Source organism: Halobellus rarus, assembly GCF_024494595.1.
In the GTDB taxonomy this organism is placed as follows: domain Archaea; phylum Halobacteriota; class Halobacteria; order Halobacteriales; family Haloferacaceae; genus Haloquadratum; species Haloquadratum rarum.
Window position 1 is genome coordinate 443,960 of record NZ_JANHDI010000001.1, and the last position, 108,447, is coordinate 552,406.

A 108,447-nucleotide genomic window follows, 5' to 3' on the forward strand; every position below is an offset into this window, starting at 1 on the left:
TCGGCGCGTCGAGCAACTGATCGAGCAGTTCCTCGTCGAACTCGCCGGCCCGGATGAGGTCGTCCGATATCGCCTCGCGGTCCGCCTCGGAGTAGATGCCGCGGATGACCGTCTTGACGTTCCAGGCGTCGAACTTCCGGAGGTACCGCGCGATCAGGTCGTAGAGCCGACCGTCGGCCCAGCGGAGGAGGTCGTCGAACTGCTTCGCGAGGTTCCGATTGAGCGCGTATTCGATGAGGTCGACGCCCGAGTGACGCGCACCGAGCGCGTTGATCTCGGTCTCGTAATCGGACTCCTCCATGAACCGCGAGATCTCGGCCGGCCCCATCCGAATCAGCTTGCGGTACTCCTCGTCCCCGTACAGGACGCTCTTGCGCGCCCGGACGCGGGCTGTCACGTACTCGGGATTGGAACCGCCGGCGCTACTCATTGGTCGAACAGTCTCTGGCTCACGTCCTTGAGGTTGTCCTCCCAGACGCCCTCAAGCACGGAGTCGAAGGTGTTGTTCACTCGAACCCGGGAGCCCTCTCCCTCGACGACGACGCCGCCGAGACAGTCGTACTCGCCGGCGTACTCGAGGTCGTCGTACTCCGCACAGAGGGATTCGAGCAGGTCGGCGTCGTCGTCGCGACCGTAGACCGACACCGACTCTTCCCCGTCGAACTCCGACGTCGCGTCCTCCAAGAGCGCGCCCGTCAGCTCCTCGCGCTTCTCCGCGGGGAGGTCGACGAGTTCCGCTTCGACCCGACTGCGGACGTCTTCGAGGACGTCGCGGCGGGCCTCGAGCCGTTCCTGTTTCGATTCGAGCTTCGCGGAGGAGAGCGCCCGCTCGCGCTCCTGGGCGATCTGGCGCTCGACGTCTTCCTCGCGCGCCTCGCGGAGTTCCTCGGCGTCTTTCTCTGCCGTCTCGACGATCTCCTCGGCGCGACGTTCACCCTGCTCGCGAATCTCCTCCGCACGCGCGCGGGCTTCGTCTCGGATGTCTTCGACGACGTTGTCCAAACTCATTGATGGAAAGAAGCGGGCGGTTAGATCAGGAAGAACCCGACGAGCGCGAGAATGACGAGCGTCTCCGGCAGGACGGTCAGGATCAGACCGTTGACGAAGAGACTGTCGTCCTCCGCGATGGCACCCATCGCGGCTGCGCCGATTCCGCGTTCTGCGTAACCTGCCCCGAAGGCCGCGAGGCCCAACGCGAGCGCGGCGGCGGCGGGCGGTTCAATAGCTGGTGCGGCTGACTGGGTCTGCTGTAGGAGTGCTTCGAACATTGTCTTAGGTGTGTTGACCGGATAGTCGTCTCCGAACGTGCGTAATTGAACCCACGCATCTCATAAAGCTTCCCAAACTGGCTCGCCGTATCGGGTGTGAAGCGGCCGGACTCGCCCGTATTCGTCGGATTTGCGAACGAGTCCCACGGCTCTCACGATGGCTGCACGGCGAATCAACCGTCGAAACGGCGGCGAACGTCGAGGTGCCGTCGGTCTCTGTCAGTCCTCGGTCGTGAAGCGACGCTCGTAGCCGAACGGCTCGTACTCGCGACCGCCGCCCTCGAAGAACTTGTTGAAGAACTCGACGTACTCGAGACGCACCGCCTGCAGGCCGGCGCTCGTGACGCCGAGCGCGAGCACGAGCACGTGACCGAACACGAGCACGAGGAGTCCGATCAGAATCGTCGCGGCGTCGCCGTGGACGAGCCCGCCGAACATAATCTCGGTCACTTCGTAGCCGTGGTAGCTGAGCGTCTCGCCCGGCCCGAGTGCCGCGATGGCATCGGCGTCCGGCATTCCCCCGAGGCCGAAGTGCCAGCCGCCGTGGTCGTCGACGTAGACGCCGAAGAACAGCAGGTTGACCGTGAAGGCCATCCCCGCCTTCGCGAGCAGCACTGCGGCGAGCCGGGTGTACGAGAGCACGTTCACGAGCACGTTCAGGAACTCGACGGCCTCGATCGGCTCGCCGTAGGCGAGGAGCACGAGACCGACGATGAACACCAGAAGCGGCAGCGTGAACGGGCCGACGCCGGGGATGGTGAACAGTTCCATCGCCGGGAACCCGTTGAACCCGAGCGGGATGACGCCCTCGCTGGAGAACGTCGTGTAGATGAACTCGGGAGCGACGCTACTGAGGGCGTCGCTGAACACCCAGATCCAGAGTCCGTTCATCATCAGGATCCACGAGATGTTCTCGTAGACGGCGTGCTTCATATCGTGGAGTTGGAGGTCCTCGAAGAATCCGAAGATCCACGCCACGTTGAGGTGGAAGATCCCGATCAGCACGCTCACGACGAGCCAGCCGCGGGCCCAGTCGATGCCGGCGGGCGAGAGCCCCTTCTCGATGGGCGGGTGAGCCATCCCGAGTGCGCCCTCCCAGAAGTACGTCGAGATCACGTGGAGCCCGAATAGCTCGCCAAAGAGGATGCCGAAGATTATCGTGAAGATCCCCGCGGCGATGGTCACGCCGCCCATACTCCGGAACGCCGGGCGGTCGGCGAAGTTGGTGTAGAGGAAGTACCCGATCGCGGTGTAGATGATCCCGTAGCCGAGGTCGCCGATCATGAACCCGAAGAACGCCGGGAACGTCAGGAACAGGATAACCGTTGGATCGAACTCGTAGTAGCTCGGCCGATTGACCGCCTGCACCAGGAGCTCGAAGGGCTTGACCGCTCCCGGGTTGTCCTGGACCGTCGGTGGTTCGTCGTCCGCCATCACGACGGCGCTGCCGCCGTCGGCGCGGGCCGTCTCCGAACCGCCGTCAGCGGCCGCGGCGGTTCCGCCGTTGCCGCCGGAGGGAACCTCCTCGCGAACGTGGTCGGTGCCGTCCTTCGAGAACGTCGCGCGCTCTAACTCTTCGATATCGGCGCGCTCGCCGACGGCGTCCTTGAGCGCGCCCTTGAACTCGGTGTACTGCTCGCTCGGGATCCACCCCTCGGCGATGAAGGCGTTCTCCGTCGTCGCGAAGGAGAGCGGAGCCTCCGTCTTCTGGACGTCGATCGAGAGCTTCTCCTCGGCGGCGAGCAGGAACCCCGCGGCGTCCATCTTCTCGGCTTCGAGCTCGTTCTCGACGGTCGCGAGCTTCGACTCAAGTTGCTGTTTCTCGTGTTCGAGCTCCCGCTTGTACTCGGTCGGGGTGCCCTCGGCGTCCGGCACCTCGAAGGCGGTGAAGTCGGCGCTGACTAGCGCGTCCGTGAGCGCCGACTCGTCGGCGTCCGCCGTCGGGTACGCGAAGACGCCCAAGACGTCCTCGCCGGCAAAGATCTCGTGCGAGCGGATGTCGTCGACGTCGATGACTGCACGCTCGATCGCGTCGCGGTCGCCCTCACCGACCGCGACCTGCAGCGTGTCGTAGCCCGACAGCAGGTCGAGGTCGATCCCGAGATCGACGAACGGGTCGATCGCGTCGATCCGATCCTCGATATCTCTGATGTCCTGACGGAGGTCCTGTCGACGGTCGTCGAGTTCGTTGACCCGCGTGCGGATCTCTTCTAATTCCTCGTCGAGCGCCTCGTCGGTGACGATGCGCGTCGGGCCGGCGTCCTCGGCGTCGACGTCGAGGATGCTCTCCAGCGAGCGGACCGTGACCAGCCGATCGGAGGACTCCTCGGCACCCTCGACCGGATTGCCGGGCTCGAAGCCGTCCCAGGACCCGTCGTACTCGGTGACGTGCAGGAGGTTCAGGCCGTGTGCGGTCTCGATGACCTCGTCCATCACGGCCTTCGATCCCGTCACCGAGACCTTGCTCATCTGTTCAGGTCTGAGCATGTACCGCCTCCTCGAACTGACTGATCGCGTATTCGACCGCCTCGTCGGCGTTCTCCTCGGCCGCTGCGACCAGTTTCTTGCGCGCTTCCTGGCCCTCCTCGAGGAGTTCCTCCCGCTCCTCCTCGATCTCCTCGCGGGCCTCGGCGAGCCGCTCTTTCTCGTACTCGTCGGCCGCCCGTTCTGCGTCGGTGCGGATCTCCTCGGCCTCGCGTCGCGCCTCCTCGATGCGCTCGTCGCGGTCCTCCTCGGCCTCCTGCACGATGTCGTCGGCCTCGGATTCTGCCGTTTTGATCCGTTCGAGAACCTCTGGTCTCGGCATATTCGTATCACCGAAACGTAGCGCAAGCGCCGTATAAGGTGTTTGCGGAACGCTCTCGCGAGCCCCTCTCGGCTGGGGCGGAGCCGACCCGGATCCGCAGCGTTATGATTCTCCCGTCCTAACCGCCGCGCGATGGGTGTCCTCGAAGACAAGGCCAACGCGCGCCTGTTCTACAAGTACCTCTCGCAGGTGTACGACCGGATCAACCCCTTCATCTGGAACGAGGAGATGCGCGACGAGGCCCTGGAGTGGCTCGCGATCGGGGAGGGCGACCGCGTCCTCGACGTCGGCTGCGGCACCGGCTTCGCCACGGAGGGGCTGCTCCGCTACACCGACGACGTCCACGGCCTCGACCAGAGCCGCCACCAGATGGAGAAGGCGTTCGCGAAGTTCGGCACCGGAGACCGCGTCCGGTTCTACCGCGGCGACGCCGAGCGGCTCCCGTTCGCCGACGACTCCTTCGACGTCGTCTGGTCCTCGGGGTCGATCGAGTACTGGCCGAACCCCGTCGCGGCCCTCGAAGAGTTCCGCCGGGTCGTCAAGCCGGGACGCCGCGTCCTCGTCGTCGGCCCCGACTACCCGAACAACTCGCTCTTTCAGCGCCTCGCGGACGCGATTATGCTCTTCTACGACGAGGAAGAGGCCCAGCGGATGTTCGAGGCGGCCGGCTTCGTCGACATCGAACACCACATCCAGCAGGCGTATCCGGGCAGTCCGAGAGCGATCACGACCATCGCGCGCGCACCCGAGGAGTGAGGGCCCTCCTCGTTCGTTTCGGTCAGTCCGTCCCGTCCGCTTCGATCGCCCGGCGTTCGGATCGACGTCAATCGACCGTTCCGCGCACTCGACTCACCCTGTCCGTGTCGACGTAGACCGTGACCGACACCGTTCGTCCGGGTTTCAACGTCGGAGAATTCGTCGCTGCGACCCGGAACGATCCGGTTTCCCCGACGGACCAGACCCCGTCGCTCGCGAGGTTGAACGGCCCCGTCGGTCCGCCGCGGAAGCCCCTGGCGGCGAAGAACGGGACCGGCGGCTGATGGCGGAGTTCCGCGCCGTCGATCGCGACGGCGATCCGCGTCTCCGAGAGCTCCAACGGGGGTCCGGCCTCGTGCGTCAGGGCGACCGCGTCGCCGTCGAGTCTGAGCGACAGCGCGACCGTCTCGCTCGTCGGGTCGTCGTCCGCGTCGCTGGCAAACCCCGGCTCACCTGCCGCCGCCGCGACTGCCTCGGCACCGGCGGCGACGACACCACCCAGTACGACGCCGAAGAGAAGCAGGAGCACGACACCGATGACCGACGCCGATGCACGGGCTGTCACGGGGCGTCTGGTGCGCGATGGCTTATGAACCTACGGTCCCCGGTCGAACCGCCTACCGGCCGCTACTCGGTCGGGGTGATCGTCTCCATTCCTTCTTCGCCCGAACTCTCGTTCACTCCGCCGTAGACGAACGGCGTCCTCGTCGGTTCCACCGAGAGCACGACGACCGAACTCCCGTCGATGGCCGTCACCTGGTAGGTGCTGCCGGGAGCGAGCGTCCACAGCGAACCGTCCTCACCGGTCTCGCCGACGACGGAACTCCGGCCGCCGGCCGGTCCGACCGTGATCCGCGCGTCGACGGGCTCGTCGTCCGAGGTGGCGTTGAGTTGCAACCGCACGGGACCGCCCGGATACGTCCGGTGCGCGGTGAGTTCCAGCCCGTCTTTGATCGCCGACGTCGACGACGTCGTCGTCACCTGATCGATCGGCCGGTACTGGTGCTCTTTGAACACGCGCCGGCTCCCGCTGTCGACGAACGCGACGAGGCGTCCCCGCTCGTGTTCGATCGTTACCCGCGTACTGTCGCTGTCGGGGTTGCCGACGATGTCGTCGCGGAGGCGCAGCTCCGTGATCGTCGGGTACGCCACCTCGGTTGCGTTCATCGCGTCGGCGAGCGAGAACGAACCGTCTTCTCCCACACGGAGTGCCCCGCGGTACGACTCGCGGACGTACGTTCCGCCTCGGATGACGCCGAGGACGACGCTGTCTTCGCCCGACTGGACGAAGAACCGCGCCGAATCGGCCTCACCGTTGAGGACCGACGCCGCGTGTCCGCGGACCGGGCCGGTGAGGGTGTTCAGTTCGAGTTCGACGTTCCCGAACCGCGAAGAGGAGATGCTGAACCCCGGGGTCGACTGGACGAGCGACTCGATCCGGTCGCGGCGCTGCTGGAGCTCCCGCGCCTCGGCGTCGATCAGTGCGAGTTCGTAGAGCAGTCGCCGCGGCGTGAGTTCGTCGCGGCCGTAGGCACCGACGGCCTGCCGCTGTCGCGTCCGGAGCGTGATGACCTGTTGTTCGACCGCGCTGAGCTCCTGTAAGAGGTACTGCTGGCGTTTCTCCGGCGACTCGGCGGACTCGATCCGCTCGACCACCGCCTCCGTCTCCAAGCGTGCGTCCGTCGTCGCCGAGGAGAACGCGAGTCCGCTCCCGAGTTCGACGTATTCGGTTTCGAGCGTGCTCCGCGTCGTCTCTCCGGGAGGGATCCCGAGGACGTTGATCGAGCCCGCCGCTGTGTCGTTCGATGCCGAGACCTGCATCGACGGGCCTTCGGTGAGCGGAGACGGGTGTATCGAGGCTGCCGATTCCGCTGGGAGGGACGTCGGCGTGGTCGACGTGGAGACCGAGTCCGACTCCCCGTCCGGAAGCGCCGGCACCGCTCCGGCGACCGCCGAGAGGACCAAGAGGAGGGCGAGCGAGAGGGCGACAGCGCGCATACGAGGAGCGTATCGCCGTGGCGTTATTAAAGTCGCGCCATCCCCTGTGGTGGCGTTCCACCGGATCGAAACGGGCGACCTCCCGCTGTACTGGAACGGGCACAGTTCTGCCGGGCAGAGACCACACCGATGGAAAGCGTTTTGAGCGTTCCACGTACACTCCCATCAAATGCGGACGTCCGCGCTGTGGCTCGCCCTCCTCCTCGTCTTCGCTGCTGTCGCCCCAGCGACGGCACTCGCCGTCGACGACCACCCCGCGCCGCGAGCGGAGCTCTCGACGGACTCCGGGGGTACTGCCACGGTCACCTCCCAGCGCGGTGTCTCAGATCGGATCGACGCCCTCCGCTCCCCGGAGGTTCCCCAGCAGGTCGACGGCGAGACGCCCCCACGAACGTCGGTCGAGATCTCGCTCCAGCCGGACCGGAGCGCCGAGTGGCGCGTCGAGGCCCGCTACGTGCTCGAGAACGAGAACGAGACGCGCGCGTTTCGAACCCTCGCCTCGCGCTACGAGTCCGGTGACGCCGACGTCGGTCCGAACGCCGCGCTGTTCGAGTCGCTCCAGCGACAGGCCAGCGAGTCGACCGGGCGATCGATGGGAATCGAGAACGTCACCTACCACAGTTCGGTCGACGAGTCCGCCGGGAGCGGTACGCTCGCCGTTACGTTCCGGTGGACGAACTTCCTCCGAGAGGGCGCAAACGAGACGCTCGTCCTCGACGACGCGTTCACGCTGCCGACCGCCGAGAGCGACGAGCGACGGACGTGGCTCTCGATCTTCGACGCCGATCAGGAGATCCTCATCCGCCCGCCCGAGGGCTACACCGTGACCGGGACGAGCATCGCCGTCCAGCAGCGCGAGAGTGCGATCGTCCTCGCGGAGCCGTCCGATTTCGAGGGAGCGGAGGCCGAACTTCGCGTCACGTATTCGCCGGTCGGCCCCGCGGATCAGCTCCCGGTCGGGATCCTCGCGGGCGGCGGGATCCTCGCGCTCGCCGTCCTCGCCGCCGTCTGGATGATGCGAAACCGGTCCGACGGTGCCGGTTTCCCAGGGGGGTCGTCGTCGGACGACGGAAGCCCACCGACGACAGTGGCCGGGGCTGACGGGGAGCGCGACGCTCCGCGGGCGGGAGCGGCCGGGACGGGCGGTCCGGACGGCTCCACCGGAGCGGCTCGAACGCCGTCCGAGGCGGGGCAGTCCGTCTCCGCCGACGCAGGCGCTCCTTCCGGCGCGGAGGCCCCGGAAAACGCCGTGGCGGGAGGCGAAGCCGACCTCTCGCTGCTGTCGGACGAGGAACGGGTCGAACGCCTCCTCGAACGGAACGGCGGACGGATGAAGCAGGCGACGATCGTCGACGAGACCGACTGGTCCGACGCGAAGGTGTCGCAGTTACTGTCGGCGATGGCCGAGGAGGGGCGCGTCGACAAGCTCCGACTCGGACGCGAGAACCTCATCTCGCTCCCCGACGACGTCGAGGACCGAGACGACGAGACTCGGGACGGCGAGAACAGCGGGCAGGACGGCTCGGGTCAGGGGTCGTAGAGGTCCTCGAAACCCCGGGGCTGCTCGGGTTCGAGTCGAGCGCCGCGTCGCGGGTGGCGCTGCTCGGGACCGACCCGTGCGAGCCGTGATCGGCACCCGATCGGATGTGGTTTCCGGAACCTCTTTTGCCGCGCCATCCTCAGCGAGGGGTAATGGAGTATCTGGAGCGTCGCGTTTCGATGGTCGAAGAGCGCCTCGAGGCGGTCATCGAGGCGGTCGACCCTCCGGAGCTATCCGACGAGGTCGCACACGTCGCCCTGGCCGGCGGCAAACGGGTCCGCCCGGCGGTCACGATCCTCGCCTGCGAAGCGTGCGGCGGCGACCCCGACGACGCGGTCGACTTCGCCGTCGCGATCGAACTCGTCCACAACGCCTCGCTCGTCATCGACGACATCATCGACCGCTCGGACGTCCGCCGCGGGACGACGAGCGCGTGGGCCGAGTACGGGTACGGGCCCGCGATCATCGCCTCCGACGGCCTGCTGGGCGAGGCGTTCGCGCTGCTGTCGCGGAACGATCACGCGACCCAGATCGTCGCCGAATCGATGGTCGAACTCGGGGAGGGCGAAGCCACCGAGCTCGTCGCCCGCCCCACGGACGAGGGCGAGTACATGGGTCTCGCCCGACGGAAGACCGGGGCGCTGTTCCGCGCCGCGGCCGAACTCGGCGCGGTCGCCGCCGACGCGGACCCGTTCACGATCGAGGCGTTCGGCGAGTACGCCGAGCGGGTCGGCGTCGCCTTCCAGATCCGCGACGACGTCCTCGACGCGACGGCCGACGCCGACGACCTCGGGAAGCCGACCGGCCAGGACGCGGAGATGGGTCGCCCGTCGCTGGTGCAGGTCACCGGGCTCTCCGCGGAGGAGGCGAACCAGCGGGCGCACGACCAGTCGGAACAGGCGCTCGACGCGCTTGCGGCCTCGAACGTCGACGACAGCGAGCCGCTGGGCTACCTCCAGGACCTCGCGGAGTTCGTCGTCGTCCGCGAGCGGTAGTCGGTTTTACTATCCCTGCGTCGCCTCCGCGGCCGTCGGGAACCGCGACTCCGCGATCGCGAACGCGAGCGTGCTGAACACGCCGAGCAGCGTCCCGGCCGTGAGCCCGATCGCCAGTTGCGTCATCGAGAACGACTGGACGCCGGCGATCCCGTCGGGGAGGAAGAAGCCCGAGACGACGTAGAGGACGACGGCGATGGCGACGACGTAGAAGGGCGCGTTGAGGTAGCGCCACTTGAAGCGGTCCGCGAGGTACTCGTCGGTCACCTGTCCGAGACTGGAGGTGACGCCGGCCGCCGCGAACCACTGGACGGCCCCGTGGACCAGCGCCGCGAGGGCGATGAGCGGCGGGGTCGGGTCGCTGACGCTCGCGCGCGCGGTCTCGAAGAGCGCGTATCCGCGGAAGCCGCCGACGACGATGAGCGCGGCGGCGGCGACGTAGGTGATGAGCGTGACCCGGCCCTCGTAGAGGACGTCGCGGATCCGACTCGCGGTGTCGTCGACGGCGTCTTCGAGCCCGAGCCCGCGAAAGAGCGTGTAGAGGCCGAGAAGCGCCGAGATGATGCCGAGCACCACCGCCCCGGGCACGTCGAAGAAGCTCGCGATGGTGACGAACGGGTAGATGAGGAGGAGAATGCCGAGCGGGACCAGGATCGTCCCGCGGGTCTCCGGATCTGCGAGGACCTGCTTCATCGTGTAGTAGATCGATTCGAGGTCCTGCGCCTGCCGGACGACCACCCGCCGGACGCTGTCGATGGGGACGCGCGAGCGGACGATCGGCAGGACCGACTCGTCCTGTGCGCCGTCGGTGATGACGATGGCGCTGACGTTCTCGCCGGTCGAGAGCCCCGCGAGCACCCGATCGATTTCCTCGCCGATCGCGCGGTTGGCCTTCACGTCACCGCCCTGGGTGCCGGTGACGGCCGCGACGGTCACCTCCTCTTCGACGTCGGGGTCGGCGTCGAGTTCGTCGTACTCGTGAATCCCCTGGAACAACACGTTGACGTCGGAGTCCTCCGGGTCCGCGGTCGCCAGCGAGACCGCGGCCGACTCGACGGCGTCGCGGCCGACGACGGGCGTCTCCAGTCCCGTCTTGCGGCCGAGGTCGTCGTCGAGGTCGACGCAGAGGACCAGAAGCATCTGCGGGGACGTACGCCGTCGGAGTATATCTGTTTTCGGGAGCGTCGGAGGTGGAGGCGAACCCGCCCATCGGCGGTTCGACGCGCGCCGTCCCAAGTAGCACGACTTTTGAGTCTCCGGCCGGTATCGCTTACAACGAAATGATCTCGAAGGGCTGTGAGCAGTGCGCGAAAGGAGGGAAGATGGTCCTCTTCGTCTACGGTTACTGCGACCAGCGAGACTGCTTCTACTGCCCGCTCGGCGAGAACCGCAAGAACGTCACCGACGTCTACGCCAACGAGCGCCTCGTCGAGTCCGACGACGACGTCCTCGAGGAGGCCCACCGGATGAACGCCCTCGGCACCTCGATCACGGGCGGCGAGCCCCAGGAGGCTCTCGATCGGACCTGCCACTACCTCTCGCTGCTGAAAGACGAGTTCGGCGAGGACCACCACACGCACCTCTACACCGGGATCACCGGCGGCCGGGAGAACATGCGACGGCTCTCGGAGGCCGGCCTCGACGAGATCCGCTTCCACCCGCCGTACGAACTGTGGGGCGACCTCCACGGCACCGAGTGGGAGGACATCCTCCACATCGCTCGCGAGGAGGGGCTCACCCCGGCGTTCGAGATCCCCGGAATCCGCGCCGAAGAGGAGTTCCTCGAGTTCCTCGACGAGGGCGCGGCCGAGTTCTGTAACATAAACGAGTTCGAGATGAGCGACGGCAACTACCGTCGGATGCAGGAGCAGGGCTACGAACTCCAGGAGGGCCACATGTCCGCCGTCGACGGCTCGAAGGAGGAGATCCTCGACGCGATGGGCGACCACGAGCGCGTGTACTTCTGTACCTCGGTGTTCAAAGACGCCGCCCAGCACCGGAACAGACTGAAGCGGATGGCGCGGACGATTCAGCGCCCGTTCGACGAGGTGACCGACGACGGCACGCTCGTCTACGGCAAGACGTGGGTCGGGTCCGAGAAACTCGACGCCCTCGGCGTCTCCGAGGAGTTCTATTCGGTCAAGTCCGAGCACGTCGAGGTCGCGTGGTGGCTCCTCGAAGAGATGATCGAGGAGGGCGACGTCCCCGAGGGCGAGATCGTCGAGCAGTACCCGACCGCCGATAGAACTGTCGTCGAGCGGACGCCGCTGGCTTGAGACCGCGACCCGAGCCTGCTCACCTCTGTCCTATCGTCCGGTGCTCCCGACTCTGTCGAGCGTCAGCGCCGCGTAGAGGCTCGGAACGAGCGCGATCCCCGTGCCGACGAGGAGCCACTCGCCGAGCGGGCCGCCGCTGACGACGCCGACCCCGACGATTCCGAGGCCGAGCAGGCCGCCGACGGCCGCCCCGAGTCGTTTCGTCCGCGGATCGAAGTCGACGCCGCGAGCGGTGCCGTAGAGGGCGCTGCCGAGCGCCGCGGTGCCGCCCGCGGCGACGCCGACGAGCGGTTGTTCGACGACCAGTCCGAACACGACGAGCGCGAGGCCGACGGCGGCACCGGCGAGCACCGTCGCTCGGGGCGAGAACGGGTTGACGTCCGCGCCGTGTCGGGTCGCGTAACTCGCGGGCGGCGCGCCGAGAACCAGGCCGACGAGGACGCCGCGGAGCACGCCGCCGGGCGTCGGGTCGTCGAGGAGGACGCCGAACGCGCCGCCGAGGGCGACGACGACGCCGGCGGCCAGGAGCCAGCGCGGGCGGATCGTCGCCGCGGGGTCGTCGTCTCGGACGATGCCGAAGCCGACGAACGGGTAGGAGACGAGCGCGCCGATCACGACGGTCGCGTAGAGCCCCCAGCCGAGCGTGACGCCGGTCACCACGACCGAGAGGCCGAGGAAGACGCCCGTGACGACGGCGAACTCGGGGACGCGGCGGCTCATACCGTCCGTCGGGACGAGACGGCAGAAAGCGTTGCGGTCGGCGTCGGTTTCGCGGTAGGCGCGAGGGACGGGCACGCGCCCGTTCCGTCGCGTCAGGCCACCACGAACCAACGCCGTGGCAGACCCGTAGCATACCTCCGCGTAGCAACCCTATGGCAGACCCGCAAGCGTTTAGACACGCGGTGGAGTAGTTCACGCTATGTCTGACTGTCCGCTGGCCGACGACTGTCCCCGGTATTCGGAGCGAATAGACGGGATGGGATGTCAGTACTACGGCGACCGCGGCGGCGCGGAGTGGTGTAACAACTACGATCAGCCGATCCGCGACCTGAAGGCCCAGCCAGTCAAACCCGGCGAGGAGGTCGTCGTCGACGTCGACGACATCCACGAGAGCGGTGCCGGCGTCGGTCGGACCGACGACGGCTTCATCGTCCTCGTCGACGGACTCCTCCCGGAAGCGCGCGCGGTCGTCCGCATCGACCGCGTGAAGTCCAACCACGCCACCGCGAAGACGGTCGTCGAACGGCTGCCGCTCGACGGCGAGGAGGAGACGGACGGCGAGGGCGAGAGCGAGTCCGTCGACGGCGACGAGGACGAGAGTTCCGACGCGAGCGATGACTCGGGATCGGAGAGCGAGGAGACGTCCGGCCCCGGGCGTCCGACCGCGCTCGGCAGCCGAGACAACTTCTGGGGCGGCTGAGCCCCCGCAGTCGCCGGGGCGAGACCGAACGGACAGTCGTTCTTCTGTAGCTTTTTTGCAGCGGACTCCCAACGGACCGGTATGGACAACGTCGAGGACGCCGGCGGCGAGACCACGGAGTCGGAGGATGCCGAGGAGTTCGACGTCGACGAGGCCCTCTCGGAAGTGGGGTTCGACGCCGACCAGAGCGTCCTGACCCGCCGGCAGGCGGAAGTACTCGTGCTCCGCGAGCGGGGCGTCCGACAGTCGCGGATCGCGTCGATGCTCGGGACCTCCCGGGCGAACGTTTCGAGCGTCGAGTCGAGCGCCCGGCGGAACGTCGAGAAGGCCCGCGAGACCGTCGCCTTCGCCGAGGCGCTCACCGCGCCGGTCCAAGTCTCTGTCGACGTCGGGACCGACCTCTACGACGTCCCGAAGAAAGTGTACGACGCCTGTGACGAGTCGGGCGTGAAGGTGAACCGGACGGCCCCCGAACTGATGAAGATCGTCTCCGACGCCGCCGGCGACGCGATCCAGGGCCGCGAGGTTCGCGAATCGCTGCTCGTCGGCGTGACGACCGGCGGACGCGTACAGGTCCGGCGCTCAGCGGAGTGAGCGGGCGCGCCGTTCCGAACTGACTCGGTTCTCAGAACTCCCCTCGATCCTCCAGCGATCGAACGAGCGACTTGACTTCTTGGGCGCGTTCCTTCGGAACGACGAGCACGCGGTCGTCCCACGCGACGACCGCGAGATCCGAAACCCCGATCAGCGAGACGTGCCGATCGTCGGCGGCCACGACGTTGTCGGCGGCATCGAGCGTCCGGAGCGCGACGTCGCCGGCGGTCACGTTTCCGTCTTCGTCGGCGTCGAGGACGCGTTCGAGCGCGTCCCAGGAGCCGACGTCGTCCCACGGGAACGAGACGGGCACGACGGCGACGTCGGCGGCCCGCTCGAAGACCGCGTTGTCGACGCTCACAGGATCGATCGATTCGAACGCCGCGGTCGCTCTCGGATCCGCCGAGCCCGAGGCACCCCCGGACTCGTCGGATTCGTCGAGCGCGTCGAGCAGCGGAGCCAGCGGCGACGACGCCGCGGCGTCGACGAAGACGTCCGGCCGCCACGCGAACAGGCCGGCGTTCCAGTAGTGCCCGGCCTCGACGTACCGTGCCGCGGTCTCGGCGTCCGGCTTCTCGTGGAACGACTCGACCGGTTTCCAGTCGGCATCGAGCGCGGGTTGCGTCGGGCCGTTGAGCGCGGATTCCGCCGGGCCGTCGGGCGCGGATCCCGCCGGATCGTCGGGCGCGGATCCCGCCGGTTCGATGTACCCGTAGCCCGTCTCCGGCCGGGTCGGTTCGACGCCGAACGTGACGAGGCGGTCCTCGGACGCGGCGACGGCAGCGCCGCGGCGGACGGCGGCCGCGAAACCGTCGCCGACGAGGTGGTCGCTCGGAAGCGCGAGGACGACGCAGTCGTCGTATTCGCGGGCGATTCTGTGGGTCGCATACAGGAGCGCCGGTCCGGTGTCGCGACCGGCGGGTTCGACGAGCACCTCGGCGTCCGGAACGCGGTCTCTGACGCCTTCCGCGTACGAACCGCGGGTGACGACGACGACCTCGTCGGCCGCCTCCCGGGCGCGGGAGACGGTCCGTTCGAGCAGCGATTCGTCGCCCGCGCCGGTCAACGGGAGGAACTGCTTCGGCCGATGCGACCGGCTCGCGGGGTAGAGCCGGGTCCCGGTTCCGCCCGCGAGCACGACGGCGACGATTGGGAGCGGGACGTCAGCCATCGGCGTCGAGGCGTGGTCGTGCCCGTCAACGTCGGTCTCGTAAGTCGAGTCGTCGGGATCGGTTCCGGGCATCACCACGTCTCCACGATGCCGTCTCCGACGTCCTCGACGCAGCCCTCGCAGTCGGGGTGTCCCGGCTCGAAACAGGCCGGGTGCCCTTCGTCGTCGACGGCGACGGCCCGTCGTTCAGCGTGGCGGCGGCAGACGATTCGGAGGCGTCCGTCGTCGTCGCGGGGGAGCGACTCCGGAACGGCATCGCGTCCGCGACCGGTGCTCGATTCGCGGCCCTCGCGGTAGGCGTCGCGAGCGCGGGCGTACTGTCGCCCCGCCTCGCGGAACTTCTGTCTGACGAGACGTTCGAGACGGTCGTCCATCGGCCGAATATGTGGCTGCGAATGTGATAAGGACTGCTGGTGCGTCCGAACAGTGCTGGCCGTTCGCACCGGCCACCTCCCCGTTCGGTAACCGACCGCGCTCGCCTTTCACGCCGCCCCTCTGCCCACGGGTATCCACTTTCACTCCGCTTACGATACTTTATTAGCTATCGCGCACCAAACGCCCTGTGCCTCCCAACGGAAAACAAGGCGGAGGCGAGTGAAACTATGTCAGACCTGCGAACACACGCAGCGGAGATAGCCGAACAGTTCTCGGACCACCTAGACGTCGACGAAGACGAGGTCGCGGAGCGACTGGAGAACCTCGTCGAGGAGTACCGCGTGCCCGTCGACGAGGCGCGCCGGTCGGTCGTCAACAGCTACCTCGAAGAGGCTGGTCTCGAACGCGACGAGATCGGCCGCGGCGGCAACGACGAGGTTCTCCTGGCCGACATCGACCAGGACGAACAGTGGATCGACGTAACGGCGAAAGTCGTCGAACTGTGGGAGCCCCGGAGCGACTCGATCGCACAGGTGGGGCTCCTCGGCGACGAGTCGGGCCGCACGAAGTTCGTCGCCTTCGAGACCTCTGACCTCCCGAAACTCGAAGCGGGCGCAGTCTACCGGCTCGGGAACGTCGTCACCGACGAGTACCAGGGTAACTTCTCGGTGAAACTGAACAAGACGACGTCGATCGAGGAACTCGACGAGGACATCGAAGTCGGCGACGACTCGGTCACCGTCGAGGGCGCGCTCGTCGACATCCAGTCCGGAAGCGGCCTCATCAAGCGCTGTCCCGAGGAGGGCTGTACGCGCGTCCTCCAGAACGGCCGCTGCTCGGAGCACGGCGACGTCGAGGGCGAGTTCGACCTGCGGATCAAGGGCGTCCTCGACGACGGCGAGGAGGTCTACGAGGTGATATTCGGCCGCGACGTCACCGAAGAGCTCACCGGCGTCACGCTCGAGGAGGCCCAGCAGATGGCGAAGGACGCTCTCGACACGACCGTCGTCGTCGAGGAGATGCGCGAGGACCTCCTCGGCACCTACTACCGCGTCTCCGGCCCCGAACTGGGACGCTACGTCCTGGCCGACGACGTCGAACGGCTCACCGAACCGGCGGATCCCGAAGCGGTGCTGATCAAAGCGAGGTCGATCTGAGATGAGCGCAAACGAGATTCCGTCCCGAGAGGTCGCCCGGCGCGTGTTCGCAGACGAGTTCAACGACGCCGCCTTCACGTTCAAAGAGTCCGACGACGACCGCGCCCCGGTCTACCTGCTGCTGCCGACGGGCGCGAAGGCCAACCGAGTGTTCTTCGTCGGGACGTTAACTGAAAAGGACGACGTCGGCGAGGACAACGAGTACTGGCGCGGTCGCATCGTCGACCCGACGGGGACGTTCTTCGTCTACGCGGGGCAGTACCAGCCCGAGGCCGCGAGCACGCTCCGGGACCTGGAACCGCCCGCGTACGTCGCGGTCGTCGGCAAGCCCCGGACGTACGAGACCGACGACGGGAACGTCAACGTCTCCGTCAGACCGGAGTCGATCCAGGTCGTCGACGCCGCGACCCGAGACCGGTGGGTCGTCGAGACCGCCGAGCGGACGCTCGACCGGATCGACGCCTTCGACGACGAGGGCAACGAGTACGCGCGGATGGCCCGCGAGGAGTACGACCTCCCGATCGACCGATACACCGAATCGGCGGTTTCAGCGCTGGAGAGTCTCGAAGAGGGCGACGGCGACGAGCTCGGATTCGACGGCGGGAAGGCGAGCGGATCCGGCGACAGTGCGGCGGATGCGGACCTCCAACCCGAACCGTAGGGTCGTCGGCCACGTCGGGGGGGTCAGCGACCGCGAAAATCCGTGCCCGAAATACGGGACACTGACCGCCGCGCTCCGTGGGACCGTCTGACGAACGCTTAAGTGGGTCGGCCGACGAACGTCGAGACGAGCCAATGGGCAACAAAAACAAGACCATCTCGTTCCGCGTCAACGAGGACGCGTTCGAGACGCTGCGGGAGATCGCCGAAGAGCGTGACATCTCGCTGTCGGCCGTCTTCCGCGACTACGTCGACACGCTCGTTGCCCACGACGGCCAGGTCCAGGTCGTCCCCGAGCACGAACTCGAACAGCTCCGCAACGGCGAGGACGAGAGCTTCCCGCCGAAGGTGAAAGTCCCGAAGAGCTTCGTCCGCGAGCACGAGCGTCTCGAACTGGAGGCCGAGCACCTCCGCGAGCAACTGGAGGAGCACAAACAGTACGTGAACTACCTCCGCGAGCAACTCGAAGCCGAGAGCGAGGAGGTCATCCAGCTGGAGGACCTCGACGCCAGCGAGGCCGACGAACCGTCGTTCCGACTCGGGTAGCCAGCCGGTCCGGTCACTCCACGCGGCGAAGCGCTATCCCGAGAGCGCCTTCCGAGCGCGGTGCATCTTCTGCTCCATTTTCTGATTCCCCTCGACCTCGGCGAGCGTCTCCGCCGCCTCCAGCGTTCGCACCGCGTTGTCCAGAAACGAGAGGATGTCGCCCGGATAGGCATACAACATGTACTCGTCGCCCATCACGTCGACGATGGCGTCGGGACCGAGCCCCTGCGCGCGCAGTTCCAGGAGGTAGCGGACGAACTGCCGCTCGGGATAGCCCGTGTAGAGGTCGTCGGGGTTCTCCGGGTCGAGGAAGTCCTCCGCGAAGTCGAGGAGCCGGTCTCGCGTCGCGTCGTCGACCTTCGTGAGTCCCTCGCCGGAGTAGAGCACGTCCATCGTCGCTCCTTTGAACGCCCCTTTCGGGATATTGACGTCCAGCTGGGAGACGATCTGGCGGTGGTTCTTGAGGTAGATCTTGTCCGTGATAGCCACGGTTGCCCGAGTGTACGATACTGTGAGCGAAAAGCGTCCCGGTCTGCGGTGTTTCGTGCCGCGAGAGCCGATCGCGGCGTCCGTTCGGATCGGGAGTGCTCCGTGTGACGTCGGCGCACCCCGCTGCAGAGTCGTAACGTATTTGACTTCGACGGGGATAGCTGAAGGTGCGTGTCCGGGTTAGGGTAGTGGACTATCCTTCAGCCTTGTGGAGGCTGAGACGCGGGTTCGATTCTCGCACCCGGACCTTCTTCGACGCGCTACTCTCGGGAGCGTTCGCTCCGTCAGGAGCGACGCGAGCGAACACGTACGCGAGTTGCAGTCCGCACAGAGAATCGAACTCTATCAGTCGCGCGCAGCGAGCGAAGCGAGCGAGCACGTCTGATTCCAGTTCGATTCTCGCACCCGGACCTTTCTGTCTGCGAACGACGTGAGCAGACGAAAGTCCGCGCGAAGAGAATTGAATCAGCGAGCAACTGAGCGCAGCGAAGTTGCGAGTGAGGTTCGATTCTCGCACCGGACCCTCTCCAGAGCGCTACCGGTGAGCGACCGCTCACAACGAATCGACGAACGCGTCGAAAGCGCCGCTGTCGGGATGGACGTGGCAGTAGGTCCCGAGCGTTACGTACTCGGTGAGACCGTCCCGACCGTCGTCGATGCCGTCGCCGCGCTCGACGTCGAACGCGAACCGGGCGTCCGCCGCCGCGTCGGTACTGGAGTAGTGGAACTCGTGGCCGCGGAGGCGACTCCCCGAATCGGCGGTGAGCGCCCCGCGGCGGGCCCGGAGTTCGACGTGATCCAGCGCCTGATACCGGTCGTGCATCCGCACGTCCGCCGGGAGAACGCCGGCCATTTGGTGCGTGTCCCCGTCGGCGGTCGTCAGTGACTCCGAAAGCGCCATCAGCCCGCCGCACTCCCCGAGAACCGGGAGGCCGTCGGCTGCCGCGGTTCCGATCTGGCGTATCGCGGGACTGTCCGCCAGCGCCTCGGTGTGTAGTTCCGGGTACCCGCCGGGGAGGTAGACGCCGTCGCAGTCGGGCAGGTCGTCCCCCGCCGTCGGCGCGAACGGGATCACCTCGGCGCGCTCGCGGAGGCGTTCGATCGTCGCCGGGTAACAGAACCGGAACGCCTCGTCGCGGGCGACCGCGACGCGCTTGTCGGTCTTCGAAGAACCCGGATCGGCGTCCGCTCGGGGGTCCGGTCGTGGCGGTCGCCGAGCGAGGTCGAGGAGTCGGTCGGCACGGATACGCTCGGCCACTTCGTCGAGCACCCCGGGTTCGAGCGGCGCTTCCGTCCCCAGATGCAGTCCCAGGTGTCGGTCGGGTATTTCGAGGTCGTCGCGCGGCGGGACGCGACCCAGGTATTCCAGACCCTCGGGCAGGGCGTCGCGGACGCCGCGTTCGTGACGGCCGCCGTGGGCGCGCTGGGCGATGACCCCCGCGACGTCGACGTCGCGGGCGGCGTGCTCGGCGTACCGCTGGAACCCCACCGCAGTCGCGGCGACGCTCTCCATTCCGGCCTTCGCGTCGACGACGAGGACGACCGGGAGGTCGAGCGCCTCGGCGACCATCGCGGTGCTGGATCCGTCGCCGTCGTACAGCCCCATCACGCCCTCGACGACGCAGACGTCGCCCTCGCCGCGGAAGTAGTTCCGTCGGAGCCCCGCCTCGCCCTGGAGCCAGCGGTCGAGCGTCCGCGACGGCCGTCCCGCCACGCGCTCGTGGTGGCTGGGATCGATGAAGTCGGGGCCGGCCTTCGCGGGCTGAACCGTCCGGCCCGCCCGTTCGAGGGCCCGAACGACGGCGAGCGTGGCGACGGTCTTGCCGACGCCGGATCGGGTCCCACCGACGACGAACCCTCTCATAGCTCCGGATCGGCCGTCCACTCTGCGAGTCGTTCGGAGAACGAAGCGAACCGCTCGCGCCCGGACGACGCCGGTTCCCGCTCTGCAGTCACCGTGGGGCCCCCTCGCCGTCCGTCGCGACCGGCCGTTTCGTTCGGGTGAGCCGCGCCTCGAACGAGGTCCCGCCCGACGCATCGTCGCCTCCGAGCGCGCGCTGCTTCGCCACTTCCGCGTGGATCGCGTCCGTGATCCGCGGGTGTGTCCCGAGCGGATCCGCGTACTCCACGCCGCCGCGGCCGAGTTCCAGTTCCGCCGGAATCCGCTCCTCCGTCGCCTCCGTCCGCGAGAAGAAGAGCGGCACGGCGACGGACCGATCACCGGTCGCGTTGTACCGAACGCACTCGACGGCGGGGTTCTGGAGGAGATAGCACGTCAACACCTCGCCGTATTCCGACTGCTCGCGGAGGCGAGCCGCGTGGTAGTCGACCGTCTGTCGGTGGTACGGCTTCGAGCTGCTGCCGAACCCGACGAGAACGAGGGAGACGTCCTCGGAGACGGGGCGCAACTCGGCGCTCCGCGCTTCGATCACCTCGGTGACGGCGGGACTCCGCCCGATCGGTTCACAGTAGCGGACGTCTCCGGCGACGTACGAAAGGGCGGCGGGAACGGCGTCGATCGTCTCGTGGGTGTGTGCGGCACATATCGGGACCGCGTACACGACGTCGGCGGCGATCCGCTCGAACCGCCCGCGGAGTTCGCGGACCGGTTCGCTCTCGTAGGTCGCCACCTCCACGGCGTCGACGACGGCGCGGCGACGGAGCCGGTCGGCGTGTTCTTCGAGCACTTCGCGGGCGTTTCTCGTCTGGCGGGCGATGAGGAGGATTGCTTCGGATGTCATAGATCGTCCATTAGATCAAGTTTGATTTATCTATCCCAATTTGGGTTGACTTATGCGTGGAGACGAATTATAAAATAAGTTGTGGTGGCTCCGAGACGGGCCGAATCCGGCCGTCTTTCGGAGGCGAGGAGAACTACCCAGAGACCGGGAATCACCGCTCTGTCGCCGCGGGACGACGCGGACGTCGGATCCGCGACTCAGTCGGACCGAACCGCGAGCACGGAGAGGTCCGAGAACGGCGACTCGTCGGCGGTCGATTCGGCTGTACGCGCTCCGAGCGCTCCCAGCGTCGTCCGCGTCACCGATTCGTCGGGATGGGTCAATCGTTCCAGGACGAGTGCGTCGAGCGACTCCGACGCGCCGGATTCGAGCAGAGCGGCTGCAACGTCCGCCGGCATCCAGTCGTAGGGGCGCGGGAGCACCAGGAGGTGCCGATCACCGACGTTGGTCCGGAGCCGCGCCAGATCCGCCGTGATGTCCCCGCTCTTGTGCAGCGTCACGAAGCAGACATCCTCCATCGGCGTCCGCGCCCTGCTGGCTGCCACCTGTAGCGACGAGATCCCGGGAACCACCCGGACGTCGGCCGCGACGGCGGCCTCGACTTTCCCGACGAACTGGTAGCCCGAGTGGTTCGGATCGCCCATCAGGACCGCCGTCCCCCGTTCCCCGTCGGCGACGCGGTCGGCGAACGCTGCGAGCGTCTCGTCCTCGTCGCGGTATCCGCAGGTGAGGAGATCGGCGTCGGTCACTTCCTCGACGAACTCGACGACCGTCTCGAAGCCGACGACGACGTCGGCCTCGCGGATCGCCCGCTCGGCTCTCGGCGTGAGATAGTCGAGGTTCCCCGGACCGATCCCGACGGCGTACACTGGATTTTTCTCCCTGTCCAGGTCTAGTTCCGGCTCCGAGGCCGCGAACGTCGCCGGGTCGGTACCTGCATCTAGTTCGTAGTCGTCGCTCACGGGAGGTCGACCTCGCCGTTCCGGACGTCGCTCGCGACGTGGACGAGTTCGTTCGTCAGGCCCGCGGCCAGCCCGCTCCCGCCCCGGCGGCCGACGTTCGTGATCGCCGGGACGCCGTGGGCCGCGGCGACCTCGCGGAGACGCCCGCGGCTCTCGGCGGCCTTGACGAACCCGACCGGCGTGGCGACCACGACGGCGGGGCGGGTCCCGTCTTCGATGCAGTCCGCGAGCGCGAGCGCCGCGGTCGGCGCGTTGCCGACGACGGCGACGGCGCCGTCGTAGACGCCCTCGCTGTCGAGTTCGAGGACGGACGCGGCCGTCCGCGTCATCCCGGTTCGCTTCGCCAACTCCGCGCCGTTCCCGATGGCCTTCCGCACGGGACAGTCGTGACCGCGGCCGGTGATCCCCTCCTTTACCATCGTGATGTCGGTGACGATCGGTCGCTCGTCGAGGACCGCCCGCGCGCCGGCGACGACCGGGGCGTCCTCGGTCTCGCCGGTGAACCGCACGAGGTGCTGGAACTCGGGGTCGCCGGTCGCGTGGACGCTCTTCTGTCGGATGCGGTCGGCGAGCGTCTCGTCGGGGACGAGTTCGCGCACGCGGTCCATACTCGTCGCCGCGATGTCCATCGCGTTCTCGGTGGTCGCGCCGAGGTCGGCGTACGCCTCGGCGTCGTCAGACCCGGTTTCTACGCCCTCAGTCGTCATCGCTCGGCACCTCCGGGGCGTCCGCGCTTCCCGCACGCGCTTCGAGGTCGCCGTCGACGCGGAGGTTGAGGTTCCGGAGCCGATCGGCCGTCGCCTCGTCGGCCTCCCACAGCCCTCGGCCGATGGCTTCGAGCAGGGTGTCGGTGATGCTCTCTAAGGCCCACGGGTTCACGTCCCGCAGCCACTCCTGTCGGTCCTCGTCGAAGGCGTACCTCTCGGCGACGTCGCGCCAGAGGGTGTCGCTCACGACGCCGGTGGTCGCGTCCCAGCCGAGGACGACGTCGACGGTCGTCGAGAGGTCGCCGGCCCCCTTGTAGTCGTGTTCCTCCATACTGTCGAGCCAGTCGGGGTTGAGCACGCGGGCGCGCATCGCTTTCCTGACCTTCTCCTCGTTCGTGTAGACGGAGACGTTGTCGGGATCGCTGGAGTCACCGACGTAGGAGGCCGGCTCCTCGCCCGATATCTCCGAGACGGCGGTGATGAACCCGCCGTGGAACGCGTACCAATCGGAGCTGTCGAACTCGTCCTGCTCGGCGGTGTCCTCGATCTTGACCGTGGCGTCGACGCCGCTCAGCCGGCGCTCGAAGGCGTCGTGCGCCTCGGAGACGCGGCCGCGACTCCCCAGAGCGTATCCGCCCCACTGGACGTACACGTCGGCCAGATCGGATCGATCCTCCCAGTTGCCCTCGTCGACGGCCTTGTTCGTGCCCGCGCCGTACCCGCCGGGGCGGGTCGTGAACACGCGGTGTCTGGCGGCCGTCTCGGGATCGTCGACGCCGGCCTCATCGAGCCGTTCGGTCTCCTCCTCGACGTGCTTCTTCACGTAGTTCATCTCGTGTGGCTCGTCGAGGTCGACGACCGCGTCGACGGCGTCGTGGACGACGCTCGCGGCCTGGGGGAAGGCGTCGCGGAACAGCCCCGAGACGCGGGTCGTGACGTCGATGCGCGGCCGGTCGAGTTCGTCGAGGGGAATCGGCGAGACGCCGTCGACGCGCCCGGCGTCGGTCCACTCGGGTTCGACGCCCATCAGCGCGAGCACCTGCGCGATGGTCTCGCCGCGGGTCCGCACGGTGGGCGTTCCCCACGCGACCACGCCGACCGCTTCGGGATACTCGCCGTGCTCGTCGGCGTGGCGGTCGGCGGTGCCCTCCGCGACCTCCCGGCCGACGCGCCAGGCGCTCCGCGCGGGCACCTTCCTGGGATCGAGGGTGTAGAAGTTCCGCGCGGTCGGCAGCAGGTCGACTCCCCCCCGTGTGGGCGCGCCGCTGCCGCCCGGCGGCACGTACTCGCCGGCCAGTGCGTCCGCGGTTCGCGGGATCTCCTCGGACGCGCCCCGCACGCGCGGGGCCACCGCCTCGCAGATGAAATTCAGCGCCGCCCGGAGGTCCTCGTGCGCCCCCGACTGCACCCGCGCGTCCCCGAGCGGGTCGATATCGCCGGCTTCGCCGGCTGCTCGAGACATCTCCGATGCCTCGCTGTCGACGACGAGCAGATTCAGGTTCACCTCGTCGTCCGGCCCGGCGTCGACCGCCGACGCCGGCGGATCGAAGTCGTGCTCGGCCAGCGCCCGCACGAGGTCGAGGCTCGTCTCGTACACCTCGTCGGCCGCCTCCGAGAGCGTCATCCCGAGTTCCTCGTCGTAGTGGCCGGGGTCGTCGAGCATCCGCTCGTAGTCGACGCCGAGCGCGCCGGCGACGCTCTCTCGGAGGCTCGGTCCGCCGGAATTCTCCAGTCGCGTAAGCGCGACCAGGTACTCGGTCAACCGCTCGCCCTCGGGCGGTTCGCCCATCGTGTGGAGCCCCATCCGGATCTGGGTCGTCTTCACGTCCGTCAGGTACGCGTGGACGCGCTCGACGAGTTCGTCGATGCCGACCTCGTCGCCCTCGACTTCGCCCTCGGCAAGGGTTGTCCCCGCCTCGCCTCGCGGTTCGCGCTGCTCACCGCTCGGCCGATCCGAGGCGCTCCGCGCCTCGCGCTCCGGTCCGCGGAGTTCGGCCTTCTCGTCGATCTCGCCACCGATTCCCAACTCCACCGCGAGATCGAGGTCGTCGACCGTCTCGCGGAGGAGGGCTTCGAGGTGCTCGCCGTCGTCGGTACGGGCGTCCTCCATGCCGGCCTCGCGGTACCGGTCGGCGAGTTCCTCCAACTCGGACAGCTCGTCGTAGGTCCCGGCGTTACGCATCACCGGCGTGAGGTAGTCGACGACCGCGGCGTATGAGCGCCGCTTCGCCTGCGTCCCCTCGCCGGGGTTGTTGACGATGTACGGATAGACGTTCGGGACGTCGTCGATGAGTTGGTCCGGAGCGCTCTCGCCGTTCAGTCCGACCGTCTTGCCGGGGAGCCACTCCAGGCTGCCGTGCGTGCCGAGGTGGACGACGGCGTCGGCCTCGAAGGCGTTCCGGAGCCAGCCGTAGAACGCCACGTAGTCGTGGGGCGGCTGGAGGTCCGAGTCGTGGTAGACCTTCGAGGGGTCCACCCCGAACCCGCGCGGCGGCTGGACGGTGACGAGGACGTTCCCGAACTCCACGCCCGGGATCGCGAACGGTCGGTCGGGGGCCTCGCCCCACTCGTCGAGGACGTTCTCCCGAAAGCGCTCGTCAGTCGCCTCGAACCACTCGCGGTACTGGTCCGGAGCGACGACGTCGACGCTCAGGTCGCGGACGTCCTCGGGGGCGACCCAGCGGTCGTCGAGCGTCAGCTGGGCGGTCAGTTCCTCGATGAGTTCCTGACCGGTATCGGGGAGCGGCGTCGATCCCTCGGCTGCCTCGCCCAGGTCGTATCCCCGCCCGTCCAGTTCGTCGAGCAGATTGACGGTGCTCTCGGGGCTGTCGAGCCCGAAGGCGGTGCCGATGCCGTCGTCGCTCGGCGGGTAGTTGTGCAGGACGACCGCGACGTCCTTCTCCGCGTTCGGGACGTGTCGCAGCCGCGCCCAGTTGACCGCGAGCCGCGCGGCGTGGTCGACGCGGTCGTCGATCGGGAAGTGCTGCTTCGGGGCGCTCCCGATGCCCGCCTCGTCGTCGGTGCGCTCCTTCCCGCTGATCGGGTGGGTGACGACGTTTCCGTCGAACTCCGGGAGCGCGACCGAGAGGGCGAGCTCGAAGCCCATCACGCCCGTGTCGCTCGACTCGTATCGGGGGCGAGAGCGCATCGTCGTGACGGTCTGGATCACTGGCACGCCCAGTCTGTCCAGGAAGACGTCCTCCGCGCGCTCTCCCTCGCCGTCCGCCGCTCGCCCGCGCTCGTCCATCGACAGCGAGAACATAAATGAAGAGAGGACGGCGTCGACGAGGGGCTCCCCGCCGTCGAGGAGCCACTCCTCGGTCACCCGCTCGGCGTCCCACCGCTCGTCGGTGTCGGTCGCCGGGTTACAGAAGATCGGCAGGGCGTCCGCGCCCTGGGCCTCGACGGCCCGCACCTGCGCGTCGACGTAGCGCGTGTTCTCGTGGGTCCAGTGAGACTCGTAGAACCAGATCGCGACGGTCGGCGTCGACGGATCGAGTTCCGACACTAGCTCTTCGTACGATGCGCCGGGGTGGTCGGGGTGGTAGACGCCTTCGGTCGGGAGCGCCACGGGATCGTCGTACTCGCAGTCGACTCCGCCGTCCTCGCGACCGACGTCTCCGTACTCGTCGGCGAGAAAGCGGAGGCAGTTCGCGACGTTGGCGGTCCCGCCTCGCTCTAAGTACTCGTAGACGCGGTCGCGGTCGTCCGCGGCGACGGACGTGTCGTCGAGGGCGTAAGCGTCCCCGGTCGATTTGACGACGAGCGGAACGCCGGCGTCGCGCAGCCGCTCGACGGCGTGGTCGTACCCCGGCATACTCTCCTCTGCGCCGTGGAGCCAGAAGACCGCCGCCGTTGCCTCCTTGATCTCGTCGAGGAACGCGTCGACGTCGGTCCCGTCTTCGAGGTCGCTCTCCGAACGGACCACCAGGTCGACGTCCGTCCGGGTCGCGGCGCGCTGGACGGCCCCGAGTTCGTTTTCGGTCGCGGTGTACAGGCCGATTGTTGGCATAACGTTGTTAAACCTCTATTGCGCTAATTCAAGTATGATTGAATACAGTGAACGCAAAAAAGCTTCGCACGACAGGGAGTCGGGGCTCTCTTTCTCCGGGATCGTCGGTCAGGAGGAGCTCAAGCGAGCTTTACTCGCCGTCGCGGCGAACGACGGACTGGACGGCCTCTTGATCCGGGGCGAGAAGGGGACGGCGAAGTCGACGGCGGTGCGGGCGCTGACGGACCTGCTTCCCCGACAGGCGGTCGTCGCGGACTGTCCGTACGGCTGTCCGCCCGACGCGCCCGAACGCCAGTGCGAGCGGTGTCGCGAGCGGACCGATCCGCCGAGCACCGAGCGGCCGGTCCCGCTCGTGACGCTCCCGCTGGGCGCGACCCGCGAGCGGGTCGTCGGGACGCTCTCGGTGTCGGACGCCCTGGCCGGCGAGTACGAGTTCGATCCCGGCCTTCTCGCCCGCGCGAACCGCGGCATCCTCTACGTCGACGAGGTGAACCTCCTCGACGACCACCTCGTCGACGTGCTGCTAGACGCGGCGGCGAGCGGGGTCAACCGGGTCGAGCGCGACGGCGTCAGCGTCTCTCATCCGGCCGATTTCACGCTCGTCGGCACGATGAACCCCGAGGAGGGCGATCTCCGTCCCCAGTTGCGGGACCGCTTCGCGCTCCAGGCGACGGTGACGGCCTGCGAGGGCGTCGATCAACGAGTCAGGGTTCTGAACCGAGCGATCGGCTCGGGGGGCCACGACGCTCCAACGTCGGAGCCGCCGGACGGGGGAGACAGGACGGCGGGGTCCTCGAACGCGGAAGACGGGTCGGCGACGCGACGGGAACAGCTTCGGACAGCCCGCGAACTGCTCCCGGGGGTCGAACTGTCGACGGAGTTCAAGCGAGAGATCGCGGAGCTGTGCCGGGACTCGGGGACGGAGGGACACCGCGCCGATATCGCCACGGCGCGCGCCGCGATGACCTTCGCCGCTCTCGACGGACGTTCGAAGGTGATCGAACCCGACGTCCGGCAGGCGGCGGAGCTCGCGCTTCCGCATCGACTCCGATCACGCCCGTTCGAGGACGCGCCCGATCCAGAGGAGCTCGTCGACGACCACTTCGACGGCGAGGGTGAGGGGGGCCACGAGGATGAGGGTGAAGCGGACGGAGAACACTCCGAAGACGGAGCGGGAAGCGAAGCAGCGGGCGAGACCGGCGACCCGATAGACGGGAGCGACGACTCGACGGGAGAGACCGAAGGCCCCGGTGGTCGAGACGGCGGAGACGCGTCGGAGTCATCGACGGACCCTGAATCGTTGGAGGGGAGAAACGACCCCGATGAGGCGAGAGAGGGACCGCCATCGGAGGCTCGAAGCGGCGGCAGCGACCTCAATGGCACAGGATCATCGGCGGCGAACGGGGATCTGGAAACGGAATCCGACAGTTCCGACGCGGGCGCCGACGGTGAAGGCCCGGCGGACGACCCCGACGATGCGACGGAGGCCAGTCCGCTCGTTCCGGGGCAGTCGCCCGTCGAGATCGGAGCGGGGCGCGCTCCCGACCTGACCGCGCCGAAGGCCGTCGAGGGGGCGAGGACGAGCGGTGGTACCCGGGCGCAGACCGGTCCGGACGTCGATAGTGAGGGCGTCCGGATACGGACTCAGCGTACCGACTCAGCGGCGGACGTCGACGCCGCCGCCTCGGTCCGCGCGGCGGCCGCCCGCGGGGCGTCGTCCGTCGAGTCGCGGGACCTCCGGCAGTCGGTCCGCCGGAGCGACGCTGCCGCCCTGGTGCTCTTCGTCGTGGACGCCAGCGCGTCGATGCGGCCGGCGATGCGCGCAGCGAAGGGAGCCGTGCTCGAACTGCTGAAGGACGCCTACCGGCAGCGCGACGAGGTCGGGTTCGTCGCGTTCGCCGGCGACGGGGCGGACGTCCTCCTCCCGCCCACGAACAGCGTCACGCTCGCGGCGCGACACCTCAAGGAGCTGCCGACCGGCGACCGGACCCCGCTCCCCGCGGGGCTCCGGACCGCGGGCGACGTCCTCGACCGAGCCGAACCGGCCGCCGCCGTCGTCGTCGTGGTGACAGACGGCCGCGCGAACGTCGCCGAGGGGAGCCCGGTCGGTGAGACCCGCGCGGCCGCTCGGCGACTGGCCGAACTCGGCGCGCACGTGATCGTCGTCGACGCGGGCGGCGGCGGGAAAGCCGGGGTGTCCGGGCTAATCGCCGACGAAACAGACGGGACGCGCGTTCCGCTTTCCGCGCTCTCCGCCGAGCGGATCGACGCGGCCGTCGGTGCCGCGCGCGAAAGCTGAGTTTCTCTCACACGCAAGATTTACAATCTAACTTGTCTTTGTCCAAGTGTGATTTAGAATGCCGGCAACCACCGACACCGTCCACGGCCGAATCGAAGGGGCCCGAATCGAACTGACGCCGACGCAGGCCGCCGTCGGGTTCGCACTCGTCGCAGCCCTCGGGTTCGCGCTCCTGTTCGTTCAGGAACCGATGCTGCACGACTCGATGCACAACTTCCGTCACGCCGCGGGCATCACCTGCCACTGACGATGCTCACTTCCCATCTGAAGCGGGGCGTGAAAGCCGGCGTCGTCGCCGGACTGGCGTTCGGCCTCCTCCTCGCGCTGGTCGCCAACCCGCTCGTCGCGTTCGCCGACGAACTCGGCCACGAGGGCGGCGATATCGACGGCGGGATTGCCGAGTCCGGGACCGGCGAGCACCACGAGACAGACGGTGGTCACCACCACGGGGCGGACGGCGGCCACCACGGCGGAGCAGGTGACGGACCCCACGAGAGCGTCGTCTCCTCGACGGTGACAAACGGCGTGAGTGTCCTCTCCGGCGTGCTCTGGGGGATCCTCCTCGGCGGCGTCGTCTTCGGTTTCGCCTTCTACCTCCTCGAACCCGCGATTCCGGGGACCGAGGGTACGAAGAGCTACCTCCTGGCGGCGGCCGGGTTCGTCACCGTCTCGGGCGCGCCGTGGCTCGTCCTCCCTCCGCGGCCGCCCGGGGTCTCGCAATCGCTGCCCACGGAGACCCGAACGCTCCTCTACGGCGGGATGATGGCCGTCGGCGCGCTGGCCTGTCTGCTCTCCGGATACGCGTACCAGCGGCTCCGGGAGCGACGCGGACGGGGGGCCGCCGTCCTCGCGGCCGCGCTCCCGTTCGGCCTCCTGGCCGTCCCCACTGCGTTCGCCCCCGCAAACTCGGTCGAGAGCGCGCTTCCCCCCGACCTGGCGACGGGGCTCGTCGGGATGACCGTGTTCGGCCAGGCGCTGCTGTGGGTGCTCCTCGCGGGCGCCCACGCGCGGCTCAGTCATCACTCGGTCGAAGACCGTCCCTCCGACGTCGCCAGCGACCGTTCCGACGTCTCTGTCACGGCGGACTGATGCGGTCGAGAACCGATGACGTCGTCGACGGAGGGTTTTCCGCCCACGTGCTCGTCTGCACGCACGCGCGGGACTCGGAGTACGCCTGCTGTGCGGAGGCACACGGTCGAGACGTGTACGAGGCGGTCAGAACGTGGCTGCGCGACCGCGACGTCTTCTGGTCGCGCGTTCGCGTCGCCGAGACGAGCTGTCTCGGCCTCTGCAGCGCCGGGGGGACCGCGGTCGCGATCCACCCGCGGAACCGCTGGTACTCCGACGTGGTTCCCGAAGACGTGCCGGAACTACTCGAAGGCGAGTTCGGCGCGGACGCGTCGAAGTTGGGAGAAACGCGATAGCAGGCGGATGAGATCTTCTCCTCGCTACTCTTCGACGGGGAACGTCTCGTGCAGCACGTCGTGGGCCTCGCCCAGTCCCTCGAGGACGCTTTCTCCCTGATCGGTCAGCCGGTGCACCGCCCGTTCGGCGTCGCGGACGGCCACGAGCCGTCCGCGGACGTAGCCGTACTCCGGATCCTCGGCGTCGGTCGCGGCGACTTCCGCTTCGAGGTCCACGAGCGCCGCGTCGAGATGTCGCTCGATCTCCGAGAGCGTCTCCGCGTTCGCGAGGGCCTCGATCGGGCCGTCCAGACGGCCCTCCAGTTCCTTCTCCGCGTGTTCGCGCACGCTTCGGTCTTCGGTGCCGAGCACGTTCATCAGTCCGAGTCGTAGGGCTTCGATTTCGTAACAGCTCATTATAGTATTTGACCGACGAGGTCCGAGACGATGCGGTCCCGATCGAGGTGGGACGAGACGATCCGCTCCGCGTCGCTCCCGTCGACGTCGCCGTACCAGACGCCGTCTGGGTAGACGGCCACCATCGGGCCGTCTCCGCAGCGCCCGAGACACGACGAACGCGTGATCCGGGCGTCGCAGGCGTCGGAGTCGCGTGCGGCCTGCCGCAACCCTTCGAGCACGGCCGGCGCGCCGTCGGCGGCGCAGGTCTGGTTCGTACAGACCGCGACGTGCTTCGCCGGCGCGTCGTGCGCGTGGGGCTCGTCGTCTATGTCGTCGCGGTCGGCGTGTGACTCCTGGTGGGTGAGCGCGCGCAGCGTCGCTCTCGCGCCGCCGACGTCCTCCTCGTAGCCGTCGATTTCGACCTTGTACTTGCAGGTGTCACACGACATATCGACGCTCTCCGTCCGGGCCTCCTGCCAGCGGTCGCCGAGGACGTCCAAGAGCCGGTTGTCGGTTCCCAGCGGATCGCCGGCGGCCGCGTCGACGTACGGGTACTCGCCGTCGAACTCGGCGGTCCCCTCGCGGATCCGGCCGGTGAGGACGCCGTCGCCCAGCATGTACGGGAGCACGACGACGGCGTCCGGTCGGTGTTTGGCGGTCGCGTGCAGCGTCTCCTCCAACCGCGGCTCGGTGACCCCGATGAACGACGTCTCCACGCGGTCGAAGGCGCGCCCCTCGTACAGCAACCGGGCGAGTTTGTGCGCGTCGGCGTTGGCGTCCGGGTCACTGGAGCCGCGTGCGCAAAGTACGACCGCGACCTCGTCGGTCTCGCGGTCGACGCCTAACTCGGACTCGACGGCCGCCGCCCGGTCGTCGAGCAGGTCGACGAGCGCGGGGTGGACCCCGAGGTGCGCGCCGTTGTGGACGGTGACGCCGGGGTGATCGCTCCTGGCTCGCTGGACCGCCAGCGGGACGTCGTTCTTGACGTGGCTCGCGGCGAACAGCGACAGTTGGACGACGGTGATCCGCGAGACCGTCGCCGCGAGCCCCGCGATCGCGTCGGGGATAGAGGGCTTCGCGAGTTCCAGAAAGCCGGCATCGACCGGAAGACCGAGCCGGCCCTCCAGGTCGGCCGCGAGGGCCCGGACCTGTTCGTTCGACTTCTCGCGGCGGGAGCCGTGGCCCACCAGCAGCACGGCCTCGTCGTCGAGCAGACTGCTGTCGTCTCGCGCGCCCGGAGCGGATTTCGTGTTCGTGGTCATCTGGAGAGCGTCCCCACCTCGCTAGCCGTGGCGCGTTCGACGCTCCGGCGGAGTTTTTCCCGGCGCGCCGCCGAGTACAGCCCGGAGTCGTCGCTGCCGGCGTAGGTCCACCGCGCGAAGGCCGCGATGTCTGCGTCGTCGGCAAGCCCGAACCAGTAGCCGCCCGAAGACGTCTCGGAGAGATCGTCGGTCGGGACGTCGGGCGCTGCGGAAGCGAGTAGCGACCGGACCGCCCGGAGCAGCGCCTCGTCGTCGTGGACGAACGAGACGCCGACCGACTCCGAGGACTCCCGGAAGCAGACGGTGCCGCAGGCTTCGAGGACGCCTCGAACGAGTTGCGGTCGGTGATCGGCGAACGCGCCGAAACGATAGCCGCCGGGCTGGCCGTCGATCGGCAGCCCGAGGGCCGCGCCCGCACGCTCGGCGGGCGCGCCGAACACTTGCAACTCGTACTCGTCCTCGAAGCGGACGATCGAGGCGTCGTGTGCCGACTCGCGGGCCGCGACCCGGTGGTCGTGATCGACGCGGACGGTCCCGGCGACCGCGGCCAGCGCGTCGGCCGATGTCTCATCCTCCACACGGACGGTCACGCAGTCGCGCGTCAGTTCGCCGTCGCCGGCGACGCGCCCCCAGAAGTACGCCGTCGCTGGCGTCGCCGCGAGCAGGTCCTCGACGGGATCCGGCGTCCCCGACTCTCGCTCCGTGCTACTCATTTTCTGCCCCCGGTAGCACGTCGATGGCATCGACCGGACAGGCTCGGGCGGCCTGCCTGGCGTCTTCCAGGCGCTCGTCGGCGAACGAGACGAGGAGTTCGCCGCTCTCGTCAGCCTCACCGGCGGCGACGTCGCTTCCGTCACCGCCGCCCCGTCCACCGGCGACGGTAGCCGGGCTGTCTGACGCCTCGACTGTCGCCAACCCGTCCGACGCCTCGACGAACCGGTCGTCGCGCACGAGGCAGGCGAAGACGCCCTCGCAGGCCTCACGGTCGAGACGAACTCGGTACTCAGTAGTCATACTTGGACTCGTAGCCGCGGGGGGTCACCATCCGATCGTCCCAGACGTACGTCTCCTCGTTCCCGACGAGGATGGTCGTCGTCATATCGACGAGGTCGGTCTCGCCGAGTCCCTCTAACTCCCCGAGTTCGACGATGTCCACCGCCTCGTCGTCGCGACCCGCACCGTGCACGATCCCGACCGGCGTGTCCGCCGGGCGGTGTTCCAAGAGGATTTCACAGCACTTCCGGAAGTTCTCCCGGCGCTTGCGACTCCAGGGGTTGTAGATCGCGATGGTGAACCCCTCCTTCGCGGCGGCGTGGAGCCGCGACTCGATGGTCGGCATCGACGTCAGGTGATCCGACAGCGAGATGCTGACGGTGTCGTTCACGAGCGGCGCGCCCAGGCGCGCTCCGCAGGACTGGGCGGCCGGGACGCCGGGGACGACCTCGAAGTCCACCATACTCGCGGTCGCGCCCTTCGATTCCAGAATCTCCAGCGCCAGTCCGGCCAGCGCGTAGACGTTCGGGTCCCCGCTTCCGATAATAGCGACGTCGTTGCCGGCGAGCGCCCGATCGATCGCCTCCTCGGTCCGTGTCACCTCGCCGCACATCGGCGTGTCGTACAGCTCCTCGGCCGAGTCGGTGACCTCCTGCGGGAGGAGATCGACGTACGTGGTGTAGCCGACGACGTGCTCGGCCTCCAAGAGCGCCCCGCGGGCGCGCTGGGTCATCCCCTCGGGCTGTCCGGGTCCGAGTCCGACCGCGACGAGGCGTCCGGGGTCGGCCTCGAAGTCGTCGACGGTGGATTCGACCTTCTCGTCGGTCGTCGCTCGCTTCGATCCGCCGCACTTCGAGTCGGACGGGGAGTCGGATCCGGACGCCAGGTCGGAGCCCGAAGCCCCGCAGGCCGATTCGTTCTCGTCGATCGAGGTGGACGCCCCGCACTTCGACCCGGAACTGGTCTGGGTCACGGCGTCGGCCGCACTCGAATCGGTCGACGCGCCGCAGGTCGTTTCGGTGTCTGTACTCGGCTCTGTGCCTGTACTCGGCTCTGTGTCTGTACTCGGCTCTGTGTCTGTACTCGTCTCGGTGGTTTCGTCAGTGCTCATTGTCAGAAGTCGTCGACGTCACGCCCGCCGCGCGGGGTGACGAGGTGCTTTTTGTACTCGTTCTCCCAGACCGTCGTCTCGTGGGTACCGATCAGGATGGACGTCCCCATCCCGCCGACCTCGTCCTCGTGCCCTTCGGCCTCGCCGAGGGTGGTGATCGTGTGGGTCTCGTCCTCCAGGTTCCGGCCGGCGTCGCCCCTGCCGGCGTCGTTGAAAATCCCCACCGGAACGTCGTCGGCGCGTTCCTCCCGCACCACGTCGATGGCGCGCTGGTAGTCGCGCCAGCAGTTGTACAGGACGATCACGAACCCGCTGATCGCCCCCGCGCGCAGTTTCTCCTCGATCTCGTCCCACCCGCGCCACTTGTCCGACAGCGAGACGGTGCAGAAGTCGTTCGACAGCGGCGCGCCGAGGTTCGCCGCGCCGCCGAGCGCCGCCGTCACGCCGGGGACGACTTCGATCGGAACGTCGTCGGCGTCCTCGGCCTCGGCCATCGTGAACAGCAGGTCGCTCTTGCCGTAGACGTTCGGATCGCCGCCGGAGACGTGGGCGACGTCCTCGCCCGCGCGGACGCGCTCGAACGCCTCGCGGGCCAGTTCGATCTGCCGACCCATCGACGAGCGGACGAGCGTCTGGCGGGTGCCGTTGGGACGTTCGAGGACGGTTCCCGACTCGTTTCCCGCCGTCGTCATCGCGTCCGCGCCGTCCTTTGTCGCCGCTCCCCCGTCGGGCGCGGCGTCCCCCGTCCCCGCCGTATCGACCTCCGCGCTCTCCGGCGGGAGCGTCCCGTCGCGTCGGAGAAACTCCTGATAGAGGTTCGAGGCGATCACGCAGTCGGCGGTCGCGACGACGTCCTTCGCCCGCTGGGTCATCGCGTGGGGCAGTCCGGGACCGATGCCGACGACGTAGAGCGTCCCCAGCGAGTCGCCGTTGCCGTCGTCGCCGTCCCGGACCGCGTCATCGGCGCTGTCGCCCCCGTTCGGGGCCGTGTCATCGCTGTCCCCGCCGCTCGGGTCCGCGCCGCCGGCAGCGGAGCCGTCCATCCCCGCCATCTCACTGCCCCACCGCGACGGTCACGGCGTCGTCGAAGCGCTCTTTTTCCCTTACGAGGTCGTGCTCGCGACCGCCCGCGATGGCCGACGCCTCGGCGATTCCGGGCCAGCCGATGAGCTCTTTCGACCGCGAGGGCGAGGGCCCCTCGAACGCGTCGAGGGTCTCCTTCTCGAACAGGACGACGCCGGCACCGATCTCCCGGGCGGCCTCGTAGAGGCCCTCCTCGCCCTCCTTTCGGGTGCCGGTCGCGACGAAGTCGACGTCGGAAAAGTCCGCTCCGAGATCGTCGAGGGCGGTCGCCCAGGCGTCGAGCACCTGGGACTTCTTCACCCCCGAGACGGTCCCGGTTCCGAGGACGACTCCGTCGTCCGCGTTCCGCTCGAGAACGGTCACGTCGTCGTCGACGAGGACGGCACGGGGGCCGTCCAGGCGCGCGACGGGACCGAGTTCCCCGTTCAGGACGGCGAGGTTCGTCGCGACCGTGGAGTCGCCGTTGACGACGTGTGCGTCCAGCGCCTTCGCCTTGCTCTCGACGCCCTGTTTGCCCGCGGCCTCGCTGGCGGTCGTCATCGCGGGCACCGCGCCCAACTGCGAGAGGTCACCCGCGACTTGGTTCGCGCCGTGATGACCCCCCGTGATCGGGATGGCCCAGGTGAGTTCCTCGTCGACGACGACGATCGCGGGGTCGTCCCACTTGTCGTCGAGCAGCGGCGCGGTCTTCCGCATCGCGATGCCGGAGGCCATCAATCCGACGAAGCAGTCGTACTCGCCCCAGTGCTCGGCGAAGACGTCGCCGTGGTACTCGATTATGTCCACCCGATCGTAGCCGTCACCGATCCCCGCCGCGATCTCCTCGGCGGTGTCGAGTTTCCGCTCGAAACTGACGATCGCGATCTCCTCGGCCACCTCCCCGTCGGAGTCGGGCGTGGAACAGTGGCCGTTCGATCCGCCCGATGCGTTTGATTCGTCCGGTTCGGTCTCTTTGCCGTCCGTCGTGTCCGCGTCGGTAGTGTCGGTGCTCATCGTTCAGTCGTCGGCCTCGCTCTCGGTCCCGCCTCGGTTCGCCCAGCCGTCGTACAGGTACGAGCGCTCGTAGCCCGCCTTCCGCGCGGCGTCGCCGATGACGACGAGCGCGGAGGCGCGGTAGCCCGCCGCCTCCAGCCGCCCGCCGATCGTCCCGATCGTCCCCTCGATGACCTCCTCGTCCGGCCACGACGCGTGATAGACGACGGCGACCGGTGTATCGGGATCGTGGCCGTCCTCGAGGAGCCGATCCATCGTCTCGCCGACCGCGTGGGTACCGAGGTAGACGCAAGTCGTCACGTCGCCCATCCCGACGAACTCGCCGATGTGGTCGTCCTCGGGATCGAGCGTCTTCCCCTGCGGGCGCGTGAACGCGACGTGGTTCGACACGCCGTTCAGGGTGAGCTGGGTCCGGAGCGTCGCGCTGGCGGCGAACGCCGAGGTCACCCCCGGGACGATGTAGGTCGGAATGCCCTCGTATTCCAGCGCGTCCATCTGCTCTACGGCCGCTCCGTAAATCGCTGGATCGCCGCTGTGGAGTCGGACCACGCTCCGGCCGGACTCGTGGGCGTCCCGCATCAGCGGCACGAGTTCTTCCAGGTCCTTGCCGATGCTCGACACCTGCTCGGCGTCCTCGCAGTGCTCCTCCAGAAGTTCGCTGTTGACCAGCGACCCGGCGTGAACCACGAGATCCGCGGACTCGACGAGTTCCTTTCCGGTGACGGTGAGCAGCCCCGGATCGCCCGGGCCGGCCCCGACGAACGGGATCCCCTCCTGCACCTCGCCGGCGGTCCGCGCGTCGATTCGGGGGTCGCGTTCGCTCGCTCGCGCGGCCGACTCCGCGTCGATGGCGTCCTGCGGGTCGGTCATCGCGACGATCCCCCCCGGACCCCGTCACCGCAGGCCTCGCTCTCGGCGCGCTCGACCGACGCGAGGTCGGAGGCATCCTCAACCCCCGGGGTCGATCCTACTCCCCCTTCGGTGTGCGCCGTCGACTCCACCCCTCCGTCGGTCTGCGCCGCGGGCTCGGGATCGGTCTCCGGTTCGCCGCCGAACGCCGCGGTGGCCGGCTGCAGATCCAGCCCGCGCTTCTCCGCGTACGCGAGGGTGTAGTAATCGCGGTCGGCGAGGGCCTCGGGATCGTCGGTCACGACGGTCTCGCCCTCATCCATGTACAGCCTGCGGCCGTACACGACGTCGTATCCGGCGTCGACGAGTCCCTCGTGAGTTGCGGGGACGTCGGTGACTTTGAACAGGACCAGTCGGTCCGGACCGGTGGGGGAGGCCCCGCGGGCGGCCTCGCGGAGCGCGATACTCGCCCCCGATGCGATTTCGACGCCGAGAGCGGTGGTGAAGGCCGTCACGGCGCTCACTCCGGGGACGACCTCGACGTCGACGTCCGGGTGGAACGCCGCGAGCGTCCGACGCAGGTGACCGAACGTCGAGTACACGTTCGGATCGCCGAGCGTGACGAACGCCGCGGTGCCGTCGCGGGCTCGCGGTGCGATCTCCGCGGCGGCCGCCTTCCAGGCGCGCCGGAGCTCGTCCTCGTCTCGGGTCATCGGGAAGTCGACGTCGCCGATCCGCGCCTCGGGGACGTGCTCGGTCGCCACGGAGCGAGAGAGGCGTCCGGGCGAGTACGCGACGTCGGCCCGTTCGAGGACGCGACGGCCGCGGACGGTCACGAGGTCGGCGTCGCCGGGGCCGAGTCCGACGCCGTACAGGGTCATCGCTGTCCCCCGTCGACGCCGCGCGACGGCGACCGCCGCGAATCGGTGCGGCGCTCCCCGCCGTCGGCTGCGGCCTCCTTCGCGCCGCCGACGAGCATATACACCGGGTTTTCGGAGTCGAAACTCGTCGCCCCGGCGAGTTCGTAGCCGTGGCTCACCTGGAACTGGACCACCTCGTCGAGGAGGCCACGTTCACGGAAGGCCTCGGTGGCCGCCCCCGCGACCTCCAGCCGCGAGACGTTCATCACGACGCGGTCGACCCGGTGCTCGACCGCGTGGTCGAGCACGGCCTCGTAGTTTCGACTGCCGCCGAGGAACAGGGCGTCGGCGTCCGTCGGGAGCCCCTCCGGCGCTTCGGACTCCCGCAGTTCCACGTTGTCTGCGGCGTCGTTGGCTGCGAGGTTCTTTCTGCTCGTTTCGACCCGCTCGGGCTTCCGTTCCAGTGCGGTGACCCGCCCGGCGCGCCGTGCCGCTTCGACGGTGACCGCGCCGGTGCACGAACCGACCTCGGCGAAGTGATCGGTCGGTTCGAGATCGAGTTTGCTGAGAAGGACGGCCCGAACCTCGGGTTTCGTCGGACCGGCCTTCGCGTCGTGTGGAAGCGAGACGTGCGCCATCGCCGAACACAACTATCGTAGGCCGTAAAACAATTTTGATTGTTTTAGAAAAAGTTAGATTGGTTAAATTGCCCGCTTGCCTCGTCGAAACTCAATTTCGCACGGATTAAGGCAAAATTACTTTACTTTCCGGTCCGGATTCCCGGCAATGTCGAGGAACGCCGAGGACGCCGAGGAGTTCGGCGTCCTCCAGAGCAAACGGAACGCGACCCGCTATCAGATCCTGGTCCAGATCGCCGAGCGGCAGCCCGCGGTCAATCAGCAGGAGATCGCCGACGCGATCGGGATCACCGCCCAGGCGGTCAGCGACTACCTCCAGGACCTCGTCGAACACGGCTACGTCAACAAGCACGGTCGCGGCCGCTACGAGGTGACGAAAGAGGGCGTCGACTGGCTGATCTCCCAGACCGACGAGCTACGCGGGTTCGTCCGGCACGTCTCCGAGGACGTCATCGGCCAGGTCGAGATCGAGACGGCGATCGCGACGACCGAGATCGAAGAGGGAGAGACCGTTACTCTGACGATGCGCGGCGGGACCCTCCGCGCGATGTCGGGTGATACCGGAAACGCAACCGCGGTTGCGGTGACGGACGCCGCGGCCGGAACGGACGTCGGGATCACGAACGTCGAGGGCGTCGTCGACTACGAACTGGGAACCGTGACGATCGTTTCGATCCCGCAGGTCCAAAACGGCGGCAGTTCAGAGGTGGATCCCGAGCGGATCTCGGACCTCGCCGAGAAACACGATCTGCTCGCCGTCGGCGGAGCCGAAGCCGTCGTCGCCGCCGAGGCGGCGGGCCTCGACCCGGACATCCGATTCGGCAGCAGTGCCGCCGTGCAGGAAGCGGCGACGAAGGGCCTCGATATTCTTCTTTTGACCTCGACCGATCTGCTCTCGGCGCACACCGACAAACTCCGAGCGCAGAACCTCAGCTACGAGGTCGTCGACGCCGCCGACGCGTGAGCGATCGCCGGTCGGCCGAGTTCCTCGCTCCGATCCCGCCGCTGGGCTTATCTCTCAGGAGTGTCTGAACCCGAAGCGATGAACGACGGCGTCGGCGAATCTGGGGACTCGAGACTGACCGACGTCGAAGACGTCCTCCAGCGGCTGTTCCGCGACGGCCGCACGAACGCCGTTCTCGCGTGGCTGCTGGTCGGCGTACTCGCGGCGGTGTTCGCCGACAGCGTCCTCGACGTCGACTACGGGTGGATCCTGTTCGTCGGCGTCGTGGGATTCGTCGTGCTGCTCCCGCCGGTCGCCTACCGCGAGTGGCGGGTGATGCTCCCCTGGGAACTGCTCGTCGTCGCGCTGTTTCCGATCCTCGTCCGCGGTCTCGTCGGCGGGACGGTCGGGACGTTCGCCACCTACCTCTCGCTCGCGGGGCTCGCACTGCTCGTCATCGTCGAACTCCACATGTTCACGACGCTGCGTGTCACCCACTGGTTCGCCGTCGGACTCGTCGTCCTGACGACGCTGGCCGCCGCGGCGGCCTGGACGATCTTCCGATGGAACGCCGACCGGTTTCTCGGAACGACGTTCCTCGTCGACAACGAGACGCTGATGATCGAGTGGCTGTACGTCACCCTCGCCGGCCTCTCCGCGGGCTTGTTGTTCGACGGCTACTTCAGGCGACGCGACCGCCAACTCTGGCGGGTTCTCCGCTGGGTGATCCGCCGATGACGCTTCTCCCCCGTCCGTCGCTCCAGAACCAGCGGCGCATCACCCGCGGGATGCAGGTCGTGTTGGTCGCGCTCGTCGGCTACGGCTTCCTCGCCGGTCAGCCGAAGGCGATCACCAACGGCGGCATCGCCCTGCTCATTACCTTCTTCCCCGCGCTGTTGCGGCGAAACTACAACTTCACGCTGGACTCGTGGCTCGCGCTCTGGATCACGACTGCGGTGTTCCTGCACACGCTCGGATCCGCCGGTCTCTACGGCCAAATCGGCTGGTGGGACCACCTCACACACGCGATGTCGGCCTCGCTCGTCGCGGCCGCCGGATACACCGCGGCCCGCGCGATCGACCTCCACCACGACCAGATTCACATCCCGCGACGGTTCTTCTTCGTGTACATCTTCGTGATCGTGCTCTCGTTCGGCGTCATCTGGGAGCTGTTCGAGTTCGGTCTCGACATCGCGGCGGACGCGACGGGGCTGACGATGCCGCTCGCCCAGCACGGCCTCGACGACACGGTTCGAGACACGATGTTCAACTCTCTCGGCGCGCTGCTCGTCGCCATCTTCGGACAGGTCCATCTGACCGGCGTCGCCGAGCGGATCCGAGAGCGACTCGTCGCGACGGGGGAGTGATCGACCACCCGAACCACAGGGCTGCTGCTTCCGGAGCTGGCGGTCGAACGCTCGGGAGACAGGTCGAACGGAGCGACGGTAGTATGGGAATAGTTCTCCCGATTTCTGAAAATTCGAGAACCATATCCCAGTTATAACCCCCGAGCGTGCAACTGTCCATCTGTAAGGTGAACGATTATGTCCACGACCCCAACCACCCAGACCTCGGCCGCTGAGACGACATTCGGAAACGTCCTCGACTTCGACCTGCAGGGCACCCTCGCCGGCTACTGGATCGTCGCGCTGCGCGTGATCACCGGCTACTGGTTCCTGCACGCCGGTTACACGAAGTTCAGCTTCGTCGCCGGCGAACCGTTCGACGCGAGCGGCTACCTCCTCAACGCCTCGGGAAGCCCGATCGCGGGCCTGTTCGCGTGGGTCGGTAGCACGCCGTGGATGCTCGAGTTCACGAACTTCATGATTCCGATGGGCGAGTTCCTGATCGGCCTCGGCCTGATCGTCGGCGCGCTCGTCAGGCTGGCCTCGTTCTTCGGGGGCGTCCTGATGGTGTTCTTCTACCTGGGCAACGCCGACTGGGCGCACGGCCTGGTCAACGGCGACCTGATGGGTCTGATGCTGTTCGTCACGCTCGGGATCCTCGGCGCGGGCCGCGTGCTCGGGATCGACGCGATCCTCGAAAAGACCGAACTCGGCAAGAAGCGCATCGCGAAGTTCCTCCTCGGGTAGCGCCCCGGGACTTCTATCCGTTTCTGTCCGATCTGTTTCTGCCCGATCTGTTTCTGCCCGATCCGTTTCTGCACGGTCCACTTCTGTACCGCTCCGTATCGACGACTCCGATCCGCGGATATTTTGCTTCAGACGTCGAGCGTGAGATATGGCGATCGACCTTCGAAGCGACACGGTGACGCGGCCCTCGGCGGCGATGCGGGAGGCCGCCGCGGACGCCGACGTCGGCGACGACGTCTACGGCGAGGACCCGACGGTGAACGAACTGGAGGCCGCCGCGGCCGAGCGCGTCGGGACCGAGGACGCCCTCTACGTGCCGACGGGGACGATGGGCAACCAGATCGCGGCGCGCGTCCACGCCGAGCGCGGCGAGGAGATCGTCCTCGACCGCGAGTCCCACATCTACTGCTGGGAACTCGGCGGCCTCGCACAGCTCTCGGGACTGCAGCCCCGTCCCGTCGACGCCGCCGACGCCGCCCCGACGCCCGAACAGTTCGCGTCGGCGTACGTCGCAGAGAGCCTTCACCGCGCCGGAACCGGGCTCCTCGCGCTCGAAAACACGCACAACGGCCGCGGCGGCGTCGCGGTTGCCCCCGAATCGATCTCGGCGGCCGCCGACGCGGCGCACGCCCGCGACGTCCCGGTCCACCTCGACGGCGCGCGCCTGTTCAACGCCTGCGTCGCGCTCGACGTCGCCCCAGAGCGGATGGTCCGCGACGTCGACTCCGTCCTCTTCTGCCTCTCGAAGGGCCTCGGCGCGCCGGTCGGCTCGATCCTCGCCGGCGACGCGGCGTTCGTCGAGAGCGCCCGACGCGTCCGCAAACTGTTCGGCGGCGGGATGCGCCAGGCCGGCCTGATCGCCGCGCCCGGACTGCTCGCGCTGGAGAACGTCGATCGGCTCCGCGTCGATCACGAGAACGCCGCGGCCCTCGCCAGCGGCCTCGACGACGTCGACGGCCTCCGCGCCGCAGAGCCGGACACCAACATCGTGCAGGTCTTCACGGACGAACTCGGCGTCGAGGCCGAGAGGTTCGTCGACGCCTGCGAGGAGCGCGGCGTCCTCGGCGGCGTTCACGGCCCGTATCTCACGCGATTCTGCACGCACCTGGACGTGACCCGCGCGGACGTCGCAGAGGCCGTCGAGCGCGTCGCGGGCGTCGTCGACGACCTCCGGGAGTGACGCTCAGCTTTGACCGACCTCGGTCGGAATCACACCTCGGGCTCGATGTAGACGTGTTGGATCCGGTCGTCGGCCTTGATCAAGCGGTCCTCGATATCTGAAATGATCTCGTCGATGTCGCCCGCTTCCGTCTCCGGATCGAAACTCACGTCCATCGTGACGAGGACGGTCTGGGGACCGACGTAGACCGTCCGGAAGGCGTCGAGGTGGACGACGCGCGGGGTCTCGATGACGACGTCTCGCAGGTCGGCCTCGGCGTCCGCCGGGAGGCTCTCGCCGAGGATCAGCCGCTTGTTCTCCCAGGCCAGCGCGAGCGCGAATCCCATCAGCAGGATCCCGATGAGCACCGCGGCGATGGCGTCGTACACCTCGTTGCCCGTGGCCTTCGAGAGGAGGATCCCGACGAGCGCCAGGCCCGCCCCGAGGAGCGCGATCGTGTCCTCGGTGAACGCCGTCAGCGTCGTCACGTCGCTCATCTTGCCGAACGCCTCGCGGATCCCGCTCCACCCGTAGTGGTCGATCTGCCGTTGCATCTCCGCGTTCGCCTTCGCGAGCGCGTAGGCCTCGAAGGCGATCGCGGCGAGCAGCACGGCCACGTTCACGTACCACGAGGGGAACGTCGCGCCGGCGAACGTGATCGTCCCGGCGACGCCGTGACCGCCGTGGACGATCGCGTCGTAGCCGTGTTTGATCGACTCCCAGCCCGCGATGCCGAACAGGAGCACGGCGACGAGAAAGGAGTAGAAGAACTGCGCCTTCCCGTAGCCGAACGGGTGCTCGCGGCTCAGTTCCTTCTCGCTGTAGCGGATTCCGACCAGGAGGAAGACCTGATTGCCGGTGTCCGAGATCGAGTGGTACGTCTCCGAGAGCATCGAGGGGCTCCCGGTCAGGAGGAACCCGCCGAACTTCAGGATCGCGATAGCCCCGTTCGCGAACAGCGCGGCGAGGACGACGCCTTTGCTTCCGGCCATACGGAAACCTCCGCAGACGGAGATAAAGTGGTTTCCACCGCGAGACGACCGCGGCCCGATCTGCGACAGCGACGGAAGCGGACAGTCGGACGCTTCTTGGCTCCGGCCGTCGTAGGTCGTTCCGATGCTCACAGTCGTCTCCGACACCCACAGCACCGATTCCCATCGCCTCTCCGGGCGGACGCTCCAGGCCGTCCGCGACGCCGACGTGGTCGCGCACGCGGGCGACTTTATGCGCGAGTCCGTCCTCGACGACTTCGAACGGGAGGCCTCCCGCTTCTTGGGCGTCACCGGCAACAACGACGACGCCGCGATCAGGGCGCGCCTGCCCGAGGCCCGGAACTTCACCTTCGGCGGCCTCACGTTCGCGATGACCCACCGGCGACCCGGCGGCCCGACGGCGCTCCCGTTTTTCGGCCGCCAGCGCGGTGCCGACGTCGTCGTCTTCGGGCACAGTCACCGGCCGACCTACGAGGCGACCGACGACGTCGTGCTCCTCAACCCCGGAAGCCACGCGCAACCGCGAGGCAATCGGGCCGCACACGCCGAACTCGAAGCGCGCGAGGACGGCGGCGTCGAGGGGCGACTCGTCACCGTCGACGGCGACGTCTTCGAATCGTTCACTGTCGGTTCACCCGGCTCGACGAATCGGTAACACGCAGCGGCCGAGGCGGCTCACGGCAGCAGATGGGGTACTGCTGTCCTCGAAAAATAGGGTCGCCGCCGATCCGCGTCGGCCCGGCGGGCGGATGTACGGCACCGAACTGCCTTCGACTGCCGACGGGTCGGTCTCGGGGGCAGGCGAGAGCGATGGTCGGTCGTCGGATGGGCTGTCCGATGAGACGTACCCGGGCAGGTGGCGGTGAGGCGTGCACCCGAGGAGACGTCGGCGGAGCGCACACTCGGGTTGTGGGTGGGGAGACGGGTCCGGGTGGAGGGCCGAGGCGGTGGCGGTGACCCTGCACATTGGCATTGGATCCGGTGAATAAAATAGCCGACGTAGACTCAAAATCGCGTTTCAGCGTTCTCCGGTGTCTCCGCTCGGGGCCTGGATCGACGGCTCGGTTTCCCTCCGACGCGACCACAACCCGGAGGCTGTCGTCGGTGGTAACGACCATTGGTCGCTGACGTCGGAGACAACGATCATTGGTCGCTGACGCCGGAGGCGGCCGAAACTCGACTACCGCCGCCAGACGAGCGCGACGAACGACAGCGCGACGACGCCGCCGAGGAAGAACAGCGCCCCGGGCGGGAGCGCCGCGACGGCCGCCGAGACGGCGTCCAGCGGACCGCCACCCGCGGCGGCTTCCGTTTCGATGGCAGTCTGTGCCGCGTCTGCGGCGGTTCGCGTGGCTTCCGCTACCGTCTCTGTCGCCGTCGACGGTGCTTCCGTAGGCGCGGGCGTCTGCTCCGGAACCGGCGTCTCAGTCGCCTCCGCGATCTGGATCCCGCCGCCGTCGTCGGGCGTCGGTGTCGTCTCCGGTGTGGCCGTCTCCGTCGGTGTCGCTCCCGGCGCGGGCGTCGCCGTCTCGGTTCCGGCAGGGGCGTCCGTCTCGGTCGCGCCGCTGACGTTCGCTCCGCCGTCCGCACTCCCGGCATCGCCCGAGGCGCTACCGCCGTCGCCGCCGGTCGAGCCGAGCGAGACGCCCGGTCCGGTTCCGGCTCTGGCGAGTCGGTCGACGGCGACGCTACCGAGCGCGAGGACGCCGAGTCCGCCGAGTAACTGGGTCAGCGCCGACTGCAGCCCCGTCGTGTCGTCCTCGTTGCCCGCGACGACGACCAGCGCCTGGTCAGAGGGCGCATAGACGGTCATCTCTCGGCCCTTCTCGGAGTACGCCGTCCCGGCGGATTCGATCAGCCCCGCGGTTTCGAGTCGATCGAGGTGGTACTGCGCGTTCTGTATCGACGTGTCGACTCGGTCCGCGACGTCCGAGGGCGGCCCCGGTTCCTCGTGCAACTCCGCGAGGAGCTCTCTGGCCGTCGTCGAGGAGATCGCCGCGAGCAGGTCGTCGACCTCCTCGCTATCGAGGCCGACGACGCGCGGCTCCTTGTCCTCGTCGTCGGGGAGGTCTGGCCGGGAGGGCAGGATGTCGGCCATCTCTCGCAGGGATTTCGGCGCGCGTGTGATGAGTCTTGCTTTCGTTCGTCGGAACGCGATGCCCGGATCCGGACCCCGGCCCCGCAACGCGCGCCGGCGGCGAAACGCATTTACTGACGCCGGGGAAAGCCCCGGCTATGCTTGCCCGTCAGCCGGGAGTTGTCGGCCGGTCCCGAGCCCTGCGTCCGGACGGCGATCCCGCGCAGGTCGACGTCGTCGTCGACTTCGTCGCGTCCAACCCCGCGTTGATCGTGCTTCTCGTCTTCCTCTTGGGCTTCGTCTTCTTCGCGTACCTCTTCGTCAGGCGGACGCTGACGGGGCTCCGCGACGGGTTCGACGAGGGGTACCGGGGGAAATAGTCGGATGGTCGTGGTCGCAACACTCGCCACTCTCGTCGTCGCCGCGCTCGCGAGTCTCTTCATGGCCTGGTCGATCGGCGCGGGCTCCTCGGGATCGACCCCGTTCGCCCCGGCGGTGGGTGCGAACGCGATCTCGGTGATGCGCGCCGGGTTCGTCGTCGGCGTGCTCGGCCTCTCCGGTGCCGTCCTGCAGGGCGCGAACGTCACGGAGGCCGTCGGGACGGAGCTCGTCGTCGGCTCCGTCCTCACCGCCACCGCCTCGACCGTCGCGCTCATCGTCGCCGCGGCCCTCGTCGCGATCGGCGTCTTCGCCGGGTACCCGATCGCGACGGCGTTCACCGTCACCGGCGCGGTCGTCGGCGTCGGCCTCGCGAACGGCGGCGGCCCCGCGGTCGCGAAGTACCAGGAGATCGTCGCCCTGTGGACGCTCACCCCGTTCGTCGGCGGCGGTATCGCCTACGGGACGGCGCGCTTTCTCCGCAACGAGTCCGTCCCCGAACGCGTGGCCGTTCCCGCCCTCGGCGGCGTCGTCGGACTTCTCGTCGCGAACATCCGGTTCGCCGCGCTGGGCGGTGAATCCGGGCGCTCGCTGGCGGAAGTCGGCGCGGCCGCGACGCCCCCGCTCTCGGTCGCGGGCGTCGACGTCGGCGTCGTCGCCGTTTCCGCGCTGTTCGTCCTCGCCTCGGTCGCCGTCGTCCGCCGCGAGATAGTCGTCGATCCCGCTCGGGGACAGCGCCGGTTCCTGCTCGTCCTGGGCGGTCTCGTCGCCTTCTCCGCCGGCGGCAGCCAGGTCGGCCTCGCCATCGGGCCGCTCGTCCCGCTGTTGGACGAGGTGGCGGTCCCCCTCCCCACGCTGCTGGTCGGCGGCGGGCTGGGACTGCTCATCGGCTCGTGGACCGGTGCGCCGCGGATGATCAAGGCCATCTCGCAGGACTACTCCTCGCTCGGTCCGCGGCGCTCGATCGCCGCGATGATCCCCTCCTTCGCCATCGCGCAGGCGGCTGTCGCGCTCGGCATTCCGGTCTCGTTCAACGAGATCATCGTCAGCGCGATCATCGGAAGCGGGTACGCCGCCGGCGGGGCGGGCGTCAGCCGCGAGAAGATGCTCAAGACGGTGCTCGCGTGGATCGGTTCGCTCGTGCTCGCCTTCGGCCTGGCCTACGGTGCGTTCACCGCGATCGACGCGGTTCTGTGAGCCGGGAGCGCTCCTCGCTCGGGAGACGACTCCGATTCTTCCCCCCCTGCGTCGCGACTCCGACGCCTCACTCTTGGGTCGGCGACTCCGACTGTTCGGCTCCCTCCTCCGCCTCTGCGTCCTCCTCGTCGGCGTCGGGCTCCTCGGGAATCGTGATTCGCGCCTTCATGATGCGGGTGTTGTCGACCTGTTCGATGCGGATCGTGATCCCGTCGTAGGTGATCTCCTCGCCCTCCTCGACGAGTCGCCCGGCGCGGTTGAAAATGAAGCCCGCGAGCGTCTCGAACTCCTCGCCCTCGGGGAGCTCCAAGCCGAGTTCTTCGTTGACCTCGTCGATGTTGACCTCGCCGCGGACGAGCGTCTCGCGGTCGTCGACGTACTCGAAGGACTCCTCCTCGTCGTCCTCGAGGATGTCGCCGACGATCTCCTCGACCATATCCTCGAGGGTCACGAGCCCCTCCGTGGTCCCGAACTCGTCGATGACGATGACCATCCGGAGGCGGTTGTCCTGGATCTCGGTGAGGAGTTCGTCGACGTTCTTCGACTCGGGGACGTGCAGCGTCGGCTGGACGAGATCCGTCAGCGCGGCGGTTCCGGAGCCGTAGTTCTTCTCGCGGACGAGATCCCGGATGGTGACGATGCCGATGATGTTGTCGAGGTTGCCGTCGTAGACCGGCACGCGCTCGTGGTCGGAGTGGACGCACGTCTCGATCGCCTCGTCGATCGTCGAGTCCTTCGGAACGGCGGTCATATCGAGGCGCGGCGTCATCACCTCCTTGGCGATGGTCTGGTTGAAGCGGAAGATCCGATCGAGCATCTCTCTCTCCTCCTCCTCGATGACGCCCTCGCGCTCGCCCGTCTGGATGAGGTCCTGGATCTCGTCGCGGGTGATGTAGGAGGTTTCGATCGCCGAGCGCCCGCCGGTCACCTTGTTGATGACGCGGGTGAGGTAATCGAAGACGACGACCAGCGGCAGGAGGGCGTACTCGGAGTACTTCAGCGGGCGCGAGATGCGGAGCGCCCACGATTCGGTGTTCTCGACGGCGTAGGACTTCGGCGCGCTCTCGCCGAAGAGCAAGACGAGAGTGGTGATCCCGAACGTCGACGCCAGGACCGCCGTGCCCGGATCGAAGTAGAGGCTCACGATCGCCGTCGCGATCGAGGACATCGCGATGTTGACGATGTTGTTCCCGACGAGGATCGTGATCAGGAGGCGGTGGGGGTTCGACTTGAGTTCGCTGACGATCTCCGCGTTGGGAACGTTGTCCTCGACGAGCGAGTCGATGCGGTGCTTCGCGAGCGAGAACATCGCGATTTCCGAGGAGGAGAAGAAGGCCGAAAAGCCGATCAAGACGAGTATCGCGACCGCGCCGGCGACGGTCACCGTCGTGTCGTTGATCGGGACCGCCTGGAGAATCGAGGTCGAGTCGGTGAGAAGCGTCGCTGCGGAGGACGGGTCGACACCGGAGCCTCCCGCTTCGGCTCCGGAACTCGCCTCGAGCGCGGTCCGGTCGTCGATTCCGTTCGAACGTCGGGCGGCGAGAGACGCGAGTGGCGGAGACAAACCCATATAACTACGTCACCTTGTCTGGCCCCGGAATTAAGAGTTACCCTCGACCGCCTCCGTGGGACGGTGGGTCGTCCGCGTCGTTCGCGAGACTTGGTCTCTCGTGTACGCCGCGGACGAATCTCCGACAGCCTTAGGAGCGTTTCGACCCTACCGCGTGTATGAGCGATCGAGACCCGCAGATCACGCTGTATCGACTTCAGGCGTGTCCGTTCTGCGAGCGCGTCGTCCGAACCCTCGACGAACTCGACCTGTCGTACCGGTCGCGCTTCGTCGAACCGATGCACGCTGACCGGAACGTCGTCAAGCGCGTCTCGGGCAAGCGCAGCGTCCCGGCCATCGTCGACGAACACACCGGTGTCACGATGTCCGAGTCCGCGAACATCGTCGAGTACCTGACGAAGACCTACGGGGAGGGGGCGTAGATGGAACTCGACTTCGAGGTCGTCGAACTCGACGAGGCGGACCACCCGGACGTCGGCGATGTCGCGCCGGACTTCACGCGACCGCTCGTGAACGAGGAGTACTGGGAGGACGCGTCGCTGTCGGATCTCACGGAGGAGGGTCCGACGCTCCTGGTCTTTCACCCGATGGACGGCGCGTTCCCGACGACGTACATCTGGAACGAGATCGACGAGCGGGGGTTCGTCGACGACGTGCAGACCGTCGGCGTCTCCGTCTCCACGCCGTACGAGCACAAGGACCTCCTCGAGAAGCGTGCGGAAGACGTCCGCCTCTTTTCGGACCCCGCGGCCGACGTCGCGGCGACGTACGGAATCGAGAACGACCTCGACGGGATGACCGGCGTGACCGAACACCGCCCCGCCGCGTTCCTCCTCGACGAGTCGCGGACGGTCCAGTACGCGTGGGCCGCCGCGGAGTGGCCGGCGTTCCCCGAGTACGACGAGATCGAGGCCGCGATCGACGACCTCGTCTGAGCGCTCTCGTCCCGACTGCGGATCCGCCACGCTCTTTTCGACCCGCCGCGTCAGTCCGGACAGATGACGGAGTTCGACGAGACGTCCGAAGCCGACGACGATGCGTCCGGGGTCGACCTCGACGAAACGTCCGGGGCCGACCTCGACGAGGCGTCAGGAACCCACTTCGACGACGCCAGCGATGCCGCTACCGACCGCGGCGTCGCCGACGCCATCGACGCCGCGGCCGCCGCGATCGAGAACGGCCAGACTGTCGTCTACCCGACCGAGACGGTCTACGGCCTCGGCGCGGACGCCACCGACTCCGCGGCCGTCGAGCGCGTCTTCGAGGTGAAGGGCCGCGACCGGTCGAAGCCGCTCTCGCTCGGCGTCCCGACCGTCGACGCCGCGCTGCGCCACGCCCGGCCGAGCGACCGCGCGCTCCGGTTTATGCGCGCGTTCCTCCCCGGCCCGGTCACCGTCGTCGTCGACGCCGACCCGTCCCTCCCCGAGGCGCTCACCGCCGGCCGCGACCGGGTCGGGATCCGGATCCCGGATCACGAGGTGGCGCTCGCGCTGTTCGAGCGCGTCGCGCCGACGCCCGTGACGGCGACGAGCGCGAACGTCAGCGGGTCGCCGAGCGTCACCGACGTCGCGACGCTGGACGCCGCGGTCCGCGACGCCGTCGCGGTGGTCGTCGACGCCGGCCCGACGCCCGGCACCGAGAGCACGGTCGTCGATCCCGAGCGGAACGTCGTCCACCGACGCGGCGCGATGGCCGACGCCATCGCCGCGTGGCTGGAAGACGAGCGCGGAGCGGAACCGACCGTGGAAGGCAGCTGATCGGCCGTCCCGATCGCCATCGCCGTCGCCGGCCGTGTTGCTGTCGCTCCTACTGCGTCGCCGCCGCCGACCGCGCCCTCGTCGCTGCCACTACTGACCGCGTCGGCCGTGCGGCCGACGGCTGCCGCTCACCCGAGTCCGAGCAGCGTCTTCAGCGACCGCGTCTTCGTCCCGCAGGTGGTCCGGTAGTCGCAGGCGTCGCACTTCGACTCGTCGCGGATCCGGCTCGGAACGCCCCGCATCGATCTGATCGTCCACAGCGTGCGTCGGTACGCGCCCCGGTTCCGCGTCGTCAGTCGGACGGTCCGGACCACGCCGTGAGCGGGGTATTCGACGAGCGCGCGAGGGACCCCGCGCTCGCGCTCCCACGCGAGCGCCTTCGCGACGGCGACGGCCCGCACTCGCTGCGGTTCCCAGACTCCCTGCGGCGGCGGATCGCCCGGCGAGACGACCGTCGGCGTGGGCGGTGCGGCGTCGTCGCGTCCAGCCGTTCCGTCGGTTTCGGCCGTCTCATTGGTCTCGTCCGTTCCATCTGTTCCGTTGGCTCCGTCTCCTCCGCTCATCCCCGCTCCCCCGTTCGTCCCGTCCGCCGGTTCGAGCACCTTGTGTGCGACGCCGTGGCAGTCGCGCCCGCGGAGGAACGCCTCGCGCGTCGCCGGGGCCGCGAGCCGATCGTAGTCGTCGCGCTCTGCGAGGGATGCCAGGTTCGATCGGTACTCCCCGGGAGTGACTGCGATCGGCAGGCGACGGAGTTCCTCGTCCGTCGCCGTCTGGTGTCGCTCGTACCGGAACGCGAGGTCGCGGACGTCCGCGACCGATGCCGGCGGTTCGTGGTCGCCGTCGCGCTCGGCGTAGTAGTACTGCCGCGGGCAGTACGCCGCGCGTCCGAGGTGTGAGATCGGGATCGTGTCGGCCAGTGGCGTGCTGTCGCCCCGCGACGCGCCGTCACTTCGAGTAGACCGCTCGGCTGGAGGTTCCACGGCCCCTCTGGTCACGTCTCCCTATTTGAACTCTCGGCGGATCGACGCGCCACCGCGCCCGACTCGCTCAGTCGGACCGATCGGGTTGGCGGTCGACGACTTCGATCTCGAAAACGAGCGTCCGCCCGGCGAGTTCGTGGTTGAAGTCCACCTCCACCGCGTCCTCGCGGACGGCGACGACGTCGCCGTGGAGGCCGTTCTGGGCGTGGACGTGGAGACCGACCTCGGGCTCCTCGCCGACCATTCCCTCGAACGTCTCGCGATCGTACTCGCGGACCCGATCCGATCGGACCTCGCCGTAGGCGGATTCCGGTGGCACGCGGACAGTGCGCTCCTCACCGACGGCCAGTCCTCGCACCGCCTCGTCGAGGCCGTCGATCACGTCACCGTCGCCCACCGTGAAGGCCAGCGGGCCGTAGTCGTCCGCGTCGCGATCCTGCGCCTCGTCGAGGCCGTGCTCGGTGGCGACGGCGTACTTCGAGGTTCCGAAGACCGTACCGTCTTCGAACCGGCCGACGTACTCGACGGCGACGCGGTCGCCCCGTTCGATGGTCATACGCGAGGTTGGCAGCGGAGCCGAAATAGCCTGTCGTCTGCGTTCGCTGCGGCAGCCGTCGCTCGACCCCGCGACCGGAGCCGAACGCTTATTGATCGTCCGCGAGTGTTCGCCAGTATGACCGCGGACACCGACCACGACGACGCTTCCGAGGAGTCCGGCACCCTCTCGCGGCTCGGCCGGGTGCTGTTCGGCCTCGGCCTCGCCCTCCAGGCCTCCGAGGACTTTCGCGATATGGAGGACACGATCGAGTACGCCGAATCCGCGGGGGTCCCTCTCCCCGACCTCGCCGCGCCGTTCGCCTCCGGGATGATGTTCGTCGGCGGCCTCGGGATCGCGCTCTGGCGCGCGCCCCGGATCGCGACCGGCGCGGTCGTCACGTTCCTGGCCGTCGTGACGCCGACGATGCACGACTTCTGGAACGCCGAGGAGGGTTCGGGGAGCGGCGAACGGCTGGCGTTCTTCGGGAACCTGGCGATGTTCGGCGCGGCGCTCGCGTTCCTGCGCGAGGCGTACAAGTAGCCGCACACCGTGACAGACACTAGCACGCGCTCCGACACGCGGAATCTGAACCGACGGACGCTTCTCGCGACGCTCGCCAGTGCCGGCGTCGGCTCGCTCGCCGGCTGTTCGTTCGCCGAGCGTGAGTCCGACGAGGCGACGACCGAGACCGATCCCGAACTCGCCGAATCGCTGGCGCGGCGGTTCGCCCCGACGCTGTACTTCGACGCCGCGGAACCGTGGCTCCCGACGGACCCCAGACCGTACGAGAGCGAGCGGGACGGCGACCCGGTCGTCGACGGCTTCGACGCCCTCGACGGCTACCACGCGCGCGACGCCGACTCGGGGGGACCACCGGACCCGACGGTCTTCTACAACGCCGTCGAGTACGACGACTCCCCGCTCGCAGTGGTTCAGTTCTGGCTGTACTCGGCGTTCGATCAGTTCACCACGAACTTCCACTGGCACGACTGGGAGGTGTTGCACGTCTTCGTCGACACCGAGACCGACCGACCGCAACTGTACGTCTCCAGTTCCCACTCCCGGCGGGTGCCGAACAACGAGTTCCTGGACCCCGACCCCGAGATGATCCCGCGGATCCTCGCGGAACTCGGCTCGCACTCCAGCGCGCTCTCGGTCAACGACGAGCCCGATCGGTTCCAGCGCCTCCCGGGCGCGGACCTCCTCGCCGACATCACCAACTCCGCCATCGAGAGCGTCGAGGCGCTCTCGGAGGTCCCGCTGGCCTACGGGCTCCCGCGGGACGAGGGCGCGCGACTGCCCTACGTCGTTCCCGAGTACGAGGGCGTGCCCGTGTACGACCACGAGCGACTGCCGAACGTCGAACGGACGTCGCTCGTCGACGAGGACCTGACGGTGCGGTCGTTCGAGTCGCTCTCGTCGCCGCCGACCGACCTCCCGGGGCGTTCGACGGGCGTGGTGTTCCGTCACGGGGGGCGCGGGGACGCGGGGGCCGACGGTTCGTCTTCGGACGCTACGGAAGCGGTCGGCGGGGAATCGACCGACGCGGAATCGACCGACGGGGGAGCGGTCGACGGAACGACCGAGTACGCCTACGAACTCGTTCCCACCGCGGAACTCGAACACATCACGGCGTTCACCGGACCGCAACTGAGCTTCGAGTTCTCCGTCCCCGAGTTCGCCGAGGACGCCATCGCGGGCCACATCACGACGACCGGCGTCCCGTGGGAGCAACCCCGCTACGAGAACCCCGCGGCCGACATCACCGATCCCAACCACCGGGCCGCCCTGGCCGAGCGGTACGACGCCATCGGCGATGCGGCCCCGATCAACACCGTCGTGGCCGCGGTCACGGAGGCCGTATCGAGCGACGACGCACCCGACGGGGAGGGGCTGACGACGCAGACGCCGAACGTCGAGGCCGTCGCCCTCTTAGAGAGCGACCCGGCCGCCGTGCCGACGTTCGGCGGCGTCGCGGCGCTCCGCGACGTTCCCGAAGGAGAACATCGGCTCACCGTCAACGCGGCCGGGCAAGCGCCCCACAGCGAGCGCCTGTCCGTCGGCGGTGAGAGCGACGCGACCTCGACCGTGACGGAACAGACCGCGTCCGACACGGCGGCGACGACCGAGGCAGAGACGGCGGGGACGACAGGGGCAGAGACACCCGAAACCACGACCGGGCGGGCCGAGTCTGCAGCGACCGGGTCGGGATCGGCCGCGCCCGACGACGGGTCGGGTCCGGATCGCACCGCAGAGCGCGTGACGGCGGCCGGGTCCGCCGGCGAAATCCCCCTCGTCGCACGTGAGAACGCCCAAAGACTGGAGATCGATGCCGGCGGAACCGACGCCGACCTCACGGACGTCGCGATCGACGACGACTTCGCCGGTCGGTTGTACGACTCGCCGCTCGACGGTTCCGACGCGGTGTACGTCCACCGCGGCGGCGCGTACACGACCGAAGTCAGAGACGCCGACGGTGCCGTCGGCGCGTTCCGAGTTAACCCGGACCCGGCTTCCGGGACCGACGGGGACGACCCGTCCGAGACGGGACCGCCGATCCGGATCGATCGCCCGGAAACCGGAAAGGCGTCGCTGTCGTCGTTTCTCGCGTCGATCACTGGAGAGACGAGCGAGGAACTCGGAGGGCTCCTCGATGACGACAGCGACGGTGATACGCTCACCGGGCGTGAGAACGCCCTCCGCGGTCTCGTTCGCGCCCTCGACGCCGTCGCCAGCGCGTCAGAGCGAGCGGCCGAGAACGCCCGCGCCGGCGATCGAGCGAACGCGGATCGACGGATACAGACCGCATCAACCGGGCTCGAACGCATCGCCGAACTGATCGCCGAGGCCAGCGACGACCTTCCGGACCCGCTCGAACGGGCCGTCGAAAACCGAGTCGAGGAGGCGACCCGACGGGCCGAACAGGCACGGAAGGCCGACAAGCTCTGAGCCGTTCGGACTTCGGTTGCGGGGAGCGGACATAAACAGGTATTTTCGGACTGAAGTGGTTCCGATACTCGAATGAGAGTCGCCGACACCGTCCGGAAGGAAGCGGCGCAACTGTGGGGTGACGGGAAGGGTCCGCTCCTCGTCTCCATCGCGGGCGGCTGGGGCGTGCTGCTCGGGACTCGGATGATCTATCCCGTCCTCCTCCCGTACCTCCGCTCGTCGTTCGACCTCTCGCTCACCGTCGGTGGCCTCCTGGTGACGATCCTCTGGCTGGGGTCGGCACTCGGCCAGCTCCCCGGTGGGATCCTCGCGGACCGCTACAGCGAGCGCGGCGTGATGGTCGCGGGCGCACTCGTCGTCGCGGGCGCGATCGTTCTCGTCGTCACCGCGCCGACGCCGCTCGTCCTGTTCGCCGCGACGGGGCTCGTCGGCCTCGGCCAGTCGCTGTATCCCATCGCGCGGATCACGATCCTCTCGAAGATCTACCCCGATCGCATCGGTAGCGCCCTCGGCGTGACGATGGCCACGGGGGATCTCGGACAGACGGTGCTCCCCCCGATCGGCGGCGCGATAGCCGCGGCGGCCGCCTGGCAGTTCGGCCTCGGGTTCATCTCGCCGCTGCTCGTCGTCGTCGCCGTCGTCCTCTGGGTGGTTCTGCCCGCGCATTCCTCGACGGCGAGCCCGGTCGACTCGCTCTCTGCGAAGAGCGCCTCGTCCGTCGTCGGGAAGCTCCGCCGGGCCAACCTCGGCTTCGTCGCGTTCATCCTCTTTCTCTACATCCTGATCTGGCAGTCGTTCACCGGACTCTACCCGACCTACCTCGTCGAACGGAAGGGGCTGTCCTCCTCGCTCGCCGGCGTCCTCTTCAGCGTCTTTTTCGCGTTCGGTGTCCTCGTCAAACCCCTGGCGGGCGCCGCCTACGATCGGATCGGACTGCGCCGCGCGCTCGTCATCGTCCTCGTCGGTCCCGTCGCGGGCTTCGCGATCCTCCCGTTCCTCGACGGTTTCTGGCCGCTGGTCGCGGTGACCGTACTGGTGAGCACGATGCTCGGTTCGGGAGCGATCACCCAGTCGTTCCTCTCCGACGCGATCCCCGGGGAGATCCGGGGGACCGGACTCGGCGTGGTCCGGACGACTTCGGCGACGTTCGGCGCGTTGGGACCGGTGCTGTTCGGCGCGCTCGCCGATCGCGGCTACTTCGACGAAGGCTATCTGTTGCTGGCGGGGATACTGATCGTCGTCATCTTCCTCACCCTTCGACTCCCCGAGCGGTCCGGAGCCTGATCGAGACCTCGCTCCCGCTCCCGTCCTCGTCGAGGCCGGTGATCTCGAACCGCGCGCCGCCGTCGCTCCCCTCCGTGACGGCGACGTCCCAGCCGTGTGCGCCCACCACCTGTTCGACGATCGACTGCGTCCCGTCGGATGTCTCGGTGAGGAACCCCGCCTCGACGCCGAGGTACGTCCGCCCCAGGGTCAGGAGTTCGGTGAGTCTCTCCTCGAAGGGCCGCCCGTGGTCCGCCGTGACGCGGTGCATCCGACGGAGCGCTTCTCTCTCAGGCAGGGCCCTCTCGTCGTCCGATCGATCGTCGTCTGAGAGGGACATACGAACAGGTCTCGAGGGGGAGTAGTTTAGGTTTTGCCGCCCGGATTCGAACCACGGTCGTTCCGCTCCGCTTCACTCCCTGATTCGAATCGCGGAGACGTCCACACAACACAGACACGTGTCGCTCGCACACGCTCCGCGGTGCTTGCTGAGTAGTCTGTGTAGAAGTGGGACCGCCGAGGATTCGCTCCGCTCGTCCTCGTGTTCCCACTTCGACTCCGTCGAAGATGGGACCGCCCGGATTCGAACCACGGTCGTTCCGCTCCGCTTCACTCCCTGATTCGAATCCGGACGGTTGCCACTCTTGGCTCGTCACTCCGTTCCTCACACAAGAGTGGGACCGCCCGGATTCGAACCGGGGTCACGGGCACCCAAGGCCCGAAGTATACCAGGCTAACCCACGGTCCCGTGAGTACACCTGGAACGGTCACCGAGTAAAGGATTTCGTTCGGTTCGCGTCGGGATCGAGACTTAGATACCCCAGATGGCGGCGATTCCGACCGTCGTCACCGCGGCGAACACCAACTGCAGGGGCCCGCCCACGCGGATGTAGTCGCTGAACCGGTAGCCGCCCGGACCGTAGACGAACAGGTTCGTCTGGTAGCCGACGGGCGTCATGAACGCCGTCGACGCCGCGAACGTCACCGCCAGGACGAACGAGAAGGCGTTCGCCCCGAGCGTCTGTGCGGCCTCGACCGCGACGGGGACCATCAGCACGACGCTCGCGTTGTTCGAGATCACGTTCGTCAGGAGCGCCGTGAGGAGGTAGAAAGTCGCCAGCACGCCGACGAGCGGGAGCACCTCGCCGGTCGCGACGACGAACCCCGCCAGTAGCGCGGCCCCGCCGGTGGCCTCCAGGGCGATCCCGAGCGGGATGACGCCGGCCAAGAGAAAGACGACGTCCCACTGCACCGACTCGTAGATCTCCCCCGGGCGGAGACATCCCGTCGCGACCATCGCGAGCGCCCCGGCGAGCGCGGAGACGACGATCGGGAGGACGTCGAGGGCGGCGAGTGTCACGACGGCGACGACGATTCCGACGGCGACCGGGATCTTCGAGCCGCGGTAGTCGTGCCGCTCGATCTCCTGGGCGACGATGAAGTCGCGGTTGGCGTCGAGTCGTTCGACGCTGTCTGCGGTCGCCTGCACGAGCAGCGTGTCGCCGACGCGCAGTGTGACGTTGTCCATCCGCCGGCGGAAGAGTTCTCTCCCGCGACGCAGCGCGAGTACTGTCGCGTTGTACCGCTGGCGAAAGCCCGCGGAGGCGAGCGACTCGCCGACGAGCGACGACCCGGGGGCGACGACGATCTCGACGAGGTTGTGCCGGGATTCACTCGCCTCCAGTTCCGCCTCGTCGACCGCCGTCGGGACGAGGTCGAGACCCTCGACGTCGAGCAGTTCGATCAGGGTGTCGCGGTCGGTCCGGATCGCGAACACGTCGCCGGCGTGGATCTCCTTCGGCCCCAGCGGTTCGAGGAACACCTCGCCGCCGCGGACCAGTTGGATCAGATCGACGTCGAAGTCGGTCTCGACGAGCGCGCGTCGGACCTGCTGGCCCACCAGCGGCGAGTCCTCGCGGACGACGACCTCCGTCAGGTAGTCGGCCATCTCGAACTCCTCGGTCAGATCCTGCCGCGGCTTGATCCGCGCTGGCGTCAGCCACCGTCCCACGGTCAGCAGGTAGACCGTCCCGACGACCGAGACGACGATTCCGAGCTGGGTGAACTCGAACATCGTGAAGGTGCGACCGATGAGTCTCCCCGACAGCTCGGAGGCGAGGATGTTCGTCGACGTCCCGATGAGTGTGAGCATCCCACCGAACATCGAGGCGTAGGAGAGCGCGAGCAGGAGCTTCGAGGGCGACGTCCCGCCGCGATCGGCGAGGTCGGTCACCATCGGGAGGAGGATCGCCACCGCGGCGGTGTTGTTGATGAACCCCGAAATCGGCGCGACGACGCCGATCGTCGCGCCCAGCTGTCGGTTCTGGCTCTCGCCGGTGAAGCCCGCGATCCACGCGCCGAGCCGCTGGATCACGCCCGTCCGCTGGACGCCGTCGCTGAGGATGAACATCGCGAGGACGGTCAGCGTCGCCCCGCTGGAGAACCCCGAGAGGGCGTCGCCGGGGTAGTCCGCAAACAGGACGATCGGATCGGCGAGGAGGCCGGCCGCGGCGAGCATCGACGACGCCGGCTGGATCAGCATCAGGGCCACCATCACCCCGATCGCGGTGATATCGACGGGCACGGGCTCGGTCACGAAGAGCACGAGCGCGCAGAGGACGACGAGGAAGACGACGGCGATCCCCGGCGATATCGGTGTCACACGCGATCAGTCGGCGCGACGAGTCAAAATACCGTGGGGTTTCTCAGGTCTCGGGAGAAAGCACCCTCAGAACTCGTCTTGGAGTTCCATCTCCGCGACCAGGTCGTACGGATCCGTGCCCGACCGGATGCAGTCGAGGATGCGGAAGGCGTCCTTCGGCGAGAGGAAGTGCCGACAGACCGCCCGCCCCAACGGTGTCGGCTCGAAGCCGTCGATGAACTCCCACTGGAGGAGCTTCCCGATCGCGTGCTTCGTCGGGACGTCGCCGACCATCCGGTCGTTCAGCCGCTTCGCCCGCTTGCCGGCGACGACGACGTTCGCGAGCGTCTCCTCGGCGGCGGCCGTCTCGTCGTAGTGGGTCAGCACGTCCTCCATCTCGCCCTTCAGGAGTTTGAACGCCACCTCGTCCTCGGTCATCTCCATCGAGTTGTGGTAGACGCAGTCGGGTTCGACGAGCAGGTAGACCTTCCCCTGGTCGTGGTAGTCGGGCCGGCCGGCGCGGCCGAGCATCTGTTCGAACTCCTGGACGGAGAGCCACTCGATGCCCATCGCCAGCGAGTCGAAGATCACCTGCGAGGCCGGGAAGTCGACGCCGGCGGCGAGCGCGGCGGTCGTGACCACCGCCGCGAGGTCCTGGTCGCCGAACTGCCGCTCGACGCGCTTCCGCTGCCCGTAGTCGAGACCGGCGTGGTACGGTGCGGCGTCGTACTCCAACTTCCTGGAGATCTCGTGACACCGCCGCCGGGAGTTGGTGAACACGATGGTCTGTCCCCGATACCCCTTCGAGGACTTCGAGTCGAACTCGCGTCTGACCAGCTTGTTGATGATGTCGGGCTTCTCTCGGCCGTCGGCGAACGTCACGTGCCGCTCGATCGGCACCGGGCGCTCCTCGAACTCGATGAGCGTCGCCCGGAGGCGCGCCGCCAGCGATTCGGGGTTGCCGACGGTCGCCGAGAGGTAGACGTACTGCGCGCCGTCGTAGCTCTCGCGACGCCGCTGTCTCCGCTCGTTGTAGTACTTCAACCGGCTGATGAGGCCGTCGAGGCGGTGGCCGCGCTCCTCCTCTTTCAGCGTGTGGATCTCGTCGATGACGACGGTACCGACGTCGCCGAGGTCCTTTCCCGTTCGAAGCGCGTGGTCGATCCCCTCGTAGGTGCCGACGACGACGTCGGCGTTCGGGTCGAAGCGGTTGCCGTCGTCGTTGATTCGAGAGGCACCGACGCGGATCGTCACGTCGAGGACGTCGCCGTAGCGCTCCTCGAAGTCCTCGTGCTTCTGATTCGCCAGCGCGACCAGCGGGACCAAAAAGAGGAGTTTGCCGTCCCCCTTCAGCGCTCGATCGATCCCGGGGAGTTCGCCGACGAGCGTCTTCCCGGTCGCGGTCGCGCTCACGACCAGCTGGTCGCGCTCCTCGAAGAGCCCGTTGTCGACCGCGAGCGACTGGACCGGAAGCAGGGTGTCGAACCGGTCCTCGACGCGACGCTGGAGTTCGGGGTGGAGATCGAGCGTCGACGTCTCGACGAGATCCACCTCGTCGGTCGTCGCACTGACGGTGTCGAACTTCGTGAGATCGGGGTCGAGACCGCCCGAGAGGAGATTGGAAATCCGATCGAGGTCCTGCGTTTCGAGCAGGAGGTCTTCGAGTCGGTCCTGGGCCGCGCCGGTGAGTCGTCCCGACGCGGAGAAGTCGAGTTCGCGCTCCAGTTCGCGTTTCGCGCAGTCCGGGCAGATGAACTCCCGATCGGTCTTGATCGCCGTCTCCTCCGTGATCGGGGAGTACCGGCCGTCCGAGGCGCAGTAGCGACACGTCCGGACGACGAGCGCCTCCAGTTGGTAGCCGTCGAGCATCTCCTGCAGTTCTTTTCGGCGGTGTTTCGACGTCTGCTGGGAGATGCGGATCCGCGAGGCGCGGCGGGCGAGTTCGACGAACTGGCTCGGATCGCGCGGCTCCTCGGAGGAGCTGCGCTTGACGCGGAACTTCGCGGGACGGGGGCCGGCGTCCGTCTCCTTCAGTTCGAGTACCGCGCGGAAGACGCGCTCTCCGTCCCGCTCGACGACCACGAGGAAGTCGTCGCCGGACTCGTGGAGAAAGAGCGTGTCGACGCGGCCGACCTGTTGAGACACGCACGTCGGTACGTCGAGGAGGTATTTCAGCGGTTCGTCTCCGGTCGCGCTTCGATTCACCGCCCTCACGTCGCGATCCCGGGTGCGGCGATTCCAACACGGTACCGCCGCGGCTGGACTTAAGTTCCGTGCCCGATTACGGACCCCTATGCGAGGAATCCGTATCGGTAGCGCGTTCGGTATCCCGATCAAGCTCGATCTCACCTTCCTCATCGTTCTCCCCCTGTTCGCGTGGCTGATCGGTGCCGACGTCGGACAGCTCGCCGTCGTCGTCAACGACCTCTTCGGCTCGGCGATCGACGCCGGCCCGCTCACGACGGGCTCGATGCAGTGGATTCTGGGCGCAGCGGCGGCGATCGGGCTGTTCGTCTGCGTCCTGCTCCACGAGTTCGGCCACTCGCTGGTCGCGATGCGCTACGGTTACGAGATCGACTCGATCACGCTGTGGCTCTTCGGCGGGGTCGCGAGCTTCGCCGAGATGCCCGAAGACTGGAAGCAGGAGCTGGTGATCGCCATCGCCGGCCCCATCGTGAGCGTCGGGCTCGGCGTGCTCTCGTATCTCGCGTTTCTGGTGCTCCCCACGTCGCTCGACCCCGTGAAGTTCGTCCTCGGCTACCTCGCGCTGACGAACATCGTCCTCGCGGTGTTCAATATGCTGCCCGGCTTCCCGATGGACGGCGGTCGCGTCCTCCGCGCTCTTCTCGCGCGTACTCGTCCGCACGCGCGAGCGACCCAGATCGCCGCGGAGGTCGGGAAGGTCTTCGCCTTCCTCCTGGCCATCTTCGGGCTGTTCACCAACCTCTTCCTGATCGCGCTCGCCTTCTTCATCTACATCGGCGCCTCCTCGGAGGCCCAGCAGACGGTGATGAAGGCGGCGTTCCAGGACGTGACGGTCAGGGACGTGATGACGCCGCGGGAGGACTTAGACGTCGTGAGCGAGAACACCAGCGTCGCCGAGCTCCTCGAACGGATGTTCACGGAGCGACACACGGGCTATCCGGTGATGCAGAACGGCCGGCTCGTCGGGATGGTGACGCTCGACGACGCCCGGTCGGTCAAGGAGGTCGAACGCGACGCCTACCGCGTCGGGGACGTGATGTCGAACGAACTCACGACGATTTCGCCCGACGCGGACGCGATGACGGCCATCGAGGAGATGCAGCGGAACGACGTCGGCCGGCTTCCGGTCGTCGACGAGCGGGGCGAAATCGTCGGGCTCATCTCCCGCTCGGACCTGGTCAGGGCGTTCAACATCATCCAGTCCCGGGGTGCGCTCTCCTCGATCACGCCGACCGACCGGTCCAGCCTCCCGAACGCTCGCTGATTCGCCCGCGTTACTGTTTCCGTCGGGATCGATTCAGCCGTCCGACTCCGCGGCTCTCTCTCCGGGACGTTCGGCACCGGCCTCGGCGAGCGAGACGTCCGCTGTCTCGCGGAGCCACGCGACGGCCTCCTCGAGGGCGGCCTCTTCGTCGCCGGTGAGTTTGATCCGGGTCTCGTCGGCGGCGCGGTTCGGATAGCTCCCGACGCGGACGCCGAACTCCTCGGCGACCTCGCCGAGCTGCGCGGCGAGCGCGCCCTCGGGCTCGGGCGAGTACAGCGTCCGCGTCGCGACCGTCCCGCCGAACTCGCCGGCGACGTTCCCGAAGACCGCCTCCATCTCCTCGGGAATGCCCGGGAGGACGTACACGTTCTCGACGACACAGCCCGGTGCGAGCCCCTCGGGGTTCGGGATCGGCGTCGCCCCTTCGGGCATCGACGCGTACCACTCCGCCCGCAACTCGAAGTCGAGGTCGGGGTTCTCCGCGAAGATTCGATCCAGCGTCTCCTGCACGTCGGCCTCGGCGACGGGGTCGACGATCAGCTCGCGGTCCAGTCCGGCCGCGACGGCGGGCATCGTGACGTCGTCGGGCGTGCCGCCGAGGCCGCCGGTGACGACGACGGCGTCGAAGCGCTCGCCCCACTCGCGGACGGTCTCGGCGACGACGCGCTCGTCGTCGGGGATCACGATGATCCGGGCGACGTCGACGCCGCGAGCGGTGAGTCGCTCGGAGAGCCACGTCGCGTTCGTGTTCTCGATGTCGCCCGCGAGGAGTTCGTTACCCACGGTGACGATCGCCGCGTTCATACAGGCCTCTCGCACGCCGGCGATTTAAGCTCCTTCCCCCCGGCCCAGGCGATCGCTTCCCGCCCGCTCGCTCCGAACCGACGCCGAGAAGCGGAAAGTCCATATTCTGCGGCCCGTATCTCCGGGTATGGGACTGTTCGATAGCACTCGCGTGCTCGCCGGGATCGCGCTCATGATCGTCGGGTCGCTGCTGCTCCTGCCGGCCATCCTTCCGACGGCCTCACAGATTTTCACCTACGCGCTCGTCCTGGGCGCGGGTCTGCTCACCTACGGGACGTGGCTCGTCGGGACGTCCGAAGGCTATCCGGCGGTCTGAAGCGGGGATTCGTTTTCTGCGCGGCTGCGGAGTCGGAAGCGCATCTGGTCACTAACGCAATTGCGAAAAGAAAATCGAGATCGAGACGTCAGGCCACCCGGTTATTCGTTCGGTGCGGTGGACTGACTCAGCGTCGCGGAGCTCTCGCCATTCTGGGAGGTCCAGACGACGCGGATCGTTTGCCCGTTCCAGTCAGTGTTATCGAACGTGGCACTGGTGCCAGCGGACACGGTTTCACCGTTATCATCTATCTCACTTGTGTTGGTCCAGACTTCCGGTCCGTTGCTATGTCCGGTCGTGTTCAATTGTGCGGCTTCGACGGAGTCGCCCGATTCGTGGGTGATTGTTATATTATCATTATCTGTGTCGTGATCGAAGCCGAAACTGGCTTGCGGCGCGCTCTGATTGATCCCCTGCCCGAGGTTCAGTACGAACGTGCCGATGACGGCCGCGAGGATGACCGTAATCGCGACCATCAGGATGACACCGATGACCGGCGAGACGGCGTCGTCGTCAGTGAAGAACTCTGTGAGTCTCATAGTTTATGATCCCCCTGGTGCGGTGGATTGGCTCAGCGTTGCGGAGGATTCACCGTTCTGAGAGGACCAGACGACGCGGATGGTCTCCCCATTGAAATCTCCCCCGGCTGGGTTCTTATTGATCGAAGTTCCAGCATTCACTGTTCCCTGAGCGGTCCAATTCTGGGAACTGGTCTCCCAGCCGCCTCCACCTCTGGTAGTGTTCAATTGATTGCCCTCAATCGAATCACCAGACTGATGCGTGATCGTGACGTCCGTTGTCCCGTTGTAATCGAAGCCGAAACTGGCCTGCGGTGCGCTCTGATTGATCCCCTGGCCGAGATTCAGCACGAACGTGCCGATGACGGCCGCGAGGATGACCGTGATCGCGACCATCAGGATGACACCGATGACCGGTGACACGGCTGAATCGTCCGTGAACAGTTGCTTGAGTTTCATATTTGAACCTTGGATGCCATCCCACGACAGGGCGGTTCGTCTCCCCTCCCCCCCAGTTCGCGTATCGCCCGGATTCGCGAGTTCGTCGTGAGACGCCTACTTGGGGCTTACCAATACCCTCTAATAAACCTACTGTCCTAATTATCAATTTTAATAACAGTAGAGGCGCTCACGCCCCGGATTAGGTTTCTGCGTTGAAATCAATACGAGTCCGTGGGGTCGATTCTACAGCCGCTCACTCGTCGTTACTGCGTGCCGGTCGGCCGAGTCGCGCTTCGACGGCCTCCACCTTCTCGCCCGCGTGCGCGCTGCTCGTTCGTTTGTCGTCGATCTTCAGCACCGTGCTCACTCGGTCGGCGTCGACGGCACGGTGGGCCGCTTCGGCGGCCGCGAAGAGCGTCCCGACGTCGTCGGCCTTGATCACGGTCCCCATCGGGTTCGTCTCGTAGGACACGTCGAACCCCTCCAACGCGTCGACGGCTTTGGCGACCTCTTCGGCCATACTCCCCTCGATCACGGGCGCGACGCTCAGTAGTGCGACGACGGTCATACGCATCGATTCGACGCCGGGGCGCAAAACGCTTGCTCGACGCGGAGCGGTCCGCCACGAGATGTGGCGGGCCGTTGGAGGGCCGGCGTCAGTACGCCGGCCGCTGCGCCCGGATGATCTCTGCGAGCTTCTGTTGCTCGTCGGCGAGCAGTTCGGTCAGATCGTCGGCGGTGATGATCCCGACCAGCGAATCGCCGTCTCGGACGGGCAGGCGTCGGATCCCGCGTTCGCTCATCAGCTCGGCCGCCTCGTAGAACCCGGCACCGCGGTCGATGAAACACAGGTCTCCGCTCATCACGTCCGCGGCCGTCTGCGTCGCGGGATCGACGTCGGCCCCGAGGATGCGCACCGCGAGGTCCCGGTCGGTGACGATCCCGACCGGCGTCTCGCCGTCGGTGATCACGATGCTTCCCACGTCCTCGTCTCGCATCGCGGTCGCGAGCGCGGCGACCGACGTGTCGCGGTCGGCCGTTACGACGTCGCTGCGGGCTAAGTCTTCGATTGGCATTGGCTCTCACCGCGTGCACCAACACGCTCGGACAGCAAGTCTCCCGATCGTTCTTCTAACTTGTTGGGAATTAGAAAAGAAATTATATGACGACGTCGTTAGAGAGGTTCACCGACCTCGTCGCCGGCCTCCGGTGTCCGACCTTCGTCTGGCTCGGCCGTCTCGTTCTGCTGCCCACTTGTCGCCCTCTGAGACCGGTTCACCTCCTTCTCCGGATCGAGGAGCGGGGGGAGCGCCGTGTCCGCGAACGTCAACCCGACCACGAGGATTATCGGCGCGAAAAAGAGGCCGTAGAAGCCGAGAACCACCGGCCCGAGGGTGTACGCGAGCATCAACAGACCGACGTGCGTCCGCTTGCCGGACAGCAGCGGACGAAGCACCAGGTCGGGGATCGTGTCGACGACGACGACGGCGACGACGAAGAACGCCCCGACGTACGCCAGGTTCGCGGGGTCGCCGCCGAGGACGATCGGAACCGCGGTGATCAGAGTTACCGGGATGTAGACGATCTTCATCCCGACCACGGGAATCAGGCTCGCGATCCCCGTAAGTGCGCCTGCGAGGGCGGGATACGGAACTTCGGCGGCGGCGGGGACGAACGTGTTGTAGACGCTGAACGAGCCGATGGCGATCAGCGAGATGGCGAGGACGTTCAGGAGGTTACCGAACAGGACCGCCTCGAGTTCCTCGTCGACGGCGTCGAGGTACTCTCGGACGATCGCGTCCTCGCCGAAGTCGTGCAGCCACGCTCTGACCCGGTCGCCGTCGACCAGCAGATAGTACGTGACGATCACGACGATGAACATGTTCAGGAAGAACCCCGAGACCAGCGTAGTCAGGAACTCCGCGTGCTGGGTCGCGAAGTCGATAAAGGGTGCCAGATCGCCCGACTGATACGCGTCGTAGAGCCCCTGAACGGTGAACTCGGGAATCTCGTTGATTCCGCCGAACCACTCGAGGTTCTCGCTGGCGACGTCGACTAGGGCGTAGTCCTTGATGAACTGCCGCGCCTCGATGATGAGGAGGACCGTCGCGTAACTGACGAGTAGTATCAGCGGGACCGCGAGCGACGACATCACGATGACGGCCCGAACGTTCGCAGGCAGGTGGAATCGCTTGAGGGACTGGTGATACCGCCGAGTGGAGTAGTACAGGAACACCGAGACCGTCAGCGGGGCGATGAACTGGTAGGCGAGAAAGCCGATGACGATGGCGACGAGGATACCGAAGAGGGCGACGGCGAAGCGGTTTCCGTTCATACGCGTTGACGTTTTCACGGTTCGGTACTAAAATATAGCTCTGTGGGACGCGGCAGGTTCCCGGCACTGACCGGAGGCGGAAAGACATTTATTTCGGATTCGGACTAGCGGTTAGATGGAATGGTCCCCCTCGTTCGCCCCCTCCGACAGCTCGCCCTGTCGCCGACGCGGTTCTTCGAGGAACGGCCGCCGTCGGACACGCTGCCGGTCGCTGCCGGGCTGGTCGTGCTCTTCGCGGTCGGCCTCACCGTCGCCCTGCTTCTCGTCGGCTCGATGCTCGCTGGCGCGGTCGACGCCACGGTCACGATGGACAATCCCGAGCGTCCGCCCGATTTCGTCTGCGAACAGCACGCGGACGACCCCGATTCGTCGTTCGAAGAGCGGTGTGACGAACCCGAAACGATCGAACGCGACGCGGGAAAACTGATCCGAGAGGCCGTCACCGACTACCTCTGGATCGGAATCGCCGGCCCGTTCGTCCTTTGGGTCCTCGGGACCGTCGTCCTGTTCGCCGGCGGGCGGCTCGCGGCCGGCGATCCCTCCCTCGCCGGCACGGCCGCGCTCGCCGGCTGGGCGGCGCTCCCCGAATTCCTGCGAGTCATCGCTGGCCTCGCCGGACTCTGGTACGTCCTCCGGGACCTCACGATCACGAATCCCGAGCGCGGAGCCGACGTTCTGGAGACGGCGATGGCCTCCGTCGAGCCCGCCATTCTTGCGGCCTCCGTGCTCACGCTCGGCTGGCAGTGGTCGATTCTCTCCGCCGGGCTCAGTGAGGACGCAGACATCTCACGCGGGGCCGCCGCCGTCGCCGTCGGCGTTCCGCTCGTGATCTTCTTCGTGCTGGGAGCGTTGTGAGTGTCTCCGGTGGAGAACAAAGCACACTGATGTTTACTGACTGGACAACAATTCCAGCAATAGTACCGCGAGGCGAGCAAAGCGAGCCTCGCGGCTCTTTTTCCCTCCAGGTTTTTGCGCCGAGTGGTTCGCGAAGCGAACCCGAGGCGGAAAAAGGTGGAAGTGCGCTGGCTGGGATTTGAACCCAGGTTGTGACCATGGCAAGGTCACGTGATACCACTACACTACCAGCGCGTGTGTGGTCTGCGTCTGCATTTTCGAGAAGACGGGATTCGTAAATAAGACTTGCGAATCGGGGAGAAAAACCGCCGGATGGCGTGGGGCAATCTACCACGGGGCGACGGACCACGAAACCGCCGCGGACGGCCGTGTGAACGGCTCACAGCCCCCGCTAGCTTTCGCTACTCTTTTAGGGTCCGCTCCGGTATCGGAAGTACAGTCTAGACGTGACGCTGAAGGGACCGGTATGACGCTGACCGTACTCGTGCCGTCCTCTCTCGTCCGGGAGGCCGAGGACAAACGCGAGGCAACTCGCAAACTCGGCTACGTCGCCCGCGCGGCGACGGTGTTCCGGGCGGATCGGCTCGTCGTCTTCCCCGACCGGGAGGGCGAACGACGCTGGGGGGGCGAGTTCGTCGCAACGGTACTGCGATACGCCGCCACGCCCCCACACCTCCGAAAGGATCTGTGGGGGCGACGCGACGAACTCGAGTACGTCGGGGTTCTACCGCCCCTCCGCGTCCCGTCTATGACCGGCTCCGAATCAGACGGTTCGGGGTCGTTAACACAGGGAATCGTGACCGAGGTCGGACCTGACGGCCGCGTTCGGGTCAATTGCGAACTGCAACACCCGGTCTCGCTCCTCGCGCCTCCGTCGATGGAGGTCGAGGAGGGGACGCGCGTCGCCATCAGGATCTCTTCGCGAGAACCGGTCCGTGCGCGGATCGTCGACGAGCCCGTTCCGGGCTTCGACGTGTCCCGCACGGACCTCGAGGAAGCACTCGGCCGCGCCGACGCGGGCGTCGCGATCGCGACGTCCCGCCACGGCGAAGCGCTGACCACCTCGTGGCTGCCGCAGCTCGCCTCGCGCGTCGAGCGCGAGGGCGCGACAGTCGCGTTCGGGTCGCCCGGTCGTGGGCTTCCGGCCATCCTCGGCGTCGACGTCGAGGATGCGGTCGAACCCGCAGACGGTCCGGGGTTCGATCTCTGGCTGAATACGATTCCGCGACAGGGCAGCGAGGTGGTGCGAACCGAGGAAGCGTTGTTCGCCTCCCTCTCGCCCCTGACACTCACGGAGTGAACACATGCCACAACCAAGCAGACCACGAAAAGGTTCGATGGGCTTCAGCCCGCGTAAGCGTGCGGCCAAAGAGGTCCCACGCATCCGGTCGTGGCCCGACGACGACGGGTCCCCGGGAATCCAGGGTTTCGCCGGCTACAAGGCCGGAATGACCCAGGTGATGATGGTCAACGACGAGTCCAACTCCCCCCGCGAAGGGATGGAGGAGGCCGTGCCGGTGACCGTCGTCGAGACGCCGCCGATGCGCGCCGTCGCCCTTCGAGCCTACGAAGACACGCCGTACGGAGCAAAGCCGCTCACCGAGGTGTGGGCCAGCGAGTTCGAGGAGAGCCTCGACCGCACGCTCGACCTCCCGAACGAGGACACCTTCGACGACGACGCCGACGACCTCCGATCCGCGGTCGAGGCCGGCGACGTCGACGACGTGCGCCTCATCACCCACACCGTTCCGAGCGAGATGCAGAACGTCCCCAAAAAGAAGCCCGACGTGATGGAGACGCGCGTCGGCGGCGGATCCGTCGACGAGCGCGTCGACTTCGCGCTCGACCTCGTCGGAGACGGCGGCGAGCACGAGATCTCCGACGTCTTCCGCGCCGGCGAGTACCTCGACGTCGCGGGCGTCACGAAGGGGAAGGGGACGCAGGGCCCCGTCAAGCGGTGGGGCGTCCAGAAGCGGAAGGGCAAACACGCCCGCCAGGGATGGCGGCGCCGGATCGGCAACCTCGGTCCGTGGAACCCCTCCCGCGTGCGCTCGACCGTCCCCCAGCAAGGGCAGACGGGCTACCACCAGCGAACCGAACTGAACAAGCGCCTCATCGACATCGGTGAGGGCACAGAACCGACCGTCGACGGCGGCTTCGTCGGCTACGGCGAGGTCGACGGACCGCACGCGCTCGTCAAGGGCTCCCTCCCGGGGCCCGACAAGCGCCTCCTGCGGTTCCGCCCGGCGGTCCGACCCGGCGACCAGCCGCGTCTCGACCCCGAGGTGCGCTACGTGTCGACGGAATCGAATCAGGGATAAACAATGCAGGCAACAATTCGCGACCTGAACGGCGACGACGCCGGCACGCTCGACCTCCCGGAGGTCTTCGAGACGGCCTACCGTCCGGACCTCATCGAGCGCGCCGTGGTCGCCGCGCAGGCCAACCGAAAACAGGCGTACGGTGCCGACCCCTACGCGGGGCTGCGAACTCCGGCCGAGTCGTTCGGCAGCGGCCGCGGGATGGCGCACGTCCCCCGCGAGAACGGACGCGCCCGACGCGTTCCCCACGCCGTCAAGGGCCGGAAGGCGCACCCGCCGAAGGCGGAGAAAGACCAGGGCAAGGAGATCAACGACAAGGAGCGAAAGCTCGCCGTCCGCTCGGCGATCGCCGCCACGACGGACGACGAACTCGCCCGCGAGCGCGGCCACCGGTTCGACGACGACGTCGAACTCCCGCTCGTCGTCTCCGACGACTTCGAGGACCTCGTGAAGACCCGCGAGGTCGTCGACCTGCTCGAATCGCTCGGCGTCCACGCCGACGTCGAGCACTCCGACGAGAACAAGAAGGTGAAGGCCGGCCGCGGGAAGACCCGCGGACGGAAGTACACGCGTCCGAAGTCGATCCTCTTCGTCACGAGCGAAGAGCCCTCGAAGGCGGCGCGGAACCTCCCCGGCGCGGACGTGGTCACCGCGGCCAACGTGAGCGCCGAGGACCTCGCGCCCGGCACGCAGGCCGGTCGACTCACGCTGTTCACCGAGAGCGCGGTCGAGGAGGTGGCCGACCGATGAGTTCGCTCATCGAGCACCCCCTCGTCACGGAGAAGGCGATGGACGAGATGGACTACAGTAACAAGCTCCAGTTCATCGTCGACCTCGACGCCACGAAGGCGGACGTCGAAGACGAGGTCGAATCGCGCTACGAGGTGTCCGTCGTGAACGTGAACACGCAGATAACGCCACGAGGCGAGAAGAAGGCGACCGTCCGACTCCACGAGGACGACGACGCGCAGGAAGTCGCTTCGCGAATCGGGGTGTTCTGAACATGGGACGACGAATTCAAGGTCAGCGTCGCGGACGCGGCACGTCCACGTTCCGGGCACCGTCGCACCGCTACAAGGCCGAACTCTCGCACAAGAAGGACGAATCGGACGACACCATCTCCGGGACGGTCGTCGACATCGAGCACGACCCCGCACGCAGCGCGCCGGTCGTCGCCGTCGAGTTCGAGGACGGCGATCAGCGACTCGTCCTCGCGCCCGAGGGCGTCGCCGTCGGCGACACGATCCAGGTCGGTGTCAGCGCGGAGATCAAGCCCGGCAACACGCTCCCGCTCTCGGAGATCCCCGAGGGAGTTCCCGTCTGTAACGTCGAGAGCTCGCCCGGCGACGGCGGGAAGTTCGCCCGGGCCTCCGGGACCAGCGCACAGCTGATGACGCACGACCGCCGCGTCGCGGTCGTGAAGCTCCCCTCCGGGGAAGTCAAGCGGCTGAACCCGCAGTGCCGCGCCACCGTCGGCGTCGTCGCCGGCGGCGGTCGGACGGAGAAGCCGTTCGTGAAGGCCGGCAAGAAGCACCACAAAATGAAAGCGCGCGGCATCAAGTGGCCGCGCGTCCGCGGTGTCGCGATGAACGCCGTCGACCACCCGTTCGGTGGCGGCGGCCGCCAGCACCCCGGTCAGCCGAAGTCCGTCTCGCGGGACGCCCCGCCGGGACGGAAGGTCGGCGACATCGCCTCGAAGCGCACCGGTCGCGGTGGCAAAGGAGGCAAGGATAACTAATGAGTTCGGAATACCGCACCGGCCGCGAGGGTGAGTTCACCTACCGCGGTCACACGCTCGACGAGCTGCAGGAGCTGTCGCTCGACGAGGTCGCAGAACTGCTCCCCGCCCGACAGCGGCGAACCATCGAACGAGGACTCTCGGTCCAACAGGAGAAACTGCTGGAGACGGCCCGCGAGGCCGGCGTCCAGGAGACGGCCAACGATCCGATCCGGACCCACCTCAGGGACATGCCCATCCTCCCCGAATTCGTCGAGAAGACGTTCGAGGTGTACACGGGGCAGTCCTTCGAGCGCGTCCGCGTCGAGCCCGAGATGATCGGGCACTACCTGGGCGAGTTCCAGCTGACCCGAACGTCGGTCGAACACGGTCAGGCCGGCATCGGCGCGACCCGGTCCTCGAAGTTCGTGCCGCTCAAATAAACTATGGGTATCAACTACAGCGTCGAGGCCGACCCGGAGACCACCGCCAAGGGGATGCTCCGCGATCGGCCCATCAGCCTGAAGCACAGCAAGGCCATCTCCCGAGAGATCAAGGGGAAGACCGTCGCGGACGCGGAGGGGTACCTCCAGGACGTCATCGACGAGGAGCAGTCCGTTCCGTTCCGACAGCACAACACCGGTGTCGGACACCGATCCGACATCGACGGTTGGGACGCGGGCCGCTACCCCGAGAAGGCCTCGAAGGCGTTCCTCGAACTCCTCGAGAACGTCTCGTCGAACGCCGACGAGCAGGGGTTCGACGCCGCGGAGATGACGATCAAACACGTCGCCGCCCACAAGGTCGGCGAACGACAGGGCCGCAAGCCCCGCGCGTTCGGCAGTGCCGACCCGTGGAACACGCCGGTCTGTGACGTCGAACTCATCGTCGAAGAAGCCGAGGAGGTCGAAGCCTAATGGCCGACGAACACCAGTTCATCGAAGACGGACTGCAGCGCTCCCAGATCGACGAGTTCTTCGCCGACGAACTCGGTCGCGCCGGCTACGGCGGGATGGACGTCGCGAAGACGCCGATGGGAACCCAGATCGTCCTGAAGGCCGAAAAGCCCGGGATGGTCATCGGCAAGGGCGGGAAGAACATCCGGAAGGTCACCCGCGAGCTCGAGGAGCGGTTCAACCTCGACGACCCCCAGATCGACGTTCAGGAGGTCGACGAGCCCGACCTGAACGCCCGGATCGTCGCGGACCGACTGGCCAACGCCTTAGAGCGCGGCTGGTACTTCCGCAAGGCGGGCCACACCACGATCGACCGCATCATGGAGTCCGGCGCGCTGGGCGCCGAGATCGTCCTGAGCGGGAAGGTCACGGGTGCGCGCTCGCGCGTCGAGAAGTTCAACCGCGGCTACATCAAGCACAACGGCGAACCCGCCCAGGAGATCGTCGACGAGGGCCAGGGCGTCGCCGTGATGAAGCTCGGCACGATCGGCGTGACCGTGAAGATCATCCCGCCGGGCGCGGAACTGCCCGACGACTTCGAGATCCACGAGGACGTGGACGTCGAACCCGTCGAGCAGGTCGCCGAGAGCGAGGGCGTCGAATCGCTCCTCGAGGAAGAGCCCGAGGAGGTCCCCGACGTCGGCGAGGCCGACGAGGACGTCGAGGTCCCCGACGAGGCCCCCGAAGAGGTCATCGACGAGGACGTCGTCGAGGAAGTCATCGACGAAACCGAGGAGGAGCCCGTCGAGACGGGTGACGTCGACGATGAGGAGCCCGAAGAGGAACTCGACGAACTCGACGAGGAGGTCGAGGCGGAAGCCGAGGAACTCCTCGACGAGATGGAAGAGGCCGAAGCGGAATCGGACGCCGAGACCGAATCTGACGCCGACGAGGCCGAGGAGGACGAAGAATAATGGCGATCCTCTATCCCGCAGAGATTCGCGATATGACGGCCGCAGAGCGCGACGCCGAGCTCGAAGAGCTCGAGACCGAACTGCTCAACACGCGCGCCGTGCAGGCCGCCGGCGGCGCACCCGAGAATCCGGGGCGCGTCGGCGAGCTCAAGCGGACCATCGCGCGGATCAAGACGATCCAGGCCGAAGAAGGCGACCTCGACGAGGACCAGGAGTAACACCGCGATGGCACTGACACCCGAGACGCTGACGCGACACGAACTCAACGGCCTCCGCGTGGCCGTCGTCGACGCGCCCAACCCCGACCTCGTCGGGATCGAGGGGCGCGTCGTCGTCGAGACGATGCGGACGCTGCACGTGGACGTCAGCGAGAGCGACGCGGACGCGGTCGCCGTCGGAGACAGCGAGGCGCAGAGCGCCTCGGGGAGCCGGACTCCGTCCGGCGACGCCGACGCGGCCGAGGCGCGTCGCGCTCGGGTGAAACAGGTGCCGAAGGGGGGCACGACGTTCGAGTTCGCGCTCCCCTGCCGGGACGAGAGGCCCGGACGCACAGATGAAGCCGCCGACGCCGCGAAGGCGTCGGGGACCGCGTCCAAACTTCGATCGGATACTGCCGGCGGATTCGACGCCGGTCAGTCTGGTCGGCCTGCTGCGGACTCCGCAGCGGCTTCCCAGCGGAATGCCGGGAATTGCGAGGGCGTGGCCTACGTTACGGTGGATGGCACACGGCTGCTCTCACGACCCGCCTTGCGGACCGAGAAGGCAGGTGACACATTATGGCGATAGGACTGAACGTAGAAGAACCGGAGGAGACCTGCTCCGACGAGAACTGTCCCTTCCACGGAACGCTTTCCGTGCGCGGACAGACGCTCGAAGGAACGGTCGCCTCCACCGACATGGAGAAAACCGTCATTGTGGAGCGTGAATACGACGTTCACGTTCCCAAGTACGACCGCTACATGAAGCGGCGTAGTCGCATTCCGGCTCACGCACCCCCGTGCGTGGACCTCGAGGAAGGCGACACGGTGCGTATCGCAGAGACCCGACCGCTGTCGAAGACCAAGGCTCACGTCGTGGTCGAGACCCTCGGAGGTGCTGAGTGATGGAGGCCCTGAAAGCCGACGTCACGAAAGGCCTCGAACGGGGCTCGCTCATCACGTGCGCCGACAACACTGGCGCGCGCCAGTTGAAGGTCATCAGCGTGAAGGGTTCCTCAGGAACCAAGAACCGACACCCCAAGGCGGGCATCGGCGACCAGATCACCGTCTCGGTGACCAAAGGGACGCCGGAGATGCGCCGCCAGGTGCTGCAGGCCGTCATCGTCCGCCAGCGGAAACCGATCCGCCGACCGGACGGGACGCGCGTGAAGTTCGAGGACAACGCCGCCGTCATCATCGACGAGATGGACGAGCCTCGCGGGACCGAGATCAAGGGTCCCATCGCGCGAGAAGTGGCCGAGCGCTTCGGGAGCATCGCCTCGACGGCGACGATGATCGTCTGAACTCATGACCGAACAACCACGCAAACAGCGACTGCAGACGCAGAACGCGCCCCTGCACGAGCGGCAGGATCAGGTCCGCGCGACGCTGTCCGACGACCTCCGCGAGGAGTACGGACAGCGGAACGTTCGCGTCAACGCGGGCGACACCGTCGAGGTGCTCCGCGGCGACTACGCCGGCACGGAGGCCGAAGTCGTCGAGGTGGACCTCACGGACACGGTCGTTCACGTCGAAGACGTGACGGTCGAGAAGGCCGACGGCGAGGAAGTGCCTCGTCCCCTCGACGCCTCGAATCTCCGCGTGACCGAACTGGATCTGGAAGACGACCGCCGAGAGGCGCGACTGCAAGCGACGGAGGACGAAGAATGACCCGACACCAGAAGCGACTTTCGGCCCCGAACGCCTGGCCCGTCGAGCGGAAGACGGACACGTTCACGGTCAAGGCCGGCGCGGGTCCGCACGGAGAGGCGGGGGTTCCCCTGCTCATCCTCCTGCGGGACGTGCTCGGTTACGTCGACTCGAAGAAGGAGGCGCGCTACGCCCTGAACGAGGGCTCGGTCCTCGTCAACGGCGACGCGGTCTCCGACGAGCAGCGCCCGGTGGGGATGTTCGACATCCTCGCGTTCACCGAGCGCGAAGAGTACTACCGCGTCTTCCCCGAGGAGGGCGGACGCCTGGCGCTGACGCCCATCGATCCCGACGCGGCCGACGGCCGCCTCGGCAAGATCGTCCGAAAGCAGGACGTCAGCGGCGGCGACACGCAGCTGACGCTGCACGACGGCGCGAACATCCGCGTCGAGGACGCGAGCGAGTACGACACGAAGGACTCCCTCGTGATCGACAACGAGACCAAAGAGATCGTCGCGCACTTCGCCTACGAGGAGGGCGCGCTCGTCACCGCCGTCGACGGCTCGCACTCGGGCGAGATCGGCGAGGTCGACGAGATCGTCGTGACCGCCGGCAGCGGCGACAACACCGTCGTCGTCGAGGGCGACGAGAGCACCTTCGAGACGATCGAGGAGTACGTCGTCGTCATCGACGAGCAGTTCGTCGACGACGAGGACGCCGCCGAGGATTCGGACGCGGACGAGGAGTCCGCGTCCGACGACGGCGACGACGTCGAAGCCGACGGAGGTGACGACGAATGAGCGACGCGGAGTTCCACGAGATGCGCGAACCGCAGATCGAGAAGGTCGTCGTCCACATGGGCGTCGGCGAGGGCGGTCGCGAGCTCGCGAACGCCGAGGAGATCCTCGAAGAGATCGCCGGACAGCAGGCCGTCCGCACGCAGGCGACCCGCGCGGCGACCCAGTTCGGGTCGCGCGTCGGCGACCCGGTCGGCGCGAAGGTCACCCTTCGCGGCGAGGAGGCGGAGGCCTTCCTGGAGAAGTCGCTGCCGATCGCCGACCTCGTCGACCGACAGTTCGACGAGACGGGGAACTTCAGCTTCGGTGTCGAAGAGCACACCGACTTCCCCTCCCAGGAGTACGATCCGCAGATCGGTATCTACGGGCTCGACGTGACGGTCAACCTCGTCCGCCCCGGCTACCGAGTGAAAAAGCGTAACAAGGCGTCGCAGTCGATTCCGAACCGACACCGACTGACGCCCGAGGACGCGATCGTCTTCGTCGAGGACGCCTTCGACGTGGACGTGGAGGTCACAGACTCACAATGAGCGAATCAGAGACAGAACAGACGGGCGAACACGCGAGCCGGCGCACGGGCCAGAGCCACGAGTGCCGACGCTGCGGTCGCAACCAGGGACTCGTCGGTAAGTACGAGATCTACCTGTGCCGACAGTGCTTCCGCGAGGTCGCCCGCGAGATGGGATTCAAGAAGTACCGATAATTATGGCAGGAAACGATCCACTCGCCAACGCGCTCGCCGGCGTCGACAACGCCGAGAGCGTCGGGCACCTGTCCCACGAGATACAGCCCGCCTCAAACGTCATCGGCTCCGTCCTCGAGGTCTTCTACGACCGCGGGTACATCGACGGCTTCGAGTTCGTCGACGACGGCAAGGCCGGACGGTTCGAGGTCGAACTGAGCGGCGCAATCAACGAATGTGGTGCCGTCAAGCCCCGCTACTCGGCGGGCGCAGACGAGTTCGAGAAGTGGGAGAAGCGATACCTCCCCGCCCGTGACTACGGGACGCTCATCGTCACGACGAGCCACGGCGTCATGAGCCACTACGACGCCCGCGAACAGGGCATCGGTGGCCAAGTAATCGCCTACGTGTACTGAGACCATGACCAGAGTAGAAATCGAAATTCCGGACGAGGTCTCCGCCGAGGTGTCCAACCTCGAGCTGACGGTCGAGGGGCCGAACGGCAGCGTCACCCGGACGCTGTGGTACCCCTCCGTCAGCGTCAGCGTCGAGGACGACCAGGTCGTCATCGCCTCCGAGGAGGAGGACGCCAAGACGAACGCGACCGTCGGGACCTTCGAGAGCCACGTGTCGAACATGCTTCACGGGGTCACCGAAGGCTGGACGTACGAGATGGAAGTCTACTACGCCCACTTCCCGATGCAGGTCGACGTCGAGGGCGACGAGATCGTCATCGAGAACTTCCTCGGCGAGAAGTCCTCGCGACGGACGCCGATCCGCGGAGACACAGAGGTACAGGTCGACGGCGAAGTGGTCACCCTGACGGGTCCCTCGAAAGAGGACGTCGGGCAGACCGCCGCCGACATCGAACAGCTCACTCGCGTGACGGACAAGGACACGCGCGTCTTCCAGGACGGCGTCTACATCACGCAGAAGCCGCAGACCGGAGGTGCCTGAGATGGCTGACGAAGACGACATCGAAACACTCGAAGACATCAGCGGCGTCGGCCCCTCGAAGGCGGACGCGCTCCGAGAGGCCGGCTACGAGAGCGTCGACGACGTGAAAGCGGCCAGCCAGTCGGAGCTCGCAGAGGTCGACGGCGTCGGCAACGCGCTCGCGGCCCGTATCAAGGCCGACGTGGGCGGACTCGAGGTCTCAGAGGAGACCGAGGCCGAAGTCGAAGACGAGGCCGACGAGGAGGCCGACGAGGACGTCGAGACCGAACTCCGTCCCCGCGGCCACGCCGACAAGACGCCCGAGCTCGACGACGAGACCGCGCGCGCCCTCGGTCAGAAGCACCGAGAGGGCAAGCCCGCGTTCCGTCGTCAGAAGTACCACGCCAAAAAGCGCGTGCCCGAATCCTGGCGGAAGCCCCGCGGCAACCTCTCGAAGCAGCGCCGCGGCATCAAAGGAAAGGGCGATATGGTCGAGGCGGGCTTCCGCTCGCCGAAGGCCGCGCGCGGTCTGCACCCCTCGGGCTTCGAGGAGGTTCGCGTCCACAACGTCGACGACCTCGACGGTGTCGACGGGGACACTCAGGCCGCTCGCATCGCCTCCAAGGTCGGCGCGCGCAAGCGCGAGCGAATCGAGGAAGTGGCTGAGGACCGCGAGATCCGCGTCCTCAACCCGACCTACGTCGAAGTGGAGGTCGAAGAATAACGATGACGAATCTGAGAGCACAGAAGCGTATGGCGGCCGACGTCCTCGACGTCGGCAAAAGCCGCGTCTGGTTCGATCCAGACGAACAGTCCGAGATTGCGGAGGCCATCACCCGCGAGGACATCCGTGACCTGGTCGATCAGGGGACCATTCGCGCCGAAGACGCGAAGGGCAACTCCAAGGGTCGCGCCCGCGAACGCGCCGAGAAGCGCGCGTACGGCCACCGCAAGGGCCCCGGCTCCCGAAAGGGGAAAGCCGGCGGTCGGAAGAACTCGAAAGACGAATGGGTCAGCCGGATCCGCGCACAGCGTCGTCGCCTGAAGGAACTGCGCGACGACGGCCCGCTCACCGCGACGCAGTACCGCGAAGTGTACAACAAGGCGTCGGGTGGCGAGTTCGACGACGTGGCACGGCTCGAAGCATACATTCGGAACAACTACGACGTGGAGATAGAATAATGGCAACAGGACCACGGTACAAGGTGCCGATGCGGCGTCGCCGCGAGGTCCGGACGGACTACCACCAGAGGTTGCGCCTGCTGAAATCGGGCAAGCCCCGCCTCGTTGCTCGCACGAGCAACAAGCACGTCAGGGCGCAGCTGATCACCCCCGGACCCGACGGAGACGAAACGCACGCGGCCGCGTCCTCCGAGGATCTCGCCGAGTACGGCTGGGAGGCTCCCACTGGGAACCTGCCGAGCGCGTACCTGACGGGATTCCTCGCCGGAACGCGAGCCGTCGAGGCCGGCCTCGAAGAGGCGGTCCTCGACATCGGACTGAACACCGCGACGCCCGGTAACAAGGTGTTCGCGGTGCAGGAAGGAGCAATAGACGCTGGCCTCGAGATCCCGCACAGCGAGTCGGTTCTCGCGGACTGGTCGCGCAACCGCGGCGAGCACATCGCCGAGTACGCCGAGCAGCTCGACGAGCCCCTCTATTCGGGGGATTTCGACGCCACGAAACTCCCTGAGCACTTCGACGAAGTGCTCGAGCGACTACAGGAGGACGCATGAGCCAACGCAATAATGGCTGGACGCCGCGCACGCGGCTCGGCCGAATGGTACAGGACGGCGACATCACCACGATGGAACAGGCCCTCGAATCCGGGCTCCCGCTCAAAGAGCCGGAACTCGTCGATCAGCTCCTCCCGGGGCTGGACGACGAGGTGCTGGACATCAATATGGTCCAGCGGATGACCGACTCCGGCCGTCGGGTGAAGTTCCGCTGCGTCGTCGCGATCGGTAACCGCGACGGCTACCTCGGTTACGCCGAGGGGCGGGACGACCAGGTCGGATCGGCGATTCAAAAGGCGATCGACGTCGCGAAACTCAACATCATCTCGGTGGACCGCGGATCCGGTTCGTGGGAAGACTCCGCCGGCGGCCTCAACTCCCTCACGCGCAAGGCGGAGGGCAAGGCCGGCTCGGTGACCGTCGAGATTATGCCCGCGCCGCAGGGTCTCGGCCTCGCGGCCGCACCGACCGTCCGCAACATTCTCGAACTGGCGGGTATCCAGGACGCCTGGACCCGCTCGAACGGGAACACGCGGACGACGGTCAACCTCGCGAAGGCGACGTACAACGCGCTGCGGAACGCCTCGCAGTCGCGGACGCCGCGACGCGCCGCCGCCAAGCAGCGCGAGCAAGAGGTGAGCGAGTGATGCAAGCGATCGTTCAGCTCCGCGGCGACGTCAATATGAGCTCCGCCGTTCACGACACGCTCAAGATGCTCAACATCCACCACGTGAATCACTGCGCGTTCGTCCCGGAGACGGAGACGTACCGCGGGATGATCACGAAGGTCAACGACTACGTCGCGCACGGCGAACCGAGCGTCGACGCGGTCGAGACCGTCCTTCAGACGCGCGCGGAGCCCGCCGAGGGCGACGCGGACGTCGACGAGGAGTGGCTCTCCGAGCACACCGACTACGACGACTTCGGCGCGCTGGCGGAAGCGCTGGTCGACGAGGAGACGACGCTGCGCGAGCAGGGTCTCTCTCCGGTGCTTCGGCTGCACCCGCCTCGCGGCGGCCACCGCGGTCAGAAGCACCCGACGACCGAGGGCGGTCAGATCGGCAAGCACCAGACAGAAGCTATCGACGAACTCCTGGAGGACATGCGATGACGTCGAAGAAGCGACGCCAGCGCGGCTCCCGGACCCACGGCGGCGGCACGCACAAGAACCGGCGCGGCGCCGGTCACCGCGGCGGCCGCGGTCGCGCGGGTCGGGACAAACACGAGTTCCACAACTACGAACCGATCGGCAAACACGGCTTCAAGCGCCCCGAGGACGCGCAGCGAACGGTCGCCGAGGTCAACGTCCGGACGCTGGACGAGGACGCGGCGCTGCTCGTGGCGGACGATCTCGCCGAGCAGGACGGCGACGCCTACCACATCGACGCGCGTGACGTCGCCGAGGACGGCGAGGACGTCGACCTCGTGAAGGTGCTCGGCGGCGGGCAGGTCCGACAGGAACTGCACGTCGTCGCCGACGCCTTCTCCGACGGCGCCGTCGAACTCATCGAAGACGCCGGCGGCAGCGTCGAACTCACAGCGCGCGGCGAGGAGCTCCTCACCGAGGCCGAAGCCGACGAAGACGACGAAGACGCAGAGGAGTAATCTATGGGATGGAAGGAGGCCGCCGAACCGGTGCTGACGCGGATGCCGTCAGTCGCGCGTCCGGAGGGGCACGTCCCGTTCCGCCGGAAGCTCGGCTGGACCGCCGGGATCCTCGTGCTGTATTTCTTCCTGACGAACGTCCCGCTGTTCGGGCTGCAGACGGGCGGTGCGGGCAGCGACTTCTACGGGCAGTTCCGTAGCATCCTCGCCGGCGGACAGGGATCGATCATGCAGTTGGGTATCGGTCCGATCGTCACGGCGAGCATCGTGCTGCAGCTGCTCGGCGGTGCGGACCTGCTCGGGTTAGACACCAACGACCCCCGCGATCAGGTGCTGTATCAGGGTCTCCAGAAGCTGCTGGTGGTCGTGATGATCTGCCTGACGGGGCTTCCGATGGTGTTCGCCGGGAACTTCCTGCCACCGAGCGAGGCGCTCGGACAGTCGCTCGGCGTCGGCGTCGGCGGCGTCCGGGGGATCATCTTCGCGCAGATCTTCGTCGGTGGCGTCCTCATCCTGTTCATGGACGAAATCGTGAGCAAGTGGGGCGTCGGCTCCGGCGTCGGTCTGTTCATCATCGCCGGCGTGAGCCAGCAGCTCGTCGCCGGGTTGTTCAGCTGGCAGAGCCTCGGCGGGCAGAGTGGCTTCTTCCCCACGTGGGTCGGGATCATCACCGGCGCGGTCGAGGTCGGCTCGCCGCTGACGCCCGGCGGCCTCTCGGATCTCTTCCTCGGACAGGGACAGATTCTCGCGCTCATCACGACGGTCCTCATCTTCGCGGTCGTCGTCTACGCCGAGAGCGTCCGGGTCGAGATCCCGCTCTCGCACGCCAACGTAAAAGGCGCGCGAGGGCGATTCCCCGTGAAGCTCATCTACGCGAGCGTCCTGCCGATGATCCTCGTCCGCGCGCTGCAGGCGAACCTCCAGTTCCTCGGGCAGATCCTGAACAACTGGTGGGCGGGGATGCCGGCCTGGCTCGGCCAGTACACCCAGGGACAGGTCACTGGTGGCCTGTTCTGGTATATCGCGCCGATTCAGTCCCGACAGGACTGGATGTGGTTCCTCGGATTCACCTCCCAGGAGCCGACGGCAATCGCTGCCCGGGTCGCGATCGACCTGATCTTCATGATTATCGGCGGTGCGATCTTCGCCATCTTCTGGGTCGAGACGACGGGGATGGGCCCCGAAGCGACGGCCAAGCAGATCCAGAACTCCGGGATGCAGATCCCCGGGTTCCGGCGGAATCCGCAGGTGATCGAGAAGGTGATGGAACGCTACATCCCCCAGGTGACAGTCATCGGCGGCGCGCTCGTCGGTCTGCTGGCAGTCCTGGCGAATATGCTCGGCACCATCGGCGGCGTCTCCGGTACGGGGCTGCTGCTCACGGTCTCTATCACGTACAAGCTGTACGAAGAGATCGCAGAGGAGCAGCTGATGGAGATGCACCCGATGATGCGCGAGATGTTCAACAACTGACGGCCCGAAACCTGCGGAATCGCTTTATTTTTCACGATGGCGACTCGCGAGCCTGCCGACCGGTTCAACCTCACTCTGTAAGCCCGCCAAAGCGGTGTTCACTGATTCGAGGATATCACGCGGAACGTGCCCTCGTGCCCACCCAGAACCGTCGTGCTTTTGCCCGCGGATCGGATACGCTGTACCGACCGAATGGCCCGATACCACATCGAGACGTACGGCTGTACCTCCAACCGCGGCGAGAGCCGGCAGATCGAGAGCGCGCTCCGTGACGCCGGCCACTATCCCGTCGACGGCCCGGAGGCAGCCGACGTCGCCATTATGAACACCTGCACGGTGGTCGAGAAGACGGAGCGCAATATGCTCCGTCGGGCCAAAGAGCTGGAGTCGGAGACGGCGGACCTCATCATCACGGGCTGTATGGCGCTCGCACAGGGCGAGGAGTTCCGCGAGGAGGACGTCGACGCGCAGATCCTCCACTGGGACGACGTCCCCGCGGCGGTCACGAACGGCGAGTGCCCGAACCCGGGGCCGGGGACCGACCCCGTCCTCGACGGCGTCGTCGGGATTCTCCCGATCGCCCGGGGCTGCCTTTCGAACTGCTCGTACTGCATCACGAAGTTCGCGACCGGCCGGGTCGATTCCCCGCCGGTCGAGGAGAACGTCGAGAAGGCTCGCGCGCTGGTTCACGCGGGTGCGAAGGAGCTCCGAATCACGGGCCAGGACACCGGCGTCTACGGCTGGGACGAGGGGGACCGGAAGCTCCCGGAACTGCTCGATCGGATCTGCACCGAGATCGACGGCGACTTCCGGGTCCGACTGGGGATGGCCAACCCCGGCGGGATCCACGGCATCCGCGAGGAACTGGTCGAAGCCTTCGACCGCCACGAGCAGCTGTACAACTTCATCCACCTCCCGGTGCAGTCCGGCTCCGACACCGTCCTGGAGGATATGCGGCGACAGCACCGCGTCGAGAAGTTCCTCGAGATCGTCGAGACCTTCGATTCGACGTTGGACTACTGGACGCTCTCGACGGACTTCATCGTGGGCTTCCCGACCGAGACCGAGGAGGATCACGCCCAGAGTATGGCGCTCTTCCGCGAGGTGCGGCCCGAAAAGGTGAACGTCACCCGCTTCTCGAAGCGCCCCGGCACCGACGCCGCCGAGATGAAGGGCCTCGGCGGCACGGTGAAGAAGGAGCGCTCGAAGGAGATGTCCGAACTGAAGCGGGAGGTCGTCGCCGAGGCATACGAGTCGATGATCGGCGAGACTCGTCGCGTAATGGCCGTCCGCGAGGGCACGGGTGACTCGGTGAAGTGCCGCGACGAGGCGTACCGGCAGATCATCGTCCGGGACGCCACGGAGCGCGGGATCGAACCGGGCGACTTCCTCGACGTCGAGGTGACGAGTCACCAGACGGTCTACGCGTTCGGCGAGCCGGTCTGATCGTCGCTCTCGCCGCCGCTATCCTCTTTCTTCCTCGCCGCCCTCGGACGCCGCACCAATGCTGTCCTGGGACGCAACGTCGCGGTCGACGACGTCGCCTGCAGTTCCGTCGTCGGTCTCTCTCTCGGCGACCATCTCGTCGTTTCCACGGGCGATCGCGGTCCCGATGAGCCGGTTCGCTTGCGCATCCTCCTTCCACTCGCCGAGTTCCTTCGGATCGACGTGGACGAACACGTCGTCGACCTCCGGCATCGCGCGGATCGACTCGACGACGGCCGATTCGATGTCGTGGGCCTCGAACAGCGTCATATCACCTTCGACCTCGATGTGGAGGCTCACGTCGACCTCCGGGCCGACGTAATGGGCGACGACGTCGTGCGCGCCGCGGACCTGCGGGTGCTCGAGCGCGCGTTCGAGGATCTCACGGCGGAGTTTCTCCGGGGGAGCCGCGCCGACGAGGTAGTTCACGTTGTCGCGGACGATCTCATAGCCCGTGTAGAAGATGCCGAGGGAGACGACACCCGCGGCGATCGGATCGAGTACGGGCGCGCCGTAGGACGCGCCGAGGACGCCGACGAGCGCAGCGCCGGCGGTGAGAATGTCGTTTCGGTTGTCGAGCGCGGCGGCGACGACGGCGGGGGAGTGCCGCTCCTCGCCGACGCGGAGGCAGTAGCGGTAGAGGCCGTACTTCGCCCCCGCCGTCCCGAGCAGGACGACGACGCCCGCGGTCCCGGCCTCGACGCCGTAGGTGCCGTTCAGGACTGACGTGGTCGCGTTCCAGAGCACGGCCCCGCCGGCAGCGAAGACGCCGACGGCGACGAACAGCGAGACGAACGGCTCGATGCGCTCGTGGCCGTGGGGGTGCTCGAAGTCCGGCGGCTGGGTCGTCAGGTACAGCCCCGCGACGATGACGAGGCTGTAGACGCTGTCGGCGAGGCTATTGACGGCCTCCGAGCCGACGGCGAGGCTGCCGGTGAGTCCCCAGACGCCGCCCTTCGCGAGCACGAGAGCGAGGTTCACCGCGAGGATCACGAGGCCCACGCGGCGGACGACGCGCCTCCGGTCGTCGCTCATCGTCCGAGCGTACTCCTCGGGGGGCTAAGTCGCTTCGGTCGCCGGACGAGTACGACGCCGCCCGGGTCGCTTTCGACACGAAGACCTCGTCCCCGGAAGCCCCCGCGCGCTCGGCGAAGGCGGACCCGTCTATTCCCGATAGACGCGTCGCGTCCATCGGCGTCCCGCTCGCTCCGCTCGCGGGACTCCCGCCCGGCGGTTCTTCGGCGGCCATCGCCTGCCGAAGGCGTTCTGCATCGTAGCGCCCGGGCTGTCACTTGGCGAACAGTCGGCACCCGCGTCGACGACGTCCCCGTCACAGCGTCGTCGCTCTCGTCCCCGCGCCGACGTGCCGAGCAACCGCGACGCGGCGCGGGGTCGTCGTCAGATCACGGGCCGTCTGGCCGCGGGTTCGTACATAAGTCTACGGCTGGACGAGGTCGGGAACGCGAAGAAACGCATCCGAGAGATGGGTGCCGGCTCAGTCGCCGAAGTCCAGTCGGACGGCGCGGGTCGGGGCGTCGGCGTCGTCCTCGTGCTCACTTCTGGCTTCGTCGGTCGCCGCCGGCAGCGACGCGAACGCCCCGTGGAGGCGGTCGTAGGTCTCTTCGAGCGCTTCGACGATCACTTTCGTCCCCCCGATCACGGGCATGAAGTTCGTGTCGCCGCTCCAGCGCGGGACGAGGTGCGTGTGGACGTGGTCGTCGATCGACCCGCCTGCGGCGTCGCCGCCGAGGTTCTCGCCCGCGTTCACGCCGTCGGGGTGAAACGCCGCGTCGAGGGCGTCGATCGCCGCCACCTTCAGTCGGGCGTGATCCAGCAGTTCGGCGTCGGTCAGGTCGCCCCACTCGCCGGTGTGTCGATACGGGACGATCATCACGTGGCCGGGGTTGTACGGGTAGTTGTTCAGGATGACGAACGCGTGTTCTGAGCGGGCGACGATCCGGCTCTCTCGATCGTCCTCGCGCTCGGGGAGGACGCAGAAGGGGCATCCCTCGACGTTCTTCTCCTCGGGGTCGCGCTCGACCCACTCGATCCGCCAGGGGGCGAAGACCTGCTCCATCGTTTCGTCACTCACGCTGTCAGGATCTCACAGCCGTCCTCGGTGACGACGACGGTGTGTTCGGCCTGGCTCACGAGTTCGCCGTCGTCCTCCTTCAGGACGGGATAGCCGTGGAGGACGCCCTGTTGTTCCAGCCGCTTGATGGCCATCTCCGCCCGCGGCTCGTCGAGCCAGCGGGCCGCGAAGGGCAGCGTCTTGTACTCGTCTCTCACCTGTTCGAGGACCTGCCGCGCCGAGCGGTTCCGCACCGATCGATCGCGTTCGAGGCTGTAGATCTCCTCTTTCGACCCCTCGGTGACTTTCCCGCGACCGGTCGTCGCGAACGGTTCGATTGCGACGACGTCGCCGACTTCGAGTTCGATTCCGCGGTCGGTCCCGCGGTTCGGGATCGTCGGCCCGGTGTGTGCGTCCCACTGTTCGACGCCGTGGCCAGAGAGGTTCAGAACGGGCGTGTAGCCGTACCCGCGGATGACGTCCTCGATCTCCGCGCCGACCTCGCCGGTCTCGACGCCCGGCGCGACCGCGTCGAGGGCGGCGTCGAGCGCCTCCTCGGCGGCTTCGACGAGTTCGGCGTTGCCGGAGAGGTCGACCGTCACCGCGGCGTCGGCGATGTAACCGTCGACGTGGACGCCGCAGTCCAGACAGACCATCTCCTCGCCGAACTCTGTGTCGTCGTCGCGTCCCGGGGAGGCGTGTGAGGCCTCCTCGTCGACGCTGATGTTCGCGGGAAACGCGCAGCCGTCGGCGCGCGCTCGGATCTCCGCCTCCGCGAACTCGGCGACTTCCAGCTGTGTGACGCCCGGTTCGACCATCTCGGCGGCCTCGTCGAGCACCTCCCGAAGGACCGTTCCGGCCTCCCTGTACTTCTCCAGCGTCTCCTCGTCGAGGGGTCCGTCGCTCATACCGGAGTCATCGGACGAACGACCCAAAGAGGTTCCGAAGGCGTCGGTGGTCTGGTCGCGGTGGTTACCGATGACTGCAGCGGAGACCAGCCGCCGACGGCCAGGGAACCGCACAGCCGTCGACGCCCACGAGAAACGCTCAGCCGGCGACGGCCGCGACGAGGTCTTCGAGGTACTCGATCTCTTCCTCGAAGATGCCGTGGCCGCGGCCCTCGTAGCGGTCGAATCGGACGTCGGCGTTCAGCCGTTCGAAGACCTCGGCGGTCTCCTCCGCGCGCGACATCGGGATGTGGGGGTCGTCGTCGCTGACGCCGACGAAGAAGGGCATTCCGTCGACGTCGCCCGCGTGGTCGAACTCGGTGCCCTCCTCGCCGATCAGGCCGCCCGAGAGGAGCACGAGGCCGCCGTAGCGCTTCGGATCGCGCGCGACGAACTCCGAGACGAGACAGGCGCCCTGAGAGAACCCGACGAGGATCACTTTATCGGTGGGGAGCCCGCCCGACTGGGCCTCCCCGATCGCTCGGCCGAGGTGGGCGAGCGCCGAGTCGAGGTGGGGCTGGTTCCGCTCGATCGGCGCGAGGAAGCGGTTGGGGTACCAGGTGCCGCGCTGGGCCTGCGGGGCGACGTAGTAGATGCCGTCGCGGCCGAACTCCCGGGCGAACTGGAGCATCCCGTCGGCCCGCGCGCCCCGGCCGTGGACGAGGACGACCGCGGCGTCGGCGTCCTCCGGGGACGCGCCGGCGGTTCGGATCGGCTGCTCGGCGTGCGGGTCGGCGTCGGTATCCGGGGTCCCGTCGGCGTTCGAGGTACGTCGGTTCATTCGCTCGACCCTCCGTCCGCCTGGGCCTTTTCGCTTTCCGCCGCGGACGCCGCCTCCCCGGACGGCGAGTCGTCACCGCTCGCTTCCAGCGGCGGCAACGCCGACTCGATACGCTCGCGCTCGTCCTCCAGCCACGACGGGAGTTTGAGCTCAGAACCCAGGTCCTCGGCCGACTCGTCGATCCCGAATCCCGGGCCGTCGGTCGCGATCTCGAAGAGGATTCCGCCGGGCTCCCGGAAGTAGATCGACCGGAAGTACTGGCGGTCCTTCTGCGGCGTCACGAACTGCCCCGAGTCGGAGAGGCGCTCGCGCCAGGCCAGCTGCTCGTCTTCGTCGGCGGCGCGGAACGCGACGTGGTGGACGGTACCGACCCCGGGACGGCCCCGCGGCGGTCCGCGGTGGAGGACGTCCACGACGGTCGCGTGGTCGCCCGCAGCGGCGTAGCGGACGCGTTCGGCCCCGTCGTCGGCGTCGGCCTCGGAGCCGACGCGGTCGAAGCCGAGAACGTCCAGCACGTTCGCCGTCGCGTCCGGCTCCGCGGAGTGCAGCGTGACGCCGAAGAAGCCCCGAATCCCGTGCTCGTCGGGCACCGGGCCGTCGCTCCACGGTTCGATCGGCGAGTCCGCGGGATCGGTCTCGACCAGTTCGAGCGGTTGCCCGTCCGGGTCCTCGAACGGGAGGACCGCCGCGTCGAAGCGGGTCCGCCGCTCGCCGACCGTCGCGTTCGACTTCCGGAGCCGTTCCGCCCAGTAGTCGAGACTGCCCTCGGGGACGGCGAAGGCGGTCGCGACCGCCTGCCCGCGGCCGGGCCGTCCCTGCCGCGTCCCCTCGAAGGGGAAGAAGGTGAGCGCGGTACCCGGCGAGCCGGTATCGTCGCCGTAGTAGAGGTGATACGTCGTCGCGTCGTCGAAGTTGACCGTCCGCTTGACGAGTCGCAGTCCGAGGACCGCCGTGTAGAACCGGAGGTTCTCCTGCGGGTCGCCCGCGACGGCCGAGATGTGGTGGATTCCGTCGGTTTGCATAGTGTCTGTGTCTCCTCGCGTTCCGGAAGGGTCCTGCCCGAACAGGTGATCCGCGCGCCAGGCCAATCCGGTATCGCTCTGTTACCTACTAAAGAAGCGAAACCATTTGTATCTTCGCGGACGAAGGTGTGACCAGGTGACGCCTGTGTCCCCAGACTCTCAGGACAAATACGACGAGGACGCGTGCTCGGTGATCGACTCGCTCGAACAGATCGGATCGCAGTGGCGGCTCATCGTCCTGCACGACCTCCAAGAGGGCGAGAAGCGCTTCAACGAACTCAAGCGCTCGACGGACGCCAGCTCCCGGACGCTTTCGCGCGTCCTCGACGACCTCCAGGAACTCGGGTTCGTCAATCGCCGGCTGGAGGAGGACGCGCCGGTGGCGACGTACTACTCGCTGACGCCGAAGGGGCGGTCGCTGTGTCCCGTGTTCGACGAGATCGAGGCGTGGGCCGACGAGTGGCTGCACGCGACGCCGACCGGCGAGGACCCCGCGGCCGTGGCCGCCGACGGCGGTTCGACGGACGAGGAGGCCGGCGACGGCGAGACGAGCGATTCGGAACGGGAAACGGTGTCGGAAACGGCCGAATAACCGGGGTTAGACGCCCTCGACGAGCCGTCGGAGCTGTTCGGGCGGAACGGCACCGCGGGCGGCGTGGCCCTCGTAGGCGAACGTCGGCACGCCGGTGACGCCCTGGCGCTGGGCCTCGCGGAACTGCGATTCGAGCGCGGACCGCCGTTCGTCGTCGCCGAGCGCCTCGCGGACGACGTCGGCGTCGACGTCGACGTCTTCGGCGATATCGACGAGCACGTCCTCCGAGCCGATGTCTCGCTCGTCGTGCCACAGCGCCTCGAAGACGCCCTCGTCGAAGTCGAGCCAGGTCTCGTACCCGTATCGATCACGGATCACCACGGAGACGAGTTGCGCGGGCAGGGAGTCGACGTCGGTCGCCAACTCGACCGCCATCTCGTCGGCGCCGTACTTCTCCCGCAGCTTTCGGACGTTCGTTTTGGCCTGTTCGTAGTAGGCGTCGTCCTTGCCGTCGTCGGCGTCGTGGTCGATCGTCCCGTCGGCGTTCCGCTTGCCCGAGCGGAGGTCGAACGGGTGCCAGTCGATCCGCAGTTCCTCCTCGCGCTCGGATTGGTACTCCGAGAGGGAGCGTCGCCCGAGATAGCAGAACGGGCAGACGTAATCGGAGTAGACGGTGATGCGATCGGTCGACGTCGCTGTCTCGGATTCGGCGGTGGCGTCTGACATCTCCGGATGGGAAGAGCGCCGCACGTAAGAAGTCGTCCCGCGTGTGCGCGGGGGCGGACCGGGCGACGAGGAACGCGGAACAGTCGCCTTGCGGACCAGGAACGGCACCGACCGCCTCCCTGAGGTGTCGGGAAGCAGTACACATACGGTCCCCGAGTGACAACTCTCGGCCGGTGATGAAAGCGCAGGACTTCCTGACGTCTGATTGGGACTACTGTCTGGTCCTCGATGCGTGCCGCTACGACGTGTTCTGTGACGTCTACGAGGAGTATCTCGACGGAACGGTCGAAAAACGCCGGAGCGCGGGGTCGTCGACGCCGGAGTGGGCCTCCCGGACGTTTACCGGTCACCACGACATCGCGTACTTCTCGGGCAATCCCTTCATCAACGATCTCGGAATTCCGCTGAACGAACTCAAATGGGGTGCCAGCTGCGATTACGAGTGGACCGCGAACGAGCACATCGCGGACGTCGTCGACGTCTGGAAACACGGCTGGGACGACGAACTCGGGACGGTCCCCCCCGAGAACCTCGAAGCGTCGCTGACGGAGCGACGGGACCTCGTCGAGCGCAACGAGCGGACGGTCCTCCACTATATGCAACCGCACGCGCCGTATCTCTCTCGCGGTACGGGACAGAAGCTGAAACAGATACAGAAGGGCATCCGCAGACAGGAAGACGAAGAGACGACGGCGGCGGACGGCGGCGGCCCCATCGCCGCGCTCGGCCAGACCGTTCGCCCCCGGATCGAGAGCGCTCTGGAGGGCAGCGAACTCGCCCAGAAGGCGGGACTGTGGCTGGAACTCGACCCCGTCGACCTCGTCCAGAACGGGACCCGCGAGACCGCCTTCGAACTCCACGAAGAGAACCTCCGCATCGCGCTCGAATCGATCGCCGACCTGGTCCCGAAACTCGACGGCACGGTCGTCGTCACCGCGGACCACGGGGAGGCCTTCGGTGAGGAGGGCGTCTGGGAACACCACATCGAGACGCACATCCCCGCGCTCGTGGACGTCCCCTGGCTCGTCGTGGAGTGAAACGCGTGTTCGTGGCTCGTCGTGGAGTTGCGGCGTGTCCCCGCGCTCGACGTCGACTGCAGCCTTCGCGGGAGCGTCGCGCCTCCGGTACGAGACTGTGTCGGTGATATACCCCCGTAATTTTGCCGGAGGTCGCAACGATAACGGCAGTAATTTACGCCCGGTGCGGAAAGAGCCGGATGTTTATGAGCTACGACCAGATCGAGGTCCCCGATTCCGGGGAGAAGATCACGCTCGCCGACGAGGAGACCGGGGAACTGGACGTTCCGGACACGCCGATCATCCCGATCATCCACGGCGACGGGATCGGCACCGACGTCGGACCGGCGGCGCAGAAGGTCCTCGACGCCGCGGCGGAGGCGACCGGTCGCTCCGTCGAGTGGATGCGCGTCTACGCCGGCGAGTCCGCCCGGGAGAAGTACGGTGAGAACCTGCCCGAGGACACGGTGCAGGCGATCCGAGACCACCGCGTCGCGATCAAGGGCCCACTCACGACGCCCGTCGGCGCGGGCTTCCGCTCGCTGAACGTCGCACTCCGCAAGAAACTCGACCTCTACGCGAACGTCCGCCCGACCTATCATATCGACGGCGTCCCCTCGCCCGTGAAGGACCCCAGCGCGATGGATATGGTCACGTTCCGGGAGAACACCGAGGACGTCTACGCCGGCATCGAGTGGGAGGCAGGCACCGACGAGGTCGAGCAGGTGAAGCAGTTCGTCGAAGAGGAGATGGGCGCAGACGACGTGATCCACGACGGACCGGTCGGCATCGGCGTCAAGCCGATCACCGAGTTCGGCACGAAGCGGCTGGTCCGCGAGGCCATCGACTACGCGCTCGCGAACGACCGCGACACCGTCACCCTGGTCCACAAGGGGAACATCATGAAGTTCACCGAGGGCGCGTTCCGCGACTGGGGCTACGAGGTCGCAGACGAGGAGTACGGCGACGACGTGATCGTCGAGGACGAACTCTGGGAGGAGTACGACGGCGAGGCACCCGAGGGCACGCTGGTCGTCAACGACCGCATCGCGGACAATATGCTCCAGCAGCTCCTCACCCGGACGGACGAGTACGACGTCATCGCGACGATGAACCTCAACGGGGACTACATGTCCGACGCCGCCGGCGCACAGATCGGCGGGCTCGGCATCGCGCCGGGCGCGAACTACGGTCACGGGCTCTGTCTGGCCGAACCGGTTCACGGCTCCGCGCCCAAGTACGCCGGTCAGGACAAGGTGAACCCGACCGCGATGATCCTCTCGGGTCGAGAGATGTTCGAGTACCTCGGCTGGAAGGACGCCGGCCAACTGATCCGCGACGCCGTCGAGAAGACCATCTCCTCGGGCGACGTCACCTACGACCTCCACCGACAGATCGAGGGCGGCACGAAGCTCGCGACGAGCGAGTTCGCCGAGGCGGTCGTCGAGAACATCCACGACCTCGCCTGAGGCTGCGAGCGCCACTCGCGTTTCTCGCGCTCCGAGAATCGTTCTTTTTCGAGGCGTCGGGAGGCCGAAGGTTCAAATCCGACAGCGCCGAACGGAGCGGTATGTACGCCGTCGTCGGCTGCACCGACTGCGAGCACCTGTGGATCCTGCAGGATCCGCGGGCCGCCGAGACCGCGACGTGTCCGCGCTGCGGGCGGACGCATCGAACGAAGAAGCTCCGCCGCTTCGTCGAGGACGAGAACCGCGAGGCCGCAAGGCAGGGGCGGGCGGCGCTGCTCGCGAAGCGCGGCGGCAACAGCGAGGCGTTCGCGGAGACGGCCCACGTCGCGGAGATGGAACGCGAGATCGGCGAGCGCGGGGGAACGGTCGACGACACCGAGTACCTCGAAGGCTCCGGTCTCGACGCCGACGAAGTCGCGGCGGCCGGTGAACGCGCGGAGCGGGGAACGAGCGCCGGATCCGCCGGCAGCCGGATCGACGTGGTCCGCGAGGCGCTGCGCGAGTGCGACGCGCCGACGGCCGACGACGTCGCGAGCTACGCCGAGGAGCGCGGCGTGCCGGCCGAAAAGGCCCGCGAGATACTGACGAAGCTGTCCCGACGCGGCGAGGTGACGGAGTCGGGCGGCGCGTACCGCCTGCTCTGACCGTCGATGTCGGATATTAGCGGAACCGGAACCGTCGGGTCCGCCGCTCGCGGCGTCGTCGCGCTCTGCTTCGTCGGCGGCGCGGTCCTGGCGGTCACGGGGCGACTCGTCGTCGCCGGCGTCGCGTTCCTCGCGGGGCACACCTTCCTCGCGACGGCCGCGATGGTGGAAGGACAGCGACGACGCGGGGCCGGCCTGTCGCTGTCCGGCGTCGGCTGGCTCGCGCTCTCGGTGAGCCTCGGGGCGGGGGGTTCGTCAGCGGGCGGAGTCGCGGTTCCCGAAACGCCGCTTCTCGCCGTCGGAATCGGGCTCGTGACCGTTGGGACGCTGCTCGTCGTCGGGGCGCTCGGGGCCGGTGATGCCGAGGCGGAGTCGACGCCGAAGAACTAGTCCGGCGGCCTACCGCCCCAACTCCGCGTGGGCGCTGGAGAGGTGCCGCGAGGCGAGCGCAGAGAGCAGCGACAGTTCGCCGGCCAGCGCGCCGACGGCGATGTACTCCGCGAGGGCGTCGGCGTTCGAGCCCGCGGGGTCGCCGCCGCCGCGGACGCCCAGGACGTCCAGCGCTTCCGACTGCGTCGGGAGTTTGGTGCCGCCGCCGACCGTCCCCACCTCCAGGGACGCCAGCGAGACCGAGAGATAGAGGTCGTCGTCGCGCACTTCGGCGGTCGTGATGGCGTTCGCGCCCTCGACGACCTGCGCCTCGTCCTGCCCGGTCGCGAGGAACATCGCGGCGACGACGTTCGCGACGTGGGCGTTGAACCCGAGGCTGCCCGCCTTCGCCGACCCGACGAGGTTCTTCCGGGTGTTGAGTTCCGCGATGTCCTCCGGCGTCGTGTGCAGGCGCTCCTCGACGACCTCGCGAGGGATCGTCACGTCCGCCGTCACCGAGCGGCCGCGCCCCTCGACGGCGTTGATCGCGGCGGGCTTCTTGTCCGTGCAGAGGTTCCCCGAGAGGGCGACGAGGTCCGCCTCGGTCTCGCTCTCGACGACGCCGCAGGCCGCTTCGGTCGCGATGGTGGCCATGTTCATCCCCATCGCGTCCTTCGTGTCGTAGCGGAATCTGAGATAGACGGAGTTGCCGACGACGTACGGCGTCACGTCCAGGAGTTCGCCGTGGCTCGTGGTCGACTCCGCCGCCTCGACCAGCCGTTCGGTGTTGTCGCGGACCCACGAGACGAGCGCCTCGGCCTCGATCACGTCCGCGACGCGGAACACCGGCGCGCGGGTCATTCCGGACTTGATGATCCGCGCGTTCGCGCCGCCGGCGGCCGAGAGCACCGAACAGCCGCGGTTGACGCTGGCCAGCAGCGCCCCCTCGGTCGTCGCCATCGGCAGGTACGTCTCGCCGCCGGCGGCACCGCCGTTCACGGAGACGGGGCCGGCGACGCCCAGCGGCACCTGGACCGCGCCGAGCATGTTCTCGATGTTCGATTCCGCGCGCTCGGCCGGGAAGCCGTAGTTTCCGACGGCGTCGAGCGTCGCGCCGGTCTCGCTCTCGACGAGCAGTCGACGCGCCGCGGCGGCGACGTCGGCGTCGGCGTGGTCGTCCAGTTCGTGAAGCCGGAGGTCCCCCTCGCGGACGCGCGCGGCGAGGTCGGCGGCGTCTGTCATATCGGCCCATTCCCCGGGGCGACCCTAACGGTTTCCGGTTTTCCCGACGCGGGTGGGGTTCGTCGTTCGCCGAGCGGAGTCGCGTTCGCCGATGGCCGGATTCGCGGGGAGCGTTGGGTGGTGGCTTTCCGGCGGGCGGCGTCTGGAACGTCCGGCGCGACTGCGCGCCCGGAAGGGAAACCTATAGTAGCGTTTGCAACTGACTGCTCATCCGACCGCACGCACTCGTGCGGTCGAGTGAGGGAAGACTTGCAAACGCTACTATACTCGTCGCCTCGCGGGGAGCATCGACTATGACCGCGCCGTTCTTCCAGCGACTCCGCGACCGCATCGAGCGGACCGACAGCGTCGTCTCCGTCGGCCTCGACGCCGACCGCTCGCGACTCCCCGAGCACCTCCTCGAGAAGGACCTCCCGCAGTGGGCGTTCAACCGCCGGATCATCGACGCGACACACGAGCACGCCGCATGCTACAAGCCGAACGCGGCGTTCTACGAGAGCGCGGAGGGCTGGCGGTCGCTCCGGGAGACCATCGCCTACGCCGACGGCAAGGACGTCCCGGTCCTCTTGGACGCCAAGCGCGCCGACATCGGCAACACGACGCGGCAGTACGCCGAACTGCTGGACGACGTCGACGCGATCACCGTCAACCCGTACATGGGACGGGACTCGCTGCAGCCGTTTCTCGACCGCGCCGACAAGGGCGTCTTCGTCCTCTGTCGGACCTCGAACCCCGGCGGAGCGGACCTCCAGGACCTCGAACTGGATTCGGGCGAGACCGTCTACGAGCGGGTCGCCGCGCTCGCGGACCTGTGGAACGAACACGGCAACGTCGGGCTCGTCGTCGGCGCGACCGCGCCGGACGAGTTGGAATCGATCCGCGAGCAGGTCCCCGACCTCCCCTTCCTCGTGCCGGGAATCGGCGCGCAGGGCGGCGACGCCGAGGCCGCCGTCGAGCACGGACTGTCGGAGGGTGTCGGCCTCGTCAACTCCTCGCGCGGGATCATCTTCGCCGGCGAGGATCAGGGCGAAGCGTTCGCGAGGGCCGCCGGCGACGCGGCCCGACGGCTGAAGCGACGGCTGAATCAGTATCGTAGCGACTGATCGACGGCATTCCGGAACCTCCCGACTCGACCGGCCTTTTTTCGTGTTACCGGAATTCCGGGACCTCGTCGTCGGTATCGCCTTCCGAGAAGACGTCCTCGCTACCCTCCGGATCCGCGCAGTGGACGCAGACGCCCTGCTCGGTGTCGAAGTGGACCGAACAGACGGCCGCCCCGCAGCGGTGGCAGGCGTACTCGGCCTCGCGGCGCTCGCACACCTGGCAGACACCTGTCACGCTCATAGTCGGGAGTACGCTCGGCGTTCACTTTAGTCACGGGGACGAACGGCTGCGTCCGGACGTCGGTTCGGTGACCAGCCGACGAGCAACGCTCTTTGCCCCGGCGTTCCCAACGGTGTGTATGAGCATCACGCTGTACGCGCTCGACGGCTGTCCGTTCTGCGAGGACGTCCACGACGCGCTCGGGGAGCACGACGTCGACTACGAGACCGTCTGGGTCGAGGGGCTGCACTCCGAACGCGACGAGGTAAAGCGCGTGAGCGGGCAGCGCGCCGTTCCCGTGCTCGTCGACGACGAGCGGGGCGTCACGATGAACGAGAGCGAGAACATCCTGTCCTACGTCGAGCGCACGCTCGCGGACCAATGAAGATCTACACCGGCCGCGGCGACGAGGGAATGACGGACCTGCGGGATATGTCGCGGGTCTCGAAGACGAGCGCCCGGATCGAGGCCTACGGGACGGTCGACGAGGCGAACGCGCTCGTCGGTACCGCTCGACCGACCGGCCACGACGACGTCGACGAGACGCTCGAACGAATTCAGAACCATCTCCACGTTATCCAGGCGGACTTCGCGAACCCTGCTCCCGAGGACGACGATCCCGTGGTGACCGCGACGCACGTCGAGGAGGTCGAGGACGCCATCGACGAGGCCGAGGCGGAACTCGACCCGCTGACGTCGTTCGTTCTCCCCGGCGGAAGCGAGGCCGGAGCGACGCTGCATCACGCGCGGGCGGTCGTCCGCCGGGCCGAACGCCGCGCGGTCGACCTCGCGGCCGACGAACCAGTTAACGGGGAAGCGATCCGGTATCTCAACCGGCTCTCCGACGCCCTGTTCGTCCTCGCGCGTCTGGTCAACGCCCGAGACGGCGTCCCCGAGGAGTCGCCGTCGTACTGATCCGGCGTCGGTTCCGTCGTCGCGGTCGAAGCCAACGCGCCGAAGAAGAACGCTTAAGTCCGGCGACGGGGAAGAATCGATGCGCGGGTCGGTGGTCTAGTCCGGTTATGACGGCTCCTTCACACGGAGCAGGCCGGCGGTTCGAATCCGCCCCGACCCATGTTTCTGCGGCGCATCACGAGGAACCGAATGACGAGTCGCGCCGCAAAAATGGCGTTCCAGGCGGATTCGAGCCAGGGAGGTCGTGCTCCAGCCCGTACGTGTGGAATGCGGCCGCGTCCAGGTCCGCCTGCACGCGTTCACGCTTTCAGGATCGGTCGCCGGATTCAGTTCTGCTCACTCGTTGCGTATCTCCGCCCCCCGACTTGACGCTCGATAAACCGTTCGTACTCACCGAGGACGACCTCCGGGGTGAAATCCGCGGCCCGCTGCCGCAGGGACATCTCCGGCAGTGGGTGTCGGAGAGTCTCCAGAACGGCTGCGGCGAGCCCCGAGGCATCGCCCACTGGAGCGAGTCGACCGCACACCCCGCCCCCTTCAAGCAGTATCTCCCGAGGGCCGCTCGGACAGTCGGTGGCGACGATCTGGGTCCCACAGGCGAGCGCTTCGATGAGTACCGTGGGAAGCCCCTCGAAGCGGGAGGAGAGCATGAACACGCTGGCTCGGTACATGTAACGGTACGGGTTCTCGACGTATCCCGGGAACGACACGACATCCCCGATACCGAGCGTCTCGGCGAGGTTTAGCAAGCGCTCACGCTGCGAGCCCGTACCGGCCAGAACCCCCCTCGTGTTCGGGTTCGACTCGTGGACTTCGGCGAATGCTCGCAACCACGTCTCGAGGTCCTTTTGCTCCTCGTGTCGGCCGACGAAGACGACGACGTCCAGGTCGTCGTCCTCGATCCACTCGTGGTCAACCGGACTGGCGGCCTGTTCGCGTATCGCACCGATATCGACAGGGTTGTGCAGGACCGACATCTCGGCCGGATCGAGAGCCATCCGCTCAACCATACTGTCGAGGACGCCCTGTGAGACGCCAACGACGTGATCGGCCGTCGGAAACAGCCTGATGGCCAGGTACTCCAGTGCCCGACCTTTCGTCGTTTGGGACGGGGACTCCCCGAACGCACAGTGCTTGACCGGAACGATGACCGTGTCGACGTCGACCAGCCGGTTCGCTGCCAGACAGACGACGCTCGCGTGGGTCATCTGCGGGAAGATGATCGCCGGCTGCACGCGCTGGAGGTATCTGGCTAGCGCTGGAACGTGGGTGGCGATACCGAGTCCCGGGAGTATTGGTCCGAGTTCAGTGACGGTGACATCCGGTGAGATTTTCTCCGCGAGTCGACCCCTGAGGTCTGAGACGACTAGTTCGACATCGTGGCCGCCTGCGGACAACCCGTTGACGATGGCGACCGTCACCTGCTCGGCCCCGCCGGTCATAAGATTCGGGATGTAGAACGTCAGTCTCGGTCCACTGTTCGCACCTGTCGATCGATTTGTATGTCCATCTCCCGCGTCGGTGGTTCGTCTGGAAGCGAGGAGCGGCTCGATTACGGGTATTCCGCCGAGTAGTCCCGTCCTGGCGCCTCTCTCATTCCGGTGTCTCCCCCACGTTGCCACCGGCTTGGTACTCTTCATTCGGCTACTGTTTGGTGTCTACTATCATTGTTAGAAACCAGCTACCCTATCGACAGCGTGCGACCGTTCGTGGAAGTCGCTTCGTCGTCACGAGTACAGCTCGGTGTACTCTTCGCCGTCTTTCGGGAGGCCGAGCCGACACCGACCACCGGGACGAGAACCAGCAGGACGAGCACCACCTTGAGCGCCCGTGACCCTCCCTGGTCGGAACGGGGCGTTCCCAGGGCACGGACGACATTCGGCTCGACCGCCGTCTCGAGACCGTCCCGCTTCACCTCATCGTCACGCCGACTGGCCGGCCGTTCGTAGACAGCGCTGTGGCCCCTGGAATCCACCGGTAATCCGCCTCACCGAGGGAGCGGAACGGCTGACGCGACCAGCGACGACCCCGCCCGGAACAGGTGACACGCACCCGGAAGCGGATCGGCGAGCGCGAGCACGTCGTCGGTTCGTGGGGCGTCGTCCCGTCCGAGCACCTCCCTCAGCGCTCGAGCCTTGTCCTCCCGGGCGAGGAGGTGACCGATGTCACCGGTCAGGTTCCGTGCTTGGACGCCGACCCGGTACGTCAGCGAGGACTCACAGTGTCCGGTCGTCGCCAGCTGGTAGAGCAGGTACGGGAACTCCACGCCGGCGAACACCGAGAGCGCAAGACTCCCCCATAGGCGCGGGTTCACCTCAAGCAGCTTCGGCTTGCCGTCCCGCGGGTCCACCCGGAACTCCGCCATAGCGACACCCTTCCAGTCTATGCTGGTGAACAGCCGGTCGGCCACCGCGACGAGTTCGGGGGCGGCGATGGTCTCTCTGAGCGTACTCGCGCCGCCGCCCGGGGGATTCGTCCGGAGGCGGCGCTGGACGGTCACCCCGGTCAGGGTCGACGAGCAGTCGTAAATGGTGTACACCCCTACCTCCCCGCCGTTGGGGACGAACTCCTGGATGACTGACGGACCGTACTGTGCCCTGACCTCCTCGAACACGCGTTCGAGTTCGTCGGGTGACTCACAGACGTGGACCCCGAACCCCCCCGCTGCACGGCGCGGCTTGACGACCGCCGGGTAGCCGATCTCCGTCGCGACGGCGTCGAGGTCGAGCGTCGTCGGGGCGAGCGTGGCCGGCGCCGGTACGCCCGCCTCCCGGGCTGCCTCGAAGGTATACGCCTTGTCCAGGCCGACTTCCAGCCGCTCGAACGGGAGGAAGGGGAGGGTGGTGTGGGCTTCGACCCGCTCGCGGTTCCGGACGACGGATGGGACCGTCACGGCCGTCAGCGGGAGGAGCATATCGTACTGTCGCTCCGTGAGCTCGCGCTCCAGCGCGTCGACGAACGCGGTCTCGCCGAGTCTGGGATGCGGGTACTGGAACCGACGGCTCGCGTACCGGGAGAACCCCCCGGAGTTCAATCGCTCGTCGGAGCCCGCGGTAACCTCGAGCCCGTGTCTACCCAGGGTTCGGACCGCCACGATCCCCTGTCGCCGGTGTGTCTCGAGGACGAGTACTCTCCCCGCGGATTCGTCACTCATTTGCGACCGGATCGAGGTGGTGCTGGAGCCAGTACTCGACCGTGGTGATGCTCGCGAGCAGGGATGCGTTGTTGGCTCCGTTCATATGTTCGTCGAACGCCGCTCGAACCGTCGCCGCGTCGAACAGCGGCCGCTCGCAGGCGTCTTCGACGAGTCCCGCGACGAGACGGTGGACCTCGGAGTCGGTGTCGCGGATCCACTGGTCGGCGAGCGAGCCGTTGCCGTAGGTGGCTTCCCCGCGGAGGCGGCCGACGAGAACGTTCAGCACGAATCCGACGGCGTGGGCCGGGTACAGCCACGACGGCTTCGTCTTCGTCCGCTCGTAGGTGACGTCTGCCACCGCGGGGGCGAGTCGCCGACAGAGCGCCAGTTTCGCCCGGGAGGTCCCCAGGGGGACGCCGCCGGCGTCGGAGCGGACGAAGTGCTCGGTGAAAGGGAACGTCCCCTTTCGGTACGCCTGCGGGAGCCGTGCACACCACTCCAGGTAGTCGCCGTCGACCTGCGGGGTCCGGCTCCCGGTCCGCTTGCGCATCACCCGGTCGCTCATCAACGTACTCCGGCTGTAGTAGTTCTGGAAGTGGGCGTCGAGCACCGTCCCCCTGTGGGTTGACTCGGGTGAACGTGCGGCCTCCTCACGGAACGTGGCGAGGGGGTCGACGTCGACGGTGAGTAGTCCGCGAACCGTTTCGGGTGTCCGAGCGGCCTCGCTCGCGTACTGCGCCTCGACGGCGGAGTCGCTCTCTAGATGGTAGCGGAACGGGTGGTCGCCGACCAGCTCGCCCTGCATCCCCTCGAGCATCACCGGTGGGAGGGAATCGATGTTGTACGTCGCCGAGAGGTTGGCGAGGGAATTCCACTGGATGGTCCCGTCCGTCGCCTCGATGACTCGCTCGAATACCTCGGCGAACGTTTCGTCGGTCAGCGGAACCTCCTCGTGTTCGATACCGAGCGCCGTTGCGACCCGGGCAGCGATCTCGGGATTGTCCTTCGTCGGCGGGTTCGAGTCGTAGGTGAAGCTTCGCAATCGCCGGAAGTCGGTCGAATCTGTCCGTCCGACGTCGTTCAGGACCGCCACCGTCGTACGGCTGTCGAGCCCACCGGAGAGCCAGATTCCGGCCTCTGCCGGTAGCGTCCTCGCGGTTCGCGCGACGGCCTGCCGGTACCGCCGGACCAGTTCACGCGTGTAGCGCTCGTCGGCCTCCGCCTCCTCGTAGTTCGGCCGCCAGTACCGTTCCGTGGAGACGGTCCCGTTGGTCGCCCGGAGCACCGTCGCCGGCCGGACCATCCGGATCCCCTCGACCAGCGTCCGGTCACCCCACAGGTGCCCCATAAGCAGCATATCGGCCACCGCCTGCAGGTCGACCGCCGGTTCGTGCAGCCGCGAGACGAGCGTCCCGACGCTGTCCGCGAACCAGCGCCCGTCAGTCGTGTAGAAACAGGGTCTCGAGCCGAGCTTGTCGGTTACGACGGTCCACTGATCCGTCGCGGCGTCGTGACCGACGAGGAGGAACGCGCCCTCGATCTCGGCCGGGAGCGCGGCGTCGCCGTCGAGCAGTCGCTCGAACAACTCGTCGTGTGTCGTCCCCAGCTCGTCGAGGTTCGTGACGGCCCCACAGAGGATACCGACCCGGTCGCCGGCCTCGTACTTCCACACTCCCCTGTGGTCGTCTGGGAGATACGTGAGGGATGCACCCCGTCCGCCGTGTCTGTGTGTCCACTCGATGGGTGTGTTTCCGTCTCCGCCGCGTACTGACTCCGTCCCATCTTGCGCCTCCAGACAGTCCGTGGAATATTGATATTCAAAGGGGTTCATATCTGTATCGAGGAGTACATATCATCTTGATAATTGGATGTATCTTCGTTATTCGCTCTGTAACGTCCTCAATTCTGGCCACTACCGGTACGGACACCGCTAACCCTCGGCTAAACAGTATCGAGTCGGAAGCCCGAGGTTCGAAGGCGAATCCGGATCCCACTCGATATATCCGCTCCGACTCGTACACGACCTGAATCGACCGCCGCGCTCGGGCTTTATGTTGCTTGGAGCCGAATTGACAGGTATGGCCGATACGAAAGAGGGACGAGAGAACCAAGCGGCAGACGAGGAGCGACGTCAGCGAGAGCGAGCACTCAAGGAGGCCCTGGCCCGTACGGACGAGGCCGAACCGCCTGCCGACGACCGGGGGGAACCGGCGACGAGCGGTGAAGGCGGCGACTCGATCGACGTTCCTCTCACGTGTCACCGGCGCAACTGCGAGGAATCCGCGGAATTTCTCGTGCTCGAACGGTATCAAGAGGAGACCGGGAAAGGCGCTGTCGAGGCAACGGCGGCGCTCTGTCGGGACCACACGGACGAGGAGAGCCCGACGAACCTCGACGGCGTCTACGACGACTACGTGTTCCGCGTCGTCCCGCTTCCCGAATCCTTCAGACGGGACACCGACTAGTTCGGTTCGGTCCCCGCGGTCTCCCGTCCGCCTGTGGTCACCGGCACTCATTACGGTTCGTCGCCAAGAGAACGCCGATGGAGCACACCGTCTCCGGATCGGACGACCGAAGCGTCCGAGGGCTGATCCGGTTTTATCTCCTGGATCACCAGACGCCGATCGGAAAGGCGATCGATATCGCGCTGTTGGGACTGAATCTACTCTTCGTCGGTATCTTCGTCGTCGAAACGTATCCGGTTGGTGCCACGGGCCGGTCGGTCCTCTGGCAGCTCGAAATCGGAATCGCATTCGTGTTTGCGGTGGAGTATCTGCTCCGGCTGTACGGTGCGCGCGATCGGATCGCGGAGTTCTCTAACGGGTACACGATGGTCGACCTGCTTTCGATTCTCCCGACGGTTTCGGTCGTGCTGCTGCCGGTCTCAGGCGGGATCGTGAATATCGGCTTCTTACGCGCGATCCGGATCGTTCGTGTGCTCCGGTTCTACCGGTTCACCGCCGACGCGGAGTTCTTCTTCGGGACCGTCTCGGACAACACGCTCCGTGCGATGAAACTGTTCCTCACGATTCTCGTCCTGCTGTTCACCTCCGCCGGGCTATTCTACAGTGTGGAACGCGGATCGAATCCCGGCATCGCGACGTTCGGGGACGCGTTCTACTACACGGTCGTCACGCTCTCGACGGTGGGTTTCGGCGATATCGTCCCGGCGACGGCCGCCGGACGGTGGGTCACTGTGACCGCTATCTTGGCCGCCATCGTCCTGATCCCCCGACAGGCGAGTAAGATCCTCAGAGAGTGGACGTCCAGAGAGCGGGTCAACGTCACGTGTCCCGACTGTGGGCTGGCGTATCACGACCCGGACGCGTCCCACTGCAAGGCCTGTGGTCACGTGATCTACCAGGAAGCAGATTCCCGTGAGTGAGAGCCGCTCGAAGGGTGGCGCTCGTGATCGGCGCTGTGCTCGCCGATCTCAGAACAGCCGTTCGGTGGCGACTTCAGCCCCCTCGACGAGGGCTTCGAGCTTCTTCCAGGCGATCTCGGGGTGAACCATCGCGAGGCCGGCCTGCGTATCGAAACCGCAGTCGGGCGCGGCGACGATCCGCGTGGGGTCCCCGACGGCGTCGGCGACGCGTTCGAGTCGGTCGGCGACGACCTCGGGGTGTTCGACGACGTTCGTCTTCACGTCGACGACGCCCGGGATGAGCGTCCAGTCCTCGGGCAGCGGGTGTTCGCGGAAGACGCGGTACTCGTGCTGGTGGCGGGGGTTCGCCTCCTCGATCGAGAGCCCGCCGATGTCCAGGTCGTAGAGGATCGGCAGCACCGCTTCGAGCGGCTTGTCGCGGTGGTGCGGTCCCTCGTAGCTCCCCCAGCAGGTGTGCACGCGGATCTGCTCGTCGGGAATGTCCTTCGTCGCCTCGTTCAGCGCCTCGACGTGCATCCGGACGACGGGTTTGAGCTTCTCGATCGGGCGGTCGCCGAACCCGCGGTGACCGGTCGTCAGCAGGTCCGGGGCGTCGAGTTGGAGTGTCGCGCCCGTCTCGACGATGAGTTCGTACTCTCGCTTGAGCGCGTCGCCGACGACCGAGAGGAACTCTTCGTGGGAGTCGTAGTAGTCGTTGACGAGCGTCGCGGCGGCGACGCCGGGCGAGGCCGCGGTGATGAACGTTCCCTCGAAGTCGAGGTCGGACTCCCCGAGGAGTTCGTAGAACGTGTCGATCTCCTCGCGGGCGGCCGCCTCGCCGACGTACTCGACGGGTCCGGTGACCGACGGCTGTTTCGTGAGGTCGATCCCCTCGGCGTGGAAGGCGTCCTCGGCGTACTCGGGGAAGTCCGCGAGGTCGTCCCACAACGGGGCTTCGCGGGTGTCACCGATCCCGGAGAGCCTGTTGGCGACGTACCAGTTGAAGGAGACGCGGGGCTGTTCGCCGTTGTTCACGATGTCGAGGCCGACGTCGGCCTGTTTCTGAATGACGGTTTCGGTGGCGTCCACGACGGTCTCGTGCCAGACGTCCTCGTCGACTGCCTCCCCGTCTTGGCGGCGTTTCAGGAGGTCGAGCAGTTCCGGCGTTCGCGGCAGGCTTCCGATGTGCGTCGTCAGGATGCGGTCGTCGGTCATTTGGTACCGAAACAATCCACGCCGGCATTAATATGAATTGCGGTACTATATCTCATTAAATTATGCTTTACAGTTATTGGACCGACAGCCGGACCGAGTGGTCGACACCGACTCGGAGGGACAACCGTCGCAGAACAGACCACACCGGGTGTTAGTCGCGGGTTGTCCCCCGGCCGACCGGAACGGGCGTGTCGGTCCGACCGACCGTTGCGGATCTCGCTCGGGAATCGCCGTGACGACTTCCGTTCAGTCCCGGAATCCTTGTCGCCTGTCGCCGCCTTCGGCGGCCTCTTCACCGTCCTCGTCTTCGCTGCTTGCTCCGTCGTCGCCGTCCCCTCCGGGTTCGTCGCTGCTCGTGTCCCCGTCAGAGTCGCTGCTCTCGGTGTCTCCGCCAGCCTCCTCACTGTCACCGTCTCTGTCGCCGTCGGCACCGGCTATCACCCCGTCGATCTCTTTGCTGACGGTCTCTTCGACGGTTTCGGTCACCTCCTCGGTTACCTCTTCGCTGACAGTCTCGCCCACCTTTTCGGCGACCTCGTCGACCTCGTCGCTGACGGTGTCTTCGACCGTTTTTTCGACTTTCTCGCTGACGGTGTCCTCGACGGTCTTCTCGACGGTTTCGCTGACCGTGTCTTCCACCGTGTCTTCTACCGTCTTCTCGACGGTTTCGTTGACCGTGTCTTCCACCGTGTCTTCTACCGTCTTCTCGACGGTTTCGTTGACCGTGTCTTCCACCGTCTTCTCGACCTCTTCGCTGACGGTTTCGTCGACAGTTTCCTCGACCTTCTCGCTGACCGTCTCACCGACTGTCTTCTCGACTTCTTTGCTGACGGTTTCGCCGACGGTTTTCTCGACCGTCTCGCCGACCGTCTTCTCGACTGTTTCTCCAACAGTTTTCTCGACCGTCTCGTCGACGGTCTTTTCGACCTCCTCGCTGACGGTCTCGCCGACGCTCTTCTCGACTTCCTTGGTCACCGTGTCCCCGACAGTTTCCTCGATCCGCTCGGCCACTTCCCGGGTCATCCAGTCGGGGTCGAACCGCGACATCTTCCAGCCGATGTGGATGACGTACGAGACCAGTACGCCGAGGCCGAACGCGACCCCGACGGCGGTCTCGACCAGGAGGATCAGTCCGATTGCGACGAAGATCGTAACGCCGTACGCGAGATCCGTGATGAAGTCGGCGCGGGCCGGGTTCATCTATTCTCCCCCTCGAATCGCTCGTCTGTCTCCGTCGAATCCATATCTGTCCACTCGAACTCCAGACGGGAATACCGTCCGTTCTGCCTCCGCCACTCGGTTCGATGCAGGTCCAATCTCTTAACCGACTGCATTACATTCTCTCGGTATGGTCGAAGTTCTTCTTCTCGTCGGAGTCGCAGTCGCGCTGTTCGTCGGATTCAACATCGGTGGAGCGACGACCGGGCCGGCGTTCGGACCGGCGGTCGGTTCGGACGCGATCTCGAAGACCGGCGCAGCGGCGCTGATGGCCGTGTTCTTCTTCGTCGGTGCCTGGACGATCGGCCGCCGGGTCGTCGACACGCTGGGGACCGAACTCGTCACCGACCCCGGGGTGTTCACCATCGAATCCAGCATCGTCGTGCTCTTTTTCATCGGCGGCGCGCTGTTCGTCGGCAACTACTTCGGCGTTCCCGCCTCGACGTCGATGACCGCCGTCGGTGCCATCGCCGGCCTCGGCGTCGCCGCGGGCGAACTGGACTGGGCGGTGATGGGCGAGATCGCCATCTGGTGGATCGTCGCCCCGATCGTCGGCTTCTGGACCTCCGGGATGATCGGCCGCTACCTCTACCCGCGGATCAACCGCTGGGTCGCGATCGTCAGCACGCCCGGTCCGCTGCTCGAATTCGATCGGTCCGGCCTCCTTCCGCGGCCGGCACCCGGGCCGAACACCACGCGCAGAGAGCTCACCGGTGCGGTCGTCGTCGTCTCGATCGGCTGTCTGATGGCGTTCTCCTCGGGCACGTCGAACATCGCGAACGCCATCGCGCCGCTGGTCGGCGTCGGCATCGACATCAACGTCTTGATCATCCTCGGCTGCGTCGCCGTCGCCGTCGGCGCGTTCACCATCGCCCGGCGGACCCTCGACACGCTCGGCAACGACATCACCGACCTCCCGCTCACGGCCGCGATCATCGTCGCGATCGTCTCCTCGGTGATCGTCGTCGGGCTCTCGGCGATCGGCATCCCCGCCTCGTTCGTCATCATCGCGACGACGTCGATCGTCGGCCTCGGCTGGGGACGGGCGACCCGGACCGCCACGCTCGTCGACGTCGCCCGCGGCGAGCAGTCGCCGAACGTCTCCGTCGGCGCGCTCGCCGCCGAGGAACCCGGCGAGGACGCGCCGCCGATCGGCGAGGAGGAAGACGACGCGATCCCCTCGGCCTCGGACCTGTTCGATCCGACGACGACCGGCCGCGTGATCGTGATGCAGAACGTCGTCCCGATCCTCTCGACCGCGGGTGCCTACGTCACGTTCACGCTGTTGTTCCGAATCTGGTAACGTTCACTCGCCATCCGTATCCGGTTCGGCCGGTCACTCCTCGGTCGTCTCGTCGTCGTGCCCGCCGTCGCGCTCGCGCACCCACACCGTCGAGATCCGCGTCCCGTCGACGCCCGTCACCTCGACGACGTAGCCGTCGACGTCGACGGCGTCACCGACCTCCGGCGCGCGGTCGAGTCGACTGAGTACCAGGCCACCGATCGTCTCCACCTGATCGCTCTCGAGGTCCGCACTGAGCGCCTCGTTGACCGCAGAGAGCGGCACGCCCCCGTCGACGTCGTATCCACGGTCGTCGCGTTCGCGGATCGAGGGCTCCCGCTTGTCGACGTCGAAGCCGTCGCGGAGGTCGCCGACGACGGCCTCGACGACGTCCTCGACCGTCGCGATTCCCTCGAACGACCCCCACTCGTCGATGACGGCGGCCATCTGCCGGCGTTCGTCGCTGAACTGCATCAGGAGGTCGTCGGTCGCCGTGGTCTCCGGGACGACGAGGATCTCGTGGACGATGTCCCCGGCAGTCGTCGTCTCGTCGCCCGTCTCGCCCGCCCGCAACACGTCCTTGACGTCGATGAACCCGACGACCTGATCGCTGTCGTCGGCGTCGAGCACCGGATAGCGCGTGTGGCCCGACTCGAAGACGACAGACCGGATCTCGGCCAGCGTGGCGTCGGCCGGAACGCTCACGACGTCCGGCCGCGGGACCATCACCTCCCGCACGTGCGTGTCGTCGAGGTCGAACACGCGCTCGATCATCGCGACCTCCGCCACGTCGATGGCTCCCTCCTCGCCGGACTGTACGAGCACTCGGCGGATCTCCCGTTCTCCGAGCGTCTCGTCGCTCTCGGAGGCCGGCGGGACGCCGAGCAACCGCGTGAACGCGTTGGCCGCCCCGTTGAAGACGACGATCCCCGGATAGAAGGCGTAATAGAAGAGCTTCATCGGCGGCGCGAGAAACAGCGAGAGCTTCTCCGTCTGCGCGATCGCGAGCGTCTTCGGAGCGAGTTCACCGAAGACCACGTGGAGGAACGTGATGATGCTGAACCCGAT

121 protein-coding genes, 4 tRNA genes and 1 pseudogene (2 of these 126 only partly in view) are annotated in these 108,447 nt (G+C 67.4%); 69 read left to right on the forward strand and 57 right to left on the reverse strand.

Annotation, left to right across the window (positions count from 1 at the left end; all coding sequences use genetic code 11):
- The 5 genes from NO876_RS02305 to ahaH all read right to left on the reverse strand — a co-directional run.
- On the reverse strand, positions 1-430 hold the beginning of the coding sequence (locus tag NO876_RS02305; RefSeq protein ID WP_256420043.1) for a V-type ATP synthase subunit C. The gene continues 617 nt to the left of window position 1, outside the view; only the first 430 of its 1,047 coding nucleotides appear in the window; its start codon is at positions 428-430; its stop codon lies off the left edge, out of view.
- Positions 427-1,008 carry a V-type ATP synthase subunit E gene (locus tag NO876_RS02310; RefSeq protein ID WP_256420044.1) on the reverse strand — a complete coding sequence of 194 codons (582 nt, stop codon included), beginning with the start codon at positions 1,006-1,008 and terminating at the stop codon, positions 427-429. The genes NO876_RS02305 and NO876_RS02310 overlap by 4 nt, the downstream gene beginning before the upstream one ends.
- Positions 1,009-1,028: 20 nt before the next feature.
- Positions 1,029-1,268: a hypothetical protein gene (locus tag NO876_RS02315; RefSeq protein WP_256420045.1), complete on the reverse strand. Its 240-nt coding sequence runs from the start codon at positions 1,266-1,268 to the stop codon at positions 1,029-1,031.
- A gap of 219 nt (positions 1,269-1,487) precedes the next feature.
- A complete protein-coding gene (locus tag NO876_RS02320; protein ID WP_256420046.1) occupies positions 1,488-3,755 on the reverse strand; it encodes a V-type ATP synthase subunit I in 2,268 nt (755 codons plus the stop codon).
- Complete coding sequence (gene ahaH / locus NO876_RS02325; protein WP_256420047.1) at positions 3,742-4,074, reverse strand: ATP synthase archaeal subunit H; 333 nt, start codon at positions 4,072-4,074, stop codon at positions 3,742-3,744. The genes NO876_RS02320 and ahaH overlap by 14 nt, the downstream gene beginning before the upstream one ends.
- 132 nt (positions 4,075-4,206) lie before the next feature.
- Between ahaH and NO876_RS02330 the strand changes: the two genes are divergently transcribed.
- Entirely contained in the window at positions 4,207-4,830 is a 624-nt protein-coding gene (locus NO876_RS02330) for a methyltransferase domain-containing protein (protein ID WP_256420048.1), read from the forward strand.
- Between the two features lie 67 nt (positions 4,831-4,897).
- Here the strand turns inward: NO876_RS02330 and NO876_RS02335 are convergent, their stop codons facing one another.
- Complete coding sequence (locus NO876_RS02335; RefSeq protein ID WP_256420049.1) at positions 4,898-5,395, reverse strand: type IV pilin; 498 nt, start codon at positions 5,393-5,395, stop codon at positions 4,898-4,900.
- A gap of 62 nt (positions 5,396-5,457) precedes the next feature.
- Entirely contained in the window at positions 5,458-6,828 is a 1,371-nt protein-coding gene (locus tag NO876_RS02340) for a DUF7096 domain-containing protein (protein ID WP_256420050.1), read from the reverse strand.
- A 169-nt stretch (positions 6,829-6,997) separates the two neighbouring features.
- On the opposite strand from NO876_RS02340, the gene NO876_RS02345 reads away from it, so the two are divergent.
- Positions 6,998-8,368, forward strand: a complete 1,371-nt coding sequence (locus tag NO876_RS02345; RefSeq protein WP_256420051.1) for a helix-turn-helix transcriptional regulator — start codon at positions 6,998-7,000, stop codon at positions 8,366-8,368.
- A 152-nt stretch (positions 8,369-8,520) separates the two neighbouring features.
- Positions 8,521-9,363: a polyprenyl synthetase family protein gene (locus tag NO876_RS02350; RefSeq protein WP_256420052.1), complete on the forward strand. Its 843-nt coding sequence runs from the start codon at positions 8,521-8,523 to the stop codon at positions 9,361-9,363.
- Between the two features lie 9 nt (positions 9,364-9,372).
- On the opposite strand, the gene NO876_RS02355 is transcribed toward NO876_RS02350, so the two are convergent.
- Complete coding sequence (locus tag NO876_RS02355) at positions 9,373-10,503, reverse strand: DUF373 family protein (RefSeq protein WP_256420054.1); 1,131 nt, start codon at positions 10,501-10,503, stop codon at positions 9,373-9,375.
- A gap of 140 nt (positions 10,504-10,643) precedes the next feature.
- On the opposite strand from NO876_RS02355, the gene NO876_RS02360 reads away from it, so the two are divergent.
- Positions 10,644-11,639, forward strand: a complete 996-nt coding sequence (locus NO876_RS02360) for a radical SAM protein (RefSeq protein WP_256420055.1) — start codon at positions 10,644-10,646, stop codon at positions 11,637-11,639.
- A gap of 30 nt (positions 11,640-11,669) precedes the next feature.
- Here the strand turns inward: NO876_RS02360 and NO876_RS02365 are convergent, their stop codons facing one another.
- Positions 11,670-12,359, reverse strand: a complete 690-nt coding sequence (locus NO876_RS02365; protein WP_256420056.1) for a hypothetical protein — start codon at positions 12,357-12,359, stop codon at positions 11,670-11,672.
- A 199-nt stretch (positions 12,360-12,558) separates the two neighbouring features.
- On the opposite strand from NO876_RS02365, the gene NO876_RS02370 reads away from it, so the two are divergent.
- Together NO876_RS02370 and NO876_RS02375 are read left to right on the forward strand one after the other, a co-directional pair.
- Entirely contained in the window at positions 12,559-13,059 is a 501-nt protein-coding gene (locus tag NO876_RS02370) for a TRAM domain-containing protein (protein WP_256420057.1), read from the forward strand.
- 81 nt (positions 13,060-13,140) lie between these two features.
- Positions 13,141-13,653 (forward strand): Tfx family DNA-binding protein, encoded by a 513-nt coding sequence (locus NO876_RS02375; protein ID WP_256420058.1) that lies wholly within the window; start codon positions 13,141-13,143, stop codon positions 13,651-13,653.
- Positions 13,654-13,684: 31 nt separating this feature from the next.
- Here NO876_RS02375 and NO876_RS02380 read toward each other — a convergent pair whose 3' ends face one another.
- Together NO876_RS02380 and NO876_RS02385 are read right to left on the reverse strand one after the other, a co-directional pair.
- The gene (locus NO876_RS02380) at positions 13,685-14,824 is read right to left on the reverse strand and encodes a mannose-1-phosphate guanylyltransferase (RefSeq protein ID WP_256420246.1); all 1,140 of its coding nucleotides are present in this window, start codon (positions 14,822-14,824) and stop codon (positions 13,685-13,687) included.
- A 71-nt stretch (positions 14,825-14,895) separates the two neighbouring features.
- Entirely contained in the window at positions 14,896-15,198 is a 303-nt protein-coding gene (locus tag NO876_RS02385; protein WP_256420059.1) for a DUF7091 family protein, read from the reverse strand.
- A gap of 228 nt (positions 15,199-15,426) precedes the next feature.
- On the opposite strand from NO876_RS02385, the gene NO876_RS02390 reads away from it, so the two are divergent.
- From NO876_RS02390 to NO876_RS02400, 3 genes are all read left to right on the forward strand, one after another.
- Entirely contained in the window at positions 15,427-16,356 is a 930-nt protein-coding gene (locus NO876_RS02390) for a replication factor A (RefSeq protein WP_256420060.1), read from the forward strand.
- Between the two features lies 1 nt (position 16,357).
- Complete coding sequence (locus NO876_RS02395) at positions 16,358-17,017, forward strand: RPA family protein (RefSeq protein ID WP_256420061.1); 660 nt, start codon at positions 16,358-16,360, stop codon at positions 17,015-17,017.
- 134 nt (positions 17,018-17,151) lie between these two features.
- Positions 17,152-17,562, forward strand: coding sequence for a DUF8146 domain-containing protein (locus NO876_RS02400; protein WP_256420062.1), 411 nt, complete (start codon positions 17,152-17,154; stop codon positions 17,560-17,562).
- Between the two features lie 33 nt (positions 17,563-17,595).
- Here NO876_RS02400 and NO876_RS02405 read toward each other — a convergent pair whose 3' ends face one another.
- Positions 17,596-18,051 (reverse strand): DUF5814 domain-containing protein, encoded by a 456-nt coding sequence (locus tag NO876_RS02405; RefSeq protein ID WP_256420063.1) that lies wholly within the window; start codon positions 18,049-18,051, stop codon positions 17,596-17,598.
- Between the two features lie 174 nt (positions 18,052-18,225).
- On the opposite strand from NO876_RS02405, the gene NO876_RS02410 reads away from it, so the two are divergent.
- Positions 18,226-18,298: transfer RNA gene (locus tag NO876_RS02410), tRNA-His, on the forward strand.
- Positions 18,299-18,604: 306 nt separating this feature from the next.
- On the opposite strand, the gene NO876_RS02415 is transcribed toward NO876_RS02410, so the two are convergent.
- The 5 genes from NO876_RS02415 to NO876_RS02435 all read right to left on the reverse strand — a co-directional run bounded on the left by NO876_RS02415 (position 18,605) and on the right by NO876_RS02435 (position 26,473).
- On the reverse strand, positions 18,605-19,915 hold the full coding sequence (locus tag NO876_RS02415) for a cobyrinic acid a,c-diamide synthase (RefSeq protein ID WP_256420064.1): 1,311 nt from the start codon (positions 19,913-19,915) through the stop codon (positions 18,605-18,607).
- Between the two features lie 88 nt (positions 19,916-20,003).
- Entirely contained in the window at positions 20,004-20,792 is a 789-nt protein-coding gene (locus tag NO876_RS02420; RefSeq protein WP_256420065.1) for a CbiX/SirB N-terminal domain-containing protein, read from the reverse strand.
- A 197-nt stretch (positions 20,793-20,989) separates the two neighbouring features.
- On the reverse strand, positions 20,990-21,754 hold the full coding sequence (locus NO876_RS02425; protein ID WP_256420066.1) for a cobalt-precorrin-7 (C(5))-methyltransferase: 765 nt from the start codon (positions 21,752-21,754) through the stop codon (positions 20,990-20,992).
- Positions 21,751-22,461, reverse strand: a complete 711-nt coding sequence (locus tag NO876_RS02430) for a precorrin-8X methylmutase (RefSeq protein WP_256420067.1) — start codon at positions 22,459-22,461, stop codon at positions 21,751-21,753. Before NO876_RS02430 ends, NO876_RS02425 begins: the two co-directional genes overlap by 4 nt.
- On the reverse strand, positions 22,451-26,473 hold the full coding sequence (locus NO876_RS02435) for a cobaltochelatase subunit CobN (RefSeq protein WP_256420068.1): 4,023 nt from the start codon (positions 26,471-26,473) through the stop codon (positions 22,451-22,453). Before NO876_RS02435 ends, NO876_RS02430 begins: the two co-directional genes overlap by 11 nt.
- Positions 26,474-26,507: 34 nt before the next feature.
- Between NO876_RS02435 and NO876_RS02440 the strand changes: the two genes are divergently transcribed.
- The 4 genes from NO876_RS02440 to NO876_RS02455 are packed head-to-tail and all read left to right on the forward strand — an operon-like array spanning position 26,508 to position 30,196.
- A complete protein-coding gene (locus tag NO876_RS02440) occupies positions 26,508-28,772 on the forward strand; it encodes a VWA domain-containing protein (protein ID WP_256420069.1) in 2,265 nt (754 codons plus the stop codon).
- Positions 28,773-28,830: 58 nt separating this feature from the next.
- Positions 28,831-29,019 (forward strand): CbtB domain-containing protein, encoded by a 189-nt coding sequence (locus tag NO876_RS02445; RefSeq protein WP_256420070.1) that lies wholly within the window; start codon positions 28,831-28,833, stop codon positions 29,017-29,019.
- Positions 29,020-29,021: 2 nt separating this feature from the next.
- Positions 29,022-29,861: a CbtA family protein gene (locus NO876_RS02450; protein WP_256420071.1), complete on the forward strand. Its 840-nt coding sequence runs from the start codon at positions 29,022-29,024 to the stop codon at positions 29,859-29,861.
- On the forward strand, positions 29,861-30,196 hold the full coding sequence (locus tag NO876_RS02455; protein WP_256420072.1) for a (2Fe-2S) ferredoxin domain-containing protein: 336 nt from the start codon (positions 29,861-29,863) through the stop codon (positions 30,194-30,196). Before NO876_RS02450 ends, NO876_RS02455 begins: the two co-directional genes overlap by 1 nt.
- A 24-nt stretch (positions 30,197-30,220) precedes the next feature.
- Here NO876_RS02455 and NO876_RS02460 read toward each other — a convergent pair whose 3' ends face one another.
- The 10 genes from NO876_RS02460 to cbiT are packed head-to-tail and all read right to left on the reverse strand — an operon-like array spanning position 30,221 to position 38,363.
- On the reverse strand, positions 30,221-30,592 hold the full coding sequence (locus NO876_RS02460) for a DUF3209 family protein (RefSeq protein ID WP_256420073.1): 372 nt from the start codon (positions 30,590-30,592) through the stop codon (positions 30,221-30,223).
- Positions 30,592-31,836 carry a CbiX/SirB N-terminal domain-containing protein gene (locus tag NO876_RS02465; RefSeq protein ID WP_256420074.1) on the reverse strand — a complete coding sequence of 415 codons (1,245 nt, stop codon included), beginning with the start codon at positions 31,834-31,836 and terminating at the stop codon, positions 30,592-30,594. The genes NO876_RS02460 and NO876_RS02465 overlap by 1 nt, the downstream gene beginning before the upstream one ends.
- Positions 31,833-32,549: a cobalamin biosynthesis protein gene (locus tag NO876_RS02470; RefSeq protein ID WP_256420075.1), complete on the reverse strand. Its 717-nt coding sequence runs from the start codon at positions 32,547-32,549 to the stop codon at positions 31,833-31,835. The genes NO876_RS02465 and NO876_RS02470 overlap by 4 nt, the downstream gene beginning before the upstream one ends.
- Entirely contained in the window at positions 32,542-32,850 is a 309-nt protein-coding gene (locus NO876_RS02475; RefSeq protein ID WP_256420076.1) for a ferredoxin, read from the reverse strand. Before NO876_RS02475 ends, NO876_RS02470 begins: the two co-directional genes overlap by 8 nt.
- Positions 32,840-33,940 (reverse strand): precorrin-3B C(17)-methyltransferase, encoded by a 1,101-nt coding sequence (cobJ, locus tag NO876_RS02480; protein ID WP_256420077.1) that lies wholly within the window; start codon positions 33,938-33,940, stop codon positions 32,840-32,842. The genes NO876_RS02475 and cobJ overlap by 11 nt, the downstream gene beginning before the upstream one ends.
- A gap of 2 nt (positions 33,941-33,942) precedes the next feature.
- Positions 33,943-34,983: a precorrin-3B C(17)-methyltransferase gene (locus tag NO876_RS02485; protein WP_390276873.1), complete on the reverse strand. Its 1,041-nt coding sequence runs from the start codon at positions 34,981-34,983 to the stop codon at positions 33,943-33,945.
- 10 nt (positions 34,984-34,993) lie between these two features.
- The gene (gene cbiG / locus NO876_RS02490) at positions 34,994-36,016 is read right to left on the reverse strand and encodes a cobalt-precorrin 5A hydrolase (RefSeq protein ID WP_256420079.1); all 1,023 of its coding nucleotides are present in this window, start codon (positions 36,014-36,016) and stop codon (positions 34,994-34,996) included.
- Positions 36,017-36,019: 3 nt separating this feature from the next.
- Entirely contained in the window at positions 36,020-36,886 is an 867-nt protein-coding gene (locus NO876_RS02495) for a cobalt-precorrin-4/precorrin-4 C(11)-methyltransferase (protein WP_256420080.1), read from the reverse strand.
- Positions 36,883-37,746, reverse strand: a complete 864-nt coding sequence (locus tag NO876_RS02500; RefSeq protein WP_256420081.1) for a cobalt-factor II C(20)-methyltransferase — start codon at positions 37,744-37,746, stop codon at positions 36,883-36,885. Before NO876_RS02500 ends, NO876_RS02495 begins: the two co-directional genes overlap by 4 nt.
- Positions 37,743-38,363: a precorrin-6Y C5,15-methyltransferase (decarboxylating) subunit CbiT gene (gene cbiT / locus NO876_RS02505; RefSeq protein ID WP_256420082.1), complete on the reverse strand. Its 621-nt coding sequence runs from the start codon at positions 38,361-38,363 to the stop codon at positions 37,743-37,745. Before cbiT ends, NO876_RS02500 begins: the two co-directional genes overlap by 4 nt.
- 148 nt (positions 38,364-38,511) lie before the next feature.
- Here cbiT and NO876_RS02510 point away from each other — a divergent pair, with 148 nt between their 5' ends.
- From NO876_RS02510 to NO876_RS02530, 5 genes are all read left to right on the forward strand, one after another.
- Complete coding sequence (locus NO876_RS02510; RefSeq protein ID WP_256420083.1) at positions 38,512-39,327, forward strand: DUF7839 domain-containing protein; 816 nt, start codon at positions 38,512-38,514, stop codon at positions 39,325-39,327.
- Between the two features lie 78 nt (positions 39,328-39,405).
- The gene (locus tag NO876_RS02515; RefSeq protein ID WP_256420084.1) at positions 39,406-40,044 is read left to right on the forward strand and encodes a hypothetical protein; all 639 of its coding nucleotides are present in this window, start codon (positions 39,406-39,408) and stop codon (positions 40,042-40,044) included.
- Complete coding sequence (locus tag NO876_RS02520) at positions 40,041-40,673, forward strand: DUF2238 domain-containing protein (RefSeq protein WP_256420085.1); 633 nt, start codon at positions 40,041-40,043, stop codon at positions 40,671-40,673. Before NO876_RS02515 ends, NO876_RS02520 begins: the two co-directional genes overlap by 4 nt.
- 177 nt (positions 40,674-40,850) lie before the next feature.
- Complete coding sequence (locus NO876_RS02525; RefSeq protein WP_256420086.1) at positions 40,851-41,399, forward strand: DoxX family protein; 549 nt, start codon at positions 40,851-40,853, stop codon at positions 41,397-41,399.
- A gap of 148 nt (positions 41,400-41,547) precedes the next feature.
- Positions 41,548-42,579 carry a threonine aldolase family protein gene (locus NO876_RS02530; protein ID WP_256420087.1) on the forward strand — a complete coding sequence of 344 codons (1,032 nt, stop codon included), beginning with the start codon at positions 41,548-41,550 and terminating at the stop codon, positions 42,577-42,579.
- A gap of 29 nt (positions 42,580-42,608) precedes the next feature.
- Here the strand turns inward: NO876_RS02530 and NO876_RS02535 are convergent, their stop codons facing one another.
- Complete coding sequence (locus NO876_RS02535; protein ID WP_256420088.1) at positions 42,609-43,550, reverse strand: cation diffusion facilitator family transporter; 942 nt, start codon at positions 43,548-43,550, stop codon at positions 42,609-42,611.
- Positions 43,551-43,674: 124 nt separating this feature from the next.
- Here NO876_RS02535 and NO876_RS02540 point away from each other — a divergent pair, with 124 nt between their 5' ends.
- The gene (locus NO876_RS02540) at positions 43,675-44,205 is read left to right on the forward strand and encodes a metallophosphoesterase (protein ID WP_256420089.1); all 531 of its coding nucleotides are present in this window, start codon (positions 43,675-43,677) and stop codon (positions 44,203-44,205) included.
- Between the two features lie 525 nt (positions 44,206-44,730).
- On the opposite strand, the gene NO876_RS02545 is transcribed toward NO876_RS02540, so the two are convergent.
- Positions 44,731-45,648 (reverse strand): ArsR/SmtB family transcription factor, encoded by a 918-nt coding sequence (locus NO876_RS02545; protein WP_256420090.1) that lies wholly within the window; start codon positions 45,646-45,648, stop codon positions 44,731-44,733.
- A 137-nt stretch (positions 45,649-45,785) separates the two neighbouring features.
- Between NO876_RS02545 and NO876_RS02550 the strand changes: the two genes are divergently transcribed.
- Positions 45,786-46,007, forward strand: coding sequence for a DUF7859 family protein (locus NO876_RS02550; RefSeq protein WP_200820846.1), 222 nt, complete (start codon positions 45,786-45,788; stop codon positions 46,005-46,007).
- Between the two features lie 4 nt (positions 46,008-46,011).
- Positions 46,012-47,202 (forward strand): inorganic phosphate transporter, encoded by a 1,191-nt coding sequence (locus NO876_RS02555; protein WP_256420091.1) that lies wholly within the window; start codon positions 46,012-46,014, stop codon positions 47,200-47,202.
- Between the two features lie 67 nt (positions 47,203-47,269).
- Here NO876_RS02555 and NO876_RS02560 read toward each other — a convergent pair whose 3' ends face one another.
- The gene (locus tag NO876_RS02560; protein WP_256420092.1) at positions 47,270-48,772 is read right to left on the reverse strand and encodes a hemolysin family protein; all 1,503 of its coding nucleotides are present in this window, start codon (positions 48,770-48,772) and stop codon (positions 47,270-47,272) included.
- Between the two features lie 158 nt (positions 48,773-48,930).
- On the opposite strand from NO876_RS02560, the gene NO876_RS02565 reads away from it, so the two are divergent.
- From NO876_RS02565 to NO876_RS02575, 3 genes are all read left to right on the forward strand, one after another.
- Positions 48,931-49,194: a glutathione S-transferase N-terminal domain-containing protein gene (locus tag NO876_RS02565; protein ID WP_256420093.1), complete on the forward strand. Its 264-nt coding sequence runs from the start codon at positions 48,931-48,933 to the stop codon at positions 49,192-49,194.
- Positions 49,195-49,707 (forward strand): redoxin domain-containing protein, encoded by a 513-nt coding sequence (locus NO876_RS02570; protein WP_256420094.1) that lies wholly within the window; start codon positions 49,195-49,197, stop codon positions 49,705-49,707. It abuts the gene before it with no gap.
- Between the two features lie 63 nt (positions 49,708-49,770).
- The gene (locus NO876_RS02575; protein ID WP_256420095.1) at positions 49,771-50,529 is read left to right on the forward strand and encodes an L-threonylcarbamoyladenylate synthase; all 759 of its coding nucleotides are present in this window, start codon (positions 49,771-49,773) and stop codon (positions 50,527-50,529) included.
- A 128-nt stretch (positions 50,530-50,657) separates the two neighbouring features.
- On the opposite strand, the gene NO876_RS02580 is transcribed toward NO876_RS02575, so the two are convergent.
- Positions 50,658-51,446 carry a CRISPR-associated protein Cas4 gene (locus NO876_RS02580; protein WP_256420247.1) on the reverse strand — a complete coding sequence of 263 codons (789 nt, stop codon included), beginning with the start codon at positions 51,444-51,446 and terminating at the stop codon, positions 50,658-50,660.
- 130 nt (positions 51,447-51,576) lie between these two features.
- Positions 51,577-52,065: an FKBP-type peptidyl-prolyl cis-trans isomerase gene (locus tag NO876_RS02585; RefSeq protein WP_256420096.1), complete on the reverse strand. Its 489-nt coding sequence runs from the start codon at positions 52,063-52,065 to the stop codon at positions 51,577-51,579.
- Positions 52,066-52,182: 117 nt separating this feature from the next.
- Here NO876_RS02585 and NO876_RS02590 point away from each other — a divergent pair, with 117 nt between their 5' ends.
- The 3 genes from NO876_RS02590 (at position 52,183) to NO876_RS02600 (ending at position 56,280) form a co-directional block, all read left to right on the forward strand.
- Positions 52,183-52,587: a DoxX family protein gene (locus tag NO876_RS02590; RefSeq protein WP_256420097.1), complete on the forward strand. Its 405-nt coding sequence runs from the start codon at positions 52,183-52,185 to the stop codon at positions 52,585-52,587.
- 9 nt (positions 52,588-52,596) lie between these two features.
- Complete coding sequence (locus NO876_RS02595; RefSeq protein ID WP_256420098.1) at positions 52,597-54,996, forward strand: hypothetical protein; 2,400 nt, start codon at positions 52,597-52,599, stop codon at positions 54,994-54,996.
- A 72-nt stretch (positions 54,997-55,068) separates the two neighbouring features.
- On the forward strand, positions 55,069-56,280 hold the full coding sequence (locus NO876_RS02600; RefSeq protein WP_256420099.1) for an MFS transporter: 1,212 nt from the start codon (positions 55,069-55,071) through the stop codon (positions 56,278-56,280).
- Here the strand turns inward: NO876_RS02600 and NO876_RS02605 are convergent.
- From NO876_RS02605 to NO876_RS02620, 4 genes are all read right to left on the reverse strand, one after another.
- The gene (locus NO876_RS02605) at positions 56,246-56,599 is read right to left on the reverse strand and encodes a hypothetical protein (protein WP_256420100.1); all 354 of its coding nucleotides are present in this window, start codon (positions 56,597-56,599) and stop codon (positions 56,246-56,248) included. The genes NO876_RS02600 and NO876_RS02605 overlap by 35 nt on opposite strands.
- 335 nt (positions 56,600-56,934) lie before the next feature.
- A tRNA-Pro gene (locus NO876_RS02610) sits at positions 56,935-57,007 on the reverse strand.
- A gap of 63 nt (positions 57,008-57,070) precedes the next feature.
- Positions 57,071-58,921 (reverse strand): SLC13 family permease, encoded by a 1,851-nt coding sequence (locus tag NO876_RS02615; protein ID WP_256420101.1) that lies wholly within the window; start codon positions 58,919-58,921, stop codon positions 57,071-57,073.
- 66 nt (positions 58,922-58,987) lie between these two features.
- Positions 58,988-61,045, reverse strand: a complete 2,058-nt coding sequence (locus NO876_RS02620) for a DEAD/DEAH box helicase (protein WP_256420248.1) — start codon at positions 61,043-61,045, stop codon at positions 58,988-58,990.
- A 148-nt stretch (positions 61,046-61,193) separates the two neighbouring features.
- Here NO876_RS02620 and NO876_RS02625 point away from each other — a divergent pair, with 148 nt between their 5' ends.
- Positions 61,194-62,369, forward strand: a complete 1,176-nt coding sequence (locus tag NO876_RS02625; protein ID WP_256420102.1) for a CBS domain-containing protein — start codon at positions 61,194-61,196, stop codon at positions 62,367-62,369.
- 33 nt (positions 62,370-62,402) lie between these two features.
- Here NO876_RS02625 and NO876_RS02630 read toward each other — a convergent pair whose 3' ends face one another.
- Positions 62,403-63,173, reverse strand: coding sequence for a competence/damage-inducible protein A (locus tag NO876_RS02630; RefSeq protein WP_256420103.1), 771 nt, complete (start codon positions 63,171-63,173; stop codon positions 62,403-62,405).
- Positions 63,174-63,300: 127 nt separating this feature from the next.
- Between NO876_RS02630 and NO876_RS02635 the strand changes: the two genes are divergently transcribed.
- The gene (locus tag NO876_RS02635) at positions 63,301-63,489 is read left to right on the forward strand and encodes a DUF8178 family membrane protein (RefSeq protein ID WP_256420104.1); all 189 of its coding nucleotides are present in this window, start codon (positions 63,301-63,303) and stop codon (positions 63,487-63,489) included.
- 101 nt (positions 63,490-63,590) lie between these two features.
- On the opposite strand, the gene NO876_RS02640 is transcribed toward NO876_RS02635, so the two are convergent.
- From NO876_RS02640 to NO876_RS02660, 5 genes are all read right to left on the reverse strand, one after another.
- Positions 63,591-64,028: a type IV pilin domain-containing protein gene (locus NO876_RS02640; RefSeq protein WP_256420105.1), complete on the reverse strand. Its 438-nt coding sequence runs from the start codon at positions 64,026-64,028 to the stop codon at positions 63,591-63,593.
- A 3-nt stretch (positions 64,029-64,031) separates the two neighbouring features.
- Positions 64,032-64,466 (reverse strand): type IV pilin domain-containing protein, encoded by a 435-nt coding sequence (locus tag NO876_RS02645; RefSeq protein ID WP_256420106.1) that lies wholly within the window; start codon positions 64,464-64,466, stop codon positions 64,032-64,034.
- 235 nt (positions 64,467-64,701) lie between these two features.
- Positions 64,702-65,016, reverse strand: a complete 315-nt coding sequence (locus tag NO876_RS02650) for a thiamine-binding protein (RefSeq protein WP_256420107.1) — start codon at positions 65,014-65,016, stop codon at positions 64,702-64,704.
- A gap of 88 nt (positions 65,017-65,104) precedes the next feature.
- On the reverse strand, positions 65,105-65,524 hold the full coding sequence (locus NO876_RS02655) for a CBS domain-containing protein (RefSeq protein WP_256420108.1): 420 nt from the start codon (positions 65,522-65,524) through the stop codon (positions 65,105-65,107).
- A gap of 98 nt (positions 65,525-65,622) precedes the next feature.
- On the reverse strand, positions 65,623-66,783 hold the full coding sequence (locus NO876_RS02660; protein WP_256420109.1) for an AI-2E family transporter: 1,161 nt from the start codon (positions 66,781-66,783) through the stop codon (positions 65,623-65,625).
- 120 nt (positions 66,784-66,903) lie between these two features.
- Between NO876_RS02660 and NO876_RS02665 the strand changes: the two genes are divergently transcribed.
- Positions 66,904-67,638 carry a YIP1 family protein gene (locus NO876_RS02665; protein ID WP_256420110.1) on the forward strand — a complete coding sequence of 245 codons (735 nt, stop codon included), beginning with the start codon at positions 66,904-66,906 and terminating at the stop codon, positions 67,636-67,638.
- Between the two features lie 163 nt (positions 67,639-67,801).
- Here NO876_RS02665 and NO876_RS02670 read toward each other — a convergent pair.
- Positions 67,802-67,872, reverse strand: a tRNA-Gly gene (locus NO876_RS02670).
- Between the two features lie 232 nt (positions 67,873-68,104).
- Here NO876_RS02670 and NO876_RS02675 point away from each other — a divergent pair.
- The 26 genes from NO876_RS02675 (at position 68,105) to NO876_RS02800 (ending at position 84,068) form a co-directional block, all read left to right on the forward strand.
- Positions 68,105-68,938, forward strand: a complete 834-nt coding sequence (locus NO876_RS02675) for an RNA methyltransferase (protein ID WP_256420111.1) — start codon at positions 68,105-68,107, stop codon at positions 68,936-68,938.
- A 4-nt stretch (positions 68,939-68,942) separates the two neighbouring features.
- Positions 68,943-69,959 carry a 50S ribosomal protein L3 gene (locus NO876_RS02680; protein ID WP_256420112.1) on the forward strand — a complete coding sequence of 339 codons (1,017 nt, stop codon included), beginning with the start codon at positions 68,943-68,945 and terminating at the stop codon, positions 69,957-69,959.
- Between the two features lie 3 nt (positions 69,960-69,962).
- Positions 69,963-70,709, forward strand: coding sequence for a 50S ribosomal protein L4 (gene rpl4p, locus NO876_RS02685; protein WP_256420113.1), 747 nt, complete (start codon positions 69,963-69,965; stop codon positions 70,707-70,709).
- The gene (locus tag NO876_RS02690; RefSeq protein WP_256420114.1) at positions 70,706-70,960 is read left to right on the forward strand and encodes a 50S ribosomal protein L23; all 255 of its coding nucleotides are present in this window, start codon (positions 70,706-70,708) and stop codon (positions 70,958-70,960) included. The genes rpl4p and NO876_RS02690 overlap by 4 nt, the downstream gene beginning before the upstream one ends.
- Before the next feature lie 2 nt (positions 70,961-70,962).
- Positions 70,963-71,697, forward strand: coding sequence for a 50S ribosomal protein L2 (locus tag NO876_RS02695; protein ID WP_256420115.1), 735 nt, complete (start codon positions 70,963-70,965; stop codon positions 71,695-71,697).
- On the forward strand, positions 71,697-72,119 hold the full coding sequence (locus NO876_RS02700) for a 30S ribosomal protein S19 (protein WP_256420116.1): 423 nt from the start codon (positions 71,697-71,699) through the stop codon (positions 72,117-72,119). The genes NO876_RS02695 and NO876_RS02700 overlap by 1 nt, the downstream gene beginning before the upstream one ends.
- Before the next feature lie 3 nt (positions 72,120-72,122).
- Positions 72,123-72,593 (forward strand): 50S ribosomal protein L22, encoded by a 471-nt coding sequence (locus NO876_RS02705; RefSeq protein WP_256420117.1) that lies wholly within the window; start codon positions 72,123-72,125, stop codon positions 72,591-72,593.
- The gene (locus NO876_RS02710; RefSeq protein ID WP_256420118.1) at positions 72,593-73,546 is read left to right on the forward strand and encodes a 30S ribosomal protein S3; all 954 of its coding nucleotides are present in this window, start codon (positions 72,593-72,595) and stop codon (positions 73,544-73,546) included. The genes NO876_RS02705 and NO876_RS02710 overlap by 1 nt, the downstream gene beginning before the upstream one ends.
- Entirely contained in the window at positions 73,546-73,764 is a 219-nt protein-coding gene (gene rpmC, locus NO876_RS02715; RefSeq protein WP_256420120.1) for a 50S ribosomal protein L29, read from the forward strand. Before NO876_RS02710 ends, rpmC begins: the two co-directional genes overlap by 1 nt.
- Positions 73,765-73,771: 7 nt before the next feature.
- Positions 73,772-74,332 carry a ribonuclease P protein component 1 gene (locus NO876_RS02720; protein WP_256420121.1) on the forward strand — a complete coding sequence of 187 codons (561 nt, stop codon included), beginning with the start codon at positions 73,772-73,774 and terminating at the stop codon, positions 74,330-74,332.
- Complete coding sequence (locus NO876_RS02725; protein ID WP_103990655.1) at positions 74,323-74,649, forward strand: 30S ribosomal protein S17; 327 nt, start codon at positions 74,323-74,325, stop codon at positions 74,647-74,649. Before NO876_RS02720 ends, NO876_RS02725 begins: the two co-directional genes overlap by 10 nt.
- Complete coding sequence (locus NO876_RS02730) at positions 74,649-75,047, forward strand: 50S ribosomal protein L14 (RefSeq protein WP_256306164.1); 399 nt, start codon at positions 74,649-74,651, stop codon at positions 75,045-75,047. Before NO876_RS02725 ends, NO876_RS02730 begins: the two co-directional genes overlap by 1 nt.
- Before the next feature lie 4 nt (positions 75,048-75,051).
- Positions 75,052-75,414, forward strand: a complete 363-nt coding sequence (rplX, locus tag NO876_RS02735) for a 50S ribosomal protein L24 (protein ID WP_256420122.1) — start codon at positions 75,052-75,054, stop codon at positions 75,412-75,414.
- The gene (locus tag NO876_RS02740; protein WP_256420123.1) at positions 75,411-76,193 is read left to right on the forward strand and encodes a 30S ribosomal protein S4e; all 783 of its coding nucleotides are present in this window, start codon (positions 75,411-75,413) and stop codon (positions 76,191-76,193) included. The genes rplX and NO876_RS02740 overlap by 4 nt, the downstream gene beginning before the upstream one ends.
- A complete protein-coding gene (locus tag NO876_RS02745) occupies positions 76,190-76,720 on the forward strand; it encodes a 50S ribosomal protein L5 (RefSeq protein ID WP_256420124.1) in 531 nt (176 codons plus the stop codon). The genes NO876_RS02740 and NO876_RS02745 overlap by 4 nt, the downstream gene beginning before the upstream one ends.
- On the forward strand, positions 76,717-76,893 hold the full coding sequence (locus NO876_RS02750; protein WP_049985035.1) for a 30S ribosomal protein S14: 177 nt from the start codon (positions 76,717-76,719) through the stop codon (positions 76,891-76,893). Before NO876_RS02745 ends, NO876_RS02750 begins: the two co-directional genes overlap by 4 nt.
- Before the next feature lie 2 nt (positions 76,894-76,895).
- The gene (locus NO876_RS02755) at positions 76,896-77,288 is read left to right on the forward strand and encodes a 30S ribosomal protein S8 (RefSeq protein WP_256420125.1); all 393 of its coding nucleotides are present in this window, start codon (positions 76,896-76,898) and stop codon (positions 77,286-77,288) included.
- Positions 77,289-77,292: 4 nt separating this feature from the next.
- Complete coding sequence (locus NO876_RS02760) at positions 77,293-77,829, forward strand: 50S ribosomal protein L6 (RefSeq protein WP_256420126.1); 537 nt, start codon at positions 77,293-77,295, stop codon at positions 77,827-77,829.
- A gap of 1 nt (position 77,830) precedes the next feature.
- The gene (locus tag NO876_RS02765) at positions 77,831-78,532 is read left to right on the forward strand and encodes a 50S ribosomal protein L32e (RefSeq protein WP_256420127.1); all 702 of its coding nucleotides are present in this window, start codon (positions 77,831-77,833) and stop codon (positions 78,530-78,532) included.
- A 2-nt stretch (positions 78,533-78,534) separates the two neighbouring features.
- Positions 78,535-78,990: a 50S ribosomal protein L19e gene (locus NO876_RS02770; RefSeq protein ID WP_256420128.1), complete on the forward strand. Its 456-nt coding sequence runs from the start codon at positions 78,535-78,537 to the stop codon at positions 78,988-78,990.
- A complete protein-coding gene (locus NO876_RS02775) occupies positions 78,990-79,544 on the forward strand; it encodes a 50S ribosomal protein L18 (protein WP_256420129.1) in 555 nt (184 codons plus the stop codon). Before NO876_RS02770 ends, NO876_RS02775 begins: the two co-directional genes overlap by 1 nt.
- The gene (locus NO876_RS02780) at positions 79,541-80,191 is read left to right on the forward strand and encodes a 30S ribosomal protein S5 (protein WP_256420130.1); all 651 of its coding nucleotides are present in this window, start codon (positions 79,541-79,543) and stop codon (positions 80,189-80,191) included. Before NO876_RS02775 ends, NO876_RS02780 begins: the two co-directional genes overlap by 4 nt.
- A complete protein-coding gene (locus NO876_RS02785; RefSeq protein WP_256420131.1) occupies positions 80,191-80,655 on the forward strand; it encodes a 50S ribosomal protein L30 in 465 nt (154 codons plus the stop codon). The genes NO876_RS02780 and NO876_RS02785 overlap by 1 nt, the downstream gene beginning before the upstream one ends.
- A complete protein-coding gene (locus NO876_RS02790; RefSeq protein ID WP_256420132.1) occupies positions 80,652-81,149 on the forward strand; it encodes an uL15m family ribosomal protein in 498 nt (165 codons plus the stop codon). The genes NO876_RS02785 and NO876_RS02790 overlap by 4 nt, the downstream gene beginning before the upstream one ends.
- Positions 81,150-81,152: 3 nt before the next feature.
- Positions 81,153-82,622, forward strand: coding sequence for a preprotein translocase subunit SecY (gene secY, locus NO876_RS02795; RefSeq protein ID WP_256420133.1), 1,470 nt, complete (start codon positions 81,153-81,155; stop codon positions 82,620-82,622).
- A gap of 192 nt (positions 82,623-82,814) precedes the next feature.
- Positions 82,815-84,068 (forward strand): tRNA (N(6)-L-threonylcarbamoyladenosine(37)-C(2))-methylthiotransferase, encoded by a 1,254-nt coding sequence (locus NO876_RS02800; RefSeq protein ID WP_256420134.1) that lies wholly within the window; start codon positions 82,815-82,817, stop codon positions 84,066-84,068.
- A gap of 18 nt (positions 84,069-84,086) precedes the next feature.
- Here NO876_RS02800 and NO876_RS02805 read toward each other — a convergent pair whose 3' ends face one another.
- From NO876_RS02805 to NO876_RS02825, 5 genes are all read right to left on the reverse strand, one after another.
- The gene (locus tag NO876_RS02805; protein WP_256420135.1) at positions 84,087-85,142 is read right to left on the reverse strand and encodes a cation diffusion facilitator family transporter; all 1,056 of its coding nucleotides are present in this window, start codon (positions 85,140-85,142) and stop codon (positions 84,087-84,089) included.
- Between the two features lie 460 nt (positions 85,143-85,602).
- A complete protein-coding gene (locus NO876_RS02810) occupies positions 85,603-86,184 on the reverse strand; it encodes an HIT family protein (RefSeq protein ID WP_256420249.1) in 582 nt (193 codons plus the stop codon).
- A gap of 11 nt (positions 86,185-86,195) precedes the next feature.
- The gene (gene map, locus NO876_RS02815) at positions 86,196-87,086 is read right to left on the reverse strand and encodes a type II methionyl aminopeptidase (RefSeq protein WP_256420136.1); all 891 of its coding nucleotides are present in this window, start codon (positions 87,084-87,086) and stop codon (positions 86,196-86,198) included.
- Positions 87,087-87,225: 139 nt separating this feature from the next.
- Positions 87,226-87,906 (reverse strand): alpha/beta hydrolase, encoded by a 681-nt coding sequence (locus tag NO876_RS02820; protein ID WP_256420137.1) that lies wholly within the window; start codon positions 87,904-87,906, stop codon positions 87,226-87,228.
- Positions 87,903-88,928, reverse strand: coding sequence for a ring-cleaving dioxygenase (locus NO876_RS02825; RefSeq protein WP_256420138.1), 1,026 nt, complete (start codon positions 88,926-88,928; stop codon positions 87,903-87,905). The genes NO876_RS02820 and NO876_RS02825 overlap by 4 nt, the downstream gene beginning before the upstream one ends.
- A 145-nt stretch (positions 88,929-89,073) precedes the next feature.
- On the opposite strand from NO876_RS02825, the gene NO876_RS02830 reads away from it, so the two are divergent.
- On the forward strand, positions 89,074-89,520 hold the full coding sequence (locus tag NO876_RS02830; RefSeq protein WP_256420139.1) for a winged helix-turn-helix transcriptional regulator: 447 nt from the start codon (positions 89,074-89,076) through the stop codon (positions 89,518-89,520).
- A 6-nt stretch (positions 89,521-89,526) separates the two neighbouring features.
- Here the strand turns inward: NO876_RS02830 and NO876_RS02835 are convergent, their stop codons facing one another.
- On the reverse strand, positions 89,527-90,186 hold the full coding sequence (locus NO876_RS02835) for a DsbA family oxidoreductase (RefSeq protein ID WP_256420140.1): 660 nt from the start codon (positions 90,184-90,186) through the stop codon (positions 89,527-89,529).
- 176 nt (positions 90,187-90,362) lie between these two features.
- Between NO876_RS02835 and NO876_RS02840 the strand changes: the two genes are divergently transcribed.
- The 4 genes from NO876_RS02840 (at position 90,363) to NO876_RS02855 (ending at position 93,705) form a co-directional block, all read left to right on the forward strand.
- Positions 90,363-91,223, forward strand: a complete 861-nt coding sequence (locus NO876_RS02840) for a hypothetical protein (RefSeq protein ID WP_256420141.1) — start codon at positions 90,363-90,365, stop codon at positions 91,221-91,223.
- A gap of 185 nt (positions 91,224-91,408) precedes the next feature.
- Complete coding sequence (icd, locus tag NO876_RS02845) at positions 91,409-92,671, forward strand: isocitrate dehydrogenase (NADP(+)) (protein WP_256420142.1); 1,263 nt, start codon at positions 91,409-91,411, stop codon at positions 92,669-92,671.
- A 101-nt stretch (positions 92,672-92,772) separates the two neighbouring features.
- Positions 92,773-93,315, forward strand: coding sequence for a DUF5817 domain-containing protein (locus tag NO876_RS02850; RefSeq protein ID WP_256420143.1), 543 nt, complete (start codon positions 92,773-92,775; stop codon positions 93,313-93,315).
- 6 nt (positions 93,316-93,321) lie between these two features.
- On the forward strand, positions 93,322-93,705 hold the full coding sequence (locus NO876_RS02855) for a hypothetical protein (RefSeq protein WP_256420144.1): 384 nt from the start codon (positions 93,322-93,324) through the stop codon (positions 93,703-93,705).
- Positions 93,706-93,714: 9 nt separating this feature from the next.
- Here the strand turns inward: NO876_RS02855 and hmgA are convergent, their stop codons facing one another.
- Positions 93,715-94,926 (reverse strand): hydroxymethylglutaryl-CoA reductase (NADPH), encoded by a 1,212-nt coding sequence (hmgA, locus tag NO876_RS02860; protein ID WP_256420145.1) that lies wholly within the window; start codon positions 94,924-94,926, stop codon positions 93,715-93,717.
- A gap of 293 nt (positions 94,927-95,219) precedes the next feature.
- On the opposite strand from hmgA, the gene pyrF reads away from it, so the two are divergent.
- A complete protein-coding gene (pyrF, locus tag NO876_RS02865) occupies positions 95,220-96,029 on the forward strand; it encodes an orotidine-5'-phosphate decarboxylase (protein WP_256420146.1) in 810 nt (269 codons plus the stop codon).
- Positions 96,030-96,075: 46 nt separating this feature from the next.
- Here the strand turns inward: pyrF and NO876_RS02870 are convergent, their stop codons facing one another.
- Positions 96,076-96,270, reverse strand: a complete 195-nt coding sequence (locus NO876_RS02870; RefSeq protein WP_256420147.1) for a zinc finger HIT domain-containing protein — start codon at positions 96,268-96,270, stop codon at positions 96,076-96,078.
- A gap of 118 nt (positions 96,271-96,388) precedes the next feature.
- Here NO876_RS02870 and NO876_RS02875 point away from each other — a divergent pair, with 118 nt between their 5' ends.
- The 3 genes from NO876_RS02875 (at position 96,389) to NO876_RS02885 (ending at position 97,324) form a co-directional block, all read left to right on the forward strand.
- Entirely contained in the window at positions 96,389-96,634 is a 246-nt protein-coding gene (locus NO876_RS02875; RefSeq protein WP_256420148.1) for a glutaredoxin family protein, read from the forward strand.
- Positions 96,631-97,164, forward strand: a complete 534-nt coding sequence (locus NO876_RS02880; RefSeq protein WP_256420149.1) for a cob(I)yrinic acid a,c-diamide adenosyltransferase — start codon at positions 96,631-96,633, stop codon at positions 97,162-97,164. Before NO876_RS02875 ends, NO876_RS02880 begins: the two co-directional genes overlap by 4 nt.
- An 85-nt stretch (positions 97,165-97,249) precedes the next feature.
- Positions 97,250-97,324 (forward strand) — tRNA-Val (locus NO876_RS02885).
- A gap of 166 nt (positions 97,325-97,490) precedes the next feature.
- Here the strand turns inward: NO876_RS02885 and NO876_RS02890 are convergent.
- From NO876_RS02890 to NO876_RS02900, 3 genes are all read right to left on the reverse strand, one after another.
- Entirely contained in the window at positions 97,491-98,606 is a 1,116-nt protein-coding gene (locus NO876_RS02890; protein WP_256420150.1) for a glycosyltransferase, read from the reverse strand.
- 545 nt (positions 98,607-99,151) lie between these two features.
- The gene (locus NO876_RS02895) at positions 99,152-100,318 is read right to left on the reverse strand and encodes a carboxylate--amine ligase (protein WP_256420151.1); all 1,167 of its coding nucleotides are present in this window, start codon (positions 100,316-100,318) and stop codon (positions 99,152-99,154) included.
- The gene (locus NO876_RS02900) at positions 100,311-102,131 is read right to left on the reverse strand and encodes an asparagine synthase-related protein (RefSeq protein ID WP_256420152.1); all 1,821 of its coding nucleotides are present in this window, start codon (positions 102,129-102,131) and stop codon (positions 100,311-100,313) included. Before NO876_RS02900 ends, NO876_RS02895 begins: the two co-directional genes overlap by 8 nt.
- Before the next feature lie 247 nt (positions 102,132-102,378).
- Between NO876_RS02900 and NO876_RS02905 the strand changes: the two genes are divergently transcribed.
- Both NO876_RS02905 and NO876_RS02910 read left to right on the forward strand, forming a co-directional pair.
- Positions 102,379-102,765, forward strand: a complete 387-nt coding sequence (locus tag NO876_RS02905; RefSeq protein WP_256420153.1) for a hypothetical protein — start codon at positions 102,379-102,381, stop codon at positions 102,763-102,765.
- Between the two features lie 77 nt (positions 102,766-102,842).
- Positions 102,843-103,685, forward strand: coding sequence for an ion transporter (locus tag NO876_RS02910; RefSeq protein WP_256420154.1), 843 nt, complete (start codon positions 102,843-102,845; stop codon positions 103,683-103,685).
- 48 nt (positions 103,686-103,733) lie between these two features.
- Here the strand turns inward: NO876_RS02910 and NO876_RS02915 are convergent, their stop codons facing one another.
- Both NO876_RS02915 and NO876_RS02920 read right to left on the reverse strand, forming a co-directional pair.
- Positions 103,734-104,879: a cobalamin-independent methionine synthase II family protein gene (locus NO876_RS02915; protein ID WP_256420155.1), complete on the reverse strand. Its 1,146-nt coding sequence runs from the start codon at positions 104,877-104,879 to the stop codon at positions 103,734-103,736.
- 405 nt (positions 104,880-105,284) lie between these two features.
- Positions 105,285-106,079 (reverse strand): annotated as a pseudogene (locus tag NO876_RS02920) (hypothetical protein); the annotation flags it as partial.
- 148 nt (positions 106,080-106,227) lie between these two features.
- Between NO876_RS02920 and NO876_RS02925 the strand changes: the two are divergent.
- Positions 106,228-107,400, forward strand: coding sequence for an inorganic phosphate transporter (locus tag NO876_RS02925; protein WP_256420156.1), 1,173 nt, complete (start codon positions 106,228-106,230; stop codon positions 107,398-107,400).
- Positions 107,401-107,433: 33 nt separating this feature from the next.
- Here the strand turns inward: NO876_RS02925 and NO876_RS02930 are convergent, their stop codons facing one another.
- A protein-coding gene (locus NO876_RS02930) for a hemolysin family protein (protein ID WP_256420157.1) crosses the window boundary here: on the reverse strand, positions 107,434-108,447 show its 3' portion. Its footprint extends 327 nt past the window's final position; only the last 1,014 of its 1,341 coding nucleotides appear in the window; its start codon lies off the right edge, out of view; it ends in the stop codon at positions 107,434-107,436.

Coding starts and splice junctions, on each gene's coding strand:
- NO876_RS02640 (WP_256420105.1), bottom strand. CDS start 64,028: ATGAGACTCACAGAGTTCTTCACTGACGACGACGCCGTCTCGCCGGTC.
- NO876_RS02790 (WP_256420132.1), top strand. CDS start 80,652: ATGACGTCGAAGAAGCGACGCCAGCGCGGCTCCCGGACCCACGGCGGC.
- NO876_RS02530 (WP_256420087.1), top strand. CDS start 41,548: ATGGCGATCGACCTTCGAAGCGACACGGTGACGCGGCCCTCGGCGGCG.
- NO876_RS02700 (WP_256420116.1), top strand. CDS start 71,697: ATGAGTTCGGAATACCGCACCGGCCGCGAGGGTGAGTTCACCTACCGC.
- NO876_RS02400 (WP_256420062.1), top strand. CDS start 17,152: ATGGGCAACAAAAACAAGACCATCTCGTTCCGCGTCAACGAGGACGCG.
- NO876_RS02710 (WP_256420118.1), top strand. CDS start 72,593: ATGGCCGACGAACACCAGTTCATCGAAGACGGACTGCAGCGCTCCCAG.
- NO876_RS02855 (WP_256420144.1), top strand. CDS start 93,322: ATGTCGGATATTAGCGGAACCGGAACCGTCGGGTCCGCCGCTCGCGGC.
- NO876_RS02765 (WP_256420127.1), top strand. CDS start 77,831: ATGGCTGACGAAGACGACATCGAAACACTCGAAGACATCAGCGGCGTC.
- NO876_RS02650 (WP_256420107.1), bottom strand. CDS start 65,016: ATGACCGTCGTCGCACTACTGAGCGTCGCGCCCGTGATCGAGGGGAGT.
- NO876_RS02730 (WP_256306164.1), top strand. CDS start 74,649: ATGGAGGCCCTGAAAGCCGACGTCACGAAAGGCCTCGAACGGGGCTCG.
- NO876_RS02575 (WP_256420095.1), top strand. CDS start 49,771: ATGACGGAGTTCGACGAGACGTCCGAAGCCGACGACGATGCGTCCGGG.
- NO876_RS02495 (WP_256420080.1), bottom strand. CDS start 36,886: ATGACCGACCCGCAGGACGCCATCGACGCGGAGTCGGCCGCGCGAGCG.
- NO876_RS02600 (WP_256420099.1), top strand. CDS start 55,069: ATGAGAGTCGCCGACACCGTCCGGAAGGAAGCGGCGCAACTGTGGGGT.
- rpl4p (WP_256420113.1), top strand. CDS start 69,963: ATGCAGGCAACAATTCGCGACCTGAACGGCGACGACGCCGGCACGCTC.
- NO876_RS02770 (WP_256420128.1), top strand. CDS start 78,535: ATGACGAATCTGAGAGCACAGAAGCGTATGGCGGCCGACGTCCTCGAC.
- NO876_RS02435 (WP_256420068.1), bottom strand. CDS start 26,473: ATGCCAACAATCGGCCTGTACACCGCGACCGAAAACGAACTCGGGGCC.
- NO876_RS02750 (WP_049985035.1), top strand. CDS start 76,717: ATGAGCGAATCAGAGACAGAACAGACGGGCGAACACGCGAGCCGGCGC.
- secY (WP_256420133.1), top strand. CDS start 81,153: ATGGGATGGAAGGAGGCCGCCGAACCGGTGCTGACGCGGATGCCGTCA.
- NO876_RS02910 (WP_256420154.1), top strand. CDS start 102,843: ATGGAGCACACCGTCTCCGGATCGGACGACCGAAGCGTCCGAGGGCTG.
- NO876_RS02875 (WP_256420148.1), top strand. CDS start 96,389: ATGAGCATCACGCTGTACGCGCTCGACGGCTGTCCGTTCTGCGAGGAC.
- NO876_RS02915 (WP_256420155.1), bottom strand. CDS start 104,879: ATGACCGACGACCGCATCCTGACGACGCACATCGGAAGCCTGCCGCGA.
- NO876_RS02460 (WP_256420073.1), bottom strand. CDS start 30,592: ATGAGCTGTTACGAAATCGAAGCCCTACGACTCGGACTGATGAACGTG.
- NO876_RS02525 (WP_256420086.1), top strand. CDS start 40,851: ATGTCCACGACCCCAACCACCCAGACCTCGGCCGCTGAGACGACATTC.
- NO876_RS02675 (WP_256420111.1), top strand. CDS start 68,105: ATGACGCTGACCGTACTCGTGCCGTCCTCTCTCGTCCGGGAGGCCGAG.
- NO876_RS02545 (WP_256420090.1), bottom strand. CDS start 45,648: ATGGCCGACATCCTGCCCTCCCGGCCAGACCTCCCCGACGACGAGGAC.
- NO876_RS02535 (WP_256420088.1), bottom strand. CDS start 43,550: ATGGCCGGAAGCAAAGGCGTCGTCCTCGCCGCGCTGTTCGCGAACGGG.
- NO876_RS02390 (WP_256420060.1), top strand. CDS start 15,427: ATGTCAGACCTGCGAACACACGCAGCGGAGATAGCCGAACAGTTCTCG.
- rplX (WP_256420122.1), top strand. CDS start 75,052: ATGACCGAACAACCACGCAAACAGCGACTGCAGACGCAGAACGCGCCC.
- NO876_RS02785 (WP_256420131.1), top strand. CDS start 80,191: ATGCAAGCGATCGTTCAGCTCCGCGGCGACGTCAATATGAGCTCCGCC.
- NO876_RS02925 (WP_256420156.1), top strand. CDS start 106,228: ATGGTCGAAGTTCTTCTTCTCGTCGGAGTCGCAGTCGCGCTGTTCGTC.
- NO876_RS02570 (WP_256420094.1), top strand. CDS start 49,195: ATGGAACTCGACTTCGAGGTCGTCGAACTCGACGAGGCGGACCACCCG.
- NO876_RS02775 (WP_256420129.1), top strand. CDS start 78,990: ATGGCAACAGGACCACGGTACAAGGTGCCGATGCGGCGTCGCCGCGAG.
- map (WP_256420136.1), bottom strand. CDS start 87,086: ATGAGCGACGGACCCCTCGACGAGGAGACGCTGGAGAAGTACAGGGAG.
- NO876_RS02810 (WP_256420249.1), bottom strand. CDS start 86,184: ATGGAGCAGGTCTTCGCCCCCTGGCGGATCGAGTGGGTCGAGCGCGAC.
- NO876_RS02725 (WP_103990655.1), top strand. CDS start 74,323: ATGGCGATAGGACTGAACGTAGAAGAACCGGAGGAGACCTGCTCCGAC.
- NO876_RS02740 (WP_256420123.1), top strand. CDS start 75,411: ATGACCCGACACCAGAAGCGACTTTCGGCCCCGAACGCCTGGCCCGTC.
- NO876_RS02320 (WP_256420046.1), bottom strand. CDS start 3,755: ATGCTCAGACCTGAACAGATGAGCAAGGTCTCGGTGACGGGATCGAAG.
- NO876_RS02475 (WP_256420076.1), bottom strand. CDS start 32,850: ATGACTACTGAGTACCGAGTTCGTCTCGACCGTGAGGCCTGCGAGGGC.
- NO876_RS02695 (WP_256420115.1), top strand. CDS start 70,963: ATGGGACGACGAATTCAAGGTCAGCGTCGCGGACGCGGCACGTCCACG.
- NO876_RS02485 (WP_390276873.1), bottom strand. CDS start 34,983: ATGGACGGCTCCGCTGCCGGCGGCGCGGACCCGAGCGGCGGGGACAGC.
- ahaH (WP_256420047.1), bottom strand. CDS start 4,074: ATGCCGAGACCAGAGGTTCTCGAACGGATCAAAACGGCAGAATCCGAG.
- NO876_RS02555 (WP_256420091.1), top strand. CDS start 46,012: ATGGTCGTGGTCGCAACACTCGCCACTCTCGTCGTCGCCGCGCTCGCG.
- NO876_RS02430 (WP_256420067.1), bottom strand. CDS start 22,461: ATGACGACTGAGGGCGTAGAAACCGGGTCTGACGACGCCGAGGCGTAC.
- NO876_RS02665 (WP_256420110.1), top strand. CDS start 66,904: ATGGTCCCCCTCGTTCGCCCCCTCCGACAGCTCGCCCTGTCGCCGACG.
- NO876_RS02520 (WP_256420085.1), top strand. CDS start 40,041: ATGACGCTTCTCCCCCGTCCGTCGCTCCAGAACCAGCGGCGCATCACC.
- NO876_RS02350 (WP_256420052.1), top strand. CDS start 8,521: ATGGAGTATCTGGAGCGTCGCGTTTCGATGGTCGAAGAGCGCCTCGAG.
- icd (WP_256420142.1), top strand. CDS start 91,409: ATGAGCTACGACCAGATCGAGGTCCCCGATTCCGGGGAGAAGATCACG.
- NO876_RS02870 (WP_256420147.1), bottom strand. CDS start 96,270: ATGAGCGTGACAGGTGTCTGCCAGGTGTGCGAGCGCCGCGAGGCCGAG.
- cbiT (WP_256420082.1), bottom strand. CDS start 38,363: ATGGCGCACGTCTCGCTTCCACACGACGCGAAGGCCGGTCCGACGAAA.
- NO876_RS02310 (WP_256420044.1), bottom strand. CDS start 1,008: ATGAGTTTGGACAACGTCGTCGAAGACATCCGAGACGAAGCCCGCGCG.
- NO876_RS02655 (WP_256420108.1), bottom strand. CDS start 65,524: ATGCCAATCGAAGACTTAGCCCGCAGCGACGTCGTAACGGCCGACCGC.
- NO876_RS02645 (WP_256420106.1), bottom strand. CDS start 64,466: ATGAAACTCAAGCAACTGTTCACGGACGATTCAGCCGTGTCACCGGTC.
- NO876_RS02840 (WP_256420141.1), top strand. CDS start 90,363: ATGAAAGCGCAGGACTTCCTGACGTCTGATTGGGACTACTGTCTGGTC.
- NO876_RS02660 (WP_256420109.1), bottom strand. CDS start 66,783: ATGAACGGAAACCGCTTCGCCGTCGCCCTCTTCGGTATCCTCGTCGCC.
- NO876_RS02825 (WP_256420138.1), bottom strand. CDS start 88,928: ATGCAAACCGACGGAATCCACCACATCTCGGCCGTCGCGGGCGACCCG.
- NO876_RS02540 (WP_256420089.1), top strand. CDS start 43,675: ATGCTCACAGTCGTCTCCGACACCCACAGCACCGATTCCCATCGCCTC.
- NO876_RS02440 (WP_256420069.1), top strand. CDS start 26,508: ATGATTGAATACAGTGAACGCAAAAAAGCTTCGCACGACAGGGAGTCG.
- NO876_RS02330 (WP_256420048.1), top strand. CDS start 4,207: ATGGGTGTCCTCGAAGACAAGGCCAACGCGCGCCTGTTCTACAAGTAC.
- NO876_RS02560 (WP_256420092.1), bottom strand. CDS start 48,772: ATGGGTTTGTCTCCGCCACTCGCGTCTCTCGCCGCCCGACGTTCGAAC.
- NO876_RS02835 (WP_256420140.1), bottom strand. CDS start 90,186: ATGTCAGACGCCACCGCCGAATCCGAGACAGCGACGTCGACCGATCGC.
- NO876_RS02550 (WP_200820846.1), top strand. CDS start 45,786: ATGCTTGCCCGTCAGCCGGGAGTTGTCGGCCGGTCCCGAGCCCTGCGT.
- NO876_RS02780 (WP_256420130.1), top strand. CDS start 79,541: ATGAGCCAACGCAATAATGGCTGGACGCCGCGCACGCGGCTCGGCCGA.
- NO876_RS02340 (WP_256420050.1), bottom strand. CDS start 6,828: ATGCGCGCTGTCGCCCTCTCGCTCGCCCTCCTCTTGGTCCTCTCGGCG.
- NO876_RS02315 (WP_256420045.1), bottom strand. CDS start 1,268: ATGTTCGAAGCACTCCTACAGCAGACCCAGTCAGCCGCACCAGCTATT.
- NO876_RS02805 (WP_256420135.1), bottom strand. CDS start 85,142: ATGAGCGACGACCGGAGGCGCGTCGTCCGCCGCGTGGGCCTCGTGATC.
- NO876_RS02565 (WP_256420093.1), top strand. CDS start 48,931: ATGAGCGATCGAGACCCGCAGATCACGCTGTATCGACTTCAGGCGTGT.
- NO876_RS02605 (WP_256420100.1), bottom strand. CDS start 56,599: ATGTCCCTCTCAGACGACGATCGATCGGACGACGAGAGGGCCCTGCCT.
- NO876_RS02385 (WP_256420059.1), bottom strand. CDS start 15,198: ATGGACGACCGTCTCGAACGTCTCGTCAGACAGAAGTTCCGCGAGGCG.
- NO876_RS02720 (WP_256420121.1), top strand. CDS start 73,772: ATGGCACTGACACCCGAGACGCTGACGCGACACGAACTCAACGGCCTC.
- NO876_RS02890 (WP_256420150.1), bottom strand. CDS start 98,606: ATGACCGGCGGGGCCGAGCAGGTGACGGTCGCCATCGTCAACGGGTTG.
- NO876_RS02680 (WP_256420112.1), top strand. CDS start 68,943: ATGCCACAACCAAGCAGACCACGAAAAGGTTCGATGGGCTTCAGCCCG.
- hmgA (WP_256420145.1), bottom strand. CDS start 94,926: ATGACAGACGCCGCCGACCTCGCCGCGCGCGTCCGCGAGGGGGACCTC.
- NO876_RS02355 (WP_256420054.1), bottom strand. CDS start 10,503: ATGCTTCTGGTCCTCTGCGTCGACCTCGACGACGACCTCGGCCGCAAG.
- NO876_RS02455 (WP_256420072.1), top strand. CDS start 29,861: ATGCGGTCGAGAACCGATGACGTCGTCGACGGAGGGTTTTCCGCCCAC.
- NO876_RS02585 (WP_256420096.1), bottom strand. CDS start 52,065: ATGACCATCGAACGGGGCGACCGCGTCGCCGTCGAGTACGTCGGCCGG.
- NO876_RS02515 (WP_256420084.1), top strand. CDS start 39,406: ATGAACGACGGCGTCGGCGAATCTGGGGACTCGAGACTGACCGACGTC.
- NO876_RS02755 (WP_256420125.1), top strand. CDS start 76,896: ATGGCAGGAAACGATCCACTCGCCAACGCGCTCGCCGGCGTCGACAAC.
- NO876_RS02820 (WP_256420137.1), bottom strand. CDS start 87,906: ATGAACCGACGTACCTCGAACGCCGACGGGACCCCGGATACCGACGCC.
- NO876_RS02625 (WP_256420102.1), top strand. CDS start 61,194: ATGCGAGGAATCCGTATCGGTAGCGCGTTCGGTATCCCGATCAAGCTC.
- NO876_RS02420 (WP_256420065.1), bottom strand. CDS start 20,792: ATGACATCCGAAGCAATCCTCCTCATCGCCCGCCAGACGAGAAACGCC.
- NO876_RS02380 (WP_256420246.1), bottom strand. CDS start 14,824: ATGGCTGACGTCCCGCTCCCAATCGTCGCCGTCGTGCTCGCGGGCGGA.
- NO876_RS02360 (WP_256420055.1), top strand. CDS start 10,644: ATGATCTCGAAGGGCTGTGAGCAGTGCGCGAAAGGAGGGAAGATGGTC.
- cbiG (WP_256420079.1), bottom strand. CDS start 36,016: ATGAGCACCGACACTACCGACGCGGACACGACGGACGGCAAAGAGACC.
- NO876_RS02895 (WP_256420151.1), bottom strand. CDS start 100,318: ATGAGTGACGAATCCGCGGGGAGAGTACTCGTCCTCGAGACACACCGG.
- NO876_RS02590 (WP_256420097.1), top strand. CDS start 52,183: ATGACCGCGGACACCGACCACGACGACGCTTCCGAGGAGTCCGGCACC.
- rpmC (WP_256420120.1), top strand. CDS start 73,546: ATGGCGATCCTCTATCCCGCAGAGATTCGCGATATGACGGCCGCAGAG.
- NO876_RS02745 (WP_256420124.1), top strand. CDS start 76,190: ATGAGCGACGCGGAGTTCCACGAGATGCGCGAACCGCAGATCGAGAAG.
- NO876_RS02445 (WP_256420070.1), top strand. CDS start 28,831: ATGCCGGCAACCACCGACACCGTCCACGGCCGAATCGAAGGGGCCCGA.
- NO876_RS02395 (WP_256420061.1), top strand. CDS start 16,358: ATGAGCGCAAACGAGATTCCGTCCCGAGAGGTCGCCCGGCGCGTGTTC.
- NO876_RS02630 (WP_256420103.1), bottom strand. CDS start 63,173: ATGAACGCGGCGATCGTCACCGTGGGTAACGAACTCCTCGCGGGCGAC.
- NO876_RS02510 (WP_256420083.1), top strand. CDS start 38,512: ATGTCGAGGAACGCCGAGGACGCCGAGGAGTTCGGCGTCCTCCAGAGC.
- NO876_RS02635 (WP_256420104.1), top strand. CDS start 63,301: ATGGGACTGTTCGATAGCACTCGCGTGCTCGCCGGGATCGCGCTCATG.
- NO876_RS02465 (WP_256420074.1), bottom strand. CDS start 31,836: ATGACCACGAACACGAAATCCGCTCCGGGCGCGCGAGACGACAGCAGT.
- NO876_RS02500 (WP_256420081.1), bottom strand. CDS start 37,746: ATGACCCTGTACGGCGTCGGACTCGGCCCCGGCGACGCCGACCTCGTG.
- NO876_RS02800 (WP_256420134.1), top strand. CDS start 82,815: ATGGCCCGATACCACATCGAGACGTACGGCTGTACCTCCAACCGCGGC.
- NO876_RS02415 (WP_256420064.1), bottom strand. CDS start 19,915: ATGAGAGGGTTCGTCGTCGGTGGGACCCGATCCGGCGTCGGCAAGACC.
- NO876_RS02905 (WP_256420153.1), top strand. CDS start 102,379: ATGGCCGATACGAAAGAGGGACGAGAGAACCAAGCGGCAGACGAGGAG.
- NO876_RS02690 (WP_256420114.1), top strand. CDS start 70,706: ATGAGTTCGCTCATCGAGCACCCCCTCGTCACGGAGAAGGCGATGGAC.
- NO876_RS02850 (WP_256420143.1), top strand. CDS start 92,773: ATGTACGCCGTCGTCGGCTGCACCGACTGCGAGCACCTGTGGATCCTG.
- pyrF (WP_256420146.1), top strand. CDS start 95,220: ATGACCGCGCCGTTCTTCCAGCGACTCCGCGACCGCATCGAGCGGACC.
- NO876_RS02760 (WP_256420126.1), top strand. CDS start 77,293: ATGACCAGAGTAGAAATCGAAATTCCGGACGAGGTCTCCGCCGAGGTG.
- NO876_RS02450 (WP_256420071.1), top strand. CDS start 29,022: ATGCTCACTTCCCATCTGAAGCGGGGCGTGAAAGCCGGCGTCGTCGCC.
- NO876_RS02345 (WP_256420051.1), top strand. CDS start 6,998: ATGCGGACGTCCGCGCTGTGGCTCGCCCTCCTCCTCGTCTTCGCTGCT.
- cobJ (WP_256420077.1), bottom strand. CDS start 33,940: ATGAGCACTGACGAAACCACCGAGACGAGTACAGACACAGAGCCGAGT.
- NO876_RS02470 (WP_256420075.1), bottom strand. CDS start 32,549: ATGAGTAGCACGGAGCGAGAGTCGGGGACGCCGGATCCCGTCGAGGAC.
- NO876_RS02370 (WP_256420057.1), top strand. CDS start 12,559: ATGTCTGACTGTCCGCTGGCCGACGACTGTCCCCGGTATTCGGAGCGA.
- NO876_RS02375 (WP_256420058.1), top strand. CDS start 13,141: ATGGACAACGTCGAGGACGCCGGCGGCGAGACCACGGAGTCGGAGGAT.
- NO876_RS02705 (WP_256420117.1), top strand. CDS start 72,123: ATGGGTATCAACTACAGCGTCGAGGCCGACCCGGAGACCACCGCCAAG.
- NO876_RS02900 (WP_256420152.1), bottom strand. CDS start 102,131: ATGAACCCCTTTGAATATCAATATTCCACGGACTGTCTGGAGGCGCAA.
- NO876_RS02880 (WP_256420149.1), top strand. CDS start 96,631: ATGAAGATCTACACCGGCCGCGGCGACGAGGGAATGACGGACCTGCGG.
- NO876_RS02365 (WP_256420056.1), bottom strand. CDS start 12,359: ATGAGCCGCCGCGTCCCCGAGTTCGCCGTCGTCACGGGCGTCTTCCTC.